General features: G+C 69.6%; 76 protein-coding genes and 1 riboswitch. Of the genes, 30 read left to right on the plus strand and 46 right to left on the minus strand.

Annotated features, from left to right (window positions below; translation table 11 throughout):
• Positions 1-95: 95 nt before the first annotated feature.
• The 6 genes from AB0P18_RS10490 to AB0P18_RS10515 all read right to left on the minus strand — a co-directional run bounded on the left by AB0P18_RS10490 (position 96) and on the right by AB0P18_RS10515 (position 7,742).
• Positions 96-1,031, minus strand: coding sequence for a BadF/BadG/BcrA/BcrD ATPase family protein (locus tag AB0P18_RS10490; protein ID WP_363359966.1), 936 nt, complete (start codon positions 1,029-1,031; stop codon positions 96-98).
• A complete protein-coding gene (locus tag AB0P18_RS10495; protein WP_363359967.1) occupies positions 1,028-1,996 on the minus strand; it encodes a 1,4-beta-xylanase in 969 nt (322 codons plus the stop codon). The genes AB0P18_RS10490 and AB0P18_RS10495 overlap by 4 nt, the downstream gene beginning before the upstream one ends.
• On the minus strand, positions 1,993-4,425 hold the full coding sequence (locus AB0P18_RS10500) for a glycoside hydrolase family 2 protein (RefSeq protein WP_363359968.1): 2,433 nt from the start codon (positions 4,423-4,425) through the stop codon (positions 1,993-1,995). Before AB0P18_RS10500 ends, AB0P18_RS10495 begins: the two co-directional genes overlap by 4 nt.
• Entirely contained in the window at positions 4,422-5,333 is a 912-nt protein-coding gene (locus AB0P18_RS10505) for a carbohydrate ABC transporter permease (protein WP_363359969.1), read from the minus strand. Before AB0P18_RS10505 ends, AB0P18_RS10500 begins: the two co-directional genes overlap by 4 nt.
• Complete coding sequence (locus tag AB0P18_RS10510) at positions 5,330-6,358, minus strand: sugar ABC transporter permease (protein ID WP_363359970.1); 1,029 nt, start codon at positions 6,356-6,358, stop codon at positions 5,330-5,332. The genes AB0P18_RS10505 and AB0P18_RS10510 overlap by 4 nt, the downstream gene beginning before the upstream one ends.
• A gap of 67 nt (positions 6,359-6,425) precedes the next feature.
• Positions 6,426-7,742 (minus strand): ABC transporter substrate-binding protein, encoded by a 1,317-nt coding sequence (locus AB0P18_RS10515; RefSeq protein ID WP_363359971.1) that lies wholly within the window; start codon positions 7,740-7,742, stop codon positions 6,426-6,428.
• A gap of 294 nt (positions 7,743-8,036) precedes the next feature.
• Between AB0P18_RS10515 and AB0P18_RS10520 the strand changes: the two genes are divergently transcribed.
• Both AB0P18_RS10520 and AB0P18_RS10525 read left to right on the plus strand, forming a co-directional pair.
• Positions 8,037-9,059: a LacI family DNA-binding transcriptional regulator gene (locus AB0P18_RS10520; RefSeq protein ID WP_344052160.1), complete on the plus strand. Its 1,023-nt coding sequence runs from the start codon at positions 8,037-8,039 to the stop codon at positions 9,057-9,059.
• Between the two features lie 8 nt (positions 9,060-9,067).
• Entirely contained in the window at positions 9,068-10,033 is a 966-nt protein-coding gene (locus AB0P18_RS10525; RefSeq protein WP_363359972.1) for an acetylxylan esterase, read from the plus strand.
• Between the two features lie 19 nt (positions 10,034-10,052).
• On the opposite strand, the gene AB0P18_RS10530 is transcribed toward AB0P18_RS10525, so the two are convergent.
• Positions 10,053-11,528 (minus strand): L,D-transpeptidase family protein, encoded by a 1,476-nt coding sequence (locus tag AB0P18_RS10530; protein ID WP_363359973.1) that lies wholly within the window; start codon positions 11,526-11,528, stop codon positions 10,053-10,055.
• A gap of 196 nt (positions 11,529-11,724) precedes the next feature.
• Here AB0P18_RS10530 and AB0P18_RS10535 point away from each other — a divergent pair, with 196 nt between their 5' ends.
• The 7 genes from AB0P18_RS10535 to AB0P18_RS10565 all read left to right on the plus strand — a co-directional run bounded on the left by AB0P18_RS10535 (position 11,725) and on the right by AB0P18_RS10565 (position 18,712).
• On the plus strand, positions 11,725-12,912 hold the full coding sequence (locus AB0P18_RS10535; protein ID WP_363359974.1) for an ROK family transcriptional regulator: 1,188 nt from the start codon (positions 11,725-11,727) through the stop codon (positions 12,910-12,912).
• A gap of 77 nt (positions 12,913-12,989) precedes the next feature.
• Positions 12,990-14,276, plus strand: a complete 1,287-nt coding sequence (locus AB0P18_RS10540; RefSeq protein WP_344052168.1) for an extracellular solute-binding protein — start codon at positions 12,990-12,992, stop codon at positions 14,274-14,276.
• A gap of 99 nt (positions 14,277-14,375) precedes the next feature.
• A complete protein-coding gene (locus AB0P18_RS10545; protein WP_344052170.1) occupies positions 14,376-15,344 on the plus strand; it encodes a sugar ABC transporter permease in 969 nt (322 codons plus the stop codon).
• Positions 15,341-16,312: a carbohydrate ABC transporter permease gene (locus tag AB0P18_RS10550; RefSeq protein WP_344052172.1), complete on the plus strand. Its 972-nt coding sequence runs from the start codon at positions 15,341-15,343 to the stop codon at positions 16,310-16,312. Before AB0P18_RS10545 ends, AB0P18_RS10550 begins: the two co-directional genes overlap by 4 nt.
• Before the next feature lie 43 nt (positions 16,313-16,355).
• A complete protein-coding gene (locus tag AB0P18_RS10555) occupies positions 16,356-17,282 on the plus strand; it encodes an ROK family protein (protein ID WP_344052175.1) in 927 nt (308 codons plus the stop codon).
• Positions 17,275-18,054: a glucosamine-6-phosphate deaminase gene (nagB, locus tag AB0P18_RS10560; protein WP_363359975.1), complete on the plus strand. Its 780-nt coding sequence runs from the start codon at positions 17,275-17,277 to the stop codon at positions 18,052-18,054. Before AB0P18_RS10555 ends, nagB begins: the two co-directional genes overlap by 8 nt.
• Positions 18,055-18,076: 22 nt before the next feature.
• Positions 18,077-18,712: a hypothetical protein gene (locus AB0P18_RS10565; RefSeq protein WP_363359976.1), complete on the plus strand. Its 636-nt coding sequence runs from the start codon at positions 18,077-18,079 to the stop codon at positions 18,710-18,712.
• Positions 18,713-18,722: 10 nt separating this feature from the next.
• On the opposite strand, the gene AB0P18_RS10570 is transcribed toward AB0P18_RS10565, so the two are convergent.
• The 5 genes from AB0P18_RS10570 to AB0P18_RS10590 all read right to left on the minus strand — a co-directional run bounded on the left by AB0P18_RS10570 (position 18,723) and on the right by AB0P18_RS10590 (position 23,603).
• Positions 18,723-19,124, minus strand: a complete 402-nt coding sequence (locus tag AB0P18_RS10570; protein WP_344052180.1) for an NUDIX domain-containing protein — start codon at positions 19,122-19,124, stop codon at positions 18,723-18,725.
• Entirely contained in the window at positions 19,121-20,521 is a 1,401-nt protein-coding gene (locus tag AB0P18_RS10575) for an FAD-linked oxidase C-terminal domain-containing protein (protein WP_363359977.1), read from the minus strand. Before AB0P18_RS10575 ends, AB0P18_RS10570 begins: the two co-directional genes overlap by 4 nt.
• The gene (locus AB0P18_RS10580; protein WP_344052184.1) at positions 20,518-20,886 is read right to left on the minus strand and encodes a YrdB family protein; all 369 of its coding nucleotides are present in this window, start codon (positions 20,884-20,886) and stop codon (positions 20,518-20,520) included. Before AB0P18_RS10580 ends, AB0P18_RS10575 begins: the two co-directional genes overlap by 4 nt.
• Before the next feature lie 66 nt (positions 20,887-20,952).
• A complete protein-coding gene (nagA, locus tag AB0P18_RS10585) occupies positions 20,953-22,098 on the minus strand; it encodes an N-acetylglucosamine-6-phosphate deacetylase (RefSeq protein WP_363359978.1) in 1,146 nt (381 codons plus the stop codon).
• Positions 22,095-23,603, minus strand: coding sequence for a family 20 glycosylhydrolase (locus AB0P18_RS10590; protein ID WP_363359979.1), 1,509 nt, complete (start codon positions 23,601-23,603; stop codon positions 22,095-22,097). The genes nagA and AB0P18_RS10590 overlap by 4 nt, the downstream gene beginning before the upstream one ends.
• Before the next feature lie 68 nt (positions 23,604-23,671).
• Positions 23,672-23,755, plus strand: a riboswitch (ZMP/ZTP riboswitch).
• Between the two features lie 39 nt (positions 23,756-23,794).
• Between AB0P18_RS10590 and glyA the strand changes: the two genes are divergently transcribed.
• Positions 23,795-25,069, plus strand: a complete 1,275-nt coding sequence (glyA, locus tag AB0P18_RS10595) for a serine hydroxymethyltransferase (protein WP_344052190.1) — start codon at positions 23,795-23,797, stop codon at positions 25,067-25,069.
• Between the two features lie 3 nt (positions 25,070-25,072).
• Positions 25,073-25,954, plus strand: a complete 882-nt coding sequence (locus AB0P18_RS10600) for a bifunctional methylenetetrahydrofolate dehydrogenase/methenyltetrahydrofolate cyclohydrolase (protein WP_363359980.1) — start codon at positions 25,073-25,075, stop codon at positions 25,952-25,954.
• A 214-nt stretch (positions 25,955-26,168) separates the two neighbouring features.
• Here AB0P18_RS10600 and AB0P18_RS10605 read toward each other — a convergent pair whose 3' ends face one another.
• The 11 genes from AB0P18_RS10605 to AB0P18_RS10655 form a co-directional block, all read right to left on the minus strand.
• Positions 26,169-26,903: an amino acid ABC transporter ATP-binding protein gene (locus AB0P18_RS10605; RefSeq protein ID WP_344052193.1), complete on the minus strand. Its 735-nt coding sequence runs from the start codon at positions 26,901-26,903 to the stop codon at positions 26,169-26,171.
• Complete coding sequence (locus AB0P18_RS10610) at positions 26,900-27,745, minus strand: amino acid ABC transporter permease (protein ID WP_344052195.1); 846 nt, start codon at positions 27,743-27,745, stop codon at positions 26,900-26,902. The genes AB0P18_RS10605 and AB0P18_RS10610 overlap by 4 nt, the downstream gene beginning before the upstream one ends.
• Positions 27,746-27,797: 52 nt before the next feature.
• The gene (locus tag AB0P18_RS10615) at positions 27,798-28,652 is read right to left on the minus strand and encodes an ABC transporter substrate-binding protein (protein ID WP_344052197.1); all 855 of its coding nucleotides are present in this window, start codon (positions 28,650-28,652) and stop codon (positions 27,798-27,800) included.
• A 153-nt stretch (positions 28,653-28,805) separates the two neighbouring features.
• Entirely contained in the window at positions 28,806-29,369 is a 564-nt protein-coding gene (locus AB0P18_RS10620; RefSeq protein ID WP_344052199.1) for a hypothetical protein, read from the minus strand.
• Between the two features lie 45 nt (positions 29,370-29,414).
• Positions 29,415-30,212, minus strand: a complete 798-nt coding sequence (locus tag AB0P18_RS10625) for a transglutaminase-like domain-containing protein (RefSeq protein ID WP_344052201.1) — start codon at positions 30,210-30,212, stop codon at positions 29,415-29,417.
• 86 nt (positions 30,213-30,298) lie between these two features.
• Entirely contained in the window at positions 30,299-31,102 is an 804-nt protein-coding gene (locus AB0P18_RS10630) for an HpcH/HpaI aldolase/citrate lyase family protein (protein ID WP_363359981.1), read from the minus strand.
• Positions 31,087-31,872 (minus strand): fumarylacetoacetate hydrolase family protein, encoded by a 786-nt coding sequence (locus AB0P18_RS10635; RefSeq protein ID WP_363359982.1) that lies wholly within the window; start codon positions 31,870-31,872, stop codon positions 31,087-31,089. The genes AB0P18_RS10630 and AB0P18_RS10635 overlap by 16 nt, the downstream gene beginning before the upstream one ends.
• A 104-nt stretch (positions 31,873-31,976) precedes the next feature.
• Positions 31,977-33,131, minus strand: a complete 1,155-nt coding sequence (hpaD, locus tag AB0P18_RS10640) for a 3,4-dihydroxyphenylacetate 2,3-dioxygenase (RefSeq protein ID WP_363359983.1) — start codon at positions 33,129-33,131, stop codon at positions 31,977-31,979.
• A gap of 84 nt (positions 33,132-33,215) precedes the next feature.
• Positions 33,216-34,739, minus strand: coding sequence for a 5-carboxymethyl-2-hydroxymuconate semialdehyde dehydrogenase (gene hpaE, locus AB0P18_RS10645; RefSeq protein ID WP_363359984.1), 1,524 nt, complete (start codon positions 34,737-34,739; stop codon positions 33,216-33,218).
• Positions 34,740-34,762: 23 nt separating this feature from the next.
• A complete protein-coding gene (locus AB0P18_RS10650) occupies positions 34,763-35,479 on the minus strand; it encodes a GntR family transcriptional regulator (RefSeq protein WP_363359985.1) in 717 nt (238 codons plus the stop codon).
• On the minus strand, positions 35,461-37,005 hold the full coding sequence (locus tag AB0P18_RS10655) for a fumarylacetoacetate hydrolase family protein (RefSeq protein WP_363359986.1): 1,545 nt from the start codon (positions 37,003-37,005) through the stop codon (positions 35,461-35,463). The genes AB0P18_RS10650 and AB0P18_RS10655 overlap by 19 nt, the downstream gene beginning before the upstream one ends.
• 114 nt (positions 37,006-37,119) lie before the next feature.
• Here AB0P18_RS10655 and AB0P18_RS10660 point away from each other — a divergent pair, with 114 nt between their 5' ends.
• Positions 37,120-38,499: an MFS transporter gene (locus tag AB0P18_RS10660; protein WP_363359987.1), complete on the plus strand. Its 1,380-nt coding sequence runs from the start codon at positions 37,120-37,122 to the stop codon at positions 38,497-38,499.
• Between the two features lie 39 nt (positions 38,500-38,538).
• Here the strand turns inward: AB0P18_RS10660 and AB0P18_RS10665 are convergent, their stop codons facing one another.
• Both AB0P18_RS10665 and AB0P18_RS10670 read right to left on the minus strand, forming a co-directional pair.
• The gene (locus AB0P18_RS10665; protein WP_363359988.1) at positions 38,539-40,191 is read right to left on the minus strand and encodes a thiamine pyrophosphate-binding protein; all 1,653 of its coding nucleotides are present in this window, start codon (positions 40,189-40,191) and stop codon (positions 38,539-38,541) included.
• A gap of 225 nt (positions 40,192-40,416) precedes the next feature.
• A complete protein-coding gene (locus AB0P18_RS10670; RefSeq protein WP_363359989.1) occupies positions 40,417-41,118 on the minus strand; it encodes a helix-turn-helix domain-containing protein in 702 nt (233 codons plus the stop codon).
• 151 nt (positions 41,119-41,269) lie between these two features.
• Here AB0P18_RS10670 and AB0P18_RS10675 point away from each other — a divergent pair, with 151 nt between their 5' ends.
• From AB0P18_RS10675 to AB0P18_RS10690, 4 genes are all read left to right on the plus strand, one after another.
• Positions 41,270-43,147: an FAD-dependent monooxygenase gene (locus AB0P18_RS10675; protein ID WP_363359990.1), complete on the plus strand. Its 1,878-nt coding sequence runs from the start codon at positions 41,270-41,272 to the stop codon at positions 43,145-43,147.
• A gap of 108 nt (positions 43,148-43,255) precedes the next feature.
• On the plus strand, positions 43,256-44,740 hold the full coding sequence (locus tag AB0P18_RS10680; RefSeq protein WP_363359991.1) for an NAD-dependent succinate-semialdehyde dehydrogenase: 1,485 nt from the start codon (positions 43,256-43,258) through the stop codon (positions 44,738-44,740).
• 86 nt (positions 44,741-44,826) lie between these two features.
• Positions 44,827-45,906 carry a winged helix DNA-binding domain-containing protein gene (locus AB0P18_RS10685; RefSeq protein ID WP_363359992.1) on the plus strand — a complete coding sequence of 360 codons (1,080 nt, stop codon included), beginning with the start codon at positions 44,827-44,829 and terminating at the stop codon, positions 45,904-45,906.
• A gap of 24 nt (positions 45,907-45,930) precedes the next feature.
• Positions 45,931-46,917 (plus strand): DUF4436 family protein, encoded by a 987-nt coding sequence (locus AB0P18_RS10690; protein WP_363359993.1) that lies wholly within the window; start codon positions 45,931-45,933, stop codon positions 46,915-46,917.
• A gap of 2 nt (positions 46,918-46,919) precedes the next feature.
• On the opposite strand, the gene AB0P18_RS10695 is transcribed toward AB0P18_RS10690, so the two are convergent.
• On the minus strand, positions 46,920-48,362 hold the full coding sequence (locus AB0P18_RS10695; protein WP_363359994.1) for a helix-turn-helix domain-containing protein: 1,443 nt from the start codon (positions 48,360-48,362) through the stop codon (positions 46,920-46,922).
• A 118-nt stretch (positions 48,363-48,480) separates the two neighbouring features.
• Here AB0P18_RS10695 and AB0P18_RS10700 point away from each other — a divergent pair, with 118 nt between their 5' ends.
• A complete protein-coding gene (locus AB0P18_RS10700) occupies positions 48,481-50,361 on the plus strand; it encodes a phosphoenolpyruvate carboxykinase (GTP) (protein ID WP_363359995.1) in 1,881 nt (626 codons plus the stop codon).
• Between the two features lie 146 nt (positions 50,362-50,507).
• On the opposite strand, the gene AB0P18_RS10705 is transcribed toward AB0P18_RS10700, so the two are convergent.
• Positions 50,508-52,403, minus strand: coding sequence for an ABC transporter ATP-binding protein (locus tag AB0P18_RS10705; RefSeq protein WP_363359996.1), 1,896 nt, complete (start codon positions 52,401-52,403; stop codon positions 50,508-50,510).
• 99 nt (positions 52,404-52,502) lie between these two features.
• Here AB0P18_RS10705 and AB0P18_RS10710 point away from each other — a divergent pair, with 99 nt between their 5' ends.
• Genes AB0P18_RS10710 through AB0P18_RS10720 form a run of 3 tightly spaced genes read left to right on the plus strand, consistent with a single transcriptional unit; the run spans position 52,503 to position 55,140 of the window.
• On the plus strand, positions 52,503-53,444 hold the full coding sequence (locus AB0P18_RS10710; protein WP_344052232.1) for an ABC transporter ATP-binding protein: 942 nt from the start codon (positions 52,503-52,505) through the stop codon (positions 53,442-53,444).
• Positions 53,441-54,319, plus strand: coding sequence for an ABC transporter permease (locus AB0P18_RS10715; protein WP_363359997.1), 879 nt, complete (start codon positions 53,441-53,443; stop codon positions 54,317-54,319). Before AB0P18_RS10710 ends, AB0P18_RS10715 begins: the two co-directional genes overlap by 4 nt.
• On the plus strand, positions 54,316-55,140 hold the full coding sequence (locus AB0P18_RS10720) for an ABC transporter permease (RefSeq protein ID WP_363359998.1): 825 nt from the start codon (positions 54,316-54,318) through the stop codon (positions 55,138-55,140). Before AB0P18_RS10715 ends, AB0P18_RS10720 begins: the two co-directional genes overlap by 4 nt.
• A gap of 161 nt (positions 55,141-55,301) precedes the next feature.
• On the opposite strand, the gene AB0P18_RS10725 is transcribed toward AB0P18_RS10720, so the two are convergent.
• The 7 genes from AB0P18_RS10725 to AB0P18_RS10755 form a co-directional block, all read right to left on the minus strand.
• Positions 55,302-56,765 (minus strand): MFS transporter, encoded by a 1,464-nt coding sequence (locus AB0P18_RS10725; RefSeq protein WP_344052246.1) that lies wholly within the window; start codon positions 56,763-56,765, stop codon positions 55,302-55,304.
• A 43-nt stretch (positions 56,766-56,808) separates the two neighbouring features.
• The gene (locus AB0P18_RS10730; protein ID WP_363359999.1) at positions 56,809-57,171 is read right to left on the minus strand and encodes a Fe-S protein; all 363 of its coding nucleotides are present in this window, start codon (positions 57,169-57,171) and stop codon (positions 56,809-56,811) included.
• Positions 57,172-57,335: 164 nt separating this feature from the next.
• On the minus strand, positions 57,336-57,815 hold the full coding sequence (ribH, locus tag AB0P18_RS10735) for a 6,7-dimethyl-8-ribityllumazine synthase (RefSeq protein WP_363360000.1): 480 nt from the start codon (positions 57,813-57,815) through the stop codon (positions 57,336-57,338).
• The gene (ribA, locus tag AB0P18_RS10740; protein WP_363360001.1) at positions 57,812-59,101 is read right to left on the minus strand and encodes a GTP cyclohydrolase II; all 1,290 of its coding nucleotides are present in this window, start codon (positions 59,099-59,101) and stop codon (positions 57,812-57,814) included. Before ribA ends, ribH begins: the two co-directional genes overlap by 4 nt.
• Complete coding sequence (locus AB0P18_RS10745) at positions 59,098-59,736, minus strand: riboflavin synthase (RefSeq protein WP_363360003.1); 639 nt, start codon at positions 59,734-59,736, stop codon at positions 59,098-59,100. The genes ribA and AB0P18_RS10745 overlap by 4 nt, the downstream gene beginning before the upstream one ends.
• Positions 59,737-59,739: 3 nt before the next feature.
• Entirely contained in the window at positions 59,740-60,780 is a 1,041-nt protein-coding gene (gene ribD / locus AB0P18_RS10750; protein WP_363360004.1) for a bifunctional diaminohydroxyphosphoribosylaminopyrimidine deaminase/5-amino-6-(5-phosphoribosylamino)uracil reductase RibD, read from the minus strand.
• A 254-nt stretch (positions 60,781-61,034) separates the two neighbouring features.
• On the minus strand, positions 61,035-62,033 hold the full coding sequence (locus tag AB0P18_RS10755; protein ID WP_363360005.1) for a sugar-binding domain-containing protein: 999 nt from the start codon (positions 62,031-62,033) through the stop codon (positions 61,035-61,037).
• A 129-nt stretch (positions 62,034-62,162) separates the two neighbouring features.
• Between AB0P18_RS10755 and AB0P18_RS10760 the strand changes: the two genes are divergently transcribed.
• Both AB0P18_RS10760 and glpK read left to right on the plus strand, forming a co-directional pair.
• The gene (locus AB0P18_RS10760) at positions 62,163-63,884 is read left to right on the plus strand and encodes a glycerol-3-phosphate dehydrogenase/oxidase (RefSeq protein ID WP_363360006.1); all 1,722 of its coding nucleotides are present in this window, start codon (positions 62,163-62,165) and stop codon (positions 63,882-63,884) included.
• Positions 63,885-63,963: 79 nt separating this feature from the next.
• Positions 63,964-65,478 carry a glycerol kinase GlpK gene (glpK, locus tag AB0P18_RS10765; RefSeq protein WP_344052262.1) on the plus strand — a complete coding sequence of 505 codons (1,515 nt, stop codon included), beginning with the start codon at positions 63,964-63,966 and terminating at the stop codon, positions 65,476-65,478.
• A 6-nt stretch (positions 65,479-65,484) separates the two neighbouring features.
• On the opposite strand, the gene AB0P18_RS10770 is transcribed toward glpK, so the two are convergent.
• The 10 genes from AB0P18_RS10770 to sdhC form a co-directional block, all read right to left on the minus strand.
• Positions 65,485-66,363, minus strand: coding sequence for a DNA-formamidopyrimidine glycosylase family protein (locus AB0P18_RS10770; protein WP_363360007.1), 879 nt, complete (start codon positions 66,361-66,363; stop codon positions 65,485-65,487).
• 39 nt (positions 66,364-66,402) lie between these two features.
• Positions 66,403-66,969, minus strand: coding sequence for a GNAT family N-acetyltransferase (locus AB0P18_RS10775; protein WP_363360008.1), 567 nt, complete (start codon positions 66,967-66,969; stop codon positions 66,403-66,405).
• 122 nt (positions 66,970-67,091) lie between these two features.
• The gene (gene trpS, locus AB0P18_RS10780; protein WP_363360009.1) at positions 67,092-68,099 is read right to left on the minus strand and encodes a tryptophan--tRNA ligase; all 1,008 of its coding nucleotides are present in this window, start codon (positions 68,097-68,099) and stop codon (positions 67,092-67,094) included.
• Positions 68,100-68,182: 83 nt separating this feature from the next.
• Positions 68,183-69,031, minus strand: a complete 849-nt coding sequence (locus tag AB0P18_RS10785; RefSeq protein ID WP_344052270.1) for an exodeoxyribonuclease III — start codon at positions 69,029-69,031, stop codon at positions 68,183-68,185.
• 41 nt (positions 69,032-69,072) lie between these two features.
• Complete coding sequence (locus tag AB0P18_RS10790) at positions 69,073-70,338, minus strand: YihY/virulence factor BrkB family protein (protein WP_363360010.1); 1,266 nt, start codon at positions 70,336-70,338, stop codon at positions 69,073-69,075.
• Between the two features lie 22 nt (positions 70,339-70,360).
• The gene (locus AB0P18_RS10795) at positions 70,361-71,578 is read right to left on the minus strand and encodes an MFS transporter (protein ID WP_363360011.1); all 1,218 of its coding nucleotides are present in this window, start codon (positions 71,576-71,578) and stop codon (positions 70,361-70,363) included.
• Positions 71,579-71,597: 19 nt separating this feature from the next.
• On the minus strand, positions 71,598-72,380 hold the full coding sequence (locus AB0P18_RS10800) for a succinate dehydrogenase iron-sulfur subunit (protein ID WP_344052275.1): 783 nt from the start codon (positions 72,378-72,380) through the stop codon (positions 71,598-71,600).
• Entirely contained in the window at positions 72,380-74,182 is a 1,803-nt protein-coding gene (gene sdhA / locus AB0P18_RS10805) for a succinate dehydrogenase flavoprotein subunit (protein ID WP_344052276.1), read from the minus strand. Before sdhA ends, AB0P18_RS10800 begins: the two co-directional genes overlap by 1 nt.
• Before the next feature lie 25 nt (positions 74,183-74,207).
• On the minus strand, positions 74,208-74,657 hold the full coding sequence (gene sdhD / locus AB0P18_RS10810) for a succinate dehydrogenase, hydrophobic membrane anchor protein (RefSeq protein WP_344052278.1): 450 nt from the start codon (positions 74,655-74,657) through the stop codon (positions 74,208-74,210).
• Positions 74,657-75,079: a succinate dehydrogenase, cytochrome b556 subunit gene (sdhC, locus tag AB0P18_RS10815; protein WP_344052280.1), complete on the minus strand. Its 423-nt coding sequence runs from the start codon at positions 75,077-75,079 to the stop codon at positions 74,657-74,659. Before sdhC ends, sdhD begins: the two co-directional genes overlap by 1 nt.
• Positions 75,080-75,289: 210 nt before the next feature.
• Between sdhC and AB0P18_RS10820 the strand changes: the two genes are divergently transcribed.
• From AB0P18_RS10820 to AB0P18_RS10855, 8 genes are all read left to right on the plus strand, one after another.
• Positions 75,290-76,405 carry a mannose-1-phosphate guanylyltransferase gene (locus tag AB0P18_RS10820; protein WP_344052282.1) on the plus strand — a complete coding sequence of 372 codons (1,116 nt, stop codon included), beginning with the start codon at positions 75,290-75,292 and terminating at the stop codon, positions 76,403-76,405.
• A gap of 193 nt (positions 76,406-76,598) precedes the next feature.
• Positions 76,599-77,708 (plus strand): BMP family ABC transporter substrate-binding protein, encoded by a 1,110-nt coding sequence (locus AB0P18_RS10825; RefSeq protein ID WP_344052284.1) that lies wholly within the window; start codon positions 76,599-76,601, stop codon positions 77,706-77,708.
• Between the two features lie 93 nt (positions 77,709-77,801).
• Complete coding sequence (locus AB0P18_RS10830) at positions 77,802-79,343, plus strand: ABC transporter ATP-binding protein (protein ID WP_363360012.1); 1,542 nt, start codon at positions 77,802-77,804, stop codon at positions 79,341-79,343.
• Complete coding sequence (locus AB0P18_RS10835) at positions 79,340-80,644, plus strand: ABC transporter permease (RefSeq protein WP_344052288.1); 1,305 nt, start codon at positions 79,340-79,342, stop codon at positions 80,642-80,644. Before AB0P18_RS10830 ends, AB0P18_RS10835 begins: the two co-directional genes overlap by 4 nt.
• Before the next feature lie 53 nt (positions 80,645-80,697).
• Entirely contained in the window at positions 80,698-81,924 is a 1,227-nt protein-coding gene (locus AB0P18_RS10840; protein WP_363360023.1) for an ABC transporter permease, read from the plus strand.
• Positions 81,925-81,995: 71 nt separating this feature from the next.
• A complete protein-coding gene (locus tag AB0P18_RS10845; protein WP_091704313.1) occupies positions 81,996-82,397 on the plus strand; it encodes a cytidine deaminase in 402 nt (133 codons plus the stop codon).
• Positions 82,394-83,686 (plus strand): thymidine phosphorylase, encoded by a 1,293-nt coding sequence (locus tag AB0P18_RS10850; RefSeq protein ID WP_363360014.1) that lies wholly within the window; start codon positions 82,394-82,396, stop codon positions 83,684-83,686. Before AB0P18_RS10845 ends, AB0P18_RS10850 begins: the two co-directional genes overlap by 4 nt.
• A gap of 63 nt (positions 83,687-83,749) precedes the next feature.
• Positions 83,750-84,865, plus strand: a complete 1,116-nt coding sequence (locus AB0P18_RS10855; RefSeq protein ID WP_363360015.1) for an adenosine deaminase — start codon at positions 83,750-83,752, stop codon at positions 84,863-84,865.
• Between the two features lie 40 nt (positions 84,866-84,905).
• Here the strand turns inward: AB0P18_RS10855 and AB0P18_RS10860 are convergent, their stop codons facing one another.
• Both AB0P18_RS10860 and AB0P18_RS10865 read right to left on the minus strand, forming a co-directional pair.
• Positions 84,906-85,787 (minus strand): hypothetical protein, encoded by an 882-nt coding sequence (locus tag AB0P18_RS10860; protein WP_363360016.1) that lies wholly within the window; start codon positions 85,785-85,787, stop codon positions 84,906-84,908.
• Positions 85,788-86,002: 215 nt separating this feature from the next.
• A complete protein-coding gene (locus tag AB0P18_RS10865) occupies positions 86,003-86,782 on the minus strand; it encodes an alpha/beta hydrolase (protein WP_363360017.1) in 780 nt (259 codons plus the stop codon).
• Between the last annotated feature and the right edge of the window lie 478 nt (positions 86,783-87,260).

Here is an 87,260-nt window from a genome sequence, read left to right on the forward strand (position 1 = left end):
GTCGCGACGCCCATATCGCGGATGCCGACCGAGTTCTGGCTCGCGATCGTGAGGGTGCCGCGGCATCCGTCGCCCTCCCGCATCGGGCCTGGCCCCTAGCCGGACGTCGACACGTACGACAGCAGCGCGTGCGACGGGCTCAGATGGGCGAGCGCCGCAGCGCCGTCGATACCCGAGCCGTGGCTCGGTTCCAGACGCACCGTCGGGAACGCCTCGCGCACGAGTTCGCCGAAGCGCTCGCGGATCACGTCCGCACGGAAGACCCCTCCGATCGCGCACACCGCGGGCGGGTCGACATCGTCGGCTTCGGCCACGCGTCGGAGGGCCGATGTCGCCGAGACCGACAGCTCGCGAGCGGCGCGGAGGCAGATCTGCGCGGCGACCGCGTCGGTCGCGGCGAGCTCCGCCACGCCGCGCGCAAGCGACGCCACGATGAAGACCCGGTCCTCCGCCGCCTGCAGTTCGATGTAGGCGCTCTCCAGGTCGGGCCATTGCTGCGTCACGAGTCCCGTCAGCGCCGTGCGCTCGCCGCGGCCGTCGTGCGCGCGCATGACGGCGTCCAGCGCCTCGCGGCCGATCCAGTACCCGCTGCCGGCATCGCCCATGATGTTCCCCCAGCCGTCGACGCGCGCCACCCGCGTGCGCCCGACGCCGAGCGTGACGACGCCGGTGCCCGCGGCGACGACGGCTCCCGTCCCCTCGCCGAGGGCCCCGAGGAACGACGTGACCGAGTCGTGCGCGAGGATGACCCGCCGCACGTCCGCAGGGAGTCCGAGCATGCGGTGCAGGCCCGAGGCGTCGGACTCGTGCCGCGTCAGCCCGGAGACGCCGGCCGTGACGACGTCGACGGTGAGGTGCTGCTCCGCGGCGACCGCCCGCGCGACGTCGGCGAGCTGCGGCAGCAGCGGCTCGTGCGTGCGGATGCCCGGGAACAGCCGGTCCACCGGCGCCGTCGCCGGCCGTTCGACCCGCACCTTGATCGCCGTCTGTCCGGCGTCGATCGCCAGGACGACCGGCTCGCTGGTGCTCATCGCTTCGTCTCCTCGGCCCACGCGGTGTACGCGCCGCGGAGATAGTCGCCTGCGGGCTTGCCGTACGGGCAGTAGTCGTCATTCTCCGCCGCCTCGGCGGCGTCGTACAGATCCGCCGGCCAGTCCCAGAGCATGAGTCCGCCGACCCAAGGCCGGGCACGACACGCCTGCAGCATCGCCTCGTAATAGCGCAGCTGCTCCGCGCCCGACGGCTCTCCGGGCAACGCCCAGTCGTTCGGCAGATCGGGCGATCCGGTCCGGCTGGGGCACCCGGCCTCCATGAAGAAGAACGGCTTCGCGGATGCCGCGACCACGCGCTCGATCCGGTCCAGCTGCTGCTTCCACTTCGTGATCGGGTAGTAGCCGCTCGAGGAGATCACGTCCACGGCGTCCCACCAGGTGACGTGATCCTCCTGGTACTTGTCGCAGTTGTAGGTCACGAGCCCGTCGTAGACCTCGCGCACGTCCGCGATGAGCCTGCGCCAGTGCGCCTCCTGGCTGTCGGCGCGCACCATCTCGCACCCGATGCAGAGCATTTCGCATCCTTCGGCCTGCGCGAGGCGTGCCGCGTGCAGGATGAACGTCCGATACGAGGCGAACCAGTCCGACCAGCTCGGCTCGTTCGGAACGTCCCAGTCGAAGAAGCCGATGTGCGCGCGCCACGTGCCGTCCGCGCAGTTCACGACGGGCTTGAGCACGACCTTCATGCCCAGGCTCTTGGCCTGGCGGATCGCCCAGACGATCTCGTCGTCGGTCACGGTCGGCTCCCGGTCGAACGGGATGTCGGTCGAGAACGCAGTCGCCTGTTCGGCCGCGTACGCGATCGCCGTCCACGTGACCGCGTGCTCGGCCATGCGGGCCATCGAGTCCGAAGCCGCCGGCGTCGCCCACGTCCCGCGCGTGCCGACCCAGCCCCACGTCATGCCGCAGACGGGCTCGCCGAGACGTTCGATCAGCGTCGTCATCGCACCACCAGCTGGTTGGCGGAGCGCAGGACGCTCGGGTGGGACACGGCGGGCGCCTGCTGAGGGTGCAGGCCCCGGACGAGGATCGTGGTCTGCTCGCCCGGGAGGAGCGTGACGAGTCCCTCTGCCGCGACGGCGTCCGGCGCGACCTTGTCGACCAGCAGCGTGAGGTCGCGCACCAGGTTGCCGGCGGTCAGGGTGATCTCCGCTCCCTCCGGATGCTCGCGGACCTCGACGGACACACGGGGAGCCTCGAGGGCGGAATCGCGCGGCTCGCCGAAGAACCACACCCCGCGAACGCCGTCGAGCTCGGCGGTGACCAGCTCGGACGTCGTGTCGCCGGGGGCGGCGGTATCCGCCGGCACCGGAACCTCGACGCGTCCGCGCGCGGCCACGTCCACCGCGATCAGGCTCTGGGCGAGCACGTCCCCGGCGTAGGAGCGGCGGGCGATCCGCACCTCACCGGACCAGGCGTCGGGCCGTTCGTTCGTGACGATCACGGCGAGCCCGGCATCCCGCGGCTGGATCACGACGCTCCGCGGCGCGAACGCATTCCGCAGTGCGTAGAAGAGCGGCTTCGGCCGTTCTTCGCCGTCGATGGCGGCCCACGAGGTGACCGGCCAGCAGTCGTTCAGCTGCCAGACGATCGCCCCCATCGTGTGCGGGGCGTGGGTGCGGAAGTGGTCCAGCGCCGCCGATACGGCGTTCGCCTGATTCAGCTGCATCGCCCAGTGCCACGTCTCCATGTCGTCGGGGACGCGATAGTGGGGGAGGAGGCCGTTCGTGAGCTTGACGTTGCCCTCCATGGCCTTCTGATGCACGATCATGCCCGGCGACTCGGGGGTGAGCGGGTCGTCGTCCAGCGACGAGGTGAGCGTCGACCACGTGGGCGGACCCTGCCAGCCGAACTCCGCGACGAAGCGCGGGGTGTGGTCGCGATAGGTGATCCAGTCCTGCCGGTTCCACTGCTCCCACAGGTGCATCGACCCGTGCTGCTCATCGTTCGGGTGCTCGCCGCCGGGGCTGAACGGGCTGCCCGGCGCGTACGGCACGTGCGGGGCGAGCTCGGTGATCAGCGCGGGGAAGAGCTCGTAGTAGTAGTACGCGCCCCACGTCCGCCCGTCCAGGCGCGCCTTCCATCCCCAGTCCTCGAAGCCCCACAGGTTCTCGTTGTTGCCCGTGAGGAGCACGAGGGAGGGGTGCGCGGCCAGCCGCACGATGTTCTCCCCGGCCTCCGCTGCGATCTCCGAGCGGAGGGGCTCCTCCTCGGGATAGGCCGCGCACGCGAACAGGAAGTCCTGCCACGCGAGCAGGCCGAGCTCGTCGCACAGCTCGTAGAAGTCGTCGGACTCGTAGATGCCGCCGCCCCACACCCGGATGAGGTTGAGGTTCGCATCGACCGCCTGACGCAGGCGCCGCTCGTAGCGCGCGCGGTCCACGCGCACCGGGAGGGCGTCGTCCGGGATCCAGTTCGCGCCCTTCACGAACACCGGGACGTCGTTGACGACGAGCGTGAAGGGCGTGCCCGTCTCGTCGGGCGTCGTGTCCCACCGGACGGTGCGGAAGCCGACCCGCTTGTCGCTGCGGTCGAGTTCGCCGTCGCCGCCGGACAGGGTCACCGTGATGTCGGTGAGCGGCTGCGCGCCGTATCCCACCGGCCACCAGCGCTCCACGTCCGCGAGGTCGAGCACGACCTGCACGCTGTCGCCGTCGACGGATGCCGCCGCCTCGGCGCCTGCGGCCGACACGGCGACCGAGAGGGCGGCATCCGCTGCGCGTTCGAGGCGGGCGTCGACGGTGACGCGTCCGCCGTCGCCCTCGGGTGCAGCGCTCACGCGCACCTCGGCGAGCCGCGCGACGGACCACGACTCGAGTCGCACTCCGCGCCACAGCCCGCTCGTGAACGTCGCGATGCCCCAGTCCCAGCCGAAGTTGCAGGCCGATTTGCGGATCGCCTCGTAGGGGAGGGGGTAGGGCCGCGGGCGAGCGCCCAGACGCAGCGACTCGGCGTTGGCGTACGGGACGGGGGCGCGGAAGCGCACCTCGAGTTCGTTCGCGCCCTCGCGCAGGACCGTCCGCACGTCGTACCGGTAGGAGCGGTGCTGGTTCGCCACCTCGCCGAGCACCTGGCCGTTCAGGATGATCGTGGCCACGGTGTCGACGCCGTCGAAGACGAGGTCATGCCGCTGTTCGCCATCGGGCGCCCAGGCGAACGTCGCGCGGTAGGTCCAGTCCACGAGGCCGATCCACGCCAGGAGCGCCTCGTTCACGCCGTGGTACGGATCGGGGATCAGGCCGGCCGTCAGCAGGTCGGTGTGCACGCATCCCGGGACCTGCGCGGGAACCCCGTCGATCTCGAGGCCTGCGGGCACGGGGCCGCCGGCGGCGTGCAGGGTCCACCCGTCGTGCAGCGCACGTGCCCGGGTCACTTGACGGCTCCCGCGGTCAGGCCCCGGTAGATGAAGCGCTGCAGCGCGACGAACGCGACGAGCGTGGGGATGATCACCAGGATCGTGCCCGCCGCGATGATCTCCCAGTGAGCACCGAAGGGTCCCTTGAAGCGGAACAGCGATGTGGAGATCATCTCGTGCGAAGGCAGATAGAGGAAGGGCATGTAGAACTCGTTGTAGATGGCGATTCCCTTGATGATGACGACCGTCGCGATCGCGGGCTTGAGCAGCGGCAGGATGACCCGCCAGTAGATCGTCCACCGGTTCGCGCCGTCGATCATCGCGGCCTCGTCGAGGGAGACCGGGATGGACTGCATGAACTGGATGAAGATGTAGATCGAGATGATGTCGGTGCCCATGAACAGCAGCACGAGGGCCGCCATGTTGTCGTAGAGCCCCAGTCCGTTGATGATCTGGAACGTCGCCACCTGGCTCGTGACCCCGGGGATGAGCGTGGCGATCAGGAACAGCGCGACGATGAGCTTCTTGCCGCGGAACGAGAAGCGATCCAGCGCGTATGCGGCCATCGTGCCGATCGCGATCGTGCCGACGAGGGAGAACACCAGCACGATCGTGGTGTTGATGAATCCCTCGACCATGCCGCCCTTCTCGAAGGCGGTCACGTAGTTCTCGAGGTTGAACCAGTTCGACGGGGGCGCGAAGGGCCCGGTCTGCCCGAACTCCTGCGGCGTCTTGAAGCTCGCGATGAACACGACGCTCAGCGGGATGAGCGTGAACAGGACGCCGATCACGAGGGAGACGTACTTCGTCGTGGTCCCCGCAACGCGACGGGTCGCAATGACCGCATCGCTGGCATCGCGGCGGCGGCGCGGCGGTCCGAGGGTGAATCCGCTCCGGTTGTCCGGCGGCGTGTGCACGGCGGTCATGACAGGTCGACCTTCTCGTCGGGGAAGAGTTTGCGCTGGACCCAGGTGACCAGCAGGACGATGAGCAGGAGCACGACGGCCATCGCGGAAGCGAGCCCCACCTGGCGGAAGTTGAACGCGGTCTGCAGGGTCTGGATCACGAATGTGGAGGTGCCGTTGGCGCCGCCGGTCATGATGAAGGGGATCTCGAACACCGACAGACTGCCCGCGACGGCGAGGATGAACGTCAGTCCGATGATGCGGCGGATGCCGGGGAAGGTCAGCGCCCAGAACTGCTGCCACTTGCTCGCTCCGTCGATCTCGGCCGCTTCGTAGAACTCGGACGGGATGGACTGCATCGCGCCGAGGAACAGCACGAAGTTCATGCCGGTGTACCGCCACACGCTCGTTCCGGCGAGCGAGAAATTGGCGATGTTCGGATCGCCGAGCCACTGCGGCGGGTCAGTGAGACCGAACCAGCTCAGCACGGTGTCCAGCGACCCGCCGGGCTGGAAGAGGTAGAGGAAGACGAACCCGATCGCGACGCCGTTGATCAGGTACGGGAAGAACAGCACACCGCGGAAGAAGTTGGAGAAACGGGTCGAGCTGGACAACAGGGCGGCGAAGTACAGGGCGATCGCCATCTGCACGAAGGCGCCCGCGAAGTAGTACAGCGAGACGAAGAAGACCCCGAAGATCTGCGGGTTCGTGAAGACGTCCGTGTAGTTCTCGAGTCCGATGAAGTTCTTGTCGAGATCCAGTCCGTCCCAGTCGGTGACGGAATACCAGAGCATGTTCGCGGCCGGGAGGTACGTCAGCAGGAGCAGGAGCCCGACCGCGGCCGCGATGAAGAGGTATGGGGTCAGCTGGCCGAGGAATCCACGCCCGGCGGGGGCACCGGCGGCGCCCGCCGGGCGCTTGCGACGCCGGCGGCGACGGGGGCGATCGGAGTCGGTGATCTCGTCGAGGTCGAGTTCGTCGGGGGTGACGGTGACGAGGGGGCCGGGGGCCCCGGTGCCGGTGGGGCCGGCGGTGGAGAAAGACATGGTGCGTCCGTTCGACGGGCACCGGCCGGGACGCTGCGCGCCCCGGCCGGTGCGACGGTGTCGGGGGTCAGCCCACCTCGGCGCGGGCTTCGGCCCAGCGGGTGTTCAGCTCGTCGAAGTACGACTGCTTGTCGCCGTCCGCGGCGCCGCGGGCGATGTCGATGAGCTTCTGGCGGTAGAGGTTGCCCCACACGTCGATCTGCGCGGTGTCGGCGATGTTCGTGAACAGCGCCTCCTGGCCGGTCGGCGCGGCGTTCAGCTCGATGAGCTCGACGCCGGCATCCGAGAGACCGGTGAGGTTCTCCGGAAGCGGCTCGGCCAGCAGGGAGGAGACCATGCCCTGGTCCTGCGTGAAGCCGGAGTCCTCGATCAGGAAGTCGATCCAGGCCTTCGCGGCCGCCTTGACCGAGGAGTTCTTGTTGATGCCGAGGTTGTAGTCGCCGCCGACCATCGCGAACTGCGTGCCGTCCGCGACCGCGGGGAAGGTCATGTAGCCGACGACCGAGGGGTCCTCGCCGTTGTCGGACGCCGCGGCCTGCAGCTGCGAGATGGCCCACGAGCCGAGCGCCATCGTGGCGATCTTCCCGGTCGCGAAGTCGACCTTGGACTGCTCCCAGTTCGTGGTGAGCGGATCGGCCTCGGTGTAGCCGGCCTCGACGGTGTCGTAGATCAGGGAGTCGATCGCGAAGATGTCCTCGCCATCGGTCCACGGCGCGTCCTCCGTGGCCATCGCGTTCATGGCGTCGGGATCGCCCGTGACGGCGCCGATGTTGCCGGACCACTGGCTCAGCGGCCAGCCGTCCTTGTAGTTCGTGTAGAGCGGTATCGCGTCGGTGTTGTCCTGGACCTTCTTCATCGCCGCGAGCCACTCTTCCTCCGTGGTCGGGGGAGTGGTGACACCGGCCTCCTCGAAGACCGCGGTGTTGTAGACGATGCCGTTCGCGTTCCCGCCGAGGGCCAGGCCGTACTGCGTGTCCTCGTAGCTCTTCGCCGCGAGGAAGCGGTAGTCCGCCTGAAGGTCGGCCGTCTTGCCCAGCGGCTCGAAGAAATCGGCGAACTGGTCGGGCTGCACGCTGTTCGGGATGCCGAGCACATCGCCATAGTTCTTCGTCGACAAGCGCGTCTTCAGCTCGCCCTCGTAGTCGGTGATGCCCTCGAACGTGACGTTCGCGTCGGGGTACTTCGCGTGGAACTCCTCGGCGTACTTGTCGAACGTGCCGTCCTGGACGAGATCGGTGCGCCAGGTCACGAAGACGACGTCGCCCTTGACCTCGCCGTCGATCGTGTTGTCGGCATCGCTCGCGCCGGATCCGCCCGCGCACGCGCTCACCGCGACGGCGGTGACGGCGAGCAGTGCGAAGCCCGCCAGTTTCTTGATGGCCATGTGATCTCTCCTTGTCAGGTTCAGCTGTGAACTGAAGGTGCGGGTGCCGCGGCGTCGTCGCGCGGAGTTGGTCGCGGGGCCACCCTAGGCACATCGTCACTTGCTTCACAAGCACCCAATGTCAGCGTTGTCTTTCCTTGTCCTTTCCGCATTGCTGGTCAATAAACAGCTTCTGATCTGGTATTAAGCAATGGTCGGGAGATCAGCACTCGCATGAATGTCCGTGGAATGTCCATCGTGGTCATCGGCCCCTGGCGGTGCTAGGCTGACGCTCATCCGACGAAGGGTCAGCAGGTGACGGTGCAGCAGCGGGCGACGCTCGAGGACGTCGCACGGCTCGCCGGCGTCAGCTCGAAGACCGTTTCGCGTGTCTTCGCGTCCCGCGAGCTCGTCGCTCCGGACACCGTCGAGCGCGTGCTCGCGGCGGCCAAGCGACTGCGCTTCCGACCCAATTCGCTCGCTCGCGGTCTGCGCCGCGGCGGCGGGACGAACACGATCGGGTTCATCATGGGCGAGCTCGGCAACCCGTTCTACTACAAGGTCGCCGCCGGCATCGAGAAGGAGCTGGCGGCCCACGGTCACGCGCTCGTCGTCGCGACGACCGACGACACCCCTGAGGGCGAGGAGCGTGTCGCCGATGCGCTCCTCGCGCAGCGGATCGGTGCGCTGCTGCTCATTCCGGTGGCCGAAGACCAGTCCTACCTCGAAGGGGAACGGCAGCTGGGTACGCCCGTGATCGCGATCGACCGTCCGGCCCGCAACCTCGTGGCCGACTCGATCGTGCTGGAGAACCACCGAGGCGTGTTCGAGGCCACGACCCGCCTCCTCGAGCGCGGGCACCGCCGGATCGGCTACGTCTGCAATCCGGCATCCGTCTACAGCCAGTCCGAGCGCCTGCGCGGTTATCGTGACGCGCTCGCCGTGTACGGAATCCACGACAGCTCGCCGTGGGAGCGCCTCGAAGACGACCTGTCGATTCCGCCCGAGCGGGTCGTCGGCGAACTGCTCGCGCGCGAGTCGGCGCCGACCGCGGTCATCACGGGAAACAACCGAATGACGATCGGCGCCCTGCGGGTGCTGCGCGATCAGGATCCCGGCGCCCGCATCGCCCTGATCGGCTTCGACGACTTCGACACCGCCGACGTCATCGGGGTGAGCGTCATCAGCTACGACCCTTACGAGCTCGGGCGTCAGGCGGCGCTGGCCGCGATCGATCGCATCGGAGATCCGTCCGGGTTCACCCGGCAGCTGCAGTTGCCCACCTGGATCATCGAACGCGGCAGCGGTGAGCGTCCACTGCCCGCACCGTCACCCTGAGGAGTCCCATGCCCCGTTTCGACCTTTCCCCGGCCGAGCTCGAGACCTATGCGCCCGAGATCTCCGAGCCCGCGGATTTCGACGACTTCTGGCGCGAGACGCTCGCCGACGCGCGCGCGCACGACGAGCCGGTCCGGGTCGAGCCCGTTGCGACGCCGCTCACGAGCGCCGACGTCTTCGATGTCACCTTCCCGGGGTTCGGTGGAGACCCGATCAAGGCATGGCTGCTGCTTCCTGCGGGCTCTGCGGGACCCCTCCCGACGGTCGTCGAGTTCAACGGCTACGGCGGAGGCCGAGGGCTGCCGGTCGAGCGGCTCGGCTGGGTTTCGTCCGGCTATGCGCACCTCTTCATGGACACTCGCGGGCAGGGCTCCGCCTGGGGGACCGGTGGCGACACCCCCGACCCGCACGGCACCGGTCCGTCCTTCAGCGGCTTCATGACCCGCGGCATCGAGAGCCCCGCCGACTACTACTACCGCCGCGTCTACACCGACGCGGTGCGCGCGATCGACGCCGTCCGCACTCTCGATCGGGTGGATGCCGACCGCGTGGCGGTCTGCGGAGGCAGCCAGGGCGGCGGCATCACCCTCGCGGCCGCCGGGCTCAGCGACGGCCTCGTCGCCGCGATGCCGGACGTGCCGTTCCTGTGCCACTTCGAGCGCGCCGTCGGACTGACCGATCGCGATCCGTACCAGGAGATCGTCCGGTACCTGTCCATCCACCGCGGCGCGGAGCGGCGCGTGTTCGAGACGCTTTCGTACTTCGACGGGGCGAACTTCGCCACGCGCGCGACGGCGCCCGGTCTGTTCTCGGTGGGACTCCTGGACCCGATCTGCCCGCCGTCGACCGTGTACGCGACCTACAACCGATATGCGGGCGAGAAGCAGATCCAGGTGTATCCGTTCAACGAGCACGAGGGCGGCACGACGTATCAGTGGCTCGCCCAGGCGGCGTTCCTCGGCGCACGCGTCTGATCGGCGCGGTGTCGCCCGCTCAGTAGTGGACGGAGACCTCGGTGCCCATCGGTGCCCACTCGAAGACGTAGGCGGCGGCATCCACCGGCATGTTGATGCAGCCGTGGCTCATCACATTGCCGAAATTGTTGTGCCAGTACGCGCCGTGCAGAGCCTCGTCGCCGTTGTAGTACATGACCCACGGCACGTCGGGCGTGAAGTAGTACGGGGCCTTCGTCAGATCGCGATTGCCCATGTTCTGCGACTCGAGCTTCGCCCGGATGCGGAAGTTCCCGGTGCTGGAGCTGAAACCCTCGGCGCCGGAGGAGATGTACCAGGACTGCACGACCTGATTGTTCTCGTACAGGTAGGCCCGCTGCTCGCTGAGGTTGACGTCGATGCGGCGGGCGAGTGTCGTGATGACGGGCGCGACTTCGGTCACCGGCAGGGCGAAAGCGGCGTTGCCGTCCGCGAGCTGTGCGGCGAAATCCGAGGCGACCGAGGACGTGTCGCCGAGCTCGCGGCCGGAGATGCCCGGGGCGATCTCGCGCAGCACGTCTCCCGAGGAGTCCGTGATCACTTTGCCGTCCTCCGCGCCGCGGTTCACCAGCGGCGCCAATTCGTCCACCACGGGCTGGATCGCCGCGGCGTCCGCAGTGATCTCGAATGTGCCGTCGTCGATCGGTTCGACCGACAGCCACGAGGCGGCCACGGCGCGATCCACCGGCACGGTCCGCTCGGCCCCGACGTAGAAGCCGGCCGCGTCCAGCATGCCGTTGAGCTTCGCGATGCTCTCGTCGGCGGTCGCGGTGGTGTGCAGGGCCGGAACCTCCACCGGGGTGGCGTCGATCTCGACACGCGTCTGCCCGTCGGCGAGAGCCTTCTGCAGAGCGAGGCGCACGCTCTCCACGTCGACGCCGGTGCCCGGCACGGCGGGCGTCGCGACGAAGCTCGCCGTCGCCGCGTCGAAGGCGATCGTCGCGTCGGACGGTTCGGTGAAAAGCTCGGGTGCCGCCGCGCTGAGGGCCGCGGTCGCCGCCACGGCGTCGATCGAGACGGCCGCGCTGTTCGGATCGCTGAACCAGGAGGTCACGTTCCACATCGGGTGCTCGCCGAACGCGCGGTCGGCGAGTGCCTTCGCGTCCAGGCTCGCACCCAGCTCGGCGCCGGTGACCTCGGGCTCACCGTCGGCGCCCGCGAGCACGACCGTCGTCTCCGCGAGTCGCTGCTGCAGAGCATCCGCCGCCGCACCCGGGGTCATGCCCCCGACCGGGACGCCGGCGACGGTGGTTCCGGGCGCGATCAGCACGAGCGACGACGCCACGAGAGCGACGGCGGCGATCGCCGCCGGGATGCCGATCCACAGGCCGAGACGCCGTTTGCGCGGCGCAGGCTCGGCGGGCGCCCATGCGAGCGGGGGAGTCTCTCCGCCGCCGTCCAGAGGAGCGGTCGACTGTGAATCGGACGCCTCGACAGGCGCCGTATCGGCGTCCGGTCTGGTCACCAGATCTGTCATGCCATCACCCCCCGGCTGTGAACACGTGTTCTCTCATGGTACGGGAGAGCGGAACCGTACCAGGCAACGGATGCATCACGCTCCATGCAGGCAGGGCGATTCTTCGCGACCTCGGCAGGTAACGGTTTTGTAAACACCCTGAGCAAATTCGCCCGAAGGCTTGCGTCGAGAATGTTCGTAAGGTGTACTAACAAACATGTCCTCCACGGAAGCGCACCGCAGCTCGTCCCTTCTCGAGCAGCAGCCCGCCGCCAACGCGCGCGCCTTCGGCGCCGGGCGGGCTCTCCGGCACGGCGGCAAGGTCCTGCCCGAGCATGCGCGCGGGCACAACCGCTCGCTCCTGCTGCAGACGCTCTTCCATCAGGGAGCCATGAGCCGTGCCGACCTCAGCCGCGAGACCGGACTCACGCGCGTCACGATCTCGGACCTGATCGCCGAGCTCATCGCCGACGGCTTCGTCGCCGAGATGGGAGTGCGCGAAGCCTCGGGCCCCGGCAAGCCCGCGATCCTGGTCGACCTCGACCGCGCCGGCCACCGCATCGTCGGCATCGACCTGTCCGGCGCCGACTCGTTCATCGGGGCGGTCCTGACCTTCGACGGGGAGATCGTCGCGCGCCGCGAGGTCCCGATCGCGACCGACGGCGACGTCGTCGGCGGCGTCGTCCAGCTCGCCCGTGATCTCGTCGCCGACGCGGACGCCCCGGTGCTCGGGGTCGGCGTCGGCACCCCCGGAGTCATCGACGACCACGGCGTGATTCTCACCGCCCCCAATCTGCGGTGGGCCGGCTTCGACCTCCAGGGCGCGCTCGCCCGCGCCCTGGAGGTGCCCGTCCTCGTCGCGAACGACGCGAACGCCGCCGTCCTCGCCGAGTACACCTTCGGCGGCGCCGGGGACGACGTCCTGCTGGTCAAGGTCGGCCGCGGTGTCGGCTCGGGTCTGCTCGCCTCCGGGCAGCCCATGCGCGGTGCGCACTTCGCCGCGGGCGAGATCGGCCATGTCACGGTCGGCACGGACGGTGGCCCGGTGTGCGTGTGCGGAAAAGTCGGATGCCTCGAGGCGTGGCTCGCCGTGCCGGCGCTGACCGAGCGACTCGGTGCGGCATCCGACGACGCCCGCGAGGGCATCCTGCGCGACGCGGGCGAGCGTCTCGGCATCGCCCTCGCGCCGATCGTCGGCGTGCTGGACGTCTCGGAGATCGTGCTCTCCGGCCCCCCTGAACTTCTCGATGGACCCCTCGCCCAGGCGACCGTCGAGACCCTCCGCGCACGGACGCTCGCCGAGTTCCACGACGGCGTCCGCGTGCGGATGACGGAGCAAGGCCAGGACATCGTCCTGCGCGGAGCGGCCGTCATGGTCCTGTCCGGTCAGCTCGGGGTCTCCTGAGCTCGGTCGGCGATCGCAACCCCCCGGATGGGCCACCCGGCCCACCGAAACACCAAGAAGAACACGAAGGAAGACACATGAACCACAAGCTCGGAGCCCTCGCGCTCGTCGGCGCTTCGGCCGTCGTCCTCGCCGGCTGCGCCGGTGGCAGCGGGAGCGCGCCCAGCGAGGCGGCGACCGGCGACCTGACGGTGTGGCTCGTCGGCGCCGACACGCCCCAGACGGCGCGCGACTACCTCAAGGAGACGTTCGAGTCCGAGAACGACGGGTGGACCCTCACTGTCGAGGAGAAGACCTGGGCGGACGTCTCGGACACGTACACTGCGGCGCTGTCCTCCAACGACTCGCCCGACGTCGTCGAGGTGGGCAACACCCAGGCGCTCGGCTTCGCCGACGCGGGGCTGTTCCTGGACATCTCCGACATCCAGGACAAGATCGGCGGCGATGACCTGCTGTCGGGTCTGGTGGATGCCGGCACCTACGATGGTGCACTCTACGCCGCTCCGTACTACGCGGGCGGGCGCATCGTCTTCTACACCCCGCAGATCGTCGGTGACACGCTGCCGACCACACTCGACGAGTACGTCGCCCAGGGCATCGCGCTGAAGACGGACACCGTCTCGGGCATCTACGCGCCGGGCAAGGACTGGTACAACGCGCTGCCCTACGTCTGGGCGCACGGCGGCGAGATCGCCGTCCAGGACGGTGACACGTGGGACGCGCAGTTCTCCAGCAAGGAGAGCCTGGCGGGCCTCGAGCAGCTGCAGGACGTTTACCTGAACGCGTCGGTCGCACCCGTGGACGGCAACGAGCGTCTCGGCAACATCGACTTCTGCGCCGGGGAGGTCGGCTTCCTCTCCAGCCCTGCGTGGGCGGCCGGCAACATCACGGGCGACTGGCCTTGGGGCGATGAGGCCGCGGGCGAAGAGGTCTCGGAGGGCTGCCCCGACACGTACGGGTCCGACCTCGGCGCCTTCGCGCTGCCCGGCATGAAGGCCGGTGAGACCGCGCCGATCTTCGCGGGCGGCTCGAACGTCGCCGTCGCGACGAAGTCCGACTCACCGGAGAAGGCCAAGGCCGCGCTCGAGATCATGCTCTCGGAGGGCTACCAGAAGCTCCTCGCCGAGCAGGGGCTGACCCCGGGCATCAAGTCGGCGGCGCAGTACCTGCCCGACACCCCGATCGCCAAGGCGCAGGCCGAGGCGCTCGCGAACTCGAAGTTCACCCCGACGAGCCCGAAGTGGGCCGAGGTCGAAGCCGCGCAGATCATCCCCGACGCACTGGTGAAGATCGCGCAGGGTGGTGACGTGAAGGCGATCGCCGAAGAGCTCGACACCGCCATCGAGGCGATCCTCAACAAGTAGTACACCTGGAGGGGTCCAGGTGCACTGCCTGGACCCCTCCGGCCTGCCCGCCGTCGGCATCCGCCGATTGCCCATCATCTTCCCTGGAGAGGAGACGACATGAGCGAGACCGCCACCGCGGAACGGTCGAAGGCGACCGCCGCCGGGCGTCCGCCCGTCTCACGCGAACGAGTACGAGCCCGCCGCGAAGCACGCGGCGCGTGGGTGCTGCTCGGGCCGTCGCTGATCATCCTCGGCGTCATGGTCGCGTACCCCGCCGTCCTCATGGTCATCCAGTCCTTCACGGACTACACCGTGAAGAACAAGGTGCTCGGCACGACCCCGAACGTCGTGTGGTTCGAGAACTACATCGCGCTGTTCTCGGAATCGGACTTCCCGGCCGTGCTCATGCGCAGCCTCGGCCTCATGGTCGTCCTCACGTTCCTGAACATGCTGTTCGGCATCCTGGTCGCCGTTCTGATGACGCGGCTGGGCCGCGCCTGGCGCATCGTGGTCTCCGTCGGCCTGCTCCTCGCGTGGGCGATGCCGCCCCTGACCGCGACCGTCGTCTGGGGCTGGATCTTCGACACGCAGTACGGCGTCGTCAACTGGGCCTTGAACGCGGTCACGGGTACGTCGGATTGGACGAATCACTCCTGGCTGCTCAACCCCTGGTCGTTCTTCTTCGTGCTGACGATCATCATCGTCTGGCAGTCCGTCCCGTTCGTCGCGTTCACCACGTACGCGGCGCTCGGTCAGGTGCCGGGCGAAGTCCTCGAGGCGGCATCCCTCGACGGCGCGACCGGCCTGAAGCGCTTCGGATTCGTCGTGTTCCCTTATCTGCGCAGTGTTCTCACGGTCGTCCTGGTCCTGCAGATCATCTGGAACCTGCGCATCTTCACGCAGGTGTACGCCCTGCAGAGCCGCGGCGGCATCGCCGCCGAGACGAACGTCCTCGGCACGTACCTGTTCCGGCAGGGCGTCGGCGAATTCGGCGCGACGGCCGCGATCGGCGTCGTCATGGTCATCCTGCTGCTCACGCTCTCGTGGGGGTACGTCCGCAGCACGCTCAAGGAGGAGGAGCTGTGAGCACCCAGATCAACGCGAGCACCCAGCTCGGCACGATCGGCGTGGAGGAGGTCCTCGGCGAGGGCGGCGAGCCGCGCACGCCGCGGCGCCGGTCGATCCAGGCCCGACGCCCCTCCCCGCGCAAGGTCGCGACGAGGACCCTCCTGAACATCGCCGCGGCGATCGTGTTCGCGCTCTCGGTGTTCCCGGTCTACTGGATGGTGAACCTCTCGTTCACCCCGAACGACAAGATCATCAGCCGCACGCCCAGCTTCCTGCCGCTGGACTTCACGTTCGGCAACTACCTGACCGCGTGGAACCGCGAGGCCGCCCCCGGTCAGACCGATTTCCCCCACGCGCTGGGCGCCACGATGACCGTCACGTTCGGCGTGCTGATCGCGACCCTGCTGTTCGCGTTCCTCGCCTCCGTCGCGGTCGCCCGCTTCCGCTTCCGGGGCCGCCGCGTGTTCATCGTCTCGGTGCTCGTGGTCCAGATGATCCCGGGCGAGGCCATGATGTTCACGATCTACGGGATGATCGACGACTGGCGTCTGATGAACACCCTCCTCGGGCTCGGCATCGTGTACCTGGCCGCGGTGATCCCCTTCACGATCTGGACGCTGCGCGGCTTCGTCGCGGGGGTCCCCGCCGACCTCGAGGAGGCGGCCATGATCGACGGGTGCACCAAGTCTCAGGCCTTCTGGAAGGTCACCTTCCCGCTCCTGGCCCCGGGGCTCGTCGCGACGGGCATCTTCGCCTTCATCCAGGCGTGGAACGAGTTCACGATGGCGCTGCTGCTGATGAAGGGCTACAACCTGACCCTCATGCCGTGGCTCAACGCCTTCCAGTCCTCGTCGGTGGGCGGCTCGGTCAACTGGGGAGCGGTGATGGCGGGCTCCACCCTCATCGCCCTGCCGGTCATCATCTTCTTCCTCATCGTCCAGGGACGCATGACCGGGGGCCTGGTGGCCGGGGCGGTCAAGGGCTGATGCGCGTGCGGGAGACCGCCGCCCTCCGCGAGGAGGTCGGCCGATGAGGGTCGGGCTGGACATCGGGGGAACGAAGACGGATGCCGTCGCCGTGGACTCCGCCGGCGCCATCCTGGCGCGCGTGCGTCGCCCGACCGGCTGGGGCCCCGAGGCCGTCGTGCGGTCCGCCGTGGCCGCGGTCCGCTCGCTCGAGGCTGAGGTCGCCGCCTCGAGCGCGGACGCCGGTCCGATGCGCTGCATCGGGATCGGCATCCCGGGCCAGGTCGAGCCGGGCACGGGCCGCGTCGTCCACGCCGTCAACCTCGGGGTGGACGAGCTCGACCTCGCCGAGGCCCTCGCGCCGCTGCTCGCGGTGCCCGTGAGCGTGGAGAACGACGTGAAGGCCGCGGCGTACGGCGCGTTCGCGCTCTCGGCGACCCCCGGCTCGATGGCCTACCTCAACCTCGGCACCGGCATCGCCGCCGGCATCGTCGCCGGTGGCGGGCTGTGGCGCGGCGCGCGTGGAACGGCCGGCGAGGTCGGGCACATCTCGATCGATCCGGCAGGGCCGCTCTGCCGGTGCGGGCAGCACGGCTGCATCGAGGCGCTCGCCGGCGGTGGAGCGATCGCCGAGCGCTGGGGGAGACCCGGCGCGCTGCCGGTGCGCGACGTGTTCGACGCCGCGGATCGCGGCGACGCGCAGGCCCGCGAGCTGAGGGTCGGGCTGGCGCGAGGCGTGGCCGCGGCCGTCCGCGTCCTCGTCCTCACGGCGGACGTCGACACGGTCGTGCTCGGCGGAGGCATCACGGCTCTCGGGGAGCGACTGCGCGAGGACGTGTCGGCCGAACTCGCGGCGAGCGCCGACGCATCGGCCTTCATGCGCTCACTGCGGCTCTCCGAGCGCGTCGAGATGCTTCCGCTCGGCTCCCCGGCCGCGGCGCTCGGCGCCGCGCTCGTCGGCGCGCCCGAGGAGGCGCTCGCCCGTGGCTGAAATCGTGATCGTCCCCGATCCGGCGACCGCCGGCGCGCTCGTCGCCGACGAGATCGCCCGCCTGATCCGCGGCAACCCGGACGCCGTGCTGGGTCTCGCCACCGGATCCACCCCCGTTCCGGTGTACGAGGCGCTACCGGTGCGGCTCGCCGACGTCGACGTCTCCCGCGTGCGCGGTTTCGCGCTCGACGAGTACGTCGGGCTCGACCCGGCGCATCCCGAGAGCTACCGGTCGGTCATCACGCGGGAGGTCGTCGAGCCGCTGGGGCTCGACCCCGCGCGGATCGCCGTGCCGAACGGAGCCGCGTCGGGCATCGAGCACGCCGGCGAGGACTACGAAGCGGCGATCGAAGACGCCGGCGGCATCGACCTGCAGCTCCTCGGCATCGGCACGGACGGGCACATCGGGTTCAACGAACCCGGCTCCTCCTTCGCGTCCCGGACGCGCGTGAAGACCCTCACCGCGCAGACCCGCCAGGACAATGCACGCTTCTTCGACGGCATCCAGGACGTCCCACGGCACTGCATCACGCAGGGCCTCGGCACGATCCTGCGCGCCCGGCACCTCGTGCTGCTCGCCTTCGGCGCCGGCAAGGCGGCGGCGGTGGCCGCTGCCGTCGAGGGGCCGCTGAGCGCCTTCGTCCCGGCATCCGCGATCCAGCTGCATCCGCACGCCACGGTGATCCTCGACGAGGCCGCCGCCTCCGATCTGCGCCTGTACGACTACTACCGGTTCGCGTTCGAGAACAAGCCCGCCTGGCAAGGCCTCTAGAGCGCGTGCATAGAGTGGGAGCATGACGGATGCCGCTCCCGCCCGCACCGGTCCGCGTCAGGCCTGGACGATCGGCGGCATCCTGCTGCTCGTGTGCGCGGGGCTCAGCGTCGTCGAACCGGCACTGATGTTCACCGCGCTGTTCACGCCCGTGTCGTGGGCGCGCACGCTCGCGTTCTCGGCGGCTCTCGTCGTCTTCGCGGTCGGCATCCGCGGGCGGGGGAGCGTCGTGGACCGCCGACCGCTCGGGGTGTCCGCGCTCGTGCTCCTCGCCCTCTGGCCCCTCGTGGACGCCGTCGTGTACGCACTCGTCCCGCCGACGATGGACTCGCTCGAGAGCTATCAGGTCTGGGGGTACGTCTCGCTCCTCGTGCCGCTCGCCGCCGCGATCGTCGCGGTCGTGCTCATCGCCCGGGCGGGGGTCGTGCCGCACCCATGGCGCTGGGCGCCGCTCTGGGCGCTCGGCGCGGCGATCGCTCCGCAGCTGATCCTGCAGGCGGTCGCCGCGAGTCCGGGAGCGGACGTGCAGGGGATGGCGGCGCCGATGGTCGGGCTCGGTCAGCTCATCGCGGTCGCGGTGCCGCTGGGTCTCGGCCTCTGTGCGGTGCTGCTCGCACGAAGCCGCCCGACCGCGGTGCAGGTCTATCCGGGCAGCTGAGTCTCCGGGATCAGTCCCAGGCGAACGCGAGCAGGTGATCCAGGCTCAGCGGCGCCAGCGGCAGGTGTCCGATGTCCGCCCGGGTGATCCAGCGCAGTTCCTCGATCTCGGCCCGGGGTGCGAGGTCGCCGGGGTTCGCCGTCGTCCGGAAGGCCGCCGCGACCACCCGGTGCCCGGGCTCGTTGGCGGCAGCGGACTCGAACGTGCCGAGCGGCTCGAGCGCTGCGGCGGACACCACGAGCCCGACCTCCTCGTGCAGCTCGCGGGCGAGCGCCTCGGCCGCGCTCTCGCCGGCCTCCGGTTTGCCGCCGGGCTGCATGAACACGCTCGTCCCGCGCTTGCGCACGACGAGCACCCGGCCGTCGGCATCCGTGATCACGGCGGCGCTGACGAAGATCCGCGCGTCGGTCACCGGGTGAAGACCTTGCCGGGGTTCAGGATGCCGGCCGGGTCGAACACGCGCGTGATGTCGCGCTGCAACTCCCACTGGGCGTCTCCGAGCTCGTCGGCGAGCCAGCGCTTCTTGAGGACACCGATGCCGTGCTCGCCGGTGAGGGTGCCGCCGAGGCGCAGGGCAGCCCGGAACAGATCGTCGGCCGCCGCCCAGACGTACTCGGGTGCCTCGATCACGCCGTTCTCATCGGGAGTCGCATCGAAGATGAAGTTCGGGTGCAGGTTGCCGTCGCCCGCGTGGGCGACGGTCGGGATCACGAGTCCGTGCTCGCGCTCGACGCGGGCGATCTCGTCGAACATCGCGGGCAGGGCGCTGCGCGGCACGGAGACGTCTTCGATGAGGGCCGTGCCGAGCGTCTCCATCGCCGGATGCATCGCGCGGCGGATCGCGAGCAGACGCTCGCCCTCGGCGCGGTCATGGGACACGGCGACCGTGCCCCCGGCAGCGCCCAGGACCGCGGCGATCGCGTCCGCCTCCCCGGCTGCGACCGGACCGTCGGTCTGGATCGTCAGCTGAGCCGCACCCGGCGTGGGCGGTTCGAGCTGAAGCAGAGCGTGCACGGCGGAGAGGGATGCGGCATCCATCAACTCCATGATCGAGGGCTGCGCGCCGGACGCCGTGACGGCGGCGGACGCTTCGGCTGCCGCCCGCACGTCCGGGAACGTCGCGGCGATCGTGCATACCTCACCGGGAATGAGTCGCCGGAGCTTGAGGGTCGCCCCGACGACGACGCCGAGTGTGCCCTCCGAGCCGATCACGAGAGAAGTGAGGTCGAGTCCGGTGACACCCTTCACGGTGCGGTGCCCGAGGCTCAGGAGGCGCCCGTCGGCGAGCACGAGGTCGACGCCCAGAACCGCGTCGCGGACGACCCCGTACTTCGCGCACAGCAGGCCGCCGGCGCCGGTGGCGATGTTGCCGCCGACGGTCGAGATCGCGCGGCTCGCCGGATCCGGAGCCCACCAGAGGCCGTGTTCGGCGAGGGCTGCGTTGAGGTCGGCGTTGATGATGCCCGGTTCGACGACCGCGAGCAGATCGTCGGGACGCACTTCGAGGATCCGGTCCATCCCGCGCACGGAGAGGGCGATCTCGCCGGTACCCGCGTTCGCTCCGCCGGCGAGACCGGTCCCCGCACCGCGGGTGACGACCGGTGTGCCGGTGGCCGAGGCGATGCGCAGCGTCTCCTGGACGTCGGAGACGGATGTCGCGCGCACGAGCGCGAGGGGCATGCCCGCCGCGGCATGCCCGGACTTGTCGGCGCGCGCGCCCTGCAGCGCGGAGTGATCGGTGTCCACGCGGTCGCCGAGGACGGCGCGCAGTTGCGCGAGGACGTCCGTGGACGCCGGCGGCGTGTTCACGCGAGCCGGCGACGACCGGCCAGGACGCCGGCGACCACCGCGACGACGGCGAATCCGAGGCCCACCCAGGTGAGGCCCATGCTCCACCATGCCGCCGTGGCAGAGACGTACACGAGCAGTTCGACTGCGGCGCGCACGAACGGGTGGACGTCCAGGACGGCCCGCGGCGACACGAACAGGGCCCAGACGAGGATCGCCGCGACCGGCGCACCGATGCCGACGACGACGTTCCATGGGAACGGCCACATCGCGAAGCCCCAGATCGCGAGGGTCACGAACGCGAAGATCTCGCACACGAACGCGAGGATGTCCACGCCGGACAGGGGCGCGCGCATGCCGGGCTGCAGGGGCACGTCGTTCGGCATCCCACGATTCTATCGCCGCCCAGGGTCCCCGCGCCGTGCCGGGGTGCTGCGGGGCGCGGCGACGCGTCAGCTGCCGGCGGTCCAGACGCGGACCACACGCAGGTCCTCGGACAGGAGCACGGCGTCGGCGATCGCACCGACCGCGAGGGATCCGAGGTCGCCCGCGCGTCCGAGAGCCCGGGCCGGTGCCGTGGTGACGGCGTGCACGGCATCGGGCAGCGGGATGCCGGCGGCGACCGCGTACCGCAGCGCGGCATCCTGCGTCAGCGTCGACCCTGCGATCGCGCCGCCGTCGCTCAGCCGGGCGACGCCGTGCTCGACGTCCACGCCGAGCGCGCCGAGTTCGTAGTGCCCGTCGGCGTGCCCGGCGGCCGCCATCGCGTCCGTGATGAGGGCGACGCGGCCGGGTGCGGCGGCGAACGCGATGCGGACGATCTCGGGATGCAGGTGCACGCCGTCCGCGATGATCTCCAGCGTGACGCGCCGGTCGGCGGCCGCCGCGGCGACCGGACCGGGATCGCGGTGATGCAGGCCCGGCATCGCGTTGAACGCGTGCGTGAGGATGCTCGCTCCGGCGTCGAACGCCGCGCGCGTCTGCTCCAGGTCGGCGCCGGTGTGCCCGACCGCGGCGGCGGCGCCCGCGGCGACCACGGCGCGGATCGCGGCCACGGCCCCGGGCAGTTCCGGGGCGAGAGTGACCTGACGGATCGTGCCGCGTCCGGCCTCGAGGAGCCTTTCGACCGCACCCGGTTCGGGTGTGCGCAGGAGCGACTCGTCGTGGGCGCCCTTGTGCGCGGGATCCAGGAAGGGACCCTCCAGGTGGGAGCCGAGGATGTCGGGGTCGGTCCGTGTGAGCTCGGCGACGACGGCGACTCTGGCCGCGAGGTGGCCCAGGGGCGCGGTCACGAGGGAGATCACGGCGCGGGTGGTCCCGTGGGCGCGGTGAACGGCCCGCGCGGCGCGGATCGCTTCGGCACCGTCGTCGTACGACGCGCCGCCGCCGCCATGCCCGTGCAGGTCGATGAATCCGGGGGTGAGGTAGACGCCGGCCGCCGCCGTGCCGTCGACGATCTCGTCGGCAGATCTCGCTCCCGCCCGCCACCCGTCGCCCGTGCCGGTTCCCGTGACACGCCCGTCCTCGAACCGCACCCACGCGTCGGGCACGATGCGGCCGGCATCCACGAGCCGCACCCCGTGCACGATCGTGCTCATTCGCTGCGCCACGGGATCTCCACCGACGGGTGGTATGCGATCCCGAGGCCCGCCCACAGCGGCGCGAGCCCGCCTACGCGCACGCGGAACGACTCCCAGGAGCGCAGATCGCCCTCGCGCGGTGACCACGCCGCCTCCGCGGCGGCCGCGAGGCGGGGAAACGCCATGCGGTCGATGTCCTCGGGGGTGCGGATCGACTCGGTCCACAGCGGAGCCTCGACACCCAGGAGGTCCTCGTCACCCACGCCGTCGATCACCTCGGCCGGATCCCACGAGTACGCGCGCTCGACGCTCGTCGGCCCGTTCGCCCACGTGAGGCCGAGGGGGCTGTCCGCGGTCTCCTTCATGTCGAGGTACACCGCATCGGCGGGCGAGAGGATGAGTCCGGCGTCGTTGCGGACGAACGTGCGGGCCTTCTCGTCCATGCCGTCCGTCGGGACGCGGAACCCCCAGTACTGCCCGACCGTGCTCGGATCGATGCCGGGCGCCGCTCCCGCCTCGTGCCAGGCGATCGGGGTCTTGCCGAGATCCGCGACGATCGCGGTCGCGCGCGCGATGAACGTCGCGAAGTCGTCCGGGGCCGTGCCGAGCGCCTCGTCCCCGCCGATGTGCAGATAGGGTCCCGGGGTCATCCCCGCGAGCTCGCCGAACACATCGGCGAGGAAGTCGTACGTCGCCTCGTCGTGGATCCGCAGCGAGGAGAACCCCACCGCCATGCCCGTGTAGGGCTCGCCGGCGACGGGTGCGGCGCCACCGTGGGACGCGACGATCTCGAGCACGTGCGGGGAGAGCACCGGTGCTTCGGTCAACTCGGGGTACGCGAGCGACACCGCGTGCGTGTGCCCGGGCACGTCGATCTCGGGCACGACGATCATGTGCCGCTCGGCCGCGTAATCGACGATGCGCCGGTAGTCGGCCTTGGAGTAGAAGCCTCCGGCGTCGCCTCCCACCGCGCTTCCCGACGCCCGCTCGGTGAGCTTCGGTCGCGAGTCCAGGTGGATGCGCCAGCCCTGGTCATCGCTCAGATGCAGGTGCAGGACGTTGAACTTCAGGCTCGCTGCGCGATCGATGTAATCCCGCACGACGTCGACGGGGAAGAAGTGCCGGGCGACGTCGAGCATCACCCCGCGGTATGCGAAACGCGGCGCGTCGGCGATCTCGACGGACGGGATCGTGAATCCGGCGTCGTCGCGGGTGATCAGCTGACCGAGGGTCTGCACCGCATAGAAGAGGCCGGCGGCATCGGGCGCGGTGATGCGGGCGGATGCCGCGTCCACGGTGATCCGATACGACTCGGCGGTGCCGCTCGGCTCGCGGCGCAGGTCGATCACCGCGGTGCCGCCTTCAGAACCGGCGGGTTCGACGCCCGTGCGGGCCGAGATGAAGGCGGTGAGTGCTGCGGCGGCATCCGTATCGCCGGTGATCCGCAGGTCCGTCGTGACGCGCAGGGCGGGGCTGCCGGAGAGGCGCTGCTCGAGCGGCAGCGGGACGAGCGGGAGCATCATGTAAAGGAGGCTAACAAAATAGGTCCGCGACGTCACGGGCGTCTTGTCGGGCGTGCGATCGGATATGCTCGTCGTGTCGCGACTGGCGTTGAGGTGGGTCACCACCGGGGAGCGACCGACACGGCACTCGACCGTACGCCTGGGTCGATGCGGAACGTTCCCCTTCCTAGCCGTCGTCAAAGGAGCACGCCATGACCGACCAGTACTTCACCGCGCCGCTGAGCGAGGTCGACCCCGAGATCGCGCAGGTCCTCGACCGCGAGCTGCAGCGTCAGCGCGGCTACCTCGAGATGATCGCGTCCGAGAATTTCGTCCCCGTCTCGGTGCTGCAGTCGCAGGGCTCGGTCCTGACGAACAAGTACGCCGAGGGCTACCCGGGGCGCCGCTACTACGGCGGATGCGAAGAGGTCGACGTCGCCGAGGAGCTCGCGATCGAGCGCGCCAAGTCGCTGTTCGGCGCCGAGTTCGCGAACGTCCAGCCGCACTCGGGTGCGACGGCCAACGCCGCCGTGCTGCACGCGATCGCCCGGCCGGGGGACACCCTGCTCGGTCTGGCCCTGGACCAGGGCGGTCACCTCACGCACGGCATGAAGATCAACTTCTCCGGTCGGCTGTACGACATCGTCGCGTACGGGGTCGACCCCGAGACGTCCGTCATCGACATGGACGAAGTGCGCCGGCTCGCGCTCGAGCACAAGCCGAAGGTCATCATCGCCGGGTGGTCGGCGTACCCGCGGCAGCTCGACTTCGCCGCGTTCCGTGCGATCGCCGACGAGGTGGGCGCGTACCTCTGGGTCGACATGGCGCACTTCGCCGGTCTCGTCGCCGGTGGCGTGCACCCGAGCCCTGTGCCGCACGCGCACGTGGTCTCCTCGACGGTGCACAAGACGATCGGCGGCCCCCGATCGGGCATCATCCTGACCAATGACGCCGATCTGGCGAAGAAGCTCAACACCGCCGTCTTCCCGGGTCAGCAGGGTGGCCCGCTCATGCACGTGATCGCCGCGAAGGCGACGGCGTTCAAGCTCGCCGCCACGCCGGAGTTCCGCGAGCGTCAGGAGCGGACGCTGCGCGGCGCGAAGATCCTCGCCGATCGCCTCATGCAGCCGGATGTCGCCGCGGCCGGCATCGCCGTGCGTTCGGGCGGCACCGATGTTCACCTCGTCCTCGTCGACCTCCGCGACGCCGCGATCGACGGCAAGCAGGCCGAAGACCTTCTGCACGACATCCACATCACGGTGAACCGCAACGCCGTCCCGAACGACCCGCGCCCGCCCATGGTGACGTCGGGTCTGCGGATCGGCACGCCGGCGCTCGCGACCCGTGGCTTCGGGGATGCGGAGTTCACCGAGGTGGCCGACGTGATCGCGCTCGCTCTGCTGCCGGATGCCGACACCGAGGCGCTGCGCGCGCGCGTCGCCGCGCTGACCGCTGCCTTCCCGCTGTACCCCGGCCTCGAGCAGTAGACCGTGACCGCACTCACCCTCGACGGTCGCGCGGCGGCGGCCGAGATCGCCGAAGAGCTGCGCGCGCGCGTGGCCGCGTTGAAGGAGCGCGGTGTCGTCCCCGGCATCGCCACGGTGCTGGTCGGGGCGGATCCCGCCTCGCAGCTGTACGTCGGGATGAAGCACCGGCAGTCCGAGGCGATCGGGATGAACTCGATCCAGCGCGAACTGCCCGCCGACGCCACGCAGGCCGAGGTCGAGGCGCTCATCGACGAGTTGAACGCCGACCCCGCGTGTCACGGGTACATCGTCCAGCTGCCGCTGCCGAAGCACCTCGACACCGACGCGGTGCTCGAACGCATCGATCCGGCGAAGGATGCCGACGGTCTGCATCCGACGAACCTCGGCCGGCTCGTCCTCAACGTGAACACCCCGATCACCTCGCCGCTGCCGTGCACGCCCCGCGGCGTGATCGAGCTGCTCGTGCGCAACGGCTACGACCTCGCGGGCAAGGACGTGGTGGTCGTGGGACGCGGCGTCACGATCGGTCGCTCGATCGGGCTGCTGCTCACCCGCCGCGAGTACAACGCCACCGTGACGCTCACGCACACCGGCACGGTCGATCTCGGCCGGCACCTGCGTCAGGCCGACGTGATCGTCGCCGCAGCCGGCGTCAAGCACATCGTTCGCGCGGAGGACGTGAAGCCCGGTGCCGCGGTGCTGGATGTCGGTGTGACGCGCGAGGTCGACCCGGCGACCGGCAAGAGCAAGGTGTACGGCGACGTGCACCCCGATGTCGCCGAGGTCGCGGGGTGGCTCTCACCGAATCCGGGTGGGGTCGGCCCGATGACGGTCGCACTCCTGATGACCAACGTGGTGGAGGCCGCCGAGCGCTCGCTCGACTGACCGCTCGCTTCCCGAGCGCTCGCTTCCCGCCGAGGTGGTGGCCCTTCCGCCGAAGTGGTGGCTCTCCCGCCGAGGTTGTGGCTCTTTCGCCGAGGTGGTGGTTCTTCCGCCGAAGTGGTGGCACCGTCTCGGCGCGAAACCCACCGTCTCGGCGGAGAACGCACCATCTCGACGGAGAACGCACCGTCTCGGCGGGAATCTGAGCGGGGCGGGGTCAGGCGCGGAAGCGCGTCAGGAATTCCTGCGTCCGAGCCTCGCGCGGGTTGCCGAACACCTCGGCAGGCGGGCCCTGCTCGAGGATTCGTCCTTCGTCCAGGAACACGACGCGGTGAGCCACGTCGCGCGCGAACGCCATCTCGTGCGTCGCCATCAGGATCGTGGTGCCGTCCTGCGCGAGTTCGCGGACGAGCTCCAGCACTTCGCCGACCAGCTCGGGGTCCAGAGCCGACGTGATCTCGTCCAGCAGCAGGATCTCGGGGTCCGTCGCGATCGCCCGCACGATCGCCGCGCGCTGCTGCTGTCCACCCGAAAGCCGGTCGGGGTGATCCCGCGCCTTCTCGCCCAACCCCACGCGCTCAAGCAGCGCGAGCGCCCTGGTCTCGGCATCCTTCCGCGCTTCGCGGTGCACCACGCGCGACGCGAGCGTCACGTTGTCGAGCACCGACATGTGCGGGAACAGGTTGTAGCTCTGGAACACGACGCCGAAGCGCGCGCGCACGCGGTTCGCGTCCACCCGGGGGTCGGAGATGTCCTCGTCGCCGAGCGTGATCCGCCCGTCATCGATCGGCTCGAGCAGGCTCAGGCACCGCAGGAGCGTGGACTTGCCCGATCCGCTCGCACCGATCACCGCGACGACCTCGTGCGCGGCGAGGTCCACCGAGACCCCGCGCAGCACATCGCGCTCGCCGAAGGACTTCCAGAGGTCTTCGGCACGCAGCAGCGCGGTCACAGGATCGCTCCGGTCTGCTCACGCCGCCGCAGCCGCGCGGCGTACCAGTCGGTGAGGCGGATCGTGGGGATCGCGAGAAGCACGAACAGGATGCCGGCCACGAGGTACGGCGTGAAGTTGTAGGTCTGCGAGGCTTCGATCTTGGCCGCGAGCACGGCGTCGGCGATGCCGAGGATCGAGATGAGCCCCACGTCCTTCTGCATCGCGACGAAATCGTTCATCAGGGGCGGGGTGATCTTGCGCAGCGCCTGGGGGAGGACCACCCGGCGGAGCGTCTGGGTGTAGCCGAGGCCGAGCGCCCGCGCCGCGAGCCGCTGAGACGGGTGCACGGCTTCGATGCCCGCGCGGATCACCTCGGCCACGTATGCCGAGTACGTGAGCGTCACGGCCAGGGTGCCGAGCAGGATCAGCGGGATCCGCGTGTTGGTCAGGGTCGGGATGCCGAATCCGACGACATACAGGACGATGATGAACGGCAGTCCGCGGAAGATGTCGGTGTACGCCGCCGCGATCGCGCGCAGCGGCAGGAACACCGGACCCGGGAGCGTGCGCAGCACCGCGATCAGCAGCGCGACGATCGACACGGTGATCAGCGACAGCCCGAGCACCTGGAGGTTCACGAGGAACCCCTCCCAGACCCGCGGGAGCGATTCCCACGCGATCGTCGGGTTGAAGAACGCCTGCTGGACGGCGGCCCACCCCGGTGTCTGGATGACTGTGACCCACACGATGACCGCGAACGCGATCGTCGAGGCGACCGCGATCAGCACCGAGCGCTGCGACTGGCGCGCGCGGAAGGCCCGGCGTTCGAGCTCGAGCGCGCTCGGGGTGTGGGAGGTCACGGCACGACGGTACACGCCGCGGCGCGCACCGGACTCACGGGAGCCCCGGGCCTCACTGCAGCAGCGTGACGCCCTGGCCTGCGCCCAGCCACTCGTCGGTGATCTCGGCGAGCGTCCCGTTGTCGCGGAGGGTGTCGATCGCTGCCGAGACGCGCTCCGTGAGCGGCGAGTCCTTCGCCAGCACGACTCCCCATTCGTCGGCGACCCCGCCCGCGGGCAGTTCGCCCACGATGTAGGAGTTGTCGATGTAGAGCGCGGTCGCGAGGTACGCGGTCGGCAGGTCGATCACGAACGCGTCGAACTGCCCGGCGTTGAAAGCGGCGACGGCATCCTCGTTCGAGGCGTACAGAAGCGGGTCCACGTCCGGCTGGATGACCTCCTCGATCGTCTGCGCGCTCGTGGAGCCCGCCATCGCACCGAGGGTGAGGCCCTTGAGCCCGTCGATCGTGTCCACGCCGTCGGCCGCGCCGCCGTTGATCGCGACGACCGCCTGGCTGGCCGAGTAGTAGGGCGAGGAGAAGTCGACCGCCTGCTTGCGCTCGTCGGTGATCGTGTACTGCTGGATGTTGAAGTCGAAGTTCTTCGGTCCCGGCGCGATCGCGGCCTCGAAGCTCGTGCGCACCCACTCGACGTCTTCGGGCGCGAAGCCGAGCTCATCGGCGATCGCGTACGCGATCGCCGCTTCGAAACCCTCCCCGGAGGCGGGGTCGTCGTTCACAACGTAGGGCTCGTACGCGATGTCTCCGGTGGCGATCGTGAGCTTGCCGGGGGTGATGTACCCCTCGTCGGCCGACGCCGTGGTCTCCTCGCCCGACGGCGTACCACTCGCGGCGCAGCCGGTGAGGGCGAGGGCGGTGAGGGCGATGCCGGCCAGGGCGGCTCGCAGGGACGTGTGACGACGCGACATGGGTGCCTCCGGAGTTCGGGATGCGGCGCGCTCGTGCTGTCGGCGCGGCCGCAGCTTCCATCATGACCGGCGTCACGCGCGCGGGCCGCGTCCGGAGTCGCTCTGTTACGAGTTCTTCACATCCGGATGCCGCAACCGCCGCGCCGGGCCTGCTCAGCTCTTGCCGAGCTCGTCCAGCATGCGCCGCTGCTCCTCAGTCAGGCCGTCGTGCAGTTCACTCCGCGCGGCTGCGGACTCGCTCGCGCTGAGCGAGCCCGTGGCGGATGCCGAACCCGCGGCATCCGATTGCCCCGGCTTGCCGGTCGCGCGGTCGTAGAGCGCGCCCGCGTGGGCTTCGACCCGGTCATCGACCGCGTCGTAGATCGCCCATCCGATCAGGATGATGATCGGCGGCAGCACGTAGCCCCAGAACCAGCCGCCGACGCTCACGCTGGACAGCAGCACCGTGATCACCCAGACGATCAGCGCGACGAGGAACACCAGGACGCCCTGTACGACCTTCTCGCCGATCTTCGTGCGCTGGCCGGCCGAGCGCGACGCCATCTTCTGGAACAGGCCGTGGATGAGAGGCTTGATCCAGATCGTCAGTGCGGTGAGGATCACACCGGCCCAGAGCGCCGCCCAGCCGACGCGCGCCGGGGTGAACCAGCCGATGATCAGCAGCACGAGCACGGTGAAGACCAGAAGCGACAGGAACCGGACGACCCACTTCTTCATGCCCGCTACGTTGCCACGCGCGCGCGGCACGCGCCACCGCGGAGGTCAGTGCATCCGGACGAGCTGGTCCAGATCGTCGCCCGGGAGCTGGTCGACCACAGCGGTGACCTGCATGTCGACCAGGGTGATCCGACCCGAGACCGTCGTCAGGAACGCCGAGTCGGCGGCATCCCGGCCCGTCGCGATGCGCACGAGCGTGGACCGCGGGGCGAGCGTGGTCGCATCCACGACGCACCACGCCCCCTCCACCCACGCCTCGGCGACCGCGTGGAAATCCATCGGCGACAGACCGGGCGCGTAGACCGAGACCAGCCGCGCGGGGACGTTCAGCGCGCGCAGGAGCGCCACGGTCAGGTGCGCGTAGTCGCGGCACACGCCCTGACGGGCGAGCAGGGTGCGGATCGCGCCGTCGGTCGGAAGGCTCGAGCCGCTCACGTACGACAGGTGCGTGCCGACCCAGGACGAGACGGCGGCCAGAAGCTCGGCGGGGTCGGTGATCGTCCCGAACTCGGCGAACGCGGTCGGACCCAGCGCGTCGGACTCGGCGTAGCGGCTCGGCCGACGGTAGACGATGAGATCGGTCGCGTTCGCGACGGTGCCCGCCGCCTCGCCCTCGATCGACGCGTCGTACGAGGCGACCAGGCGGCCGACAGGGGAGGTCACGGTGTGCAGGCGCGTGCCGTGGGCGTCCGGGATCTGCTCGAAAGTGAGCGGCTCCCCGTCGAGCGTGAAGGAGACGTGCTCGGTCGTCGGCGTGTGGTGCCCGCTCACCGCCATCGAGAACACGAGTTCGGCGGGCTCGGTGACATCCAGCTCGATGCGGGCGGCGACGTCTCTCTTCATGACCCCAGGGTGGCACGCTCCGATGTCCGGCGCATTTCCGGACGCGGGCTTGACAGTGACGTGTGCCGCGCGAAAGCGGCGTGCGCTCAGTAAGAGGAGCGGGTGGGCGCCGGGTCGTCGGGGATGAACCGGGCAGCGAGGGCCTCCGAGCCGCGCGCGAGGAGCGACACGTCGGCGCCCACCAGGACGAAGGACGCGCCCGCGGCCAGGTACGCGTCCGCGATGTCGGGGTCGAACGCGTTCACACCGACCGGCTTGCCGGCGGAACGGACCGCCTCGAAGGTCCGCAGCACGGCCGCGCGGACATCGGGATGCGTCTGCTGCCCGAGCCGCCCCATCGACGCGGCGAGATCGGACGGCCCCACGAAGACGCCGTCCACCCCGTCGACCGCGGCGATCCCAGCGGCGGCATCCACTCCCGCGGACGTCTCGATCTGCACGAACAGCGAGACGTGCGCGTCGGCGTCCTCGAGATACCCGTCGACCCGGTTCCAGCGCGCCGACCGAGCGAGGGCGGAGCCCACGCCCCTCGTGCCGCGCGGGGGATAGCGCACGGCGGAGACCGCCTGCTCGGCATCCGCCACCGTCGACACCATCGGCACCAGGATGTTCTGCGCGCCGAGGTCGAGCACCTGCTTGATCGTGGAGACGTCGCCGATCGGCACCCGCACGACGGGCGTGATCGGGTACGCCGCGACGGCCTGGAGCTGCGCGAGGACCGATTCGAGCCCGTTGGGGGAGTGCTCCATGTCGATGAGCGTCCAGTCCATCCCGGATCCGGCGCAGATCTCGGCGACGAGCGGCGAGCCGGAGCACACCCAGATGCCGGCGAGGGGACGGGATGCCGCCGCCAGAGCGTCGCGGAAGGTCGGGCTCACACGAAACGGCATTCGATCACTCCCATCTCGGCGAAGTCGCACCTGACGCTATCGCCCCGCTGCACCCACATCGGGCGGGTGAAGGATCCGGCGAGGATGATCTCGCCGGTCTCCAGTCGCGCACCGTGCTGGTGGAACTTGTTCGCGAGCCACGCGACGCCGGTGGCGGGGTGCCCGAGGACGCCGGCGGCGACACCGGTCTCCTCGACCTCGCCGTTGCGGCTGAGCACACCGGGGACCCAGCGCAGGTCGATCTCGTCCGGGCGCTTGCGCACATCGCCGAGCACCATCGCGCCGTAGGCGGCGTTGTCTGAGATCGTGTCGACGATGGTCCGGCCCTCGAGCTCGATGTGGGAGTTGAGGATCTCCAGCGCCGGCACCGCGTAGTCGATCGCGGCCAGGGCATCCTCGAGCGTGCAGTCCGGGCCTTCCAGCGGGTGCTTCAGGACGAACGCGAGCTCGACCTCGACGCGGACGTTCGAGAAGCGCTCGACGGGGATGTCGTCGCCCGTGCGGTAGACGGTGTCGTCGAACATGACACCGTAGTCGGGCTCGGTGATCCCGGTCGCCTGCTGCATGGCCCTGGAGGTCAGCCCGATCTTGCGGCCGACGAGCAGGCGACCCGACGCGATCATGCGGTCGCGCCAGACCCCCTGGATCGCGTACGAGTCCTCGACGGTCGCGTCCGGGTGGCGCGCGGTGATGCGCGGGATGAGCTCGTGCGTGCGGTCGGCTTCGGCGAGCTCCTCCGCGATCCGCGCGATCTGCTCGGGTGTCAGCATCGGTTCTCCTTCGTCTCGGTGAAAGCCTGGGGACGAATCGGCATTCAGGGCCCCTGAGGGGGCGATCCGGTCGATTCGCCCCCGCGCTTTGACACGGGCGCGGGCTACAGCTGGTGGCCGAGCTTGTACTCGCCCTGCTTGTACTCCGGCATCGAGTCCTCGCCCGGGCGCGTGTACGAGAAGCCGTCGGCACCGATCGTGACGGCCATCTCGGAGTCATCGGTGCGGGCGACCACCGGCTGCGGATTGCCGTCGAGGTCGAGCACGAGCGAGGCCTCGGTGTACCAGGAAGGCACGACGGGGTTGCCCCACCAGTCGCGGCGCTGGTTGTCGTGCACGTCCCACGTGATCACCGGGTTGTCGGGGTCGCCGGTGTAGTAGTCCTGCGTGTAGATCTCCACGCGGTGCCCGTCGGGGTCGCGGAGGTACAGGTAGAACGCGTTAGAGACCCCGTGTCGGCCCGGGCCGCGCTCGATCGCGTCCGAGCGCCGGAGCGCGCCGAGCTTGTCGCAGATCGCGAGGATGTTGTGCTTCTCGTGCGTGGCGAACGCGACGTGGTGCATCCGCGGGCCGTCGCCCCCGGTCATCGCGGTGTCGTGCACGGTGGGCTTGCGACGCATCCACGCGGCGTAGACGGTGCCCTCGTCGTCCTGGATGTCCTCCGTCACCCGGAATCCGAGCGACTGCATGAAGTTCACCGCCCGCGGCACGTCGGGGGTCACCTGGTTGAAGTGGTCCAGGCGCACGAGCTCTCCGGGGGTGTGCAGGTCGTAGCGCCACGACAGGCGCTCGACGTGCTCGGTCTGGAAGAAGAACTCGTACGGGAAGCCGAGCGGGTCGGTCACCCGCACCGCATCCCCGATGCCCTTGACGAAGCCCTCCGCGCGACGTTCGACGCGGCATCCGAGCTCTTCGTAGAACGCGACGGCGCGGTCGAGGTCCGCGGGCGTGCGCACGCGGTACGAGAACGCCGCGACCGCGGCAACCGGCCCCTGGCGCAGGACCAGGTTGTGGTGGATGAACTCCTCGGTCGAACGCAGGTAGATCTCGCTGTCGTCCTCCTCCGTGACGTACAGGCCCAGCACGTCGACGTAGAAGACGCGGGATGCCGCCAGGTCGGTGACGACGAGCTCCATGTACGCGCACCGCAGGATGTCGGGCGCGGGCGCGGACGGCGTCGGGATCGGGTTGTCGGAGTGGATCGGCGCCTCCTGCGAGACGAAGAAGCCGGAGGAGGTCAGGGTCTTTGCGGTGTTCATGTCAGTGGGCGTCCTTGCTCTTTGGTGGTCGAGTGTCCAAGACTCGCCGTGAGTGCGGGCGGCTTCACGGCGCGTCTTGGACACTCAGCCGGGGTACTTGCCGAACGTGGGGTTGTGGGGCTCGCCGAGCGTGATGTGCACGGCCTGCTGGTCGGTGTAGAAGTCGATCGAGCGGTAGCCGCCCTCGTGTCCGAGACCGGACGCCTTGACGCCGCCGAACGGGGTGCGGAGGTCCCGGACGTTGTTGGAGTTCAGCCACACCATGCCTGCCTCGATCGCCTGGGCGAAGTTGTGCGCGCGGCGCAGGTCGCTCGTCCAGAGGTACGCGGCGAGCCCGTACTTCGTGTTGTTCGCGAGGGCCAGCGCCTCTTCTTCGGTGTCGAACGGCGTGATGGCGACGACGGGGCCGAAGATCTCCTCCTGGAAGATCCGCGCATCGGGTGCGACGTCGGCGAACACGGTGGGCGAGACGAAGTTCCCGGTCTCGAAACCCTCGGGGCGGCCACCGCCGGCGACCAGGCGCCCCTCGGTCTTGCCGATCTCGACGTAGGACATGACCTTCGCGTAGTGCTCGGGGTGCACGAGCGCGCCGACTTCGGTGGCGGGGTCGTGCGGATAGCCGACCTTCACGCGCGACGCCTGCGCGGCGTAGCGCTCCACGAAATCGTCGTACACGTCACGTTGGACCAGGATGCGGCTCCCGGCGGTGCAGCGCTCGCCGTTGAGGGAGAACACCCCGAAGATCGTCGCGTCGATCGCGGCGTCGAGGTCGGCATCCGCGAACACGATCGCGGGGGACTTGCCGCCGAGCTCCATGGACAGACCTTTGAGGTACGGTGCGGCGTTGCCGAAGATGAGCTTCCCGGTCGAACTCTCGCCCGTGAACGAGATGAGGGGCACGTCGGGGTGCTTCACCAGCGCGTCTCCGGCATCCTCGCCGAGTCCGTTCACGAGGTTGAAGACGCCCTTCGGAAGCCCCGCCTCCTCGAAGATCCCGGCCCACAAGGAGGCGGAGAGGGGCGTGAACTCGGCGGGCTTCAGCACGACGGTGTTCCCGGTCGCCAGCGCTGGGCCGAGCTTCCACGACTCGAGCATGAACGGGGTGTTCCACGGCGTGATGAGCCCGGCGACGCCGATCGGCTTGCGGTTGACGTAGTTCAGCTGCTTGCCCGGCACCTTGTAGGCGTCGTCGGCCTGCGCGACGATCAGGTCGGCGAAGAACCGGAAGTTCTCGGCGGCGCGCCGCGCCTGCCCGAGGGCCTGCGTGATCGGCAGGCCCGAGTCGTACGACTCGAGTTCGGCCAGGCGGGCATCGCGCGACTCGACGATATCGGCGATCCGGTGCAGCACGCGCGAGCGCTCGCGCGGGAGCATCCGCGGCCACGGGCCTTCGGTGAACGCACGCCGCGCGGCGGCGACCGCCAGGTCTATGTCGGCCTTCTTGCCGGCGGCCGCCTGCACGTACGTCTCGTTCGTGACGGGGTCGAGCACGTCGAAGGTGTCGCCGTCCTGCGAGTCGACGAACGCGCCGTCGATGTAGTGCTGGATGCGGGCGGGCAGGCCCTCGGGCACGCGATGGGTCGCGGGTGCTGTGGCGGTGTCGGTCATGGTGCTCCCTGTGGTTCGGAGGGTCAGAAGTTGGGGAGGCCGAGGGCCTCGTCGGGATGTTCGTGCGTCAAGTACGCGTCGAGGGTGGCCGAGCGGTGGCGTCGCGCGGTCATCTCGATCTCGCCGAGCGGGGCGCCCTGCTCGATGAGAGTCACGATCTCGGCGTGCTCCCGCACCGACTCGGCGGCGCGCCCGGGCACGAAACTGAAGGTCGAGTCGCGGAGATTGCCCAGCCGTGCCCATTCGGCGTTCACGAGTTCGAGCAGGCGCGGGTTGGCGCACGGTGCGAACAGGATCGCGTGGAACTCGTGATTGAGCGCGGTGAACGATCGAGGATCGAAGTGGTCCAGCGTCTCGACCATGAGGTCGTTGACCTGTCGCGCGCGGCGGAGATCGTCTGCGCTCAGCCGGCGTGCGGCCAGAGCAGTGGCCGTGCCCTCGAGGAAGCTCAGGGTCTGCATGCTGAACCGATACGAAGCGTCGTCGACCATCGACACGTGCGCGCCGACGTTGCGCTCGAACGTCACGAGCCCCTCGGCTTCGAGCTGCCGGATCGCCTCGCGCACGGGCACGACGCTCATGTCGAGCTCTTTCGCGATCGAGCCCAGCACGAGCCGGTATCCGGGGGTGAAGTCCTGATTCGCGATGCGGCCTTTGATGAAGCGGTAGGCGCGCTGCGACTTGCTCTGCGCAGCACCCACGCCGGCGGCACCCATCGTCGTCAGTTCTTCCGGCGCCATGCGTCGTACCTCGCTCTCCACTCGGCGTTCATCGGGAACAGTCCGTCGACGGGGTGACCGGCGCGGACCTGTTGGGCGACGTAGGCGTCCTCGTCCTCCTGTGCCAGCGCCGCGTCGACGACCTCGTCGGCGAGGGCCGGCGGGATCACGATGACGCCGTCGCCGTCGCCCACGATGATGTCGCCCGGCTGGACGGTCGTGCCGCCGCATCCGATCGTGACATCGTGCTCCCACGGGACGTGCTTGCGTCCGAGGACGGCCGGGTGGGGTCCGGCGGAGAAGACGGGGATGCCGACCTCGGCGACCGTGTCGTAGTCGCGCACCCCGCCGTCGGTGACGATTCCCGCGGCGCCCCGGGCCTGCGCGCGCAGGGCGAGGACGTCGCCGAGGGTTCCGGAACCGGTCTCGCCGCGCGCCTCGATCACGATGACCTCACCCTCGCCGACGGCGTCGAACGCACGCTTCTGCGCGTTGTAGCCGCCGCCGTGGCTCTGGAACAGGTCCTCGCGGCCGGGGACGAAGCGCAGGGTCTTGGCGGTGCCGACGATCTTGGTGCCGGGGTGCATCGGCCGCACCCCGTCGATCGTGACGTTGTTCAGCCCGCGCTTGCGCAGCTGGGCCGAGAGTCCGGCGACGGGCACGCGCAGGAGCTTCTCGCGCAGGTCCGGGGTCACGCCCGTTCCCGCCGGAACAGGCGTTTCGGCGGAGGCAGGCTCGGCAGTCGCGGATGCGCCTGTGTCGGCCGGAACTCCTGATCCGGAGAGCCCGGCGGCTTCGGGGGAGCCCCACGCCTCGGCGCGCTGCAGATCGTCGACGGCGGGAAGGGACCCCAGCGCCGGATCGAAGGATGCCGCGCCCTGGGTCACCGTGGTGCGCAGGCGCCCGGTGCTCGATCCGGAACCGGACACCTCCACCTCGACGACGTCGCCCGGGACGACGACGGAGGAGCCGGCCGGCGTTCCGGTGAGGATCACGTCGCCGCTCTCCAGCGTGAAGTGCTGCGACAGGTCCGCGACGAGCTGCGGGAGCGGGAAGATCAGGCCCGCGGTCGTGTCGTCCTGCGCGAGCTCGCCGTTGACCCAGGTCCGCAGCTGCAGGTCGGCCGGATCCACGGTGCGGGCGTCGAGCAGCGCCGGGCCGATCGGGGTGAAGCCGTCGCCGCCCTTGGACCGCACGTTCGAACCCTTGTCGTTCGCCCGCAGGTCGTACAGGCCGAAGTCGTTCGATGCGGTGACCCAGGCGACGTGGTCCCAGGCGTCGGCGAGCGGGACCCGGCGGGCGGGCGTGCCGATCACGAGCGCGATCTCGCCCTCGAACGCGAGGAGCTCGGTTCCGGCCGGGCGCTCGATCGTCCGTCCGGATGCCGCCACGGAGCTCGACGGCTTGAAGAAGTAGGAGGGGGCGGCGGGTCGTCGGCCGCGCTGGTCGGCACGGGACGCGTAGCTCAGGTGGATCGCGATGATCTTGCCCGGCCGGGCCGGCAGCGCGCCGAAACCGTGGGGTGCGGCATCCGTTGAAAGTGTCATGAGCTCCCTCGCCCTTGCGTCGTATGTGAAATCGTATATGATCGGCTGCGCCCCCGGCAAGCTCGTTCTCGACGAGATGCCAGACAGCGCAGTCGATCGACACTGGAGTCACATATGTCCACACGCACCCCGGACGGTTTCACCCCGACCGGCACCATCGCCACCGCCGCGGACCGCCGCCGCGTGGTCTTCGCGACCGTCGTCGGCACCACCGTCGAGTGGTACGACTTCTTCATCTACGCCACGGCGGTCGGGCTCGTCTTCGGCCAGCTCTTCTTCGCGCCGCTCGGCGCGAACAGTGCGATCGTCGCCTTCGCCACGGTGGGCGTGAGCTTCCTCTTCCGCCCCCTCGGCGCCTTCCTCGCCGGCCACTTCGGCGACAAGTACGGCCGCAAGGTGGTGCTGATGTGGACCCTGATCCTGATGGGCGCCGCCACCGCGCTCATCGGCGTGCTCCCCACGTACGAGGCGATCGGCATCGCCGCGCCCATCCTGCTCGTCCTGCTCCGCATCCTCCAGGGCATCTCCGCCGGTGGCGAGTGGGGCGGTGCGGTGCTCATGGCCGTCGAGCACGCTCCGCGCACGCGCCGCGGCGCGTTCGGCGCGTCGCCGCAGATCGGCGTTCCGCTGGGACTCCTGCTGGCCTCGGGTGTCATGGCGCTCATGGCGATGATCGCCCCCGGCGACGCGTTCCTGGAGTGGGGCTGGCGCGTGCCGTTCCTGCTCAGCGTCGTCCTGATCCTCGTCGGGTACTACGTCCGCCGGCGCGTGGAGGAGAGCCCGGTCTTCGCCGAGCTCGCCGAGCGCAAGGAGAAGGCCAAGATGCCGATCATCACGCTCTTCCGCAAGCACCTGCTGCTCGTGATCATCGCCGCGCTCGTGTTCGCAGGCAACAACGCCGTGGGCTACATGACCACGGGCGGGTACATCCAGGGATACGCGACCAACCCCGACGGTCCGCTCGCGCTCGAGCGGGGTCCGGTGCTGTGGGCGGTCGCAGGGTCCGCGATCACCTGGCTGCTGTCCACGCTGGCCGCCGGCTTCATCTCGGACCGCATCGGTCGCCGCACGACGTACATCATCGGGTGGATCCTGCAGCTGGTCGGTGTCTTCACGCTCTTCCCGCTCGTGAACACCGGAGACATCGGCCTGCTGTTCGCGGGCCTCGCGATCCTCACGATCGGCCTGGGCTTCACGTACGGCCCGCAGGCGGCGCTGTACTCCGAGCTGTTCCCGGCATCCATCCGCTTCTCGGGAGTGTCGATCTCGTACGCGATCGGCGCGATCCTGGGTGGCGCCTTCGCGCCCACGATCGCGACCGCACTCGTGCAGGCGACCGGATCGACGATGTCGGTCACGTGGTACCTCGCGGGCATGACGGTGATCGGCCTGATCGCGACGCTTCTGCTGCGCGACCGGTCCGGCATCCCGCTCGGACCCGACCACGAGGACGAACAGTCGGTCAGCCCGATCCGCGGTCTCGCGCGCGCCTGACGTGCATCCTCCTGAGCCCCGTGCCGATCGGTGCGGGGCTCAGGAGTTCACGCGGATGATCTCCTGCTGGTAGGGCGCGATCACGCGACCCGAGATGCGCAGGTCCAGCAGCAGGAACGGTCGCTCGGATGCCGGCGTCCGGGTCCATTCCGCGAGTCGCTCGAGGTCGGCGAGGGTGCGGACGACGACCCCCTCCGCGCCGAAGCCCCGCGCGACCTCGGCGAAGTCGACCTGGGGGATGAGCATGGGTCCTTCGGCGAGCCCCTTGAGTCCGTAGAGGTTCACCTCGGCGCCGTAGGCCGCGTCGTTCCAGACGACCGCGAGGCCGCGGCCGGCGGCGGTCCGAACCGCCGACTCCAGGTCGGCGAGGGCCATGAGGCCTCCACCATCGCCCGTCGTCAGCACGATCGTGGCGTCCGGCCGCGCGCGGGCGGCGCCGGGAACGCTCGCGAAGCCCAGTCCGATCGACTGGAACGCCGTGCCGATCATCATCATCCGATCGGGCGAGGCGACCGGCCAGTACATGTTGGCCCAGCCGATGAAGTGCCCGCCGTCCGACACGACCACCCGGTCCTCCGGGAGCAGCTCGCCGATCCGCTGCGCCGCCGACCGGGGGTCCAGGCGCCCGTCCGGCGCGAGCTCGTCGCCCGCGTCGTACGTCCGGGCGGATGCCGCGTCCACGCTCTCCCGCCAGCCGCTCGGTGCCGCGTCGATCGTGTCGAGCGCTTCGGCGATCGCGGCGGCGACGAGTCCGGCAGCCCCGCGGATGTACGCGCCCACGTGCGGATGCGTCGCCGCGACGGCCAGGTCGACCTGGATCACGCGGGTACCCGGGGCGAAGAGCGCCCCGAAACGCATCGTGAACTGGTTGAGGGAGGCGCCGAAGACGACAGCGACGTCGGCCTCGGCGATGAGCTGCATCGCCTTCTCTGCGCCGAAGCCGCCGGTCACGCCGAGGTCGAATTCGGCGCGCGGGAAAATGCCGCGGCCGAGCGCCGTGGAGGCGGTGAGGGCTCCGGTCGCGTCCGCGATGGCGCCGAGGGCGGCGCCGGCGCCCGCGAGCCACGCGCCGCGGCCGGCGAGCAGCAGGGGGCGCTTCGCGGCGGCGAGTGCGGCGGCGGCATCGCGGATCGCCTGCGCGGCGAACGGCCCTGCGGGGGCGACGGGTGCGGGCAGGCGCGGAGCGGGCGGCTCGGGCGCCGGGCCCGCGTCGAGCGCAGCGACGTCGTAGGGGATCGCGAGCACGGTCGGCACCCGGTAGGTGAGGGCGTGCTCGATCGCGATGATCGTCGTGGCGGCGGCATCCGTCCGGCCCACCGTGTATGTGCGCGCGCCGACCGCCGAGGCGAGCGCGATCTGATCCACACCCCAGGGCCGACGGCCCGACGTGGGTTCGTCGCCCACGACCAGGATGAGCGGGACGTGCGCCTGCACCGCCTCGGCGAGCGCGGTGAGGGTGTTCGTGAACCCGGCACCGTACGTGGCGGTCGCGGCGGCGAGGCCCCCGCCCGCCCGGTGATACGCGTCGGCGGCGACGACGCCGCCGGCCTCGTGGCGGACGGCGGTGAAGCCGACCCGGGTGGACCGCTCGAGCGCGTCGAGGAAGTAGGCGTTGCCGTTGCCCATCACCCCGAAGACATGATCGATGTGACCGGAGAGAGCGGCGGCGACGTGCGCGGAGACGGTGGACATGACAGGACCTCGAGACGGGACGGAGGGAAAGGATCCGTATGTGTCTCGCGCGCCACGGGATCGGCGGCTGCGTGCCCATTTTCCGAGCACCGGCGGCTCGGAAGCGGCCGGACAGGTCGAGTATAGGGCCGTCGCGTTCCGGTCGTCGGAAGCCCGGCGCTCCTGGTGCCCCACGCCTCGCCGCAGGCCCCACCGGTCACAACGGGTCCGACGACCGGACCAGTCTCAGCCGCCCAGCGAGGCGCGGATCACCGCCGCCGACCGCTCCAGTCGCGCAGCGATCGCGATGTCGGCGTTCGCGCTCGCGACGAACACGACGGCGACCGCCGCCACCTCGCGGCCGGGCAGCACCAGCGGTACGGCAACCGATCGCAGACTCGGGATCACCTCGTCGTGGCTCGTGGCGAAGCCGCGAGCGGCGGCCTCGGCCACCTCGGCGCGGAGCGCGGCCGACGCATCCGCCGGCAGCGCGTGGGGGAGTCCCGCGAGGATCGCCTTGCCGGGCGCGCCGACCGTGACCGGATGCCGCGTCCCCGGTCGCTGCGCGACCGAGGCGATGGCCCGCCGGGGTTCCACGCTCGTGAGCGTCACGCACTCGTCGTGGTCGAGGACCGCGAGGAAGCACGTCATGCCGAGTTCGTTGGCCACTGCGGTGAGTTCGGGGAGGGCCTCGGCCTGCAGGTCATGCGCCACGCCCGCGGCGAGCGCCGCCATCCGCGCGCCGAGGCTGATCCGACCCGCGACGTCGCGGCGGATCAGCCCATGGCCCTCGAGCGTGCGCAGCAGGCGATAGGCGACCGAGCGATGCACCGCGAGACGTTTCGCGACCTCGTCGATCGAGAGCGGCTCGCCCGCGTCGGCGAGGATCTCGAGGATCCGGATGCCGCGACTGAGTGTCTGCGAGGGTGGAGCGGCGGTGTCCGGCATGACGTCGACTCCTTCGGTGTCCTTGTGCGACGGGTGCCGAACATATACGATCTGTTCAACAGTGGAACGCCATGTTCGAATATAGAACAAAACGTGCCTCTGCGCAAACGCCGTTCGCGGTGACCTCGACATCGCCGTCCGAGGAGGACACATGCAGTTCCACCACCACGGGTACGTCTCCGCCGACCCTCGGCTGCAGGATGCAGCCGGCACGGGCATCGATCGGCCCGCCGATCTGCCCGACGAGGTCGACGTGCTGATCGTCGGGTCCGGTCCCGCCGGCATGCTGCTCGCGGCGCAGATGTCGCAGTTCCCGGACGTCACGACGCGCATCATCGAGCGCCGGGACGGCCGCCTCGTGCTCGGTCAGGCGGACGGCATCCAGCCGCGCAGCGTCGAGACGTTCCAGGCGTTCGGGTTCGCCGAGCGGATCGTCGCCGAGGCGTACAACATCGCGTACATGAATTTCTGGGGGCCCGATCCCGAGAACCCGCGCAACATCATCCGCACCGCCCGGACCGAGGACTACGCGTTCAAGATCAGCGAGTTCCCCCACCTCATCGTGAATCAGGCGCGGGTGCTCGACTACTTCGCGGAGGCGGCGGCGCGCGGTCCCGCCCGTATCGTCCCCGACTACGGCGTCGATTTCGTCGGCCTCACCGTGCACGAGCACGGGGAGTTCCCGGTCGAGGTGCGGGTGCGCGCAGGCGCCGTCGAGCGCACCGTGCGCGCCAAGTACGTCGTCGGCAGCGACGGTGCGCGCAGCGGTGTCCGCGAGGCGATCGGCCGCAAGCATGTGGGCGCCTTCGCCGCACACGCGTGGGGGGTTATGGACGTGCTCGTCAACACGGACTTCCCCGACTGGCGCACGAAGTGTGCGATCAACTCCGAGGCCGGCAACATCCTGCACATCCCGCGCGAGGGCGGTTACCTGAGCCGTATGTACATCGACCTCGGCGAAGTCTCCGCGGACGACGATCACCGCGTGCGGCGGACGCCGGTCGAAGAGGTCATCCGCCGCGCGAACGAGATCCTGCACCCGTACTCGATCGACGTGAAGCAGGTCGCGTGGAGCAGCGTCTACGAAGTCGGCCACCGCGTGACGGATCACTTCGACGACGCCGCCGACGAAGACGGTCGCGAGCCGCGCGTGTTCCTCACCGGCGACGCCTGCCACACCCACAGTGCCAAGGCGGGACAGGGCATGAACGTCTCGATGCAGGACGGCTTCAACCTGGGCTGGAAGCTCGGACACGTGCTCACCGGGCTCGCGCCCGCGTCGCTCCTGTCGACGTACTCGGCAGAGCGCCAGCCCGTCGCGCAGCAGCTGATCGACTTCGACCGCGAGTGGTCCTCGCTCATGGCCCGCAAGCCCGAGGAGATCTCCGATCCGACCGAGCTCGCGACGTTCTACCTGGGCACGGCGGAGTTCCCGTCGGGCTTCATGACGCAGTACGGTCCGTCCTCGATCGTGACGGATGCCGCCCACCAGGCGCTCGCCGCCGGCTTCCCCGTCGGCAAGCGTTTCAAGAGCGTCGAGGTCGTCCGGGTGTGCGACGGCAACGTCGTGCACCTCGGCCACCACGCGAGAGCGGATGGCCGGTGGCGCGTCTACGCGTTCGCGCCGGCCGGTGACCCGGCGGGGCTGCACGAGTGGGCCGACGCGGTCGTCGCGACTATCGCCCGGTTCACTCCCGCCGGCGCCGACGTCGACGCCGTGTTCGACGTGAAGGCGATCTACCGGCATCCGTTCGAGGAGATCGACATCACGCGGGTGCCCGCGCTGTTCCTCCCGCGCACCGGGCCCCTCGCGCTGACGGACTGGGAGAAGGTGTACGCCGCCGGCCCGAGCGCCTGGACGGATGCCGACATCTTCGCCGAGCGCGAGCTGTCCGATGACGGAGTGGTCGTCGTCGTCCGACCGGATCAGTACGTCGCGGGTGTCTTCCCGCTTGCCGCGACCGAGGAGCTCGCCGCGTTCTTCGCGTCCGCCCTCCTGCCGCAGGTCGCGACGGCGTCCGCGCACTGACCGTCCGTGTCGGACAAGGAGCACCCGAACGCTGTACGACGCGTACATCGTCCTGGTGCCCGCACCTGACCAGAATGACAAGTGAACCCTGAGCACGAAGGAGCCCCGATGACCGAGAACCGCGAGTCCGCCCTGCTGGCTGACGTCCCCGACGGCCTGTTCATCGGCGGCGAATGGCGTGCCGCGACCGAGGGCAAGCAGTTGCGGGTGTTCGACCCGGCGACCGGCCGCGTCGTGAAGACGATCGCCGACGCGTCGCCGGAGGACGGCAAGGCCGCGATGGATGCCGCCGTCGAGGCCTTCCCCGCGTGGGCGAAGACCCCGGCACGGGAGCGCGCCGAGATCCTGCGTCGCGCGTTCGACCTGCTGCAGGAGCGCAAGGAGGACTTCGCGCTCCTCATGACGATCGAGATGGGCAAGCCCCTGGCCGAAGCGCGCGGCGAGGTCGGCTACGGCGGAGAGTTCCTGCGTTGGTTCAGCGAAGAGACCGCGCGCATCCAGGGCCGCTACGGAGCGAACCCCGAGGGCACCGGCCGCATGATCGTGTCGCAGCATCCGGTCGGCCCCTGCTTCCTGATCACTCCGTGGAACTTCCCGCTCGCGATGGCGACCCGCAAGATCGCGCCCGCGCTTGCCGCGGGATGCACGGTCGTCATCAAGCCCGCCGAGCTCACCCCGCTCACCACCCTGTACTTCGCGAAGCTTCTGGAGGACGCGGGCCTGCCCAAGGGTGTCGTGAACGTCTTCACGACGTCGACCTCCGGCGCGGTCTCCGAGCCGATCATCCGCGACCCGCGGCTGCGCAAGCTCTCCTTCACCGGCTCGACCGGAGTCGGACAGCGTCTGCTCGAGCAGGCGTCGCAGGGCGTTCTGCGCACCTCGATGGAGCTCGGTGGCAACGCGCCGTTCGTGGTGTTCGAGGACGCGGATCTCGACAAGGCGGTCGACGGGGCGATCCTGGCGAAGTTCCGCAACATCGGTCAGGCCTGCACGGCGGCCAACCGCTTCATCGTGCACCGTGCTGTGGCCGACGAGTTCGCCCGCCGCGTCACCGAGCGCGTGAAGGCGTTCAAGATGGGCCGCGGCACCGAGGACGGCGTCGTGATCGGCCCGCTCATCGATGACCGGGCGGTCGCGAAGGCCGAAGAGCTCGTGGGAGACGCCGTCGAGCGCGGCGCGCAGCTCCTCACCGGCGGTCAGCGCGGCGTGATCGACGGTCTCGGCGACGGCACGTTCTACGAGGCCACCGTCCTCTCCGACGTCGCGGCCGGCAGCGACATCCTCCGCGAGGAGATCTTCGGCCCCGTCCTGGCGATCGTCCCGTTCGACACGGAGGACGAAGCCGTCGCGATCGCGAACGACACCGAATACGGGCTCGTCTCCTACGTCTTCACCGAGTCGCTCTCGCGCGGGCAGCGCATGATCGACAAGCTCGAGACCGGCATGATGGGCCTGAACGTGGGCGTCGTCTCCAACGCCGCAGCCCCCTTCGGCGGTTGGAAGATGTCGGGCCTCGGCCGAGAGGGCGGCGCCGAGGGAATCCACGAGTACCTGCAGACGAAGTACACGCTCACCGCGAACCCGTACGCCTGACACCGGAGGACGAAGGGGTGGATGCCGCGGCATCCGCCCCTTCGTCATACACCGCGCACGTCCCCTGTGCGGAGGAGACTGAGCTCATGCGGCAGCGCGACATGATCGAGCGGCGGCTGCGCTCGCATCGGCTGAGCGCGCCGGCCCCGACCGTCGCGGAGGCGGCCGCGCACATGCTCGCGACACAGGGGCAGGAGTTCTGGGGCGGCCGCTGGGCGCTGGCGGTCCGCACGCGCGGCACGCCCGCGCTGAGCGCCGTGGACGCGGCCTTCGACCGGGGCGAGATCGTCCGCTCCTGGACGATGCGTGGGACGATCCACATCATCCCGGCGCGCGACCTCGCCTGGGTGCTGTCCCTGACCGCCGAGCGGCAGAGTCGAGGCGCCGCCGCCGTGCACCGCCGAGAGGGGATCGATGCCGACGTCCTGGCGCGTGCTGAGCGGGTGACGCGCGCGGCACTCGTCGGCGGCGGGCGCCTGACACGGGCCGAGCTGTTCAGCGTGCTCGAAGGCGGTGGAGTGTCGACGGCGGGGCAGCGGGGGTATCACGTGCTTGTCGCGCTTTCTCTGCGCGGGGTCGTGTGCCAAGGCCCCGTGGTGCCGCGTGAGGGGGGACCGTCGCGCGAGCAGTACCTCGTGCGCACGGACGAATGGATCGTCGAGTCCGCGAGCCCGGCGGACCCGTTCGCGGAGTTCTTCGCGCGCTACGTCGCCTCGCACGGGCCCGCCGGCGCGCGGGACTTCGCGTGGTGGTCGGGTCTGCCGCTCGGTGTGGCGCGGGCCGCCGCGGAGGCGGCATCCGATCGGCTCGTCGAGATCGACGCCGACCCCGAACCTGTGTGGATCGCTGCGGGCCCGGCGCCCCGCCGACTCACCACCGTGCCCGACCTCCTCGCCCTGCCGCCGTTCGAGGAGTACTACCTGTCGTACGCCGACCGATCGGTTCCGTGCGCGCCGGAGTTCCTCGCCCGTATCGGTCCGGGGATGAACGGCATCGTGCGCCCGATCCTGGTGTCCCGCGGCGAGATCGTCGGTGTCTGGACGCACTCGGTCGCGGTGGGACGGCACGCCGAGCACCCGCTGCCGGAGCTCTTCGTTCCCGATGCGGCGACGGATGCCGAGATCTCGGGCGCACTCGAGCGTTATCGCGCCTTCATCACCGGCTGAGCGGCGGCGTGCCACACTGGCTCCGTGAACAGGCGGTCGGTGCCCGGCGGGCGTGCCCTCGTGATCGTGATCGTGGCCGCGTTCGCCGTGCTCTACGGCGTGGTGGTCGCGCTGTACGCCTGGCACGAGCGCAACACCACGGTCGAGGGGTGCAACGGAGAGGCGCCGGCCGACGCCGTCCTGATCAAGCTGACGCCCGAATCCGTGAACGCGTCGACCGATCGGATCGTCACGAACCTCGAGGTGCTGTCTTTCGGGCCGATCGGCGCCGATGAGACGGGCCTGCTCACCGAACCCCTCACGGTGCTCGTGAGCGACACGGACGGTCCGCGGACCTTCACGATCGCGCAGGACGAGATACCCTCACCGCAGTCCGTGAACTTCATCACGACGGGCTTCATCGAGCAGTGGCCGTTCGACGCGCACACCGTCGACATCGCCGTCGTGTCCTCGCGCGAGGTGGACGGGGTCGGGGAGGTCATTCCGACCGTCCTCTGCGGATCGGCCCACGTTCCGGGCTGGGACTTCTCCTCGCAGGAGGTCGCCGGCACGAGCGAGATCGTCATCGACGGTCAGCCGGTGACGCAGGTGCAGATCACCGCCACCCGCTCCGGCGCCACGATCGTGTTCGGAATCGTGATCCTCGTGCTCATGACGGTGCTGCCCGTGATCGGCCTCACGGTCGCGATCGTGGCATACCGCGGTCTCCGCAAGGTGGAGGCCACCCTGATGAGCTGGCTGGCGGCGATGCTCTTCGCCACGATCCCGCTGCGCACGTTCCTTCCCGGGTCACCGCCGATCGGCTCGTGGGTGGACTACCTCGTCGTGCTCTGGGCGGTCGCGGGTCTGGTGCTGGCCCTCGTCATCTACGTGCGCGCGTGGCTGCGCTGGAGCACACCGGGCGCACGCGCGTCCGTGGACGGCGCCGGGGCGGTGGCGGTCGCGATCGCCGCGGCGCCGGCCGCAGACGCCGTCGACTCGTCGACCTCGGGCGACGGCGCCGCCGACTGAGCTCAGCCTCCCGCGTGCCGGTCGAGGAACGCGTAGACCTCGTTGTCGTCGACCCCGGGGAAGGCACCGCGGGGGAGCGGCGAGAACATCTGCATGTGCACGCGGGCGCTCGGCCACGCCTTGCCCTGCCATCGCTCGGTGACCTCGGTCGGAGGGCGGCGGCAGCAGGATTCATCGGGGCAGGTCGAGGTGGCGCGTTTCTGGGTCTCGCGGCCGCGGAACCACTTCGCGTCGTCGAACGGCACGCCGACGGTGATCGAGAACTCGCCGTCCTTCGTCGATCCGGTCTGCGTCGAGCACCAGAACGTGCCCGCCGGGGTATCGGTGTACTGGTAGTGCTCCGTCGTGCGGTTCTGCTCCTCGAACGCGGAGCGGGCGAGGAACCGGCGGCACAGGATCTGACCCTCCACCGAGCCGGTCACATCGTGCGGCACCGGAAGGTCGTCGTTCTCGTACACGCGGGAGATCGCCCCCGAGCCGTCCGCTCGCAGGAAGTGCAGTCGGATCCCGAGGTGCGTCGTGAGCAGGTTCGTCATCCGCATCGCCGCCGCCTCGTGCGTGACGCCGAACGCGTCGCGGAAGTCCTCCACGGCGAGGTTGCGGTCGCGCTTGGCCTGGCTCAGGAAGGCGACGGATGCCGCTTCGGGCATGAGCGCGCACGCTGCGAAGTAGTTGATCTCGAGCCGCTGCATCAGGAAATCGGCGTAGTCGGTCGGACGCTGATGTCCGAGGAGTCGATGAGCCATGGCCTGGAGCGCCATCGATCGCAGGCCATGGCCGCCCGGAATCGACGCGGGAGGCAGGTAGATGCGGCCGTGCTCGAGGTCGGTGACCGAGCGAGCCGAATGCGGCAGGTCGTTCACATAGATCAGTTCGAATCCCAGCTGCTGGGCCATGACGCTCACCGTGCGGTGCGTGAGCGCCCCCGACACGTGACCCGCGGCCTTGAGCTGCTTCTCGGCGAGCTGCTCGATCTCGGGGAGGTAGTTGTCGGCATCCCGCATGCGCAGCCGAAGTTCGGTGTTCGCGCGCCTGGCCTCCTCGGGTGTCGCGATCGCTTCGCGCTCGCGGCGCTGCAGTTCGCGATGCAGGCCCAGGATCGATTCGATCGTCTCGTCGGGGATGCCCTTCGTGACGCGCACGGGCGGGACGCCGAGCTGGCGGAACACCGAACTCGCCTGCGCGCGCTCGAGCTCGATCTCCAGCGCGGCCCGGCGGTTCGGAGGCTCCGGGGAGAGCAGCTCGGTGACCTCGACCCCGGTCGCGGTCGCGATCGCCTGCAGCAGCGAGAGCTTCGGCTCGCGCTTGCCGTTCTCGATCAGGCTGAGCTGGCTGCCGGCGACTCCCACACGCTCGCCGAGCTCGTCCAGGGTGAGGCCATGCGCCACACGCTGATGACGGATGCGGTGGCCGAGGGTGGACAGCTCGATCGAGGTGGGCGCCATTCTTTGATGCTAGCGAAAGATTCGCACTTCTTGCGACGAAGACATCCGGAAAACTCTTCGGAACACCACGCATAGTGGAGGAAGACCACCGATCTGAGCCGATCGAACAGGAGTAATCATGGCCCTTGCCGACATCTTCACCCGGCCCTCGAACACGCCCGCCCGCCGCAACCCCGCCGCGACGGGCTTCGGAGCACGGCCGACCGTCGAGGGGGACGGCATGGCCGCGCTCGTGGCATGGGTCGATCAGATCGCCGCGCTGACCCAGCCCGACCGCATCCACTGGGTCGACGGGTCCCGCGCTGCGAACGACGCGCTGCTGCGCGAGATGGTCGACGAGGGCAAGATCATCAAGCTCAACCCCGAGTGGCGGCCGGGCTCGTACCTCGCCCGTTCGCACCCGAGCGACGTCGCGCGCACCGAGGCCCGCACCTTCATCGCGTCCGAGCTCGAAGAGGACGCCGGGCCCACGAACAACTGGGTCGCCCCGTCCGAGATCCGTGCGACGATCACGCCGCTGTTCGAGGGCAGCATGCGCGGGCGCACGATGTACGTCGTCCCGTTCTCGATGGGTCCGGTCGGCGGTCCGCTCTCGCACATCGGCGTGCAGGTCACCGACAGCGCCTACGCCGTGACCTCGATCGGCATCATGACGCGGGTCGGCGTCGGCGTGCTCCGCGAGATCGCGGCGGGCGCGCCGTGGGTCAAGACCGTGCACTCGGTCGGCGCTCCGCTCGCTCCCGGCGAGCAGGACGTCGCGTGGCCCTGCAACGACGAGAAGTACATCGTCCACTTCCCCGACACGCTCGAGGTGTGGTCCTTCGGCTCGGGCTACGGCGGCAACGCGATCCTCGCCAAGAAATGCTTCGCGCTGCGCATCGCCTCGGTCATCGGTCGCGACGAGGGCTGGCTTGCCGAGCACATGCTGCTCATCCGGGTGATCGACCCGGCGGGCAAGGCGTTCCACGTCGCGGCGGCGTTCCCGTCCGCATGCGGCAAGACGAACCTCGCGATGCTCCGTCCCTCCATCCCCGGCTGGCGGGTCGAGACGCTGGGCGACGACATCGCGTGGCTGCGCCCCGGCGAGGACGGGCGCCTCTGGGCGATCAACCCCGAGGCGGGTTTCTTCGGTGTTGCTCCCGGCACGGGGGAGTCGACGAACGTCACGGCGGTCGAGACCCTGTGGGGCAACACGATCTTCACGAACGTCGCCCTCCGTCCCGACGGCGACGTCTGGTGGGAGGGTCTGACGGACGAGGCGCCCGCGAACCTCATCGACTGGGAGGGCAACCCGTGGACGCCGGCATCCGGTCGTCCCGCCGCGCACCCGAACTCGCGCTTCACGGTCGGAGCGGGCCAGTGCCCGCAGATCGCGAGCGACTGGGAGGCTCCCGAGGGCGTTCCGCTCGACGCGATCCTGTTCGGCGGCCGCCGCGCCACGAACGTCCCGCTCGTCGTCGAGGCCACCGACTGGACGCACGGTGTCTTCATGGGCTCGAACATCTCCTCCGAGCGCACGGCGGCTGCCGAGGGCACGGTCGGTGAGCTCCGCCGCGACCCGTTCGCGATGCTCCCGTTCTGCGGCTACAACATGGCCGACTACTTCGGGCACTGGCTCTCGGTCGGGCAGAAGCTGCGCTTCGACCGGGCTCCGCGCATCTTCCAGGTGAACTGGTTCCGCAAGGGCGCCGACGGCCGGTTCCTGTGGCCCGGCTTCGGTGACAACGCCCGCGTGATCGACTGGATCATCCGCCGCATCGAGGGTGCCGTTCCGGCGGTCGACAGCCCGATCGGGCGCCTTCCCCGCACGGAGGACCTGAACCTGGACGGGATCGAGGTTCCGCAGGCCGACCTGGACGAGCTGTTCGCGATCGATCGGTCCTCGTGGCTGCGCGAGGCGGAGCTGACCGAGGAGTTCTACGCAACCTTCGGCGGCCGCATCCCCGCCCCGCTCCAGTCCGAGCTGCAGGCCCTGCGGTACCGCCTCCAGCGCTCCTGATCCGCTGGATCTCTGTTCCCGCCGAGAAGGTCCCTCTTCCGCCGAGGTGGTCCCTTTCCCGCCGAGAATGTGCCCACCATCTCGGCGGAAGAACCACCATCTCGGCGGAAGAACCACCACCTCGGGGGGCGGCGAGGGCGCGCGGGTCAGACCAGGAGCTGGTGCTTCGCGAGGTCGCGGTAGAGCGGCGTCGAGGCCACGAGCTCGGAGTGCGTCCCCTGGCCGATGACCTGACCGTGATCCAGCACCACGATCCGGTCGCTGTCCACCACGGTCGACAGGCGGTGCGCGATCACGATGAGCGTCCGGTCGGCGGCGACGGCGTCGATCGCGTCGCGCATGCGCTGCTCGTTCACGCCGTCCAGGGATGAGGTGGACTCATCCAAGAGCAGGATCGGCGGCGCAGCCAGCAGCGCCCGTGCGATCGCGAGACGCTGACGTTCGCCGCCGGAGAGCATCACGCCGTCCTCGCCGACGGGGGCGTCGACGCCGAGCGGGCTCCGTTCGAGCACCTCGCCCAGGTTCACGGCGCGCAGCACACGCTCGCAATCGGCATCCGTCGCGTCGGGGGACCCGAGCCGGAGGTTGTCGCCGATCGTGCCGGCGAGCGTGGGAGCGTCCTGCTCGACGTAACCGAACTGCGCGCGCAGCTCATCGCGCGGCAGCGTGCGGATGTCGCGACCGTCCAGAGCGATGGCCCCGCCGGTCGGGTCGTAGAACCGCTCGATGAGCGACAGGATCGTGCTCTTGCCCGCGCCGCTCGGCCCGACGAGGGCGACGCGTGCCCCGCGGGGCACGTCGAACGTGACGCCGCGCAGCACATCGCGCTCGGGCTCGATCACCGGCTCGGTCGCCGCGCTCTCCAGGTGCACCTGCTCGAGCACCGCGCGGGCTTCCTTCGCCGCGGCCTCCCGGGCGGCGATCACGTTCTCGGGGTAGCGGAACCGCACGTCCCGGAACGAGATCGCCGGTGCCGAATCGGATGCCGCCGCCCCGGCATCCGTCGGCGTCGCGCCCGCCGCGATGCGGGCGTCGTCCTGGTCCTCGGTCGGCAGGTCGAGGACCTCCTGGATGCGTCCGAGGGCGCCGAGGGCCTGGTTGACGGACGTGATCGCGCCGAAGGTCGAGGCCAGCGGCTGGATCATCAGGAACAGGAAGAGGATGAACGACACGAGGGCGGCGATCGTGATCGCGCCCGCGGCGACGCGGAAGCCGCCGACGCCGAGCACCACCAGGAGCGAGACCTGCAGGGCGATGCCCGCGACCGGCACGACCAGGGCGGAGACCTTCGCGATGCGCACGCCGACCTCGTAGGCCTGGGTCGCCATCGCCTCGACGGCGGCGGTCTCGCGGGCCGTCGCGCCGGCGGCGCGCACCGTGCGGATCGATCCGACCGCGCGTTCGACGCCGGAGGCGAGCTCGCCGACGCGTTCCTGCTGCTCGGTCGACGCGGTGCGGATGCGGCCGCTGAGCAGGACGACGATCACGACCGAGATCCCGATCACGACCACGATGAGGACGAGGAGGACCGGATCGATCACGGCCATCGCGATGAGCGCTCCGACGAAGATGAGCGAATTGCCGACCGCGTCCGCAAGTCCCTGAGTGAGCACCGCGTAGAGCAGTGTCGTATCCGTGCCGACGCGCGAGACGAGGTCACCGGTGCGGCGCGCGTCGAACTCGCTGATCGGCAGACGCAGGATGCGCGCGATGAGCTTGCGGCGGCTCGAGTAGACGACCGCTGTCCCGGTCCGCTGGAGGAGGTAGTGCTGATAGCCCGAGATCACGGATGCGATGACGACGAGCGCGACGAGCAGCCAGACCAGGAGACCGAGGGTGTCGCCTTGTTGCACACGCTCGATGACGACGCCGACCAGAAGAGGCTGGGCGAGGGTCGCCGCAGCGCCGAGGATGCTGAGCACGGCGACCACGACGAGGGTCCGCTTGTGCTCGAAGATGAACGGCAGCAGCTGCCGGAAGGTCGCGCGAGGCCCTTCCGGCTCGGTGCGCCCGCGACGGCGGGTGGGACGGGTCGTGGACATGCGGGTACCTCGTTCCTGCGGACGTTCATCTACGACGGTACTTCGTGCGGGGCCGTCCCAGCCCCGGGTGGTGTCCGGAGCCGCGGGTAGGGTGGTCCGGTGCCTGCCCCCGTGATCGATGCGAAGAACCTCGTCAAGTCCTATTCCGTGAAGGGCAAGCCCGACTTCGTCGCGGTCGACGGGCTCTCCTTCGAGGTCGCCCCGGGCGAGTCGTTCGGGCTCCTGGGGCCGAACGGCGCCGGCAAGTCCACGACGATGAAGATGATCGGGGCCGTCTCCACGCGCACGGGCGGCGAGCTGTCGATCTTGGGTCTGGACCCCGACCAGTACGGGCCCGAGATCCGCTCCCGCCTCGGGGTCGTCCCGCAGCAGGACAACCTCGACGGCGAGCTGAACGCGCGCGAGAACCTCTACATCTACGGCCGGTACTTCGGCCTGCCGGGCGCGGTGTGCGCGCAGAAGGCGGATGAGCTGCTCGCGTTCGCGGCCCTCGAGGACAAGGCCAAGAGCAAGGTCGACCAGCTGTCCGGCGGCATGAAGCGGCGGCTCACGATCGCGCGCGGACTCATCAACGACCCCCGCATCCTGCTGCTGGACGAGCCGACGACGGGATTGGACCCGCAGGCTCGGCACGTCTTGTGGGACCGCCTCTTCCGTCTGAAGGAGCGCGGCACGACCCTGCTCCTCACGACGCACTACATGGACGAGGCCGAGCAGCTGTGCGACCGCCTGGTCGTGGTCGACAAGGGGCGCATCATGGCGGAGGGCACTCCGGCCTCGCTCATCCGCGAGCACTCGAGCCGTGAGGTGCTCGAAGTGCGCTTCGGCTCCGACCGCAACCAGCAGATCGAGCCGCAGCTGCGGGGGATCGGCGACCGGGTGGAGGTGCTGCCCGATCGCGTCCTGATCTACACGGAGAACGGCGAGCACGCCCTGGAGGAGGTCACCCGGCGGGGTCTCGAGCCGCTCACGAGCCTGGTGCGGCGCTCGAGCCTGGAGGACGTGTTCCTCCGCCTCACCGGAAGGTCGCTGATCGAATGAGCCTGCCCGAACGCGGGGACGCGGCATCCGTCATCGAGCAGCCCACGCTCGACGAACTGCGCGCCGAGGCGCTCCAGTGGGGCCGCAAGCCGCGCCGATTCGGCGCCTGGTACGTCACCGAGCACATGGTGCGCGCGATGCGCGCGTACGGATGGACGATCATCGTGGGCGCGCTCGGGCAGCCGATCCTGTACCTGCTCGGCCTCGCCGTGGGGCTCGCGGCCCTGATCGACGCGCCCGTGAGCGAGGGCGGCGTCGAGGTCTCGTACCTCGTCTTCGTCGCCCCCGCACTGCTCATGACCTCGACGATCGCGGTCGCGAGCGAGGAGTTCACCTACCCGGTCATGTCGGGCTTCAAGTGGCGCCGCTACTTCTTCGGCTTCAGCGCGTCGGCGATCGCGCCCGGGCAGATCGCCACCGGCGTCATGTTCGGCGCCGCAGCCCGCATGGTCGTCACCGCCGTGGCGTACACGGCGTTCCTGTACCTCTTCGGGGCGATCCCGGATGCCGCCACGGGCTGGCTGGCGATCTTCATCGCGATCCTCGCCGGGCTCGCCTTCGGCGTCCCGCTCATGGCGTACGCGGCGTCGATCACCGATGACAAGGGCCAGTTCGCGCTCGTGCAGCGGTTCATCTTCATGCCGATGTTCCTGTTCTCCGGCACGTTCTATCCGCTCGCGACGCTGCCGCTCTGGCTGCAGTGGATCGGCTGGATCTCGCCGCTCTGGCATGCGACCGAGATCGGCCGGTGGCTGACGTACGGGCGCCCGATCGAACCGCTCCTGTTGTTCGTCCACTTCGCGTACCTCATCGCGCTCACCGTCGGCGGTTTCGTGATCGCCCGGCGCCTGTTCGAGCGGAGGCTGGCCGCGTGACCGCCGTGACCGAGAACGCGCCCGTCCGACGCGCGGGCGGAGTCCGCGCGCTGTGGGCGGGGAACCCCGCCGCCGTCGTGCAGCGCGGGCTCCTGGCCGCGCGCTCGTCGAGCTGGGTCGTCGTGCTCTCCGGCTTCTTCGAGCCGGTGTTCTATCTCCTCTCGATGGGCATCGGGCTCGGCGCCCTCATCGGCACCGTGGAGACCACGAGCGGCCTGGAGGTCTCCTACGCCGCGTTCATCGCCCCGGCGCTCCTCGCGGTCTCGGCGATGAACGGTGCGATCTACGACTCGACGTGGAACGTGTTCTTCAAGCTCAACTACGGCAAGCTCTACGAGGGGATGCTGTCCACCTCGCTCGGCCCGCTCGATGTCGCGCTGGGGGAGATCCTCTACGCCCTTCTGCGCGGGCTGCTCTATGCGACCGGCTTCATGATCATCATGCAGATCGCCGGGCTGAATCTCGCGTGGACCGCGATCCTCGCGATTCCGGCCGTTCTGCTGATCGCCTTCGGTTTCGCGAGCCTGGGCATGGCGGTCACGAGCTACATGAAGGCCTTCCAGCACATGGACTGGATCAACTTCGTACTGCTCCCGATGTTCCTGTTCTCCGCGACGCTGTACCCGATCACGGTGTACCCGGAGTTCATCCAGGTGATCGTGAAGATCTTCCCGCTGTGGCACGGGGTCGAACTCGTCCGCGGGCTCACCACGGGAGCCCTGTACTGGGGCATGCTCTGGCACGTCCTGTACTACATCGTGATGATCGCCGTCGGGCTCGTCTTCACCACGAAGCGGCTGCGCGCGCTCTTCCTCGACTGACGCCGCGTTCGGCATCCGCAGTCGCAGTTTTCGCGCGCATCCGCGCGCACCATTGCGGAGATGTGCAGGATGACGGACGAAAGTCGCGTCCGGCATCCGTCATTCTGCACATCTCCGTGATCCTGCACGCGGCGGACGCCGGGCAGCGGCATCCGCCCGCGTCAGAGCGACGCAGTCGCCCCCACGCCCAGATCGGCGTCGTAGTCGACGTCCTTCGTCTCGGGGGCGAGGATCAGAGCGATGAAGGTGAGCACGCCCATCGCCGAGAGGTAGATGCCGACGAGCCAGGGGCTGCCGCCGGTCCCCGCCCAGAGCGCCACCGCGACGATCGGGGCGAGCGCCGCGCCCAGGATCGAGGAGACGTTGTAGGACACGGCCGAGCCGGTGTACCGGACGTTCGTCGGGAAGAGCTCGGGCAGCACCGCCCCCATCGGCCCGAAGGTGGAGCCCATCAGGACGAAGCCGAAGATCAGGAAGGCCTGGGTGAGGGCGCCGGTGAACTTGGGGTCCGCCTGCGGCAGGAGGAAGAGGTTGAACGTGAGTCCGAAGACGATGATCAGCCCCGTCACCCACAGCAGGAGCCGCCGGCGGCCGATGCGGTCGGCGATCGGGCCGGAGAGCAGCGTGAAGATGCCGAAGAAGACGACACCGATGATCTGCATGATGACGAAGTCCGTGTACCCGAAGCCGAGGCCGGGATAGAACTGAGCCGCGAACGCCGTCGCGTCGAACGGCTTGCCTGCGGCCTCGGCGGCGGCCTGCGCCGCGGCGGAGGCGGTCTGCAGGTCCGCGGCCTTCGTACCGTAGGACAGCGTGAAGTTCGTCATCAGGTAGAACAGCACGTATGTCGCGAGCATGATGAACGTGCCGAGGATCAGGTGCCACCAGTGCCTGCGGAAGACCGTGCCGAGCGGGAACCTGCGGATCGCGCCCTTCTCCTCCGCCTTCACGAACGTGTCGGACTCGACGAGCTGCAGACGCACCCAGAGGCCGATGATGACCATCACCGCGGAGAACAGGAACGGTACACGCCAGCCCCACGCCAGGAAGTCGGCGGAGCGCTGGGCGGCACCGTCCGGGTGGGGGAGGAGGAAGTTGATCGCGAGGAAGACCGAGTTCGCGATGATGAAGCCGAGCGGGGCGCCCAGCTGCGGGAACGTGCCGTACCAGGCGCGCTTCCCCGCCGGAGCGTTCTCGGTCGCGACCAGCGCCGCGCCGGACCACTCGCCGCCGAGGGCGAAGCCCTGGGCCAGGCGCAGGATCAGCAGGAGCAGTGCCGCCCACCAGCCGATGTCCGCGAACGTCGGCAGGCACCCGATGAGGAATGTCGCGATGCCCATCGTCAGCAGGGACGCGACCAGGGTCGCCTTGCGGCCGAACTTGTCGCCGAAGTGCCCGAAGATCACCGCACCCAGCGGGCGAGCGATCATGGCGGCGCCGAAGACGCCGAACGAGGCGAGCAGCGCTGTCGTGTCGTTGCCGGTCGGGAAGAAGAGGATCGGGAAGACCAGGACCGCTGCCGTCGCGTAGACGTAGAAGTCGTAGAACTCGATCGTCGTGCCGACCAGGCTCGCCGTGATGACGCGGGAACGGGGGTTTGCCGGGGCTGTGGTGGGGGAGGACACGAGCGATGAGTCTAGCCCGCGTCCTCCGCCTGCCGCGGGAGCGTCAGCGCCAGATGACGGCGAGACCCGCGTTGAGCAGGGTCAGGATGCCGATGCCCCAGAAGATCGCCGGCGGACATGCTCCGCCCTTGCGCTGCCGGGCCAGGCCGATTCCGATGAAGGCGCCGATGATCAGCAGGACGACGAGCTTGACGCCGATCTTCGCGTAGTTCAGGTCGTACGAGATGCCCCACGGCGCGGCCAGCGCGAGGCCGGCGACCGCGGCGATCAGCAGGCCGATGTTCATCAGCGGCGTCACGTGCACGCGCTTGTTGTACACCTCGACGGCCCACGCTCCGAAAAGGATCGCGAAGCCGACCAGGTGGATGAAGACGACGATGTGGCGGAGGACTTCGAGGGGTTCCATGCTCAGCACGCTATTGCGCGCCGCGCCCCGCCGCCAGCCGGACACGCCTCACTGCCGCTCGCGAGAGGGCACGAATGCACCCGTCGACCGGCGTGTCGCCCTACAGAACTGCCCTCTCGCGGGGGAGCAGGACCGGGCCGGGGCGCCTCTCGCGGGAGGAGCAGTCAGACCTGGGAGCGAAGGGTGCGGAGCACGAGCGCCGTGCGCACGGCAGCGTCGGCGGCCTCCGCGCCCTTGTCCTCGTGCGAGCCGGGCAGCCCCGCGCGGTCCAGGCCCTGCTGCTCATCGTCGAGCGTGAGGACGCCGAAGCCCACGGGCTTGCCGGCGTCGAGCGCGACGCGCGTGAGCCCGTCGGTGGTGGCCGACGACACGTACTCGAAGTGCGGCGTCCCGCCCCGGATGATCACGCCGAGTGCGACGACCGCGTCGGCGCCCGCGGCGAGGGCCGCTTGCGCCGCGACCGCGAGCTCGAACGAGCCGGGGACGCGGACGAGCTGCCACGTGGCGCCGGCGGCGTCCAGCGTGCGCTGCGCACCGGCGATCAGCCCGTCCGTGATCACGTCATGCCACGTGCCGGCGACGATCACGACCTCCAGTCCGGTGCCGTCCGTGCCGCCGACGATCGGCGCTCCCTTGCCGCTCATGCTTCTCCTCCTCGGGTGGTGGTCGGTTCGTGCATCTGCGCGAGCGCGTCGGCGAGGTCCTCTTCCGCGATCAGGTGCCCCATCCGATCGCGCTTCGTGGAGAGGTACTGGTGGTTGTTCGGCCCCACCCCGACCAGGAGCGGCACCTGCTCGACGATCTCGAGGCCGAGCTCGCGCAGCTGCGCGACCTTGTCGGTGTTGTTGGTGAGAAGGCGCACCTTCTCCACCCCCAGGTCGGCGAGCATGCCGGCCGCGGCCGCGTAGTCGCGGGCGTCCGCCGGCAGACCCAGCGCGAGGTTCGCGTCGACGGTGTCCAGGCCGCGCTCCTGCAGGCTGTAGGCGCGCAGCTTGTTGATGAGGCCGATCCCGCGGCCTTCGTGGCCGCGCATGTAGATCACCACGCCGCCGTCCTGCTCGATCGCGTCCAGCGCAGCCTCGAGCTGGGGGCCGCACTCGCACTTGAGCGAGCCGAACGCTTCGCCGGTGAGGCACTCGGAGTGCACGCGCACGAGCGGCGCGTCGCCGAGTTCGCCCGACACGATCGCGAGGTGGTCCGTCCCGGTGATGCGGTCCTTGTACGCCAGGAAGCGGAACTCGCCGTGCGAGGTCGGCACCTTGGCCTCGGCCCGCAGGCTCACCCGACGACGGTGCGCGGCGTGCGCCGGCGCCGCGACGGGGTCGTGCTCGTCCAGGTGCGCGACGAGCTGCTCGATCGTGATGACCGGCACGCCATCGCGCTCGCCGAGCTCGATGAGCCCGGGTAGCCGCATCATCGAACCGTCCTCGGCCACGACCTCGGCGATCGCTCCGACGGGGGAGAGCCCTGCGAGGCGCATGAGCTCGACCGCGGCCTCCGTGTGACCGCCGCGTTCGCGCACGCCGCCGTCGACCGCGCGCAGCGGCAGGATGTGGCCCGGGCGGATCACGCTCGTCGGCGTGGAGGTCGCATCGGCGAGGACGTTGAGGGTGTGCGCGCGGTCGGAGGCGCTGATCCCCGTCGAGACCCGGTCTGCGGCATCCACGCTCACGGTGTACGCGGTCCCGCGGGCATCCTCGTTCACTTCGACCATGGGCGGGAGGTCGAGCCGGTCCGCCCACTCCGCGGGCATCGGTGCGCAGATGAAGCCGCTTGACCAGCGCACGGTCCAGGCGATCCACTCGGAGGTGGCGAGTTCGGCGGACAGGACGACGTCGCCCTCGTTCTCGCGGTTCTCGTCGTCGGCGACGATGACGGGCTTCCCGGCGCGCAGGGCTTCCAGCGCGTCGGTGATGGATGCAAGGCTCATCGCGAGCCTCCTTCTGTGGTGGGGTCGTGCGGGGCGAAGGCGAGGAGGCGCTGCACGTGTCGGGCCAGGATGTCGGTCTCGAGGTTCACGCGGTCGCCGGGGGAGCGTGCGCCGAGCGTGGTGGCGGCGAGAGTCTCGGGGATCAGCGAGACCTCGAACCAGGCGGACGGTGCGTCGAGGGCGCTCACGGCGCTCACCGTGAGGGAGACGCCGTCCACGGCGATCGAGCCCTTGTCGACGACGAGCGGTGCCAGCGCGGGGGGAAGCGAGATGCGCAGCACCCGCCACTGCTCTCCGGGTCGGACCTCGAGCAGCTCGCCCGTGCCGTCGATGTGGCCCTGGACGATGTGTCCGCCCAGCCGCCCGTGTGCCGCGGTCGCGCGCTCGAGGTTGACCGGTCGCCCTTCCGCGACCCCGTCGAGGGTCGACATCGCGAGCGTCTGCTGCATCACGTCGGCGGTGAACCAATCCGGCCCTTGGTCGATCACGGTGAGGCACACGCCGCTCACGGCGATCGAGTCGCCGTGCCCGGCATCCGACACCGCCTTCGGCGCGCGGACGGTCAGGCGCACGCCGTCACCCGACGGTGCGACGGCGGTCACTTCGCCGATCTCTTCGACGATTCCGGTGAACATCTGTCAGTCCTCTTTCGTGATGGGGCGGGCGATCACCAGAAGGTCATCGCCGAGGGTCTGGACGGCGTCGATGTGCAGACGTCGCTGCTGCGTGATCGTGTCGACTCCGACGGAGCGCAGAGCCGGGCGGTCGGCCCCGTCGGATCCGGCACCGAGCAAGGTCGGTGCGATGTAGACCAGCACCTCGTCGGCGAGCCCCTCGCGCAGGAACGCGCTGGCCACCGTGGGGCCGCCCTCGATGAACACGCGCTGCACGCCGCGCTCGCGCAGATCCTTCAGGAGGCCGGAGATGTCCGAGCCCGGGTACTGGACGAAACGGCGCGGATGGCGGACGACCGCGGCGCCCTCGGGCACGGGGCGCGCCCCGAGCACGACGGGGAGCGGCTGATCGTCGTACAACGAGCCGTCGGGCTGCCGCGCGGTCAGTGCGGGGTCATCTGCCAGGACCGTGCCGATGCCGGCGACGATCGCGTCGGCATCCGCCCGGCGACGGTGCACGTCCGCCCGTGCCGCACCGCCCGTGATCCACTTGCTCGTACCGTCGGCGGCGGCCGCGCGACCGTCCAGGCTCTGGGCCCACTTGACGCTCACGTGAGGTCGCCCCAGGCGCTGCACGGTCAGCCACGACTCGAGGAGCTCTGTCGCCGGCCCCTCGAGCAGCCCCTGCGCCACGTCGACCCCCGCTCTCCGCAGGCGTTCCCCGCCACCGGAAGACTCCGCGTTGGGGTCCGGGAGTGCGTAGACGACGCGCGCGACTCCCGCCGCGAGCAGGGCCTCGGCGCACGGACCGGTCCGGCCGGTGTGGTTGCACGGCTCGAGCGTCACGACGGCCGTCGCGCCTTCGGCGCCGCCCGCGGACAGCTGCGACAGCGCATCGACCTCGGCGTGCGCGGTCCCGGCACCGCGGTGCCACCCCTCGGCGAGCACATCGCCGTCGGCGGAGAGGATCACGGCACCGACCTGCGGGTTCACCCCGCGCGGTCCGTTCCTCGCGATCCGGAGGGCGCGTTCCATCGCGCCACGCTCCGCAGCATTCACCGACATCCGAATCCTTCGTCCAGGCTCCGGGGATCGCGAACGGCGGCGCATGCCTGCGCCGCTCGTGCTGCCTCCCATCCGGACTCGCAGCGTTCTCACGCCACATCACCGTCGGTTCCGGAATTCCACCGGATCAACCTCGGGGACACCCTGATCGGATGCCGATCCCTCAGCTCGCGGACTGTCACCGCCGGTTCGGATTCTCACCGACCCCGGAGCACGTACTGCACTCGAGTGTAGTCAACGCCTTCGCGCGCGATTCATTCCGTGACCCGGTGTGACGCGGTGCCGGCCAGCTCCCGGGCGGTGGACTCGTCCACGATGAGATCGGTGATCAACCCCGCCCGGAGCGCCCCTCGCAGCCCGGGCACCTTCGCGCGTCCCGCGACGATGCCGACGCGCCGGGGAGTGCGGCGCAGGGTGTCGAAGTCGGGGCCGGTCGCACGATCGTTCACGGGGATGCCGTCGCTGGAGCCGTCCGCGCGGTAGAACACCGTCGCCACATCGCCGACTACGCCGTGCTCGCTGAGCACCCGGTAATCGGCGCGGTCGAGGTAGCCGCCCTGGTAGACGTGGCTGGGCACTTCGGCGAACGGGGATCCGACGCCGAAGACGGCGAGATCCAGGCTCGCCTGCAACTCGAGCACCGGCCGGATCGACCGCTCGCGCCAGAACGCGCGCTTCGTCTCGGGGTCGTCGAAGAACGCCGGCACCGGGAACTGATGGACCGGCGCGTCGAACGCCGCACCGAATCGGGTCAGCAGCTCGCTGGCGTACATGATGCCCGTGGTGCGCATGTTCCCTGCGCCGTTGAGCTGGACGATCTCGGTGTTGTGAGTGCTGCGCTGAGGGAGGTGCCTGCTCACGGCCCCGATCGTGGAACCCCAGGCGATCCCGATGCGCTGATTGGAGTCCACCCACCCTGACAGCAGTCGCGCCGCGGTCATCGCGACGCGATCGAGCCGCTCGACATCGCTGGTCTGATCGGGGACCGGGACGACATGGGCGGTCACGCCGTGCCGCTCTCGGATCTCCTGTTCGAGCCGGGTGGGCCCCTCCAACGGTGAATGGATCAGGATCTCCACCACTCCGCTCTCGCGTGCGTGACTCAGCAGGCGCGAGACCGAGGATCGGGAGGTCGACAGTTCGTGCGCGATCGCCTCCATCGTGAGGTCCTGCATGTAGTAAAGCTGGGCGGCGCGCAACGCATCCCGGGTGCGGACCGGGAGGGCGTGATCGGTGGGCGGGCGGTTCGGCATCTCGATCGTCCCTCTGCACATATGTGCAATCGAATTGCACCTCCGTTCGGAGGCCGTGAGTATGTATTCATCCACATGGTGCGCCGCCGCGCAAGCGGCACCACGCGCAACACTGCGAAGGGGGACGTCATGACGAGCCACGACACCGGCGCCGCACGCGAGACGGTTCGGGCGATCGCCGCGGATCCGACCGCCGAGGTCGTCATCATCGGAGGCGGCATCAACGGCATCGCGACGTTCCGCGACCTGGCGTTCCAGGGCGTGAAGGTCGTTCTCGTCGAGCGTGACGACTTTGTCGCCGGCGCCTCCAGTGCGTCCTCGCACATGATCCACGGCGGCATCCGCTACCTCGAGAACGGTGAGTTCCGTCTCGTCCGGGAGTCCGTCGTCGAGCGCAATGCGCTGCTGAAGACCGCGCCGCACTACGTCCGTCCGTTGGCCACCACCGTGCCGATCTACTCCACGTTCTCCGGCATCGCCGCCGCGCCGCTGCGTTTCCTGACCCACAAGCAGGGCAAGCGCACCGAGCGCGGTGCGCTGCTCATCAAGGCGGGCCTGACGATCTACGACTTCTTCTCCCGCGACGGCGGCGCGGTGCCGCGCCATCGGTTCCACGGAAGCAAGCGCTCCGCCCAGGAGCTGCCGGCGCTGGATCGCAAGGTGAAGTGGACCGCGACGTACTACGACGCGAGCATGCACGACCCGGAGCGCCTCGCGCTGGACGTGCTACACGACGCCCTCGCGACCGGCCCCCACGCGCGGGCGGCGAACTACCTGCCGGCCGTCGGCATGGGGCCGGACGGCGTCCGCGTGCGCGACGCCGTCACGGGCGAGGAGTTCGACATCGCCGCGGACGTCGTGGTGAACACCTCCGGTCCCTGGACCGATCTGACCAACGACGCGCTCGGCGACCCGACCCGCTTCATGGGCGGCACGAAGGGCTCGCACATCGTCCTCGATCACCCCGAGCTGCTCGACGCCACCGCCGGCCGCGAGATCTTCTTCGAGCACAAGGACGGTCGCATCGTCCTGATCTACCCGCTCAAGGGGCGGGTCATGGTCGGCACGACCGACCTCGAGCACGACATGCGCGAACCCGCGGTGTGCACGGAGGAGGAGGTCGACTACTTCTTCGACCTGATCGCTCATGTCTTCCCCGACATCGCCGTGGACCGCTCGCAGATCGTGTACCGCTTCTCAGGCGTGCGCCCCCTGCCGCGACACGATGATACGCAGCCCGGCTTCGTCTCCCGCGACTACCGCATCGAGCGCGCCACCGCCAAGGGTCGCCCGGGCACGACCGTGCTGAGCCTGGTCGGCGGCAAGTGGACCACCTTCCGTGCGCTCGGCGAGCAGCTCGCCGACGACGTCCTGGGCCTGCTCGGCCGATCCCGCGTGCGCAGCACCGCGGGTGTCGCGATCGGCGGCGCGAAGGGGTATCCGCGCACGCAGCGCGCCCGGGACGCCTGGGTGCACGGCCACGCCGACGGCACGGACGTCGCACGGGTCGACCGGCTGCTCGAGCGGTACGGCACCCGTGCCGCCGACCTCATCGCGTCCCTCCCCGCAGACGATGCGCCGCTGAGCTCGCTGCCGGAGTACTCGGTCGGTGAGATCGCCCATCTGGCGGCATCCGAGTACGTCGTCCATCTGGACGACCTGCTGCTGCGTCGCACGAGCATCGCCTTCGTCGGCTCGGCGAGCGAGGACGCGCTCCGTGAGATCGCCGACGTCGCCGGCGACGTGCTCGGGTGGGACACCGCCCGACGCAGCGACGAGGTCGCCGCCACGATGCGACTTCTGCGGGAGCGGCACGGAGTGGCGCTGTCGGCGGAGCGCGTCGGCGCCTGACCAGGATCGTCGGTAGCGTCGTCTGAGACGGCGGCGCGCTGCACGGGCACAGCCCAGCATCGAACAAGGGAGTACGACTGTGGCGGACTACGTTCTCGCGATCGACCAGGGGACCACGTCGACCCGCGCGATCATCTTCGACGGCACCGGATCGCCGGTCGCGCGCGGCCAGCTGGAGCACGAGCAGATCTTCCCCCGCGCGGGCTGGGTCGAGCACGACCCGAACGAGATCTGGCAGAACACCCGTGAGGTGATCGGCCAGGCGCTGGCCAAGGCAGACCTGACCCGGCATGACATCGCGGCGATCGGCATCACGAATCAGCGCGAGACAGCGGTGGTGTGGGACAAGCGGACCGGCGAGCCGGTGTACAACGCGATCGTCTGGCAGGACACCCGAACCCAGCCGATCGTCGACCGGCTGGCCGCGGACGGCGGGATCGAGCGCTTCAAGGACATCGTCGGGCTTCCCCTGGCGACGTACTTCTCGGGAACGAAGATCGTGTGGATCCTCGAGAACGTCGACGGCGCGCGCGATCGCGCCGAGGCCGGCGACCTGCTCTTCGGCACGACCGACACCTGGATCCTGTGGAACCTCACCGGAGGGGTCGACGGCGGGGTGCACGCGACGGACGTCACGAACGCATCGCGCACGATGTTCATGGACCTCGAGACGCTCTCCTGGCGCGAGGACATCCTCGAGGCCTTCGGGGTGCCGCTGTCGATGATGCCCGAGATCCGAAGCTCCTCCGAGGTGTACGGTCACGCCGAGTCGTCGAGTCTGCTCAGAGAGACGCCGATCGCCGGGATCCTGGGCGATCAGCAGGCGGCCACCTTCGGTCAGGCGGCGTTCGAGCGCGGCGAGGCCAAGAACACGTACGGCACCGGCAACTTCCTGATCTTCAACACCGACACCGAGATCGTCCGCTCCAAGAACGGCCTGCTCACGACGGTCGGATACAAGCTCGGCGATGAACCGGCGCACTACGCGCTGGAGGGCTCGATTGCGGTGACCGGGTCGCTCGTGCAGTGGCTGCGCGACAACCTCGGGATCATCTCGGAGGCCTCGGAGGTGCAGGCGCTCGCCGAGAGCGTCGAGGACAACGGCGGCGCGTACTTCGTTCCCGCGTTCTCAGGTCTGTTCGCGCCGTACTGGCGTTCAGACGCCCGGGGGGCACTCGTCGGGCTCACGCGCTTCGTCAACAAGGGCCACATCGCCCGAGCGGTTCTGGAGTCCACGGCCTACCAGACCCGTGAGGTGCTGGATGCCGTCAATGCGGACTCCGGAGTCCCGCTGACCGAGCTCAAGGTCGACGGGGGCATGACCTCCAACGAGGTGCTCATGCAGTTCCAGGCGGACATCCTGCAGGTGCCGGTCGTGCGCCCGGTGGTGCCGGAGACCACCGCGCTCGGGGCGGCCTACGCCGCCGGGCTCGCGGTCGGCTTCTGGTCGGGTCTGGACGACCTGTCCAAGAACTGGCAGGAGGACCGGCGGTGGGAGCCGCGGATGGACCCGGCCGAGAGCGAGCGGCTCCTGCGCAACTGGAAGAAAGCGGTCACCAAGACCTTCGACTGGGTCGACGGCGACGTCAGCTGAGGCCGGCTACTTGAGAAGGCGCGACAGCCGACGGTCGGCGAGCACCTTGCCACCGGTCTGACACGTCGCACAGTATTCGAGCGAGTTGTCCGCGAAGAACACGCTCCGCACGACATCGCCGCACACCGGGCACGTCTCGCCGCGGCGCCCGTGCACCTGCATGCCGCGGCGCTTGGCGTCCTTGAGCTCGGCGGGGGGCTTTCCGGATGCCGCGGCCACGGCATCCGTCAGCGTCTCGGTCATCGCCGCGTAGAGCCGGTCGACGTCCTCGGGGGTGAGGCTCGCAGCGAGCGCGTACGGGGACATGCGCGCGTCGTGCAGGATCTCGTCGGAGTACGCGTTGCCGACACCGGCGAGGATCGACTGGTCGCGGAGCACGCCCTTGATCTGGGTGCGGCGGCCCTCGATGAGCCCCGCGAGGGTGTTGCGGGTGAAGGTCGGATCGAGCGGATCGGGGCCGAGGCGCGCGATGCCGGGGACATCCTGCGGATCGTCGACCACGTACACCGCGAGGGACTTCTTCGTGCCGGCCTCGGTCAGGTCGAAACCGGATCCGTCCGACAGGGCTACGCGCAACGCGATCGGCGTCTTGCCGGGGCGGATGAGCGTGGTGGGCAGCTGGTCGTACCAGCGCAGCCAGCCCGCCTTCGCGAGGTGGAAGATCAGGTGCGGCTCGCCGTCTCGCGCGGACGTGGTCGTCGCCAGGTCGATGAACTTGCCGTGCCGCGCGGCTGCGGTGATCTCGGCGCCGACCAGGGCGTCGACCGGCGGATCGTAGGTCTTCAGCGCCGCGAACGCGGCGACCGTGACGCGGGTGATATTCAGGCCCGTCGTCCTGCCGCGGAGGAAGTCGACGAGGCCCTGCACTTCGGGCATCTCCGGCATCGTCCCATCCTCGCACGGGCGTGGTGCGGTGTCTCGGGGTCAGCCTCCGAGCACGGGCCAGGGCTGCGGCATCCGGTCATCGGCGGGGAGGAGGCCCGCGATCCACGCGTCGTCGCGCCCGAACGAGTTCGCCGCGGCTCGGCGCAGCAGTCCCTCGTAGCGGAAGCCGAGCTTGCGAGCGACGGATGCCGAGCCCGTGTTGCCGGCGACGGCGCGCCACTCCATGCGGGCGAGGGCCGCGCCCCGCGCACCGAGACCCCAGTCCACGACGGCGCGCGCGGCTTCGGTGATCAGTCCTCGACCGCGGTGCGGTGCGGCCATCCAGTAGCCGATCTCCCCGGCTCCCGCCGGCGTGATCCCGTTCAGGCCGATCATGCCCACCAGTGCGCCACCCTCGCGGATCGCCCATGTCGCCTCGAGGTCATCCTGCCACCGCGTCGCGGCGTACCCGATGAATCCCTCGGCGTGCTGCCGTTCGTACGGCGAGGGCACGGTCGTGTAGCGCTGCAGCGTCGGATCCTGGCAGGCCGCGAAGATCGCGTCGACGTCGGCCTCGGTGGGCACGGAGAGCTCGAGTCGTTCGGTGGTCAGGGTGACGGGCCGCATGCGCTCACGCTACCCGCCGCCGGTCTGAGCCTTCCCGACGGCTTCGGCTGCAGATCTCTGCCTTGGCCCCACGAAACCTGAGTCGCCATCGCAGATTGGTGTCGCCAACCTGCCGGGGGGAATCAGGTGCGGCGGCGGAGCAGACCGACCCGGTCGTACACGTCGGAGAGGGTCTTGCCGGCGACCTCGGCAGCGCGGTCGGCGTTCGCCCCGAGCACGCGGTCCAGCTCCGCCTTGTCATCGAGCAGCTCGAGCGCGCGGGCGCGGACGGGGCCGAACTCGTTCACGACCACTTCGGCCAGGCCCTTCTTGAAGTCGCCGTAGCCGCGACCGGCGTACTCGTCCTCGATCGCCGGGATCTGGCGGCCCGTGAGCGCCGCGTAGATCACGAGCAGGTTCGAGACGCCGGGCTTGTTCTCCCGGTCGTAGCGCACCGTGCCGTCCGAATCGGTCACCGCGCGCATGATCTTCTTCGCGGACACGGCCGGGTCATCCAGGAGCCACAGCACACCGGCGTCCGATTCGGCGGACTTCGACATCTTCGACGTCGGATTCTGCAGGTCGTAGATGCGGGCGGTCTCCTGCTGGATCACCGGCATCGGCACGCGGAACGTCTCGCCGTACCGGGCGTTGAAGCGCTCGGCGAGGTCGCGGGTGAGTTCGACGTGCTGCTTCTGGTCGTCGCCGACCGGCACGATGTCGGTCTGATAGAGCAGGATGTCCGCCGCCATGAGCACCGGGTAGGTGAACAGGCCCACCGAGGTGGCGTCCGTTCCGTAGCGCTGCGACTTGTCCTTGAACTGCGTCATGCGCCCGGCTTCGCCGAAGCCGGTGATCGTGGACAGGATCCAGGCCAGTTCGGGATGCGCCGACACGTGCGACTGCACATACAGGGTCGACTTGGACGGCTCGATGCCGGCCGCGATGTACTGCGCGGCCGTGCGGCGGGTCTTCTCACGCAGCTCGGCCGGGTCGTTCGGCTGGGTCAGGGCGTGCAGGTCGACCACCGAGAAGAACGCGTCGTAGGTCTCCTGCAGGTCGCGCCACTGCATGAGGGCCCCGATGTAGTTGCCGATCTGAAGGGAGTCGGCGGACGGCTGCATGCCGGAATACAGGCGGGGTTTGCTCACCCGACGATTCTACGGGCGTGCGTCGCGTCGCCCGGCTTCGACAGAACGAGCGGATGCCGCTCCGCCGCGACCGGCGGCTCCGGTCAGTCTCCGAGCGCGTAGTCCACCACGACGGGTGCGTGGTCGCTCCAGCGGGTGTCCCACGACGCCGCCCGCACGACGTGATACCCGGATGCCCGCGCGGCGAGGGGACCCGTCGCCAGGTGGTAGTCGATCCGCCAGCCCGTGTCGTTGTCAAACGCCTTCCCGCGGCTCGACCACCAGGTGTAGGGCCCGTCGACCTCGCCGTGCGTGCGGCGGCCGATGTCGACCCACCCGAGCCCGAGTCCGACCGAGCCGTCGACGGCTGCGACGCGCTGTCCTGCCGGGCCCAGTAAGCGGTCGAAGTACGCGCGCTCGCGGGGGAGGAAGCCCGCGTTCTTGACGTTGCCCTTCCAGTTGCGGATGTCGAACTCGCGGTGACCGACGTTCAGATCGCCGGTGACCACGGCGTACGGCGTCGACGATCCGATCTGGGCCATGCGCACCGACATCTCGTCGAGGAACCGCCACTTGAGATCCTGGCGGGCGGTGTCCGCCTCGCCGGTGGGCACATACGCGCTCACGGCGGTCAGCGTGGCCCCCGCGACGTCGAAGTCCGCTTCGATCCAGCGGCCGGACAGGTCCATCGACTCGTCGCCGAGTCCGCGTCGCACCGCGGACGGCTCGATGCGGCTCGCGATCGCGACGCCCGCGCGACCCTTCGCGAGCGCCTCGTCGTTCGCGATCGTCCAACCCGGAAGCGCCCCGGCGAGGTCTGCCGCGGTCGCGCGCACCTCCTGCAGGGTGAGCACGTCGACATCGGCGGCATCGAGCCAGCCGGCCATGCCGTTGCGCACCGCCGCGCGGATGCCGTTGACGTTGACAGAAGCGAGACGGATGCGTTGGGGCACGCTTTCCAGCCTATCCAGCCGCCCCGACACGGCGGTCGCGGTCAGGGCCGATCGGCGATCTTGCGCTCGGCCCGGAGGGCGCGCTTGGAGGGTGGCGGCAGGGCGGGCGCCGAGTCCTGGACCGCGGCCAGTTCCTCCTCCGCTTCGCGCAGGGCGAGGTCGGCGCGCCAGATCCGCCACCACGGCGCAGAATCACGAGCCTCGCGCGCTGTTCGCAACCGGACTTGCGCGGCGAGCAGGAGCGCTTTGTGCTCGGCGGCGATCCGCTCGGCTTCCGTGGGCAGAAGCAGCGGGATGTCCTTGTCTCTGGTCGCCACGGCGATCCACGCGGCCGCGACGAGCATGATGATGCCACTGATCTTGAACCACAGCAGCAGTCCCACGAACAGCGCGAAGGTCGCCAGCAGCGGGTTGGACGGTGTGTAGCTGAGAAGCAGACCCGCACCGAACTGCAGGATGGTCAGCGCGCCGCCACCGAGCAGGGCGCCCGGCCAGATCGTGCGCCACTGCAGCTCGGTCCCCGTGAGGAAGCGGAACAGCGCCGCGAGGGCGGTGGAGTTCAACGCGAACGAGACGATCACCGAGCCGATGCCGATGCTCGTGCTGAGCGCTCCGCGGTCCAACTGGACGCCCAGCATGGACAGGATGACGGACAGCAGCCAGGAGCTCACCCAGGTGAGGGCGGCGCCGACGATGAGCGCCGCACCGAAGATCGTCGCGGCGACGAGGTCGCGTGCCTTCAGCAGGACGTAGCTGCGCCGGTCCGGCGGCAGCCCGAACATGTCGCGCACCCCGCGGCGCGAGTACGTCACCCAGCCGATCGCGGTCCAGATGACCGTGATGAGGGCGATCAGGCCCGTCACCCCCAGCACGCCGGTGGTCTGCGAGACGATGTCCTGCACCTGCTCGGGCGTGATGACGCCACTGGCGCTGATCAGATTCGGCACGTAGTTGTTGATCACGCCGATCATGGCGTTCACGGCGTCCTCGTTGCCGCCGAGCCAGATCCCGGTGATCGCGAACGCGACGTACACGGCGGCGAAGATCGCGAACAGCGCCTGGTAGCTGATGCCGGCCCCGAGCAGGAAGCCGTTGTTGATCAGGAAATGCCGCCACACTCGCACGGGGAACCAGGAGAGCGTCGCCTGCGTCAGCTTCGTCGCGGTCTGCAGGGGCTCATCGAAGCGTTCGCGGAACGTCTCCTGCGTCGCCTCCCAGCGTTGGCGGAGCGTCTCCTCCTCGCGGGCCGCATGCTTGGCGGCCGCCCGCGGGTCACGCACCTCGGTGTCCGCGCGCTCGTGACTCACGCTCTCAGATTACCGATCCGTCTCATCGATCGACGGATGCCGCATCCCGGCCCGCCCGGTCCGCGACGGCGCCCGCGGACACCGGCGCGCGGAACCTCCGTGTGATGAACAAGACCGGCACCAGAAGGGCGGCGGGCAGGAGGAAGGCGATCCCGAGGCCGGGTGCGTCGGCGAGGAGCCCGAGCATGACCGCCCCGAGGACTGCACCGGCGTAGTTGAAGAGGTTGACCCGGGCGATGATCTCGTCGCTGCGCGCCGGTGAGAGGGCGCCCGCCGACGTGAAGGCGAGCGGCACCAGCGCACCGACGGCGACACCGGCGAGCGCGAACCCGATGACGGCGGCGATGGGGAGGGGCAGGGCCGCGACGAGCGCGCAGCCCGCGACCGAGACCGCCGTGGCGACGGTGACCACCCGGGCGCGGCCGAACCGGCCGGCGGCGCGGTCGGTCACCAGGCGCGTCACGAGGATGGCGGCCTGGTAGGCCGCGTAGCCGATGGGTGCCAGCGCCGCGGTGGCGAGCAGGTCGTCCTGCAGGTAGACGGTGCTCCACGTCGAGACGGCCGAGTCGACGGTGAAGGCGGCGAGGATGACGAGGCCGAACAGCCAGACGCCGCGCCGGGGGAGCGGTGTGCGGGCATGCGCCCCGATCGGCGCGGCGGCCCGGGCGGGGTCGAAGACCCGGAGCCCCCAGGCGGCGACCGTGACCGCCAGCAGGACCGACACGACGAGCGGTGCGATCACCGCAGCGCCGACGGCGGAGGCGCCGGCCACGACGACCGCGCCGACGATCGCCGCAGCGGTGTACGCCGCGAAGTAGCCGCCCATGATATCGCGGCCGTACTGGCGCTGCACGAGTACGCCCTGCATCGCACCGCCGGCATCGACCGCGCCCAGTCCCAGCCCGTACAGCCCGAAAGCCCCGGCGAAGAGCACGAACGCCGGATCGGGGAGAAGCACCGAGACGATGACGCTCACGAACGCCAGAGCCTCGACGGCAAGACCTGCCGCGAGCGCCACGCGACTCCCGCGCCACTTCGCCATGACGTCGGCCCCGACCGATCCGAGCGCCGCGGTGACGCACACGAGCAGCACCAGCAGCGAGACCGTCAGGTCGTCGATTCCCAGCCGATCCTTGAACGCCGGGAGCGAGGTGACCACGACGGCGTAGCCCAGACCCTGGGCCGCGTACGAGAGCGTCACCGCGACCCGCTCGCGTGCGGGGGCGGTGGGCGTGCTCACGCTCGGAGCATACTCGCCGCTAGCGGCCGCGCAGCACCGCCTGCTTGACCTCGGCGATCGCCTTGGTCACCTCGATGCCGCGAGGGCATGCCTCGGTGCAGTTGAACGTCGTGCGGCAGCGCCACACGCCTTCCTTGTCGTTGAGGATGTCCAGACGCACATCGCCCGCGTCATCGCGCGAATCGAAGATGAAGCGGTGCGCGTTCACGATCGCCGCGGGGCCGAAGTACTGTCCGTCGGTCCAGAACACCGGGCACGAGGACGTGCAGGCCGCGCACAGGATGCACTTGGTCGTGTCGTCGAAGACCTCGCGGTCGACGATCGACTGGATGCGCTCCTTGCCCTTCTCCGGCGTGGAGTTCGCGATCAGGAACGGCTGCACCTCGCGGTAGGAGGCGAAGAACGGCTCCATGTCGACGATGAGGTCCTTCTCCAGCGGCAGACCCTTGATCGCCTCGACGTAGATCGGCTGCGAGATGTCGAGGTCCTTGATGAGCGTCTTGCACGCCAGACGATTGCGACCGTTGATGCGCATCGCGTCCGACCCGCAGATGCCGTGCGCGCACGAACGGCGGAAGGTGAGCGAGCCGTCGACCTCCCACTTGATCTTGTGGAGGGCATCGAGCACGCGATCGGTCGAGTAGAGCTCGACGTCGTAATCGACCCAGCGGGGCTCTTCGTCGACCTCGGGATCGAAGCGACGGATGATGAAGGTGACGAGGAACGACTGGATGCCGGTGTCGGCGGCCGCCTCCTCTTCGATCTTGTCGATCGTGCCGGGGTCCACGAGCGCAGTCGACATCAGTACTTCCTCTCCATCGGCTGGTAGCGGGTGATGACGACGGGTTTCCAGTCCAGACGGATGTGGTCGTCGGCGTGCGACGACCCGGCGTCCCCGGAGAGATAGGCCATCGTGTGCTGCATGTACGACTCGTCGTCGCGCTTGGGGAAGTCGTCGCGCATGTGCCCGCCGCGGCTCTCCTTGCGATTGCGGGCGGTGACGACGACGACTTCGGCGATGTCGAGCAGGAAGCCGAGCTCGACAGCTTCGAGCAGATCGGTGTTGTAGCGCTTGCCCTTGTCGTCCACGTGGATGTTCTTGAACCGCTCGCGCAGCTCCTCGATCACACCGAGGACGTGCGTCAGGGACTCCTCGGTGCGGAACACCTGTGCGCCCTTGTCCATCTCCTCCTGCAGCTTCTTGCGCAGGACCGCGATGCGCTCCGTGCCGGTCCCGGCGCGGAGCCCCTCGATCAGGTTGCGCACCTGTGCGGCCGGGTCCTCCGGAAGCGGGACGAAGTCGGCGGTCTGCACGTACTGGACGGCGTTCTTGCCGGCGCGCTTGCCGAAGACGTTGATGTCCAGGAGCGAGTTCGTGCCGAGTCGGTTCGAGCCGTGCACCGAGACGCATGCGCACTCGCCGGCGGCGTACAGGCCGGGCACGACCGTGGTGTTGTTCGAGAGGACCTCGGCGTTGTTGTTCGTCGGGATGCCGCCCATCGCGTAGTGTGCGGTGGGCATCACCGGCACGGGCTCGACGACCGGATCGACGCCGAGATACGTGCGGGCGAACTCCGTGATGTCGGGGAGTTTCGTCTCAAGGACCTCAGCCCCCAGGTGCGTGCAGTCCAGCAGGACGTAGTCGCGGTGTGGACCGGCGCCGCGCCCCTCGGCGACCTCCTGCTGCATGCAGCGGCTCACGATGTCGCGCGGGGCGAGGTCCTTGATCGTCGGTGCGTAGCGCTCCATGAAGCGCTCGCCCGAGACGTTGCGCAGGATCGCGCCTTCACCGCGAGCGCCCTCCGTGAGCAGGATGCCGAGCCCGGCGAGACCGGTCGGGTGGAACTGGAAGAACTCCATGTCCTCCAGCGGCAGGCCCTTGCGCCAGACGATCCCGACGCCGTCGCCGGTGAGGGTATGGGCGTTCGAGGTCGTCTTGTAGATCTTGCCGAAGCCGCCCGTGGCGAAGATGACGGCCTTGGAGTGGAAGACGTGCAGGTCACCGGTGGCCAGCTCGTAGGCGACGACGCCGGCGATCTCCTTCGAGCCGTCCGCCTTGTCGACCGTGATGAGGTCGAGGACGTAGAACTCGTTGAAGAAGTTGATCCCGAGCTTTACGCAGTTCTGGAAGAGCGTCTGCAGGATCATGTGGCCGGTGCGGTCCGCGGCGTAGCACGCGCGGCGGACGGGCGTCTTGCCGTGATCGGCGGTGTGTCCGCCGAAGCGGCGCTGGTCGATCTTGCCCTCGGGGGTGCGGTTGAACGGCAGACCCATGTTCTCGAGGTCGATGACCGCGTCGATCGCCTCCTTGGCGAGGATCTCGGCGGCGTCCTGGTCGACGAGGTAGTCGCCGCCCTTGACCGTGTCGAACGTGTGCCACTCCCACGAGTCCTCTTCGACGTTCGCGAGCGCCGCGGCCATGCCGCCCTGCGCCGCACCCGTGTGCGAACGCGTCGGGTAGAGCTTGGAGATCACGGCCGTCCGGGCTCCCGGTCCGGCCTCGATCGCCGCACGCATGCCGGCGCCGCCGGCGCCCACGATCACGATGTCGAACTGGTGGTAGTGCACGCCGTCCCGGACGACGCTCTGGGTCTCGCTGCTCACGTGTGGGTGCCTTCTGTCTCTCGTGCTACGCCGCGCACAGTTCTTGCAGGAAATCGACGCTGTCGGAGGTCAGCCCGATGCAGGGGTCGAAAGTGAAGACCACGAGCGTGCCCAGCACGATCAGGAAGGCCGCAGCCAAGCCGATCGCCCAGACCAGCACGCGGCGCACCTTCGCGTTCGTGACGTAGTCGTTGGTGATCGTGCGCATGCCGTTCGCGCCGTGGATCAGGGCGAGCCACAGCATCAGCACGTCCCACCACTGCCAGAAGGGATTCGCGAGCTTGCCGGCGACGAAGGCGAAGTCGATTCCGGAGATGCCCTCGCCGAGCATGAGGTTCACGAAGAGGTGGCCGAAGATGAGGATCACCAGGAACACGCCCGAGACGCGCATGTAGATCCAGCCCCACTTCTCGAGGTTGGGTCCCGAGCGGCGGACAGTCGTGTGAGACGAGCGGGGATCCGCGATCGTGGTCATCACTCACCTCCGAACGCGAGCATGAGGTGGCGGGGCGCGAAGCCGGCCATCGTGACGGCCCAGATGCCGAGCACACCCCACCAGAGCTGACGCTGGTGCCGCGTCGCCCACGGCCACAGGTCGACCGCGATGATGCGGAGGCCGTTGTACGCGTGGTACGCGATCGCCGCGACGAGGACGACCTCGCCGATGGCCATCAGGGGGTTCTTGTAGGTGCCGATCACCGCGTTGTACGCCTCGGGGGAGACGCGGATCAGAGCGGTGTCCAGGACGTGCACCAGGAGGAAGAAGAAGATCGCCACTCCGGTGATGCGGTGCAGCACCCACGACCACATGCCCTCGCGGCCGCGGTACAGCGTGCCGCGGGGGACTTTCGAGGTGGTCTCGGATACCGACGGTACGGAGCGTGTGACTGTGGACACGATCGTCCTCCCTGCTCGGTGCGAGGTCGTTGAGCGCCGGTGCGGACCTTGCGCTGGCGCGTACCCATCCTAGGACCGCCCCGATGAGGCGGGCGACGTCGGCGTGCCGAAACTCTCTCGATGTCGAGAGAGTTTCGGACCCCGAGCCGGTACACATGCCGGACATGCGGGCGAAACGCGCCGGTCGGGGCCCGCGGCTACGGTGGAGGCATGCCAGAGCCGATCGAGGACTTCTACGCCGTCATCCCCGCAGGCGGGATCGGCAGCCGCCTGTGGCCGCTGTCGCGCGCGGACGCCCCCAAGTTCCTGCACGACCTCACCGGATCGGGTTCGTCGCTGCTGCGCGACACGTGGAACCGCCTCGAGCCGCTGACCGGCGGCGACCGCATCGCGGTCGTCACGGGGCGCGCGCACCGCGCCGCCGTGGAGAAGGAACTGCCGGACATCCCCGACCACAACGTGTTCCTGGAGTCCGAGCCGCGCGATTCGACCGCGGCGATCGGTCTCGCCGCAGCGATCCTGGTGCGTCGCGAACCCGACGTGATCATCGGCTCGTTCGCGGCGGACCACGTGATCCGCGTCCCGCATCTGTTCGAGTGGGCGGTGCGCCAGGCGGTCGCCGTCGCGCGCGAGGGCTACATCTGCACGATCGGCATCCAGCCGGCCGAGCCCTCGATCGGATTCGGCTACATAAAGAAGGCATCCGAGCTCATCGTCGACGGCGCACCCGAGGCCGCACTGGTGGAGCGCTTCGTCGAGAAGCCCGATCTGGAGACGGCCAAGGAGTACTTCGCCGAGCGGTCGTACCTGTGGAACGCCGGCATGTTCATCTCGCGAGCCGACGTCCTCCTCGGGGAGATCGCCGAGCAGGATCCGCACCTCTACGCCGGTCTCATGGATCTCGCCGAGGCGTGGGACGACCGCGAGAAGCGCGGTCCGGTCGTGGACCGCGTGTGGCCGACCCTCACCAAGATCGCGATCGACTACGCCGTCGCCGAGCCCGCCGCCGAGAAGGGGCGCCTCGCGGTCATCCCGGGCCACTTCGACTGGGACGACGTGGGCGATTTCGCGAGCCTGGCCAAGCTCAACTCCCACGGACGCAAGAACGACCTGGCGATCCTGGGCGAGAACGCGCGCATCCTCTCCGATGCCTCCAGCGGCATCGTCGTCAGTCAGACGCAGCGCGTGATCAGCCTGATCGGAGTGAAGGACATCGTCGTGGTCGACACCGAGGACGCGCTCCTGGTGACCACGAGCGAGCACGCGCAGCGCGTGAAGGGCGTCGTGGACGCCCTCAAGCTCACCGGACGCGGCGACGTCCTCTGAGCGGATGCCGCGCCCGGCGCACCGGCACCGGTGAATCGCAGTCCCGCCGAGTGCGGCATCCGATTCCGGCGTGTTGCGTCTTTGTAACCATTGGCCGCCGGGGGCCTGTCCGGCATGCAAGCCCCGCGTCACAGTCGGTAACTTTGGCACGTCACCCGCGAAGTGCGCGGGGCACCTTTCATGGAGGCGTGAGTTGACTTTCTCTACCACCAAGAAGTTCGTCGGGGTAGTTGCCGCCGCCGGACTCCTCGTCGCCCTTGCCGGCTGCGGATCGGCACCCGAGCCGGCCGCCAGCGAAACCGCTGCCGCCGGCGGTGCCGTCGACGGCTTCAAGCCCTGCATGGTCTCGGACGCGGGCGGATTCGACGACAAGTCGTTCAACCAGCTCGGCTTCGAGGGCCTCGTTGCGGCCTCCGATGAGCTCGGCGTCGAATACGTCACGGTCCAGTCGGACTCCGAGGCGGACTTCGCCCCGAACATCACGAGCCTGATCGACCAGAACTGCACGCTCATCATCACGGTCGGCTTCGCGCTCGCGTCCGCCGCCGGTGAGGCCGCGATTGCCAACCCCGACATCGAGTTCGTCTCGATCGACGACGTGGTCGACAACGACTTCGACGGCAACACCGACGCGCCCAACATCAAGCCGATCATCTTCGACACCTCGCAGGCCGCGTTCCTCGCGGGCTACGCGTCGGCGTCGTACTCGACGGCCAAGAAGGTCGGCACGTTCGGCGGCATGAACTTCCCGACCGTCTCGATCTTCATGGACGGCTTCGCGCAGGGCGTGGAGTACTGGAACTCCGAGAAGGGTGACACGGTCGAGGTCCTCGGCTGGGATCGCGCTGCTCAGGACGGTGTCTTCACCGGTGGCTTCGCGGCCAACCAGGACGCCATCAACGCGGCCCAGGGCCTGGTCGACCAGGGTGTGGACGTGCTCCTGCCCGTCGGCGGACCGATCTACCAGAGCGCTGCTTCGGTGATCCGCGACTCCGGCCGCGACATCGCGCTGCTCGGCGTGGACGCGGACGTGTTCGAGACCGACCCGTCGGTCGCCGACCTGCTGCTGACCTCGATCCGCAAGGCGATCGACGTGGGCGTCCAGGAGGCGGTCCTCGCCGCCGGTACGGGCGACTTCGACGCGACGCCGTTCATCGGCACGCTCGAGAACGAGGGCGTGGCGCTGGCCCCGTTCCACGACTTCGAGTCCAAGGTCTCGCCTGACCTCCAGGGCGAGCTCGACACGATCGCGGCGGGCATCATCGACGGGTCGATCCCGGTCGAGTCCTACCTCGCTCAGTAATCCCTCCACGGACGGGGAGGCTGGTCGCCCAGCCTCCCCGTTTCCGTTTTCCCCACGCGCCCGAACGCGCCCCACTTACTAGGATCTTCAGCTATGAAGCTCGAACTCCGCGGGATCACCAAGCGGTTCGGCACCCTCGTCGCGAACGATCACATCGACCTCGTCGTCCAGCCCGGAGAGATCCACTGTCTCCTGGGCGAGAACGGCGCCGGCAAGTCGACGCTGATGAACGTTCTCTACGGGCTGTACCGTGCCGACGACGGTGTCATCCTTCTGGACGATGTCGTCCAGAACTTCCAGGGTCCCGGCGATGCGATGCGCGCCGGCATCGGAATGGTCCATCAGCACTTCATGCTGATCCCCGTCTTCACCGTCGCCGAGAACGTCATGCTGGGCCATGAGGCGACCAAGGCCGGCGGCATCCTCGACCTCGCCACCGCGCGCGAGCGCGTCCGCGAGATCTCCGCCCGCTTCGGTTTCGACGTCGATCCCGATGCGCTGGTCGAAGACCTCCCGGTCGGCGTGCAGCAGCGCGTCGAGATCATCAAGGCGCTCTCGCGCGACGCGCGCGTCCTCGTCTTCGATGAGCCGACCGCCGTGCTCACGCCGCAGGAGACCGATGAGCTCATGGGCATCATGCGCCAGCTCAAGGAGTCGGGCACCTCGATCGTGTTCATCACCCACAAGCTGCGCGAAGTCCGCGAGGTCGCGGATCGCATCACGGTGATCCGGCTCGGCAAGGTCGTCGGCGAGGCGTCGCCGACGGCGACGAACGCCGAGCTGGCCGAACTCATGGTCGGTCGCGCCGTCGAGCTCAAGGTCCACAAGGACGAGCCGAAGCTCGGCGACCGGTCCCTCGTGGTCGAAGGCCTCACGGTCATCGACGCGAAGGATCAGATAGTCGTCAACGACGTGAGCTTCGACGTGCGGGCGGGCGAGATCGTCGCGATCGCCGGTGTGCAGGGCAACGGTCAGACCGAGCTGACGGAGGCGCTGGTCGGTCTCGAGCAGCGCGTGCAGGGATCGATCACGCTCAACGGTGAGGAGCTCGTCGGCGCGAGCGTCCGCCGCATCCTCGACGAGGGAGTCGGGTTCGTCCCCGAGGACCGTCAGGAGCACGGGCTCGTCGGCAAGATGACGATCGCCGAGAACCTGGTGCTCGACCGCACCGACGGGCCGCCGTTCGTCCGCGCCGGCAGTCTCCGACTCGGCTACATCGCCGAGTTCGCCGCGCAGAAGTTCACCGAATTCGACGTCCGCGGTCCCGGGATCGACGCCCCGGTCGGCACCCTCTCCGGCGGCAACCAGCAGAAGGTCGTGCTCGCCCGCGAACTCAGCCGGGATCTGTCCCTGCTCGTGGCGGCGCAGCCGACCCGCGGCGTGGACGTCGGCTCGATCGAGTTCATCCACAAGCGCATCGTGCAGACGCGGGATGCCGGCATCCCGGTGATCGTCGTCTCGACCGAGCTCGACGAGGTCACCGCGCTCGCGGACCGCATCATCGTGATGTACCGCGGTCGCATCATCGGCATCGTCCCGGGCGACACCCCGCGCGGCGTCCTGGGTCTCATGATGGCCGGCGAGACGCCCGCCGAAGCGACCCCGCCCACCGACGACAGAGGAGTCGCGGCATGAGCGAGAACCTGACCGGAGGCACGTCGATCACCGCGCCCGGATCCGCGCCCCTCGTGCAGAAGGAGGCGCCGGAGCCGTCGAAGTGGCACGACACGTTCCTCAAGATCACCCAGGGCAACGCGATCATCTCGGTGCTCGCGGTGCTGCTCGCCCTCATCGTCGGCGGGATCATGATCGCCTTCACCGACGAGGAGGTCCAGACGGCGTCGAAGTACTTCTTCGCACGACCCGGTGACACGATCGCGGCGGTCTGGAGCGCGGTCTCCGGCGCCTACATCGCCCTGTTCCAGGGCTCGGTGTACAACTTCGGTGCGCCGACCTTCGCCCGCGGCATCCGTCCCCTCACCGAGACGCTCACCTTCGCGACCCCGCTGATCGCGGCGGGCCTGGGCGTCGCGCTCGCGTTCCGCATCGGCATGTTCAACATCGGTGGCCGCGGGCAGATGCTCATGGCGTCGGCGGCGGCCGGCTGGGTCGCGTTCTCGCTCGACCTGCCGTGGGGCATCCACATGATCGTGGCCCTGCTCGCGGGCCTGATCGCCGGCGCGCTGTGGGCCGGCATCGCGGGTGCGCTGAAGGCCTGGACGGGCGCGCACGAAGTCATCGTGACGATCATGCTGAACTTCATCGCGTTCTATCTGATCTCGTGGATGCTGCGCACCCCCGGCCTGCTGCAGGCTCCGGGCTCGAGCAACCCGAAGACGCCCCCGATGAAGGACACCGCGGTCTTCCCCGAGCTGTTCGGACCCCAGTACAACCTGCACTTCGGCTTCATCCTCGTGATCATCGCGACGATCGTGGTGTGGTGGATCCTCAGCCGGTCGAGCCTCGGATTCAAGTTCCGCGCCGTGGGGGAGAATCCGCACGCGGCGCGCGTGGCGGGCATCAACGTCCCGAGCATGTACATCATCGGCATGCTGATCGCCGGCGCGCTGGTGGGCCTGGCCGGAGTGAACCAGGTGCTCGGCACGATCACGACCGGCTTCTCGGCCGACATCGACGCCGGCATCGGGTTCGATGCGATCACGGTCGCCCTGCTCGGACGCTCGACGCCGTGGGGCACGTTCGCGGCCGGCATCCTGTTCGGCGCGTTCAAGGCCGGTGGATTCTCCATGCAGGCCGCACAGGGCGTGCCGATCGAGATCATCACGGTCGTCCAGGCGCTCATCGTGCTCTTCATCGCGGCACCGCCACTCGTGCGGACGATCTTCTTCCTGCCCTCCGCCGAGCGCGATCAGCGCCGGCGCGAGAAGGCGCGGCAGAAGCAGCTCAAGGCCGAGGCAGGGGCGGTGGCGAAGTGACACTCACGCAGACCACAGGCGCGGCAGCCGTCGAGGCACCCGCGAAGGCCGACGTGCGCAGCTGGAAGGCGCCGATCGCGTTCGCGGTCTTCACCGTTCTCTACGCGCTGCTGATCCTCGCCGTGCCGCGCAGCGGTGAGACGACGTTCCGCATCTCGACCGAGGCTGACGCCCTGCAGCTGCCCGCGATCAGCGCGCCGGTCGGGGTGACGATCTGGACGGTGTTCGGCCTGCTCGTGCTGCTGACGGTCTTCTCGGCCATCCTCGTGCGCGGGTTCCGCAAGACGCCGCTCTGGCTCGTCGCGGCCTACATCGTCATCGCGATCGTCGGGTTCCTCACGTGGGCCGCGGCGGGTGCGACGATCCCGGTCGCCGGGCTCCTGGCCGGCGCGGTGGCCCTCGCGATCCCCCTGATCTACGGGGCTCTCGCCGGCGTGATCGGCGAGCGGGCGGGTGTCGTGAACATCGCGATCGAGGGTCAGCTGCTGGCCGGAGCCTTCAGCGCGGCGGTGGTCTCCTCGCTCACCGGACAGCCGCTGCTCGGTCTCGTCGCGGCGATGTCCGCCGGCGTGCTCGTGGCGTTCGTCCTGGCGGCCTTCGCGATCAGATATCTCGTCGATCAGGTGATCGTCGGTGTCGTCCTGAACGTCCTCGTGATCGGCCTGACGAGCTTCTTCTACTCGCAGGTCCTCCAGCCGAACCAGGCGCTGCTGAACTCCCCGCCGCGGTTCCCGCGCATCCCGATCCCGTTCCTGAGCGAGATCCCGATCATCGGTCCGGTGCTGTTCCGGCAGACGATCATCGTGTACCTCATGTACATCGCGGTCGCGCTCGTCTGGTTCGGGATGTTCCGCACCCGATGGGGCCTGCGTCTGCGCGCCGTCGGTGAGCACCCGCAGGCGGCCGACACCGTCGGTATCAAGGTCAACCCGACCCGGTTCTGGAACGTCCTGCTCGCGGGCGCGATCGCCGGTCTTGGCGGCACGGTCTTCACGATCGGAAACGGCATCGCCTTCAACAAGGAGATGACGGCGGGTGCGGGCTTCATCGCCTTGGCCGCGGTGATCTTCGGCCAGTGGGACCCGTTCAAGGCGACCCTGGCGGCGCTCCTGTTCGGCTTCGCGTCGAGCCTGCAGAACACGCTCAGCGTGATCGGCTCGCCGGTCCCGAGCGAATTCATGCTGATGCTGCCGTACCTGGTGACGATCTTCGTCGTCGCCGGAGTCGTCGGCCGCTCCCGGGCACCTGCCGCGGACGGCGTGCCCTACATCAAGGGATGAGTGCTGCCGCGTCCGGTCCGCCGGGCGCGGCATCCGCTCGTCCGCCGTTCTGATCCATCGGAGGATTCGCTGTGACCGACATCGACTGGGACGAGCTGCGCGCCGCGGCGACCGCCGCGAAGGAGCTCGCCTACGTCCCCTACTCGCGCTTCAAGGTGGGCGCCGCCGCGCTCGTCTCGGACGGCCGCATCGTGTCGGGCTGCAACATCGAGAACGCCTCGTACGGTGTGACGCTGTGCGCGGAGTGCTCGCTCGTGAGCGACCTGTTCATGTCCGGCGGCGGCAAGCTCGTCGCGTTCGTGTGCGTGGACGGTCAGGGCCGCACGCTCATGCCGTGCGGGCGCTGCCGGCAGTTGCTGTACGAACACGCGATCCCCGGGATGCTGCTGGAGACCGTGTCCGGCATCCGCACGATCGACGAGGTGCTGCCCGACGCGTTCGGTCCGCGCGAGCTCGAAGAGGCGTCGCGGTGACCGCGCCGGAGCCTTTCGACGCCGTCGACGTCATCCGCGCCAAGCGCGACGGCGGGGTCGTCCCCGAAGACGCTCTGCGCTGGATGGTCGACGCGTACACGCGTGGCTACGTCGCCGATTCGCAGATGGCGGCGTTCGCGATGGCGGTGCTGCTGAACGGCATGGAGCGCTCCGAGATCCGCGTCATGACCGACGCGATGATCGCCTCGGGGGAGCGGATGAGCTTCGCCGGCCTCGGCAAGCCGACGGTCGACAAGCACTCCACCGGCGGCGTCGGCGACAAGATCACCCTCCCGCTCGCGCCGCTCGTGGCGGCCTTCGGTGTCGCGGTGCCGCAGCTGTCGGGCCGCGGTCTCGGCCACACCGGTGGGACGCTCGACAAGCTCGAGTCGATCCCCGGATGGCGCGCGGCACTGAGCAACGACGAGATGTTCGCGCAGCTGCGTGACGTGGGCGCCGTGATCTGCGCCGCGGGCTCCGGTCTCGCACCCGCCGACAAGAAGCTCTACGCGTTGCGGGACGTCACCGGAACCGTCGAGGCCATCCCCCTCATCGCCTCGAGCATCATGTCCAAGAAGATCGCCGAGGGCACGGATTCGCTCGTGCTGGACGTGAAGTTCGGCTCCGGCGCGTTCATGCGCGACGTCGACCGCGCGCGAGAGCTCGCGCGGACGATGGTGGCGCTCGGCACGGACTCCGGCGTCGCGACGACGGCGCTCCTCACCGACATGAACACGCCGCTCGGGCGCACGATCGGCAACGCGAACGAAGTCCGCGAGTCGGTCGAGGTGCTCGCCGGCGGAGGACCCGCTGACATCGTCGAGCTCACCGTGGCCCTCGCCCGCGAGATGCTGGCCCTCGCGGGACAGCCCGATGCGGACGTCGAGGCGGCACTGAAGGACGGGCGGGCGATGGACGCGTGGCGCGCGATGATCATCGCGCAGGACGGGGATCCGGATGCTGCCCTCCCGGTCGCCCGCGAGACCCACACGGTCACCGCACCGTCTGCCGGTGTCGTGAGCCGGCTGGACGCGCTGCCGTTCGGCGTCGCGGCGTGGCGCCTCGGCGCGGGGCGCGCTCGCGCGCAGGATCCGGTGATCCACGCCGCCGGGATCGACCTGCACGTGGGGCTCGGCGACCCCATCGCCGCCGGTCAGCCGCTGTTCACCTTGCTCGCCGATGATGGGTCCCGCTTCGCGCGTGCGCTCGAGGCGCTCGAGGGATCCTGGGAGATCGGGGCGGACGCCCCGGCAGCCCGGCCGCGAGTACTCGAACGCATCACCGCCTGAGGCGGCGGCATCCGCCCCGTTTCACCCCCCCCACACCGCGCCTCCGGCGCAGAGGAGACCGACATGCCGATCGACCAGCACGGCGACACGGAGCTGCAGGGGCTGTCCCTTCGCGGGCTGCCCAAGATCTCGCTGCACGACCACCTCGACGGCGGAGTGCGGCCCGAGACGATCATCGAGCTCGGTGACGAGATCGGGCTCGAGCTGCCCGAGTCGGACGGCACCGCGCTCGCGGACTGGTTCGCGCAGAAGAGCGACTCCGGATCGCTCGTGGAGTACCTGAAGACGTTCGACCTGACGACCGCGGTGATGCAGACGCCCGAGGGGCTGACGCGTGTCGCGCGGGAGTTCGTCGAGGACCTCGCCGCGGACGGTGTGATCTACGGCGAGGTGCGCTGGGCGCCCGAGCAGCACCTCACGCGCGGGCTGTCGCTGGAGGAAGCCGTCGAGGCCGTGCAGACCGGCATCGAGGAGGGTGAGGAGGCCGCCGAGGACCGCGGTCATGACATCCGTGTCGGGCAGCTGATCACGGCGATGCGTCACACCGACCGGTCGCTGGAGATCGCGAAGCTCGCCGTCTCCTGGCGCGAGCGCGGAGTCGTCGGCTTCGACATCGCGGGGCCCGAGGACGGGTTCCTGCCGTCCCGTCACCGCGCGGCGTTCGACTACCTCGCCTCGGAGTTCTTCCCGACGACCGTGCACGCGGGCGAGGCCGCAGGCCTCGAGTCCATCCGCTCGGCCATCATCGACGGGCGCGCGCTTCGCCTCGGGCACGGCGTGCGCATCGCGCAGGACCTGGAGATCATCTCCCGCGCCGGCGACGAGGTGCTCGTGCAGTTCGGAGATCTCGCGCGGTGGGTGCGGGATCGGGAGATCACGCTCGAGCTGTCGCCCTCCTCGAACCTGCAGACCGGCGCGGTCGCGGCGTGGGGCGAGGAGCTGGGCGACCACCCGTTCGATCTGCTGTACCAGCTCGGCTTCTCGGTCACCGTGAACGTGGACAACCGCACGATGAGCCGGACCTCGCTCACGCGCGAGCTGGCGCTCTTGGTCGACGCGTTCGAGTACGACCTGGACGACCTCGAGACCTTCCAGCTCAACGCCGCCGCCGGTGCATTCCTCCCGATCGAGGAGCGGGAGGAGCTCATCGAGCTCATCGCCGAGGGCTTCGAGCGGTAGTCCGCGCGGAGCGCCTGCGAAACTCCACGGATCTGATGGTTCACCGGCCGATCAGGACCGCTCTGCGGTTTCGGAGGGACGAATCCGTGGAGTTCTGCAGGTTTGGTCGTGGTCCATGCGCGACGATGGCCTTCATGAGCTCCACGACGGAAGGCATCCGGTAGAGGATGTCCTCCGCCAGCGGCCGGACTGTGGTGTATCCGAGCGCGGCGGCCGCGATATCGCGTGCCCGGTCCCTCTTCTGGGCTTCCCACCCTTCGTGAAAGGCGCGGCTGTCGCACTCGACGATCAGCCAGCCGTCCACCACGAGGTCGACCCTGCCGACGCCTTCGATCCGCACCTGCACCTGGACCTCTGCGCCGAGCCCGCGCAGGAGAAGCCGCATGAGGGTCTCCGCTCCCGATTCGCTCCGTCGGTCGAGCAGTCTGCGCAGGCTCCGGTACCGCCGTGGCAATCGTCGGAAGATGTCGCGGAGATCCCCCTCGTCGATCAGACCGTGGTGCCATGCGCTGTCCAGCGTCGCCACAGCGTCCCGGGGACTCTGGCAGCGGCACGCCTGAGCGAGCGCTTCAACGAGGTCGGCGGCCAGTGCGGTCGGCTCGGCGCGAGAACGTCGCCAATGAGCGACGACGCCCTGCCTCGCCGGAAGTCGTGTGGTCGATGGCTCGAACTGCGCGTGCAGCGGATGGCTGAGTCGCACGAAGACTCCGAGGGCGGCCAGCAGCGATACGCAGTCCAGGCGTCCGCCGACTCGCCCCGCTTCGATGAGCCCGCGGGGTGCCTCCGCGCTCACATAGCGACCGTTGCGGAGTCGTATCAGCACTCCTCGGCCGACGAGCCCCGCGACGGCATGGCGACTGAGTCCGCGGTCGGCGAGTGCGCTGGGGCTGAGGAATGTGGCAGGCAGGATCTGCGCAGCCATGTGTGCCGGCTTGTCCACTCGGCCAGCCAATCGGATCCGAGCGGGGGTGCACCGGTCCCGTTGACATCTGCGGATGACTTCGGCTCGATCGCCGCCTGGGGAGGAGCCCCCGCGTCTGCAGAACTCCACAGATCCGTTCGTCAGCCGTGCGCTTTGGGGGACTTGAAGCGAGAAAGGCTCCGGATCCGTGGAGTTTTTGCGACTATGCGCGCGAGCTACTGCCCGAGCAGGAACGGGCCGAGCGCGGCGGTGATCTGCTCCTCGATCTCCGCGGGCGTGAGGGTCGCCTCGCCGTCGCCGGGTTGCGGGCCGTACGCGCCGAAGCCGGCGTGGTTGCCGCCCTCGATCACCACGAATTCGGTGTCGGCGGGCAGCAGGTCGGCGGCCTCCTCGATCTTCGCGGGGGTCGACAGGCCGTCCTCGCTGCCCGAGATGCTGAGCACCGGCAGGTCGGTGCCCGACAGGTCGTTGGCGCAGTAGCTGCCGAAGAGCACGAGACCGTCGGTGTCCTCGGCGAGCTGGCACGCCCGCACTCCGCCGAGGGAGTGCCCGCCGACGAACCAGTCCTGCACGCCCGGGGCGAGCGCGGTGAAATCGGAGAGCGGACGGAAATCGAAGAACGCCAGGTTCAGCGTCGGCTTGGTGATCACCACAGTGACCCCCTCCTCGGCGACACCCGCGAGGGTCGCGGCGTAGGCGACGGGCTCGACTTTCGCCCCGGGGATGAACACCAGTCCGGTCTCGGATTCCCCATCGGCCGGCGCGAGCACCCACGCCGATCCCTCGTCGGTCAACCTGAGCGCGGCGTTGTCCTCCACCGCGGCCAACGCGTCCGGCTCGGCGGACATCACGCCGATGTTCGCCCACAGGAGGAACGCCACGAATGTGATGCCGAGGAGCGCCGCGATCGAGCCGAGCACCCACGCGAGGATTCTCCGGCCGCGGCGGCGGGGAGGGGCAGCGGGTTCAGGGTCGACGGGTGGGGGCGCGCTCACCCGGCCAGACTACGCGAGCACCGCCTGCCGACTTGTCGTTACCGCCGGCCATCCGGCCAGGCTCAGCGACGATCATGATCTACCGGGTCCGCAGGGTTATCCACAATTCACATTTGGCCGACCCTCGTCTGTCCCGAGCCTTTAGTTTCGTACGACCGGTCGAAAAGGAGGTCGTGATGGAAAAGACAAGCAGTCTGCGGTCAAGCGCCAAGAAGCGAACGGCGGGAGTTCTCGTCGGGATTGCAATCGGATTGGCTTCCGTGGGAGTTGTCACTCCAGCGAACGCAGCCGAGTGGGCTGTTGTGAGCAGTCGTACATACTGCAACACGATCAGTGGGTGGAGCGATTGCTATAAAGAAACCACTTGGAAGCGAACCGCGCTGGGCCACGTCCCGCTGAGTGGTGGTCTTTCGTTTCCACGCGATGATCAGCTGGCTGCAGTCTAGGCGGCCGTGATCTCGGGCAGCATCACCGCGTC

Source organism: Microbacterium sp. NPDC064584 (assembly GCF_040687315.1).
Taxonomy (GTDB): Bacteria; Actinomycetota; Actinomycetes; order Actinomycetales; family Microbacteriaceae; genus Microbacterium; species Microbacterium lacus.

Bases quoted from the DNA above. Each gene is read 5' to 3' on its own strand.
- AB0P18_RS10490 (WP_363359966.1), bottom strand. From the start codon at position 1,031: ATGAGCACCAGCGAGCCGGTCGTCCTGGCGATCGACGCCGGACAGACG.
- AB0P18_RS10495 (WP_363359967.1), bottom strand. From the start codon at position 1,996: ATGACGACGCTGATCGAACGTCTCGGCGAGCCCGTCTGCGGCATGACG.
- AB0P18_RS10505 (WP_363359969.1), bottom strand. From the start codon at position 5,333: ATGACCGCCGTGCACACGCCGCCGGACAACCGGAGCGGATTCACCCTC.
- AB0P18_RS10510 (WP_363359970.1), bottom strand. From the start codon at position 6,358: ATGTCTTTCTCCACCGCCGGCCCCACCGGCACCGGGGCCCCCGGCCCC.
- AB0P18_RS10515 (WP_363359971.1), bottom strand. From the start codon at position 7,742: ATGGCCATCAAGAAACTGGCGGGCTTCGCACTGCTCGCCGTCACCGCC.
- AB0P18_RS10525 (WP_363359972.1), top strand. From the start codon at position 9,068: ATGCCCCGTTTCGACCTTTCCCCGGCCGAGCTCGAGACCTATGCGCCC.
- AB0P18_RS10530 (WP_363359973.1), bottom strand. From the start codon at position 11,528: ATGACAGATCTGGTGACCAGACCGGACGCCGATACGGCGCCTGTCGAG.
- AB0P18_RS10535 (WP_363359974.1), top strand. From the start codon at position 11,725: ATGTCCTCCACGGAAGCGCACCGCAGCTCGTCCCTTCTCGAGCAGCAG.
- AB0P18_RS10540 (WP_344052168.1), top strand. From the start codon at position 12,990: ATGAACCACAAGCTCGGAGCCCTCGCGCTCGTCGGCGCTTCGGCCGTC.
- AB0P18_RS10545 (WP_344052170.1), top strand. From the start codon at position 14,376: ATGAGCGAGACCGCCACCGCGGAACGGTCGAAGGCGACCGCCGCCGGG.
- AB0P18_RS10555 (WP_344052175.1), top strand. From the start codon at position 16,356: ATGAGGGTCGGGCTGGACATCGGGGGAACGAAGACGGATGCCGTCGCC.
- AB0P18_RS10565 (WP_363359976.1), top strand. From the start codon at position 18,077: ATGACGGATGCCGCTCCCGCCCGCACCGGTCCGCGTCAGGCCTGGACG.
- AB0P18_RS10580 (WP_344052184.1), bottom strand. From the start codon at position 20,886: ATGCCGAACGACGTGCCCCTGCAGCCCGGCATGCGCGCGCCCCTGTCC.
- nagA (WP_363359978.1), bottom strand. From the start codon at position 22,098: ATGAGCACGATCGTGCACGGGGTGCGGCTCGTGGATGCCGGCCGCATC.
- AB0P18_RS10590 (WP_363359979.1), bottom strand. From the start codon at position 23,603: ATGATGCTCCCGCTCGTCCCGCTGCCGCTCGAGCAGCGCCTCTCCGGC.
- glyA (WP_344052190.1), top strand. From the start codon at position 23,795: ATGACCGACCAGTACTTCACCGCGCCGCTGAGCGAGGTCGACCCCGAG.
- AB0P18_RS10615 (WP_344052197.1), bottom strand. From the start codon at position 28,652: ATGTCGCGTCGTCACACGTCCCTGCGAGCCGCCCTGGCCGGCATCGCC.
- AB0P18_RS10620 (WP_344052199.1), bottom strand. From the start codon at position 29,369: ATGAAGAAGTGGGTCGTCCGGTTCCTGTCGCTTCTGGTCTTCACCGTG.
- AB0P18_RS10625 (WP_344052201.1), bottom strand. From the start codon at position 30,212: ATGAAGAGAGACGTCGCCGCCCGCATCGAGCTGGATGTCACCGAGCCC.
- AB0P18_RS10630 (WP_363359981.1), bottom strand. From the start codon at position 31,102: ATGCCGTTTCGTGTGAGCCCGACCTTCCGCGACGCTCTGGCGGCGGCA.
- AB0P18_RS10635 (WP_363359982.1), bottom strand. From the start codon at position 31,872: ATGCTGACACCCGAGCAGATCGCGCGGATCGCGGAGGAGCTCGCCGAA.
- hpaD (WP_363359983.1), bottom strand. From the start codon at position 33,131: ATGAACACCGCAAAGACCCTGACCTCCTCCGGCTTCTTCGTCTCGCAG.
- hpaE (WP_363359984.1), bottom strand. From the start codon at position 34,739: ATGACCGACACCGCCACAGCACCCGCGACCCATCGCGTGCCCGAGGGC.
- AB0P18_RS10650 (WP_363359985.1), bottom strand. From the start codon at position 35,479: ATGGCGCCGGAAGAACTGACGACGATGGGTGCCGCCGGCGTGGGTGCT.
- AB0P18_RS10655 (WP_363359986.1), bottom strand. From the start codon at position 37,005: ATGACACTTTCAACGGATGCCGCACCCCACGGTTTCGGCGCGCTGCCG.
- AB0P18_RS10660 (WP_363359987.1), top strand. From the start codon at position 37,120: ATGTCCACACGCACCCCGGACGGTTTCACCCCGACCGGCACCATCGCC.
- AB0P18_RS10665 (WP_363359988.1), bottom strand. From the start codon at position 40,191: ATGTCCACCGTCTCCGCGCACGTCGCCGCCGCTCTCTCCGGTCACATC.
- AB0P18_RS10670 (WP_363359989.1), bottom strand. From the start codon at position 41,118: ATGCCGGACACCGCCGCTCCACCCTCGCAGACACTCAGTCGCGGCATC.
- AB0P18_RS10675 (WP_363359990.1), top strand. From the start codon at position 41,270: ATGCAGTTCCACCACCACGGGTACGTCTCCGCCGACCCTCGGCTGCAG.
- AB0P18_RS10680 (WP_363359991.1), top strand. From the start codon at position 43,256: ATGACCGAGAACCGCGAGTCCGCCCTGCTGGCTGACGTCCCCGACGGC.
- AB0P18_RS10685 (WP_363359992.1), top strand. From the start codon at position 44,827: ATGCGGCAGCGCGACATGATCGAGCGGCGGCTGCGCTCGCATCGGCTG.
- AB0P18_RS10695 (WP_363359994.1), bottom strand. From the start codon at position 48,362: ATGGCGCCCACCTCGATCGAGCTGTCCACCCTCGGCCACCGCATCCGT.
- AB0P18_RS10700 (WP_363359995.1), top strand. From the start codon at position 48,481: ATGGCCCTTGCCGACATCTTCACCCGGCCCTCGAACACGCCCGCCCGC.
- AB0P18_RS10705 (WP_363359996.1), bottom strand. From the start codon at position 52,403: ATGTCCACGACCCGTCCCACCCGCCGTCGCGGGCGCACCGAGCCGGAA.
- AB0P18_RS10715 (WP_363359997.1), top strand. From the start codon at position 53,441: ATGAGCCTGCCCGAACGCGGGGACGCGGCATCCGTCATCGAGCAGCCC.
- AB0P18_RS10730 (WP_363359999.1), bottom strand. From the start codon at position 57,171: ATGGAACCCCTCGAAGTCCTCCGCCACATCGTCGTCTTCATCCACCTG.
- ribH (WP_363360000.1), bottom strand. From the start codon at position 57,815: ATGAGCGGCAAGGGAGCGCCGATCGTCGGCGGCACGGACGGCACCGGA.
- ribA (WP_363360001.1), bottom strand. From the start codon at position 59,101: ATGAGCCTTGCATCCATCACCGACGCGCTGGAAGCCCTGCGCGCCGGG.
- AB0P18_RS10745 (WP_363360003.1), bottom strand. From the start codon at position 59,736: ATGTTCACCGGAATCGTCGAAGAGATCGGCGAAGTGACCGCCGTCGCA.
- ribD (WP_363360004.1), bottom strand. From the start codon at position 60,780: ATGTCGGTGAATGCTGCGGAGCGTGGCGCGATGGAACGCGCCCTCCGG.
- AB0P18_RS10755 (WP_363360005.1), bottom strand. From the start codon at position 62,033: ATGCCGAACCGCCCGCCCACCGATCACGCCCTCCCGGTCCGCACCCGG.
- AB0P18_RS10760 (WP_363360006.1), top strand. From the start codon at position 62,163: ATGACGAGCCACGACACCGGCGCCGCACGCGAGACGGTTCGGGCGATC.
- AB0P18_RS10770 (WP_363360007.1), bottom strand. From the start codon at position 66,363: ATGCCGGAGATGCCCGAAGTGCAGGGCCTCGTCGACTTCCTCCGCGGC.
- AB0P18_RS10775 (WP_363360008.1), bottom strand. From the start codon at position 66,969: ATGCGGCCCGTCACCCTGACCACCGAACGACTCGAGCTCTCCGTGCCC.
- AB0P18_RS10800 (WP_344052275.1), bottom strand. From the start codon at position 72,380: ATGTCGACTGCGCTCGTGGACCCCGGCACGATCGACAAGATCGAAGAG.
- sdhD (WP_344052278.1), bottom strand. From the start codon at position 74,657: ATGACCACGATCGCGGATCCCCGCTCGTCTCACACGACTGTCCGCCGC.
- AB0P18_RS10820 (WP_344052282.1), top strand. From the start codon at position 75,290: ATGCCAGAGCCGATCGAGGACTTCTACGCCGTCATCCCCGCAGGCGGG.
- AB0P18_RS10830 (WP_363360012.1), top strand. From the start codon at position 77,802: ATGAAGCTCGAACTCCGCGGGATCACCAAGCGGTTCGGCACCCTCGTC.
- AB0P18_RS10835 (WP_344052288.1), top strand. From the start codon at position 79,340: ATGAGCGAGAACCTGACCGGAGGCACGTCGATCACCGCGCCCGGATCC.
- AB0P18_RS10855 (WP_363360015.1), top strand. From the start codon at position 83,750: ATGCCGATCGACCAGCACGGCGACACGGAGCTGCAGGGGCTGTCCCTT.
- AB0P18_RS10860 (WP_363360016.1), bottom strand. From the start codon at position 85,787: ATGGCTGCGCAGATCCTGCCTGCCACATTCCTCAGCCCCAGCGCACTC.